Annotated in this window: 115 protein-coding genes, 11 tRNA genes and 4 pseudogenes (1 of these 130 only partly in view); 75 read left to right on the forward strand and 55 right to left on the reverse strand. The window is 63.5% G+C overall.

Features of this window, described 5'->3' with window-relative positions:
- Positions 1-553, forward strand: partial view of an AlbA family DNA-binding domain-containing protein gene (locus BKG60_RS19035; protein ID WP_075909837.1) — the 3' end only. The gene continues 674 nt to the left of window position 1, outside the view; the window shows 553 of its 1,227 coding nt (coding positions 675-1,227); its start codon lies beyond the left edge, outside the window; its stop codon occupies positions 551-553.
- Here the strand turns inward: BKG60_RS19035 and BKG60_RS19040 are convergent.
- Positions 547-858, reverse strand: coding sequence for a helix-turn-helix domain-containing protein (locus tag BKG60_RS19040; protein WP_075909838.1), 312 nt, complete (start codon positions 856-858; stop codon positions 547-549). The genes BKG60_RS19035 and BKG60_RS19040 overlap by 7 nt on opposite strands.
- Before the next feature lie 484 nt (positions 859-1,342).
- Between BKG60_RS19040 and BKG60_RS32535 the strand changes: the two genes are divergently transcribed.
- The 3 genes and pseudogenes from BKG60_RS32535 to BKG60_RS19060 form a co-directional block, all read left to right on the forward strand.
- On the forward strand, positions 1,343-1,966 hold the full coding sequence (locus tag BKG60_RS32535) for a hypothetical protein (RefSeq protein ID WP_235624419.1): 624 nt from the start codon (positions 1,343-1,345) through the stop codon (positions 1,964-1,966).
- Entirely contained in the window at positions 1,963-2,238 is a 276-nt protein-coding gene (locus BKG60_RS19050) for a hypothetical protein (RefSeq protein WP_052773175.1), read from the forward strand. The genes BKG60_RS32535 and BKG60_RS19050 overlap by 4 nt, the downstream gene beginning before the upstream one ends.
- Positions 2,239-2,597: 359 nt before the next feature.
- Positions 2,598-2,939, forward strand: a pseudogene (locus tag BKG60_RS19060) (8-oxoguanine DNA glycosylase OGG fold protein); the annotation flags it as partial.
- On the opposite strand, the gene BKG60_RS19065 reads toward BKG60_RS19060, so the two are convergent.
- From BKG60_RS19065 to BKG60_RS19080, 4 genes are all read right to left on the reverse strand, one after another.
- Complete coding sequence (locus tag BKG60_RS19065; protein ID WP_047036538.1) at positions 2,927-3,220, reverse strand: hypothetical protein; 294 nt, start codon at positions 3,218-3,220, stop codon at positions 2,927-2,929. The pseudogene BKG60_RS19060 and the gene BKG60_RS19065 sit on opposite strands and share 13 nt — an antisense overlap.
- Positions 3,221-3,301: 81 nt before the next feature.
- Positions 3,302-3,784 (reverse strand): hypothetical protein, encoded by a 483-nt coding sequence (locus BKG60_RS19070; RefSeq protein WP_052773176.1) that lies wholly within the window; start codon positions 3,782-3,784, stop codon positions 3,302-3,304.
- Positions 3,781-4,185, reverse strand: coding sequence for a hypothetical protein (locus BKG60_RS19075; protein WP_047036539.1), 405 nt, complete (start codon positions 4,183-4,185; stop codon positions 3,781-3,783). The genes BKG60_RS19070 and BKG60_RS19075 overlap by 4 nt, the downstream gene beginning before the upstream one ends.
- On the reverse strand, positions 4,182-6,644 hold the full coding sequence (locus tag BKG60_RS19080; RefSeq protein WP_235624420.1) for an ATP-binding protein: 2,463 nt from the start codon (positions 6,642-6,644) through the stop codon (positions 4,182-4,184). The genes BKG60_RS19075 and BKG60_RS19080 overlap by 4 nt, the downstream gene beginning before the upstream one ends.
- A gap of 122 nt (positions 6,645-6,766) precedes the next feature.
- Here BKG60_RS19080 and BKG60_RS19085 point away from each other — a divergent pair, with 122 nt between their 5' ends.
- A complete protein-coding gene (locus BKG60_RS19085) occupies positions 6,767-7,612 on the forward strand; it encodes a hypothetical protein (protein ID WP_052773177.1) in 846 nt (281 codons plus the stop codon).
- 26 nt (positions 7,613-7,638) lie between these two features.
- Here BKG60_RS19085 and BKG60_RS32540 read toward each other — a convergent pair whose 3' ends face one another.
- The gene (locus BKG60_RS32540) at positions 7,639-9,594 is read right to left on the reverse strand and encodes a hypothetical protein (protein ID WP_235624421.1); all 1,956 of its coding nucleotides are present in this window, start codon (positions 9,592-9,594) and stop codon (positions 7,639-7,641) included.
- A gap of 133 nt (positions 9,595-9,727) precedes the next feature.
- On the opposite strand from BKG60_RS32540, the gene BKG60_RS19095 reads away from it, so the two are divergent.
- The 4 genes from BKG60_RS19095 to BKG60_RS19110 all read left to right on the forward strand — a co-directional run bounded on the left by BKG60_RS19095 (position 9,728) and on the right by BKG60_RS19110 (position 15,668).
- A complete protein-coding gene (locus BKG60_RS19095; protein WP_047036544.1) occupies positions 9,728-11,110 on the forward strand; it encodes a hypothetical protein in 1,383 nt (460 codons plus the stop codon).
- Positions 11,111-11,222: 112 nt separating this feature from the next.
- Positions 11,223-12,398: a hypothetical protein gene (locus BKG60_RS19100; RefSeq protein WP_047036545.1), complete on the forward strand. Its 1,176-nt coding sequence runs from the start codon at positions 11,223-11,225 to the stop codon at positions 12,396-12,398.
- Between the two features lie 85 nt (positions 12,399-12,483).
- On the forward strand, positions 12,484-14,610 hold the full coding sequence (locus BKG60_RS19105; protein ID WP_052773178.1) for a DUF1156 domain-containing protein: 2,127 nt from the start codon (positions 12,484-12,486) through the stop codon (positions 14,608-14,610).
- Positions 14,611-14,666: 56 nt separating this feature from the next.
- Complete coding sequence (locus BKG60_RS19110; protein WP_207553887.1) at positions 14,667-15,668, forward strand: hypothetical protein; 1,002 nt, start codon at positions 14,667-14,669, stop codon at positions 15,666-15,668.
- A 4-nt stretch (positions 15,669-15,672) separates the two neighbouring features.
- Here BKG60_RS19110 and BKG60_RS32025 read toward each other — a convergent pair whose 3' ends face one another.
- Positions 15,673-15,831: a hypothetical protein gene (locus tag BKG60_RS32025; RefSeq protein WP_165588885.1), complete on the reverse strand. Its 159-nt coding sequence runs from the start codon at positions 15,829-15,831 to the stop codon at positions 15,673-15,675.
- Positions 15,832-15,966: 135 nt separating this feature from the next.
- Between BKG60_RS32025 and BKG60_RS19115 the strand changes: the two genes are divergently transcribed.
- The 7 genes from BKG60_RS19115 to BKG60_RS19145 are packed head-to-tail and all read left to right on the forward strand — an operon-like array spanning position 15,967 to position 20,849.
- On the forward strand, positions 15,967-16,245 hold the full coding sequence (locus BKG60_RS19115) for a type VII secretion target (RefSeq protein WP_047036548.1): 279 nt from the start codon (positions 15,967-15,969) through the stop codon (positions 16,243-16,245).
- Positions 16,242-17,930 (forward strand): GH-E family nuclease, encoded by a 1,689-nt coding sequence (locus BKG60_RS19120; RefSeq protein WP_082131831.1) that lies wholly within the window; start codon positions 16,242-16,244, stop codon positions 17,928-17,930. Before BKG60_RS19115 ends, BKG60_RS19120 begins: the two co-directional genes overlap by 4 nt.
- Complete coding sequence (locus BKG60_RS19125; RefSeq protein WP_047036549.1) at positions 17,930-18,589, forward strand: hypothetical protein; 660 nt, start codon at positions 17,930-17,932, stop codon at positions 18,587-18,589. Before BKG60_RS19120 ends, BKG60_RS19125 begins: the two co-directional genes overlap by 1 nt.
- Positions 18,579-19,010, forward strand: coding sequence for an ankyrin repeat domain-containing protein (locus BKG60_RS19130; RefSeq protein ID WP_075909840.1), 432 nt, complete (start codon positions 18,579-18,581; stop codon positions 19,008-19,010). The genes BKG60_RS19125 and BKG60_RS19130 overlap by 11 nt, the downstream gene beginning before the upstream one ends.
- A 47-nt stretch (positions 19,011-19,057) precedes the next feature.
- Positions 19,058-19,510, forward strand: coding sequence for a hypothetical protein (locus BKG60_RS19135; RefSeq protein WP_235624422.1), 453 nt, complete (start codon positions 19,058-19,060; stop codon positions 19,508-19,510).
- A gap of 55 nt (positions 19,511-19,565) precedes the next feature.
- Positions 19,566-20,345 carry a DUF2185 domain-containing protein gene (locus BKG60_RS19140; RefSeq protein ID WP_047036802.1) on the forward strand — a complete coding sequence of 260 codons (780 nt, stop codon included), beginning with the start codon at positions 19,566-19,568 and terminating at the stop codon, positions 20,343-20,345.
- Between the two features lie 24 nt (positions 20,346-20,369).
- Positions 20,370-20,849 carry a DUF6985 domain-containing protein gene (locus BKG60_RS19145; protein WP_047036552.1) on the forward strand — a complete coding sequence of 160 codons (480 nt, stop codon included), beginning with the start codon at positions 20,370-20,372 and terminating at the stop codon, positions 20,847-20,849.
- Between the two features lie 140 nt (positions 20,850-20,989).
- On the opposite strand, the gene BKG60_RS19150 is transcribed toward BKG60_RS19145, so the two are convergent.
- The 3 genes from BKG60_RS19150 to BKG60_RS19155 all read right to left on the reverse strand — a co-directional run bounded on the left by BKG60_RS19150 (position 20,990) and on the right by BKG60_RS19155 (position 23,408).
- Positions 20,990-21,298 (reverse strand): hypothetical protein, encoded by a 309-nt coding sequence (locus BKG60_RS19150; RefSeq protein ID WP_047036554.1) that lies wholly within the window; start codon positions 21,296-21,298, stop codon positions 20,990-20,992.
- A gap of 114 nt (positions 21,299-21,412) precedes the next feature.
- On the reverse strand, positions 21,413-21,871 hold the full coding sequence (locus BKG60_RS31750) for a DUF6262 family protein (protein ID WP_131721832.1): 459 nt from the start codon (positions 21,869-21,871) through the stop codon (positions 21,413-21,415).
- Entirely contained in the window at positions 21,864-23,408 is a 1,545-nt protein-coding gene (locus tag BKG60_RS19155; RefSeq protein ID WP_052773180.1) for a tyrosine-type recombinase/integrase, read from the reverse strand. The genes BKG60_RS31750 and BKG60_RS19155 overlap by 8 nt, the downstream gene beginning before the upstream one ends.
- Positions 23,409-23,465: 57 nt before the next feature.
- Here BKG60_RS19155 and BKG60_RS19165 point away from each other — a divergent pair.
- A protein-coding gene (locus tag BKG60_RS19165) for an IS3 family transposase (protein WP_110812385.1) occupies positions 23,466-24,628 on the forward strand; the annotation gives its coding sequence in 2 pieces (ribosomal slippage) (positions 23,466-23,750 and positions 23,753-24,628; 1,161 coding nt in all).
- Positions 24,629-25,206: 578 nt separating this feature from the next.
- On the opposite strand, the gene BKG60_RS19175 is transcribed toward BKG60_RS19165, so the two are convergent.
- Positions 25,207-26,301: a tyrosine-type recombinase/integrase gene (locus BKG60_RS19175; RefSeq protein ID WP_242671618.1), complete on the reverse strand. Its 1,095-nt coding sequence runs from the start codon at positions 26,299-26,301 to the stop codon at positions 25,207-25,209.
- Between the two features lie 181 nt (positions 26,302-26,482).
- Between BKG60_RS19175 and BKG60_RS19180 the strand changes: the two genes are divergently transcribed.
- From BKG60_RS19180 to BKG60_RS19265, 18 genes are all read left to right on the forward strand, one after another.
- Positions 26,483-26,555: transfer RNA gene (locus tag BKG60_RS19180), tRNA-Arg, on the forward strand.
- 4 nt (positions 26,556-26,559) lie between these two features.
- Positions 26,560-26,638, forward strand: a tRNA-Lys gene (locus BKG60_RS19185).
- 128 nt (positions 26,639-26,766) lie between these two features.
- Positions 26,767-26,839 (forward strand) — tRNA-Trp (locus BKG60_RS19190).
- Between the two features lie 66 nt (positions 26,840-26,905).
- Positions 26,906-26,979, forward strand: a tRNA-Glu gene (locus tag BKG60_RS19195).
- Positions 26,980-27,152: 173 nt separating this feature from the next.
- Positions 27,153-27,225, forward strand: a tRNA-Arg gene (locus BKG60_RS19200).
- A 31-nt stretch (positions 27,226-27,256) separates the two neighbouring features.
- A complete protein-coding gene (locus BKG60_RS19205) occupies positions 27,257-27,871 on the forward strand; it encodes a hypothetical protein (RefSeq protein WP_052773181.1) in 615 nt (204 codons plus the stop codon).
- A 165-nt stretch (positions 27,872-28,036) separates the two neighbouring features.
- A tRNA-Met gene (locus BKG60_RS19210) sits at positions 28,037-28,110 on the forward strand.
- 137 nt (positions 28,111-28,247) lie between these two features.
- Positions 28,248-28,320: transfer RNA gene (locus BKG60_RS19215), tRNA-Met, on the forward strand.
- A gap of 259 nt (positions 28,321-28,579) precedes the next feature.
- A tRNA-His gene (locus BKG60_RS19220) sits at positions 28,580-28,656 on the forward strand.
- 262 nt (positions 28,657-28,918) lie between these two features.
- Entirely contained in the window at positions 28,919-29,359 is a 441-nt protein-coding gene (locus BKG60_RS19225; protein WP_408632119.1) for a helix-turn-helix domain-containing protein, read from the forward strand.
- Between the two features lie 28 nt (positions 29,360-29,387).
- Positions 29,388-29,888 carry a hypothetical protein gene (locus BKG60_RS19230; protein WP_083650322.1) on the forward strand — a complete coding sequence of 167 codons (501 nt, stop codon included), beginning with the start codon at positions 29,388-29,390 and terminating at the stop codon, positions 29,886-29,888.
- Between the two features lie 41 nt (positions 29,889-29,929).
- Positions 29,930-31,102, forward strand: a complete 1,173-nt coding sequence (locus BKG60_RS19235; protein WP_131827523.1) for a DUF6545 domain-containing protein — start codon at positions 29,930-29,932, stop codon at positions 31,100-31,102.
- Positions 31,099-32,493 carry a cytochrome P450 gene (locus BKG60_RS19240; RefSeq protein WP_075909842.1) on the forward strand — a complete coding sequence of 465 codons (1,395 nt, stop codon included), beginning with the start codon at positions 31,099-31,101 and terminating at the stop codon, positions 32,491-32,493. Before BKG60_RS19235 ends, BKG60_RS19240 begins: the two co-directional genes overlap by 4 nt.
- Before the next feature lie 188 nt (positions 32,494-32,681).
- On the forward strand, positions 32,682-32,912 hold the full coding sequence (locus tag BKG60_RS19245; protein WP_075909843.1) for a hypothetical protein: 231 nt from the start codon (positions 32,682-32,684) through the stop codon (positions 32,910-32,912).
- A 25-nt stretch (positions 32,913-32,937) separates the two neighbouring features.
- Positions 32,938-33,014 (forward strand) — tRNA-Thr (locus BKG60_RS19250).
- A 110-nt stretch (positions 33,015-33,124) separates the two neighbouring features.
- A complete protein-coding gene (locus tag BKG60_RS19255) occupies positions 33,125-33,337 on the forward strand; it encodes a hypothetical protein (RefSeq protein ID WP_075909844.1) in 213 nt (70 codons plus the stop codon).
- A 33-nt stretch (positions 33,338-33,370) separates the two neighbouring features.
- Positions 33,371-33,444 (forward strand) — tRNA-Pro (locus tag BKG60_RS19260).
- A 32-nt stretch (positions 33,445-33,476) separates the two neighbouring features.
- Positions 33,477-33,562: transfer RNA gene (locus BKG60_RS19265), tRNA-Ser, on the forward strand.
- Positions 33,563-33,710: 148 nt separating this feature from the next.
- Here the strand turns inward: BKG60_RS19265 and BKG60_RS19270 are convergent.
- The 4 genes from BKG60_RS19270 to BKG60_RS32030 form a co-directional block, all read right to left on the reverse strand.
- A complete protein-coding gene (locus BKG60_RS19270; RefSeq protein WP_075909845.1) occupies positions 33,711-34,034 on the reverse strand; it encodes a DUF4031 domain-containing protein in 324 nt (107 codons plus the stop codon).
- A complete protein-coding gene (locus BKG60_RS32715) occupies positions 34,031-34,159 on the reverse strand; it encodes a hypothetical protein (protein ID WP_278247922.1) in 129 nt (42 codons plus the stop codon). Before BKG60_RS32715 ends, BKG60_RS19270 begins: the two co-directional genes overlap by 4 nt.
- Positions 34,160-34,268: 109 nt before the next feature.
- Positions 34,269-34,505 carry a hypothetical protein gene (locus BKG60_RS19275; protein WP_075909846.1) on the reverse strand — a complete coding sequence of 79 codons (237 nt, stop codon included), beginning with the start codon at positions 34,503-34,505 and terminating at the stop codon, positions 34,269-34,271.
- A 5-nt stretch (positions 34,506-34,510) separates the two neighbouring features.
- Positions 34,511-34,672 carry a hypothetical protein gene (locus BKG60_RS32030; protein WP_165688715.1) on the reverse strand — a complete coding sequence of 54 codons (162 nt, stop codon included), beginning with the start codon at positions 34,670-34,672 and terminating at the stop codon, positions 34,511-34,513.
- Between the two features lie 230 nt (positions 34,673-34,902).
- On the opposite strand from BKG60_RS32030, the gene BKG60_RS19285 reads away from it, so the two are divergent.
- Positions 34,903-35,118 carry a hypothetical protein gene (locus BKG60_RS19285; protein ID WP_131827524.1) on the forward strand — a complete coding sequence of 72 codons (216 nt, stop codon included), beginning with the start codon at positions 34,903-34,905 and terminating at the stop codon, positions 35,116-35,118.
- 482 nt (positions 35,119-35,600) lie between these two features.
- Here BKG60_RS19285 and BKG60_RS19295 read toward each other — a convergent pair whose 3' ends face one another.
- A complete protein-coding gene (locus BKG60_RS19295) occupies positions 35,601-36,566 on the reverse strand; it encodes a hypothetical protein (RefSeq protein WP_075909850.1) in 966 nt (321 codons plus the stop codon).
- Entirely contained in the window at positions 36,563-37,702 is a 1,140-nt protein-coding gene (locus tag BKG60_RS19300) for a tyrosine-type recombinase/integrase (protein WP_075909851.1), read from the reverse strand. The genes BKG60_RS19295 and BKG60_RS19300 overlap by 4 nt, the downstream gene beginning before the upstream one ends.
- Positions 37,703-38,054: 352 nt before the next feature.
- Here BKG60_RS19300 and BKG60_RS19305 point away from each other — a divergent pair, with 352 nt between their 5' ends.
- Both BKG60_RS19305 and BKG60_RS19310 read left to right on the forward strand, forming a co-directional pair.
- Positions 38,055-39,026 (forward strand): GNAT family N-acetyltransferase, encoded by a 972-nt coding sequence (locus tag BKG60_RS19305; protein WP_019344645.1) that lies wholly within the window; start codon positions 38,055-38,057, stop codon positions 39,024-39,026.
- A 229-nt stretch (positions 39,027-39,255) separates the two neighbouring features.
- Positions 39,256-42,057 (forward strand): annotated as a pseudogene (locus BKG60_RS19310) (restriction endonuclease); the annotation flags it as partial.
- A 225-nt stretch (positions 42,058-42,282) separates the two neighbouring features.
- On the opposite strand, the gene BKG60_RS19315 reads toward BKG60_RS19310, so the two are convergent.
- The 13 genes from BKG60_RS19315 to BKG60_RS19375 form a co-directional block, all read right to left on the reverse strand.
- Positions 42,283-42,579 (reverse strand): hypothetical protein, encoded by a 297-nt coding sequence (locus tag BKG60_RS19315; RefSeq protein ID WP_074338805.1) that lies wholly within the window; start codon positions 42,577-42,579, stop codon positions 42,283-42,285.
- The gene (locus BKG60_RS19320) at positions 42,579-43,565 is read right to left on the reverse strand and encodes a caspase family protein (protein WP_075909852.1); all 987 of its coding nucleotides are present in this window, start codon (positions 43,563-43,565) and stop codon (positions 42,579-42,581) included. The genes BKG60_RS19315 and BKG60_RS19320 overlap by 1 nt, the downstream gene beginning before the upstream one ends.
- A gap of 6 nt (positions 43,566-43,571) precedes the next feature.
- Entirely contained in the window at positions 43,572-43,943 is a 372-nt protein-coding gene (locus BKG60_RS19325) for a TIR domain-containing protein (protein WP_075909853.1), read from the reverse strand.
- 266 nt (positions 43,944-44,209) lie between these two features.
- Positions 44,210-47,290, reverse strand: coding sequence for a type III restriction-modification system endonuclease (locus BKG60_RS19330; protein ID WP_075909854.1), 3,081 nt, complete (start codon positions 47,288-47,290; stop codon positions 44,210-44,212).
- Between the two features lie 5 nt (positions 47,291-47,295).
- Positions 47,296-49,161: a site-specific DNA-methyltransferase gene (locus BKG60_RS19335; protein ID WP_165688716.1), complete on the reverse strand. Its 1,866-nt coding sequence runs from the start codon at positions 49,159-49,161 to the stop codon at positions 47,296-47,298.
- An 18-nt stretch (positions 49,162-49,179) separates the two neighbouring features.
- The gene (locus BKG60_RS19340) at positions 49,180-49,845 is read right to left on the reverse strand and encodes a DUF4391 domain-containing protein (protein ID WP_075909856.1); all 666 of its coding nucleotides are present in this window, start codon (positions 49,843-49,845) and stop codon (positions 49,180-49,182) included.
- On the reverse strand, positions 49,842-53,111 hold the full coding sequence (locus BKG60_RS19345) for a helicase-related protein (RefSeq protein WP_075909857.1): 3,270 nt from the start codon (positions 53,109-53,111) through the stop codon (positions 49,842-49,844). The genes BKG60_RS19340 and BKG60_RS19345 overlap by 4 nt, the downstream gene beginning before the upstream one ends.
- A 2-nt stretch (positions 53,112-53,113) precedes the next feature.
- Positions 53,114-53,299 carry a helix-turn-helix domain-containing protein gene (locus BKG60_RS19350; protein WP_074338812.1) on the reverse strand — a complete coding sequence of 62 codons (186 nt, stop codon included), beginning with the start codon at positions 53,297-53,299 and terminating at the stop codon, positions 53,114-53,116.
- Between the two features lie 125 nt (positions 53,300-53,424).
- Positions 53,425-53,841, reverse strand: coding sequence for a hypothetical protein (locus BKG60_RS19355; protein ID WP_074338813.1), 417 nt, complete (start codon positions 53,839-53,841; stop codon positions 53,425-53,427).
- Complete coding sequence (locus BKG60_RS19360; protein WP_075909858.1) at positions 53,838-55,904, reverse strand: hypothetical protein; 2,067 nt, start codon at positions 55,902-55,904, stop codon at positions 53,838-53,840. The genes BKG60_RS19355 and BKG60_RS19360 overlap by 4 nt, the downstream gene beginning before the upstream one ends.
- Positions 55,901-57,715, reverse strand: a complete 1,815-nt coding sequence (locus tag BKG60_RS19365) for a hypothetical protein (RefSeq protein ID WP_075909859.1) — start codon at positions 57,713-57,715, stop codon at positions 55,901-55,903. Before BKG60_RS19365 ends, BKG60_RS19360 begins: the two co-directional genes overlap by 4 nt.
- The gene (locus BKG60_RS19370; protein WP_207553888.1) at positions 57,712-58,485 is read right to left on the reverse strand and encodes a site-specific integrase; all 774 of its coding nucleotides are present in this window, start codon (positions 58,483-58,485) and stop codon (positions 57,712-57,714) included. The genes BKG60_RS19365 and BKG60_RS19370 overlap by 4 nt, the downstream gene beginning before the upstream one ends.
- Positions 58,486-58,618: 133 nt before the next feature.
- Positions 58,619-59,203: a hypothetical protein gene (locus tag BKG60_RS19375; protein ID WP_043370464.1), complete on the reverse strand. Its 585-nt coding sequence runs from the start codon at positions 59,201-59,203 to the stop codon at positions 58,619-58,621.
- A gap of 81 nt (positions 59,204-59,284) precedes the next feature.
- Between BKG60_RS19375 and BKG60_RS19380 the strand changes: the two genes are divergently transcribed.
- Positions 59,285-59,770 carry a DUF6933 domain-containing protein gene (locus BKG60_RS19380; RefSeq protein WP_043370462.1) on the forward strand — a complete coding sequence of 162 codons (486 nt, stop codon included), beginning with the start codon at positions 59,285-59,287 and terminating at the stop codon, positions 59,768-59,770.
- Between the two features lie 24 nt (positions 59,771-59,794).
- On the opposite strand, the gene BKG60_RS19385 is transcribed toward BKG60_RS19380, so the two are convergent.
- The 3 genes from BKG60_RS19385 to BKG60_RS19400 all read right to left on the reverse strand — a co-directional run bounded on the left by BKG60_RS19385 (position 59,795) and on the right by BKG60_RS19400 (position 62,677).
- Complete coding sequence (locus tag BKG60_RS19385) at positions 59,795-61,138, reverse strand: IS256 family transposase (RefSeq protein WP_074328301.1); 1,344 nt, start codon at positions 61,136-61,138, stop codon at positions 59,795-59,797.
- Between the two features lie 64 nt (positions 61,139-61,202).
- Positions 61,203-61,925 (reverse strand): tyrosine-type recombinase/integrase, encoded by a 723-nt coding sequence (locus tag BKG60_RS31165; protein ID WP_165688717.1) that lies wholly within the window; start codon positions 61,923-61,925, stop codon positions 61,203-61,205.
- Complete coding sequence (locus BKG60_RS19400; RefSeq protein ID WP_074338816.1) at positions 61,922-62,677, reverse strand: 8-oxoguanine DNA glycosylase OGG fold protein; 756 nt, start codon at positions 62,675-62,677, stop codon at positions 61,922-61,924. Before BKG60_RS19400 ends, BKG60_RS31165 begins: the two co-directional genes overlap by 4 nt.
- A 128-nt stretch (positions 62,678-62,805) precedes the next feature.
- On the opposite strand from BKG60_RS19400, the pseudogene BKG60_RS19405 reads away from it, so the two are divergent.
- From BKG60_RS19405 to BKG60_RS19445, 9 genes and pseudogenes are all read left to right on the forward strand, one after another.
- Positions 62,806-63,132, forward strand: a pseudogene (locus BKG60_RS19405) (hypothetical protein); the annotation flags it as partial.
- Between the two features lie 256 nt (positions 63,133-63,388).
- Positions 63,389-64,657, forward strand: coding sequence for a tyrosine-type recombinase/integrase (locus tag BKG60_RS19410; RefSeq protein WP_242671619.1), 1,269 nt, complete (start codon positions 63,389-63,391; stop codon positions 64,655-64,657).
- A gap of 3 nt (positions 64,658-64,660) precedes the next feature.
- On the forward strand, positions 64,661-66,481 hold the full coding sequence (locus BKG60_RS19415; RefSeq protein WP_075909862.1) for a hypothetical protein: 1,821 nt from the start codon (positions 64,661-64,663) through the stop codon (positions 66,479-66,481).
- Complete coding sequence (locus BKG60_RS19420; protein WP_075909863.1) at positions 66,478-68,625, forward strand: hypothetical protein; 2,148 nt, start codon at positions 66,478-66,480, stop codon at positions 68,623-68,625. Before BKG60_RS19415 ends, BKG60_RS19420 begins: the two co-directional genes overlap by 4 nt.
- Complete coding sequence (locus BKG60_RS19425) at positions 68,619-69,035, forward strand: hypothetical protein (protein ID WP_235659767.1); 417 nt, start codon at positions 68,619-68,621, stop codon at positions 69,033-69,035. The genes BKG60_RS19420 and BKG60_RS19425 overlap by 7 nt, the downstream gene beginning before the upstream one ends.
- Positions 69,036-69,173: 138 nt before the next feature.
- The gene (locus BKG60_RS19430; RefSeq protein ID WP_075909864.1) at positions 69,174-71,606 is read left to right on the forward strand and encodes a type I restriction-modification system subunit M; all 2,433 of its coding nucleotides are present in this window, start codon (positions 69,174-69,176) and stop codon (positions 71,604-71,606) included.
- Positions 71,603-72,769, forward strand: coding sequence for a restriction endonuclease subunit S (locus BKG60_RS19435; RefSeq protein ID WP_075909865.1), 1,167 nt, complete (start codon positions 71,603-71,605; stop codon positions 72,767-72,769). Before BKG60_RS19430 ends, BKG60_RS19435 begins: the two co-directional genes overlap by 4 nt.
- A complete protein-coding gene (locus tag BKG60_RS19440) occupies positions 72,766-75,852 on the forward strand; it encodes a type I restriction endonuclease subunit R (RefSeq protein ID WP_075909866.1) in 3,087 nt (1,028 codons plus the stop codon). The genes BKG60_RS19435 and BKG60_RS19440 overlap by 4 nt, the downstream gene beginning before the upstream one ends.
- A complete protein-coding gene (locus BKG60_RS19445; protein ID WP_075909867.1) occupies positions 75,839-76,561 on the forward strand; it encodes a M48 family metallopeptidase in 723 nt (240 codons plus the stop codon). The genes BKG60_RS19440 and BKG60_RS19445 overlap by 14 nt, the downstream gene beginning before the upstream one ends.
- Before the next feature lie 33 nt (positions 76,562-76,594).
- Here BKG60_RS19445 and BKG60_RS19450 read toward each other — a convergent pair whose 3' ends face one another.
- From BKG60_RS19450 to BKG60_RS19460, 3 genes are read right to left on the reverse strand one after another with little or no spacing between them, the layout of a single operon-like run.
- A complete protein-coding gene (locus BKG60_RS19450; protein WP_075909868.1) occupies positions 76,595-77,608 on the reverse strand; it encodes an ImmA/IrrE family metallo-endopeptidase in 1,014 nt (337 codons plus the stop codon).
- Complete coding sequence (locus tag BKG60_RS19455; protein ID WP_075909869.1) at positions 77,598-78,275, reverse strand: hypothetical protein; 678 nt, start codon at positions 78,273-78,275, stop codon at positions 77,598-77,600. The genes BKG60_RS19450 and BKG60_RS19455 overlap by 11 nt, the downstream gene beginning before the upstream one ends.
- Positions 78,272-78,802, reverse strand: a complete 531-nt coding sequence (locus tag BKG60_RS19460; protein WP_075909870.1) for a sigma-70 family RNA polymerase sigma factor — start codon at positions 78,800-78,802, stop codon at positions 78,272-78,274. Before BKG60_RS19460 ends, BKG60_RS19455 begins: the two co-directional genes overlap by 4 nt.
- Positions 78,803-79,156: 354 nt before the next feature.
- Here BKG60_RS19460 and BKG60_RS32035 point away from each other — a divergent pair, with 354 nt between their 5' ends.
- The 8 genes and pseudogenes from BKG60_RS32035 (at position 79,157) to BKG60_RS19495 (ending at position 86,467) form a co-directional block, all read left to right on the forward strand.
- Complete coding sequence (locus BKG60_RS32035; protein ID WP_165688718.1) at positions 79,157-79,312, forward strand: hypothetical protein; 156 nt, start codon at positions 79,157-79,159, stop codon at positions 79,310-79,312.
- Positions 79,313-79,416: 104 nt separating this feature from the next.
- The gene (locus tag BKG60_RS19465; protein WP_160109673.1) at positions 79,417-80,562 is read left to right on the forward strand and encodes an SAVED domain-containing protein; all 1,146 of its coding nucleotides are present in this window, start codon (positions 79,417-79,419) and stop codon (positions 80,560-80,562) included.
- Positions 80,563-80,565: 3 nt separating this feature from the next.
- A complete protein-coding gene (locus tag BKG60_RS19470; RefSeq protein ID WP_075909871.1) occupies positions 80,566-81,954 on the forward strand; it encodes an SMODS domain-containing nucleotidyltransferase in 1,389 nt (462 codons plus the stop codon).
- Between the two features lie 273 nt (positions 81,955-82,227).
- A pseudogene (locus BKG60_RS19475) lies at positions 82,228-84,078 on the forward strand (type ISP restriction/modification enzyme); the annotation flags it as partial.
- Between the two features lie 6 nt (positions 84,079-84,084).
- Entirely contained in the window at positions 84,085-84,537 is a 453-nt protein-coding gene (locus BKG60_RS19480) for a hypothetical protein (protein WP_019345320.1), read from the forward strand.
- Positions 84,534-85,535, forward strand: a complete 1,002-nt coding sequence (locus BKG60_RS19485) for a hypothetical protein (RefSeq protein ID WP_019345321.1) — start codon at positions 84,534-84,536, stop codon at positions 85,533-85,535. Before BKG60_RS19480 ends, BKG60_RS19485 begins: the two co-directional genes overlap by 4 nt.
- A gap of 55 nt (positions 85,536-85,590) precedes the next feature.
- Complete coding sequence (locus BKG60_RS19490; RefSeq protein WP_043368406.1) at positions 85,591-86,067, forward strand: hypothetical protein; 477 nt, start codon at positions 85,591-85,593, stop codon at positions 86,065-86,067.
- Between the two features lie 67 nt (positions 86,068-86,134).
- Complete coding sequence (locus BKG60_RS19495) at positions 86,135-86,467, forward strand: hypothetical protein (protein ID WP_131823400.1); 333 nt, start codon at positions 86,135-86,137, stop codon at positions 86,465-86,467.
- A 343-nt stretch (positions 86,468-86,810) separates the two neighbouring features.
- Here the strand turns inward: BKG60_RS19495 and BKG60_RS19500 are convergent, their stop codons facing one another.
- Positions 86,811-87,008, reverse strand: a complete 198-nt coding sequence (locus tag BKG60_RS19500) for a hypothetical protein (RefSeq protein WP_019348779.1) — start codon at positions 87,006-87,008, stop codon at positions 86,811-86,813.
- A gap of 435 nt (positions 87,009-87,443) precedes the next feature.
- Between BKG60_RS19500 and BKG60_RS32545 the strand changes: the two genes are divergently transcribed.
- The 3 genes from BKG60_RS32545 to BKG60_RS32040 are packed head-to-tail and all read left to right on the forward strand — an operon-like array spanning position 87,444 to position 88,659.
- Entirely contained in the window at positions 87,444-87,878 is a 435-nt protein-coding gene (locus tag BKG60_RS32545) for a helix-turn-helix domain-containing protein (RefSeq protein WP_019349036.1), read from the forward strand.
- Between the two features lie 52 nt (positions 87,879-87,930).
- Positions 87,931-88,485 (forward strand): PIN domain-containing protein, encoded by a 555-nt coding sequence (locus tag BKG60_RS19510; protein ID WP_131823401.1) that lies wholly within the window; start codon positions 87,931-87,933, stop codon positions 88,483-88,485.
- Positions 88,486-88,509: 24 nt separating this feature from the next.
- The gene (locus BKG60_RS32040) at positions 88,510-88,659 is read left to right on the forward strand and encodes a hypothetical protein (protein ID WP_019348820.1); all 150 of its coding nucleotides are present in this window, start codon (positions 88,510-88,512) and stop codon (positions 88,657-88,659) included.
- A 145-nt stretch (positions 88,660-88,804) separates the two neighbouring features.
- Here the strand turns inward: BKG60_RS32040 and BKG60_RS19515 are convergent, their stop codons facing one another.
- Positions 88,805-88,984 (reverse strand): hypothetical protein, encoded by a 180-nt coding sequence (locus BKG60_RS19515; RefSeq protein ID WP_131827525.1) that lies wholly within the window; start codon positions 88,982-88,984, stop codon positions 88,805-88,807.
- A 49-nt stretch (positions 88,985-89,033) separates the two neighbouring features.
- The gene (locus BKG60_RS19520) at positions 89,034-89,321 is read right to left on the reverse strand and encodes a hypothetical protein (RefSeq protein WP_043371028.1); all 288 of its coding nucleotides are present in this window, start codon (positions 89,319-89,321) and stop codon (positions 89,034-89,036) included.
- Between the two features lie 48 nt (positions 89,322-89,369).
- Here BKG60_RS19520 and BKG60_RS19525 point away from each other — a divergent pair, with 48 nt between their 5' ends.
- Positions 89,370-90,416, forward strand: coding sequence for a hypothetical protein (locus BKG60_RS19525; protein ID WP_131823402.1), 1,047 nt, complete (start codon positions 89,370-89,372; stop codon positions 90,414-90,416).
- Between the two features lie 156 nt (positions 90,417-90,572).
- Here the strand turns inward: BKG60_RS19525 and BKG60_RS32720 are convergent, their stop codons facing one another.
- The 5 genes from BKG60_RS32720 to BKG60_RS19545 are packed head-to-tail and all read right to left on the reverse strand — an operon-like array spanning position 90,573 to position 94,379.
- On the reverse strand, positions 90,573-90,704 hold the full coding sequence (locus BKG60_RS32720) for a hypothetical protein (RefSeq protein WP_268768169.1): 132 nt from the start codon (positions 90,702-90,704) through the stop codon (positions 90,573-90,575).
- A 21-nt stretch (positions 90,705-90,725) separates the two neighbouring features.
- Complete coding sequence (locus tag BKG60_RS19530) at positions 90,726-91,091, reverse strand: DUF2185 domain-containing protein (protein WP_019348532.1); 366 nt, start codon at positions 91,089-91,091, stop codon at positions 90,726-90,728.
- Positions 91,092-91,101: 10 nt separating this feature from the next.
- Positions 91,102-91,824: a hypothetical protein gene (locus tag BKG60_RS19535; RefSeq protein ID WP_019348531.1), complete on the reverse strand. Its 723-nt coding sequence runs from the start codon at positions 91,822-91,824 to the stop codon at positions 91,102-91,104.
- 12 nt (positions 91,825-91,836) lie between these two features.
- Positions 91,837-94,122, reverse strand: coding sequence for a Tox-REase-5 domain-containing protein (locus tag BKG60_RS31175; RefSeq protein ID WP_242663610.1), 2,286 nt, complete (start codon positions 94,120-94,122; stop codon positions 91,837-91,839).
- A complete protein-coding gene (locus BKG60_RS19545) occupies positions 94,119-94,379 on the reverse strand; it encodes a hypothetical protein (protein ID WP_019349084.1) in 261 nt (86 codons plus the stop codon). Before BKG60_RS19545 ends, BKG60_RS31175 begins: the two co-directional genes overlap by 4 nt.
- A gap of 640 nt (positions 94,380-95,019) precedes the next feature.
- On the opposite strand from BKG60_RS19545, the gene BKG60_RS19550 reads away from it, so the two are divergent.
- The 4 genes from BKG60_RS19550 (at position 95,020) to BKG60_RS19565 (ending at position 96,547) form a co-directional block, all read left to right on the forward strand.
- Positions 95,020-95,313 (forward strand): hypothetical protein, encoded by a 294-nt coding sequence (locus BKG60_RS19550; RefSeq protein ID WP_019349083.1) that lies wholly within the window; start codon positions 95,020-95,022, stop codon positions 95,311-95,313.
- Positions 95,314-95,621: 308 nt separating this feature from the next.
- On the forward strand, positions 95,622-95,978 hold the full coding sequence (locus BKG60_RS19555; RefSeq protein WP_019349082.1) for a hypothetical protein: 357 nt from the start codon (positions 95,622-95,624) through the stop codon (positions 95,976-95,978).
- A 46-nt stretch (positions 95,979-96,024) separates the two neighbouring features.
- Positions 96,025-96,240, forward strand: coding sequence for a hypothetical protein (locus BKG60_RS19560; protein ID WP_070945705.1), 216 nt, complete (start codon positions 96,025-96,027; stop codon positions 96,238-96,240).
- 16 nt (positions 96,241-96,256) lie between these two features.
- The gene (locus BKG60_RS19565; protein ID WP_019349006.1) at positions 96,257-96,547 is read left to right on the forward strand and encodes a hypothetical protein; all 291 of its coding nucleotides are present in this window, start codon (positions 96,257-96,259) and stop codon (positions 96,545-96,547) included.
- Positions 96,548-96,662: 115 nt separating this feature from the next.
- Here the strand turns inward: BKG60_RS19565 and BKG60_RS19570 are convergent, their stop codons facing one another.
- Positions 96,663-97,253: a nucleotidyl transferase AbiEii/AbiGii toxin family protein gene (locus tag BKG60_RS19570; RefSeq protein WP_165688720.1), complete on the reverse strand. Its 591-nt coding sequence runs from the start codon at positions 97,251-97,253 to the stop codon at positions 96,663-96,665.
- A gap of 93 nt (positions 97,254-97,346) precedes the next feature.
- Positions 97,347-97,673 (reverse strand): hypothetical protein, encoded by a 327-nt coding sequence (locus BKG60_RS19575; RefSeq protein WP_019349008.1) that lies wholly within the window; start codon positions 97,671-97,673, stop codon positions 97,347-97,349.
- Between the two features lie 191 nt (positions 97,674-97,864).
- Here BKG60_RS19575 and BKG60_RS31755 point away from each other — a divergent pair, with 191 nt between their 5' ends.
- From BKG60_RS31755 to BKG60_RS19590, 4 genes are all read left to right on the forward strand, one after another.
- Complete coding sequence (locus BKG60_RS31755) at positions 97,865-98,080, forward strand: hypothetical protein (protein ID WP_131823403.1); 216 nt, start codon at positions 97,865-97,867, stop codon at positions 98,078-98,080.
- A complete protein-coding gene (locus BKG60_RS19580; protein WP_019349010.1) occupies positions 98,077-98,646 on the forward strand; it encodes a hypothetical protein in 570 nt (189 codons plus the stop codon). The genes BKG60_RS31755 and BKG60_RS19580 overlap by 4 nt, the downstream gene beginning before the upstream one ends.
- A 178-nt stretch (positions 98,647-98,824) precedes the next feature.
- Positions 98,825-99,169 (forward strand): hypothetical protein, encoded by a 345-nt coding sequence (locus tag BKG60_RS19585; RefSeq protein ID WP_019349011.1) that lies wholly within the window; start codon positions 98,825-98,827, stop codon positions 99,167-99,169.
- Complete coding sequence (locus BKG60_RS19590; RefSeq protein WP_075909872.1) at positions 99,166-99,414, forward strand: hypothetical protein; 249 nt, start codon at positions 99,166-99,168, stop codon at positions 99,412-99,414. Before BKG60_RS19585 ends, BKG60_RS19590 begins: the two co-directional genes overlap by 4 nt.
- 90 nt (positions 99,415-99,504) lie before the next feature.
- On the opposite strand, the gene BKG60_RS19595 is transcribed toward BKG60_RS19590, so the two are convergent.
- Positions 99,505-100,806: a WGR domain-containing protein gene (locus tag BKG60_RS19595; protein ID WP_019349012.1), complete on the reverse strand. Its 1,302-nt coding sequence runs from the start codon at positions 100,804-100,806 to the stop codon at positions 99,505-99,507.
- Between the two features lie 1,223 nt (positions 100,807-102,029).
- Here BKG60_RS19595 and BKG60_RS19600 point away from each other — a divergent pair.
- The 4 genes from BKG60_RS19600 (at position 102,030) to BKG60_RS31760 (ending at position 108,577) form a co-directional block, all read left to right on the forward strand.
- Complete coding sequence (locus BKG60_RS19600; protein WP_234709440.1) at positions 102,030-103,049, forward strand: DUF2637 domain-containing protein; 1,020 nt, start codon at positions 102,030-102,032, stop codon at positions 103,047-103,049.
- A gap of 246 nt (positions 103,050-103,295) precedes the next feature.
- Entirely contained in the window at positions 103,296-105,317 is a 2,022-nt protein-coding gene (locus BKG60_RS19605) for a toprim domain-containing protein (protein WP_070945708.1), read from the forward strand.
- A gap of 12 nt (positions 105,318-105,329) precedes the next feature.
- Complete coding sequence (locus BKG60_RS19610; protein ID WP_019346823.1) at positions 105,330-107,459, forward strand: DNA gyrase subunit A; 2,130 nt, start codon at positions 105,330-105,332, stop codon at positions 107,457-107,459.
- Between the two features lie 461 nt (positions 107,460-107,920).
- Positions 107,921-108,577, forward strand: a complete 657-nt coding sequence (locus BKG60_RS31760; protein WP_131823433.1) for a hypothetical protein — start codon at positions 107,921-107,923, stop codon at positions 108,575-108,577.
- Here BKG60_RS31760 and BKG60_RS19620 read toward each other — a convergent pair whose 3' ends face one another.
- The gene (locus tag BKG60_RS19620; protein ID WP_070946520.1) at positions 108,578-108,847 is read right to left on the reverse strand and encodes a hypothetical protein; all 270 of its coding nucleotides are present in this window, start codon (positions 108,845-108,847) and stop codon (positions 108,578-108,580) included.
- Positions 108,848-109,020: 173 nt separating this feature from the next.
- Positions 109,021-109,815 carry a GntR family transcriptional regulator gene (locus BKG60_RS19625; protein ID WP_019346820.1) on the reverse strand — a complete coding sequence of 265 codons (795 nt, stop codon included), beginning with the start codon at positions 109,813-109,815 and terminating at the stop codon, positions 109,021-109,023.
- Between the two features lie 79 nt (positions 109,816-109,894).
- Between BKG60_RS19625 and BKG60_RS19630 the strand changes: the two genes are divergently transcribed.
- The 3 genes from BKG60_RS19630 (at position 109,895) to BKG60_RS32045 (ending at position 111,207) form a co-directional block, all read left to right on the forward strand.
- Entirely contained in the window at positions 109,895-110,323 is a 429-nt protein-coding gene (locus BKG60_RS19630) for an NUDIX hydrolase (RefSeq protein WP_019346819.1), read from the forward strand.
- Positions 110,324-110,441: 118 nt separating this feature from the next.
- Entirely contained in the window at positions 110,442-110,939 is a 498-nt protein-coding gene (locus BKG60_RS19635) for a hypothetical protein (RefSeq protein WP_019346817.1), read from the forward strand.
- A 115-nt stretch (positions 110,940-111,054) separates the two neighbouring features.
- Positions 111,055-111,207 (forward strand): hypothetical protein, encoded by a 153-nt coding sequence (locus tag BKG60_RS32045; protein WP_019346816.1) that lies wholly within the window; start codon positions 111,055-111,057, stop codon positions 111,205-111,207.
- Between the two features lie 432 nt (positions 111,208-111,639).
- On the opposite strand, the gene BKG60_RS32055 is transcribed toward BKG60_RS32045, so the two are convergent.
- The 6 genes from BKG60_RS32055 to BKG60_RS19665 form a co-directional block, all read right to left on the reverse strand.
- The gene (locus tag BKG60_RS32055) at positions 111,640-111,813 is read right to left on the reverse strand and encodes a hypothetical protein (protein WP_019346814.1); all 174 of its coding nucleotides are present in this window, start codon (positions 111,811-111,813) and stop codon (positions 111,640-111,642) included.
- Positions 111,810-111,998 (reverse strand): hypothetical protein, encoded by a 189-nt coding sequence (locus BKG60_RS19645; RefSeq protein ID WP_019346813.1) that lies wholly within the window; start codon positions 111,996-111,998, stop codon positions 111,810-111,812. The genes BKG60_RS32055 and BKG60_RS19645 overlap by 4 nt, the downstream gene beginning before the upstream one ends.
- Entirely contained in the window at positions 111,995-112,135 is a 141-nt protein-coding gene (locus BKG60_RS32060; RefSeq protein WP_019346812.1) for a hypothetical protein, read from the reverse strand. The genes BKG60_RS19645 and BKG60_RS32060 overlap by 4 nt, the downstream gene beginning before the upstream one ends.
- Before the next feature lie 135 nt (positions 112,136-112,270).
- The gene (locus tag BKG60_RS19650; RefSeq protein ID WP_019346811.1) at positions 112,271-112,777 is read right to left on the reverse strand and encodes a lipoprotein LpqH; all 507 of its coding nucleotides are present in this window, start codon (positions 112,775-112,777) and stop codon (positions 112,271-112,273) included.
- A gap of 231 nt (positions 112,778-113,008) precedes the next feature.
- The gene (locus BKG60_RS19660; protein ID WP_131721840.1) at positions 113,009-113,290 is read right to left on the reverse strand and encodes a hypothetical protein; all 282 of its coding nucleotides are present in this window, start codon (positions 113,288-113,290) and stop codon (positions 113,009-113,011) included.
- Positions 113,287-113,562, reverse strand: a complete 276-nt coding sequence (locus tag BKG60_RS19665) for a hypothetical protein (protein ID WP_019346808.1) — start codon at positions 113,560-113,562, stop codon at positions 113,287-113,289. The genes BKG60_RS19660 and BKG60_RS19665 overlap by 4 nt, the downstream gene beginning before the upstream one ends.
- Between the last annotated feature and the right edge of the window lie 169 nt (positions 113,563-113,731).

Consider the following 113,731-nt stretch of genomic DNA (forward strand, 5'->3'; position numbering starts at 1 on the left):
GGCGATCGGCGACGAGAACCGCCGGTACGCGCCCACGCTTGCCGACGCCAGCGGGTTTGCGCGACGCCCCGGTGGAGTCGCCGCCACCACCGGCATGTTTAACGGAGCGCGTTTCGAGGACAAAGACTACGCAGCCGAGGTCACCTTCACCGAGGCCGGCCGACTTGTGTTGGCCTCGGAGCGGGCTGTCACGACATGGTCATTTCCCCATGTGAGCCCGCAGCCCCCGGATGTATTGGTGGTATTCGAGTCGTTAATTCTCGGAAATCTGTCCTTCCTGGTTCGGTTGGCCGCCGAAGTGTCGCGGAGGTTTGGCTTCACCGGAAGCTGGCGCTTTGCATTGTCAATCAACGGATTAGACGGCAGCAGCTCGCTAGCCGTGCAAGACCGCAGGTTTGGTGATCGCGGAACGGTGTATACCGAGGACATCTACGAGCGTGCTACTGAAGCCTCGCTGATTGATATCGACGAGAACCCCGGTCAAGTAGTGGCCGCGCTTGTTGCACCACTTCTGCGCAGCCTCGACTCATCGAAGCACTTTTCCGGCTACTGAGCGCCGCGCTCGCGGCACGAGTTCCGGCGCTTCGGATTCAGCCCTGGGTCGTCAACTAGCAGGAGGTCGCCGGCCGGGACCCCGAGCACCTCCGCTAAGTCATATAGCCGCTCGAAGAGCAGGCCACGTTTTCCGTGCTCAACGTGGATCAGCACATTGCGGGTCACTCCGGACTCCAAGGCAAGCGCCTCCTGCGTGAGCCCGCGTTCGATTCTCAATTTGCGAATGCGCTGACCTACTGCTTGTCGGCGTTGCGCCCAGAGTTCGGCGCGCTCCGGATCTGTTTGGCTGGGTCTAGTTGGCACGCCACAAGTACCCTGTGTGCCAACGAAAAAGTCTGCCCTACTAGCATTACGTGCATCGGGTACACAGGCGCGTGCACCACTGATTGCGTCAGCATCTAGACACAAGGAGCTCCCTGCCCACGTGATAACGAATCCCCAACCGCGCAGCAGTGCAGCCACGAAAAGGACCCAACGCAGCGGGTCCGAGACGCGTCAGCGCAACCGCGACTGCAAGGTCCGGCTGTTGGATCCAGAGGCAGACTTTCTGGAACAATTGGCGTCCGATGAGGGGTTGTCTCGTCAGCAGCTGTTCCTGCGAGAGTGGTTGTGGCCGAGGATGATCAACGCTGGTATTGATGTCAGTGACGCTTCGTAGGGGCTCGACCCGGCGCCCTGACTGGTTGGGGAACACCCGAATTGCGATCACCGTTCCCCTGCCGGAGCACGACCCTGCAGTCACAATCGGCGAGCCGATGATGACGCTGGTACTGACGAGGCAGGAGCGATGAGGTACGACGCCAACGCCCGCCGCGTCGAACTCACGACCCGAAACCTGCAGGCGCTCAACGACAAGTTGGACGACCCCCGCAGCGCTCGTACCATCGGCTCCCCATGCGGCTTGGTGCGAGTACGTGCGGTAGAAGGCACCGACCGGACAGCGGCGCAAGCCGACGCCGGCGCGGTGGAAGGCATGGTGCTCGTCACCCGCGGCGAGCTCGCGGCGATGCTCTCTGGGCAGACGGTAATCGTCGGCGGGATCGAAGTCGTTCCGGTGCCCGACACCGCGCACTACACCGACCGCCCAGCGGGTGACGTGATCATGCCAAGCACCGGAGAACTCCGCCGCGGTGTGCTCGCGATGGCGCTCCGTCACATGTGCGAGGTATGCGATGTCGAGGAGGTGCTCACGCCAGACGAGGCATACGACGCAGGGTGGGACTACCCGCCGCGGCAAGGGCGCTTCGGCGTGATCAGTCCGCGCGTCTGTCCCGGTTGCCCGTCGACCGCCACGGTCTGGTGGGCGCTCACGTTGGACGGCTACACCCCGGAGATGCTGTCGGACCGGCAACGCGACGTGATAGCGCGCATCCTCGCGGAGCCGGCGTCGATCATGGTGAAGCAGCCGTGAACGATCCGGTCATCCCCGGAGATCGCCCCGGCTGGCTGGCAGGCACTGACCGACTGGTCGCCGATCTCGCCGAGGTGGAACCCACCGCCGAGGTACAGATGATCGACGCAACCATCCTAGGCCCGAAGACAATCTTCACCGCCAACACCGACGCAGGCCGCCTGCTGGTCTGGGCCACGCTTGCAGAGCTGGCGCACACCTGCGGCCGGTGCGGGACGGTGGAGCCCGAGCGGATCACCTGGTGCGTGAAATGCGGTGGGAACCAGCGATGAGCGGTCTCCGGTGGACCACCACCCGTGGTGTGAAATCGCGCCGCGGAACTGCGGTGCGGCTGACGTTGCGGATTGTGTAGCAGCGGATTTCGACGTCTCGTACCCGCTTGACCGACACGGCGCGGTCTTGCCTGCCGAGGACTGCGGCTATCGCACCATCACGAGGGTCGCCTGGCTGGACACCGCGAACAGGCACGGACTTCCTCAGTCGCTGCTCGCCGGCTACGTCTAGGGAACCGGAAGCTCAGCGTTCCTCGGCCGCCGGGCAAGGGCGGTTCCGGGACAACGATTCTCGGCGTGCGGACGAGGCACTCCACGCGGTCGCTGAGACGGTGTAGAGAGGCAACACTGTCGACGCCTACGCCGCGATGCTGCGCGGGCGGCCGCATTACCTCAAGCACCTCGGCCCGTCGTTCTTCACCAGGTTTCTCTACGCCGCAGACGCCCGTGACCGTCAACCTGGCCGAGCGCTGATCCCGGACCAGTTCGCGGCCGTGGCGCTGAAAGCGGTCGACGGTTGGGACATCTCACAGAACGGGCCGTGGGATCCATCCACCTACGCGAGGTGGATCGACCACGCACAGGGCATCACAACCGCCGAGGGCGTGCGTGCCGACGCGGTGGAGATGGCCTACTTCGCCGAGGGCCGAAAATCGCTGCGGGCCGATGATCGCCGCGGCGGCGCGCCTCAGATCAGGTGACCGTCCCAGACGCCCTGCCGACCAACGAGCCACAGCTGTGCGAGCAGGTACCGCCCCTCGGTGGTCGTCCGGTACGGGTTCACCCGCGGTCCGATTGCTCGCAGGCGGCCGGCCCCCTTTCCGTCCTCCCATGCCTGCCGTTGTTCTTCGGGAGTGGTCTCGACCCCGTTGACGGAGTTCCCCATCAGGGTGTCGACGAGAAGGTGCAGCCCGCCGATGACGGTCTTCAACACCTCGATGTAGTCGTTGGTGCCGTCGTCATCGAACTCGTTGTCCGGCATCGGGTTTCCTTCTGGTGTTGTCGACGGTCACGTAGGGCGGCAAGGGGCTGCACACCCAGATGGCACCGGACGTGGCTGGTTTCATACCTTCGGCAGGATCTCCAGCACGTCCCACTGGTCCTTCCACTGCGCGATGCGCGAGACGGGGATCGCGTGGTGGGTGCTTGCGTCGTTCTTGACGCGGTGGCCGCCGGAGTCCGCGAGGTACTTGCTGTGCGCGACGTGGATGTCGTTCTCCATCCACCACAGGGGCACAACGTAGAACTCCGGGTATGCCTTTCCGAGGTCGACGAGCACCCAATACTTCGTCTCGGCCTCGGGCGCCCTCCGCTTCTTGCCCCGCTTGGTGCTTGTCTGCCACGTGCCGGCCGTCTTCGTCTTGACCTGGATGCTGATCACGCGGTCGTGGTTGGCGTCGCTGGCCAGCAGGTCGATGTCGTGCATGTTCCCGGAGAACGTCACGGCGTAGCCGCCGCGGCGGTGGATCTCGGCGGCCACGAAGTGCTCCCCGGCTGCGCCGACCTGCTGGGTGGTCAGCTTTGGACGCTTGAACGCGGAGGTCATGCGCTGACCGTATCCCCGGCCACGGAACCTGCCGATGGTTCGGGCATCCCGCCGAGGCAGGCCCGCTCGACCGCAGCGCACTGCGCCCGCACCTCCGGCACCGTCGGCGACAGCTGGTAGGCGTGGTGGTGGCAGAAGCCGGTCAGCTGGTGCCAGGCGTCGATGAGCACGGGTCCGGCAGGGGTGGTGTCGAGCGACTTGAGCACCGCCAGCTTGGCTCTCGCGGTCCCGACGACCGCCCGGACACCGGTCAGCTCCGCGCAGCGGGCGTCGATCAGGTCCTCGACCGCCTGGCGCGCCAGGAACGCCGCGAGGCGGGCGGAGTTGCCGACAGCCGCACGATCGGGAGAGTTGAGGAGTTTGTCGGCCCGTGTGAGCAGTAGCTCGGCGTCGCTGGTCACTGACCCGCCACGATGTCACGGACGGTCTTGCGGAGGTCCTGGATGGTTCCGCGGTCGAGTTTGGCGCCGCGGTGGCTACCCGACGCGGAAATCGCCAACGTCGGGAACCTGTACGCCCGATACGACTTCCAGCCGGACACGTCTCCGTCTGCGGCCCCGGTCAGAGTGAGCGCCACCCGCCGCTGGGTGGTCTTCGCCTCTTCCCAAGCGGTGTCCGACTCGTGATAGACCGCACCGGTCTTGGCTTGTTCGCTGAAGTACCGCTGGTGGGCGGCCGCTTCGATCGCCATCCGGAACAGGCCTGGTGCCGCCTTCCGCTTGATCAGGTCGTCGATGTCGTCGTCGAGGATGAGGGCCTCGGCGTCGGCGACGTACCGGTCCGCGGGCAGGTCGTTCGGCTTCACCACGACCAGCGACCCCTGCTCCCGGGTGACGTCGAGCAGCTGGGCGGGCACCGAGCGTGCGCGGATCGCGGCCGGCAGCCTGTCGTCGTGTGAGAAGACGATCACCTGCCGGGTCTTGCCGAGCTCGACCAGGACGTCGAGGAACCCCGCGATCTTGGCCGGGTCCATGGCCTGGATCGGGTCGTCGAGCACCAGGAAGCGGAACGGGCTCGCCGGTGTGGTGGCGCGCGGGATGAACATGGCCAGCGCCAGCGCGTGCAGCTCCCCTTGGCTCATCACCGTCAGCGCACCGGTCGACACCCCGTCCACGGCACCGTCGACGACGACGTGGCGGCGCTTGGCCGCTCCTTCGAGGCTGATGCTGCCGATGTCGACGTTGCTCTCGTGCCGCATCCGGCCCCAGAACTCACCTGTCTGTTCCACCATCGGTGCCAGGCGCCGCTCCCGCAGCGTGTCGGCCGCCGCACGCAAGCACTTCAACGCCCGCTTGACCCGCTCAAGGCTGGCGTCGTCCTTGCGCGCCGCGGTCTCCAGCTCGACCCAGGAGACGATCGCCCCTGCGATGGGTGCCCACGCGTCCTCCAGACTGTCCGCGCGCTCCGCGGCTTCCTTGCGCAGCGCCGCGGCCGCCTCGTCGAGTTCCAAGGCGGCCAGCTCGACGTGGCCGGGCCGGTCGGCCAGGGTGTCCGGCGCCGTGCGCGCGCTCTTGAGCGCAGCAGCGAACGGCGCCAGCGCGACCAGGTCGACTCCCTCGACCGCGGCCACGTCGACGACCTCTCCGAAGAATGTGTCCGCCACCGACCGCGCCAGCCTTAGTCGCTGAGCCAGGGCCTGGTGCTTGGCGGTGCTCGCTTCGGCGGCCCGCAGGCGTTCCTCGGCCGCGGCGCGCCAATCGGCGTCGAGGGTCCCGGTCTCGCACACCGGGCAGGCCCCGTCGCCGGTGTCAGCGTGCAGGTGCAGAGCGTCGCGCAGCAGTGCCGCCCGTGAAGTCAGCGCCTTCACCGCGGAGTCGGCCCCGGCCGCGTGCGCGTCGATGGCCGCGCGCAGCTCCTCGGCGACCTCGGTGGCCTTGGCCGTCAGCGGAACTTCGAGCGCCGCGATCCTTCGAAGCTTCGCGATGGTGGCGGCCTGGTCGGTCGCTGTGCCCAACGTCGTCGTCTTGATCGCATCGAGGTCGTAGGGCACCCGCGCGGTGAGCTTCTTCACCTGTTCCGCGCGCGGGTCGGTGACATCGCTCAGGGAGTTGCGCAGACGGGTGCGGGCGTCGTTCGCCGTCTTGCGTGCCCCGCCCAGCTGCTTCTCGGCGTCCTTGAGCCGGACCTCGGCTGCGGCGGCGTCGTCGAGCCCGAGCAGCATGTCGAGCGCGTCGTACAGCGCGGCCTGTCCCTCTTCGAAGAGCCCGCCCAGTTCGTCGTAGGACATCAGCGGCCGGTGAGTCTTGAGCGGCTGCTCCCAGCCGAGCGCGGCGACCGTTTCCCGCTTCTGCCCCTTGATCTGTGACCAGCGTTCGGCCTCGTTCAGCTTGCAGCCCGGCGACCAGTCCACACCGACGGTGGCGACTGTCCCGGTGCGATCGTCGTCGGGTTCCATCGCGAAGTCGATCTTGATGGACGCCGGTTCGCCGGCGTGCAGGTTGCGCCACGACGTCTGCCAGTGCTGGCCCTTCTTGGCTTCCCACCGGTAGCTGGTGCCGGTGAGCGCGTACTCCAGCGCCTCGGCGAAGCTGGACTTGCCGGAGCCGTTGCGGCCGCTGATCACCGTGATGCCGCAGTAGGGGTTCACCTCCAAAGTGGCGAGCCCGCCGATGCCGCGGAACCCCGACACCGTGATGGAACGGAGGAAGGCGCGCAGCGGCGGCGGGGCGTCGATCGTCTCGACTTTCGGCCGCTCCGGTGCCGCCGCGTCCCCGCCGAGTTGATCGGCGAACTCGTCGTCGCCCCGCATCGCCGCTGCGACGAGGTACACGGTCTCGTCGTCCACCGACTCGTTGTCGGTCAGTAGTTCCCAGACCTCCGCCTCGACTGAACCGCCGAGCCCCACACCGTCCACTGTCACGTCCCCCTCACAACCGGATGTGCAACGCAGCTTCGCACACACCTCCGACGAAATTGTCGGGCGTGCAAATCAGTTCGGAAACACGCACTTCTTGTCGGACCAGCTATGTACCGTCACGTGCCGTGATCCAGGATGACTTCTTCGCCGGGAGCGCTGACTCGGGGCCGTGGGGCACCCCCACCGTCCACCTGCGCGTCGACCTCCTGGACCGGCTGCGGGCTGGCCCGGTACCCGGCTACGACGACCTGGACGTGGCGAGCGCCTTGACCGGCGTCGTCTGGGACGAGCTCAAGGCGTGCGGGACCGACGGTGCCACCCGCCTCGACGACAAACAGATCGCGCTCGCGCAGCGCGCCTTGAAAGCGACGCTGCACCGCATCGACATCGAGCTGGACTTCCCGTGGCGGAACTTCAAGGGCTTCAAGACCTACTGGATCAAGAACGACCGCACCGGCTCGTATCAGGCCCGCCGCGACCTGCTGGAGGATTTCTTCGGTCCGGTGCAGCGGAAGCTGGACAAACTCGAAGAGGCCCAGTTCCGGGAGGTGAACGCCGAGGCCGTCTCGCCGCACACGAAAACCGGGTGGCCGAAGGTAGATGCCGAGCTCACAGAGCTACGTCGCCGCTTCCGGACCGCGGCCACCACGCAGGACTACCGGGACACCGGCAACCGTGCTGTGGCGGTACTGGAGGCCATCAGCCGCAGCGTGTACGACCCCGCGGTCCACGTGCGCGAAGGGGAGACCCAGCTCTCGCCCGACAAGACGAAGCTGCGGATCAGCCGCTACGTCGAGGACTCCCTGGCAGGCAAGGACAACGAAGCGATCCGCGGCGTCGTGGTCAAGACGATCGAGCTGGCCCACAGCGTGAAGCACTCCGCGGAGCCCACTCGGCGGGACGCCGGGATCGCGGCAGACGCGGTGATCATGCTCGCGAACATCCTGCGCCGGGTGGACCAGTACTTCTGAGTCGGCACCGGCAGCGTCTGCGAGGACTAGGTGAGCTTGAAGAGGTTCGCCACGTCGCCGCCCTGCTTGAGTCGCCGGATCTGCTGGCGGTAGTCGTCCCGCCGCTGCGTCATGTGCGCACTAACTGGTTGCCCGGTGACGATGGCCCAGACCGCTGCGTTCAGCGCCATGCGCGCGAGGTAGACGGCGAAGTCGGCGATGGTGGCGCACGCTGCCTCGGATAGGACACCGCCGTGGATCGCGGCGTTCCTGGTCCGCCTGAGCCTCTCCACCCTGTTGCTGACGTGCTGCTTCTCCACGTCGAACGTCGTTCCGAGCACCGCGGAGTCGGTGAGGAACTGTTCCGTCTCCGCCAGCCGCCGGGCCAATGGGTGGTCGGCGTAGATCGTCTTGAGCGTGGACACGTGAGGCGGGGTCTTGAGCTTGTCGATGCGCTCGCCGTACCCCGTGTGCACCGTGATGTCCTCCCGGATGACTCCAAGTTCAGTCGGGGTCGCGGCGCCCGGAGACCGATCGGGCCGGAGTTGCACTGCCGTGTATACGTCGTTCACCACACGGTTGGCGAGCGCCTCGACGGTGTACCCGTCACCGAAGTACTCGACCGCGAAGTCATACCAGTTGCGACCAGGGGTCGGGGTCACCCAGGTGTTGGCGTGCTCGATCGCGCGGACCGCGGCCATGACGATCGCCTCGGGATCTGACCGCGGTGCATTATCGAGCCCCTTTTCGAGGCGCAGCACCTTCTGCAGCTCCTCGGCAGCCGCGGCCGTGATCACGTGGCCGTCTGCGGTCATCTCGCGCAGTCGGGTCGTGACGAAGTCGTTCTGGTAGAAGACGGGCTCGGGCTGCGGTTCCTTCGGTCCCCATTCGGCGGGTATCCAGGGCGGCGGTGCTCCGACTGCGAAGAGCAGGTGCCCGCCGAGCACTCGCCACATGCCGTCGGGTACGCCGACTACGGCGAGGACTGTGTCCAAGTAGGTCCGCGCGACGTCTGTGGCGCGATGGCGCTCGACGTTGCGGACCGCAACCCGTGCGTACACGAGCTGCGCTTCGAACTGGAACCCCCGGTAGTCGTTCACCTTGTCCGACAGTTGCAACTCGCTGATCTCGTCGGTAAGCAGCTCCTCCGGTACGACGGCGAGTGCGCGTGCCCGCTCGTAATCGGTGAGGGATCCGGCGAGGGTCTGCGCGTGGTAGAACGTGACGTCGCCATGGGTGACGCAGTCGACGGCGGGGATGAAGGCTGGGGAAATGCGGAACCAGACCACGTACTCCCCGGCGGGCGGCGGGCCTGTGACGATGCACCGCTCAGCGAGATCAGCGAGTTGGCTGTCGGTGAGCCCTGCACTGGCGTTCGGGTCGTACGGGCCGTTGTCGATCGGGTCGCCCACCATCTCCCGCGCGTATCGGACACCGCTCTCCGTGCCGAAGAGGACATCCACGGCGGACCCTACGGGGCTGCCGAAGCCCCGCCCCTGCTTGCGGTACTCGCTCAAGCCGATCACCGTGTCGCGTAGGTACCTGATCCGCTCGTATGGGTACACGGTGTGGTCGACGTTGCCGCACGCCACGACCAGATCCCGCCACGCTGCTACCAGTAGGTCGTCGTCTCCGAGGATTGCGGTGAGTGCCGCTGTCGCAGCGCCTACAACCGGCCGCTTGGTGTCGTCCAGGCCCAACTTTCCGTTTGGCTTCGTGAACAGGAGTCCGCCGGTGATCGTCTGGCGGATCGCCTGTCCCAGTCCGCCGATCAGCGCACCGAGTTCGGGTCCGATCCAGTCGAGCGAGTCGGCCAAGTCGGAGTCGATCGACCGCCAGTCGCGGATGTTGCCCCCGTCATGGGGCCGAGGGTCGGAACACGCTTCGGCGATCTCCGCCACGATCGCGGTCAGCGGCATGTGGCCGGAGGCGCAGGTGACCAACTCCTTCTGGTCGATGTGCTCGCGTAATTCCTCCATCCACCGATCGCGCTGCTCGAACATCGATCACACCATCCGAAGTGGTGTCGGCGACGTACACATGCCGGTGACTGTAAATCGCGCCGACGAAGCTGGTCGACGTTCACGCGGTGTCGCCGCGCCAGGAGCTGTCACCCCTGCCGCATACGCTCGACTGGTGGACCCGGAGCACCTCACGCTGAGCGGCATCGACACGTCGCGCCAACTTCGCACTGACGATGAACTTCTCCATTTGGTCATGGCGATTTACGGCTCCCGTCCCGAGGCGCAGGAGACCAACTGGCTGGAGTGGAAGAGCAGCCTCGACCTGACAAAGGCCCCTGGGAGGTTCGCCGTCGCGAAAGCCATCCTCGGGTTCGCGAACCGCTCCGTGGACGACGCCCTGCTCACCACCGGTGGCGTCGCGTACATGGTCGTGGGAGTGGAGCCCCGCGCGGCGCCGGGTGTCGTCGCGATCGACCACGCCGACCTCACCCCGGGGATCAAGATCTACGCGTCGACGCCCCGATTCACGCCGCGTTCCCTCCAATTCGCCGGTGTGGAAGTGCTCGTGGTCGTCGTCGAGCCTCCCCAGCCCGGGGACGCAATCCATACGCTGCAGAGGCAGTACGACAAGTTTGATGCGGGTGCGGTCTTCCACCGCGGTCCCGCACGCACGGCGCCGGCGGGTCCGAAGGAGATGGAGATGCTGCTCGAGCGTCACGCACAGGGTGCTCGGCAACCGGAGTTGGATCTGAAACTCCGATGCATCGCTGACCCGCTGTACCGGCTCAACATCGGTCGCGAGCAGGTAGAAGAGTGGTTGAGCCGACACGAGGTATACGTCCGCGCCACCAGCGGCGAACCGCCTCCACCGGCACCGATGCCTCCGGAGCCGTCGTCGGCCGGCGGCGGCTTGTCGTTGTCGAGCCTGTTTACCGGGAGTACGGGGCTGGGGTCACTCCACCGGCTCGTTGATTCCAACGCCGCCGCTGCGTTCGACCAGCGGGTGAAGACCTACCTTGCGAAGCTGGGTCGAGCACTTCCCAACCACGTGCTGCGGGCGATCGTGCGGGACGAGAACGCCAACGCCGTGTACTTCCAGGTGGGCAACGACACGGAGGATCCGGTTTCCGGAGTGCAGCTGACCGTTCGCGTCCCGAAGAACCGCGTGCTGGTCTACACGACTTCGCCGCGGGCCGGCCACTGGCCGGAGAAACCGAAGTGGCCGGACCATCTGGACCAATTCCGCCAGCAGCCCGCAGCGTGGGTCGGCGCCAGCGTGGAGGATCTCGTACCGATTCACAGCCGGTCAGGATCGGTGACCGAACTGGATGACTTGTTCGAGATCACGTGGGACGTCGGTGACCTTCGCCCCGGCGAGTGGTCGCGCGAACTCGACGCCACCATCGTTGCGGCCCTGACAGCGCCGGAGCGGCTCGACGTGGAGATAGTGGCGCGGTCGATGAATCGGCGGGGACAGGTGACTTCGACGGAGACGCTGGCGGTGTCGGCGGACGAGTGGACCATTGACGACTTCTACGCGGCGGAGCCGTACTAAGGCCTGACGGGCACCCGCCGTGTCACGTCCCGCAAGTTGGGCCGTGTCGCGACGGCGCCTCGCGTCGAGCAGGGGCGCCCGCGCTGTCGGTGGCCAGCCCTACGCTGCGCTGATGACGCGCAACCGCAATAGGTCCCGCAAGCCGAAGGCCGCAGCGCCAGCCGGCCCGCGACTGGCGCACGAACTGTTCTCCGAACTCAACGCCACCTTCTACGAGGACGACCCGAGCGAGTACCTGCTGACCAAGATCGAGGCCCTCACCTTGATGTTGGCGCCAGCCGAGGCCCTGGTGCCCGCGTACGAGTCCGAGCGGGTCGTGGGTGTCTCCCGCCGCGTCGGTGCGCCGGTTCCGTCGAAGGAGGCTCGCGACCGCTACGTGCGCACCGAGTGCGTCCTCGTCCTGCACCACGCCTGCGAGATGCTGCTGCGGCTGTTCTTCGCGCACGTCGACAAGCAGGACTGCCCGTGGCTCGGGATGGCAGCGTCGGTCAGCTTCGCCGAGTTCAAGGGGAAGGTCAGCGCCGCCCTGCAGGCCGGGTTCGACCGCGACGACGTGAAGCAGGTGTTCCTCGGGGGTACGGACCCCGCCAAGGCGGCCCTCAACGCGGAGGACGGCGAGTTCGAAGGCACGGTCACCGCGTGGCAGCTGCTCCTGGAGACCGCCGCCGACACGGTTTTGTCCGAGTCGTTCTTGTACAACGCGGCCAAGCATGGCCTCACCGTGGTGCACACCGACGAGAGCACTCAGATGGTGTTCACCCCGCCAGGTGGTGGTGACCCGATCCCGCTGGTGGCGGGTTCGCAGTTCGCCTACCTGCACAAGCCCCAGACACCGGGTGCGAAGGGCGGAACGGAGTGGTGGGTGTCGCTGACCCGCACGCTCCCGGATCAGGACATCGAAGTGTCCTTCCTGATCCAGCAGGCGGTGTCGTCGCTGTGGAATGTCGCCCGGCGTCGCTACACGGGGCAGGCCGGCGAGGTGTCGATCGTCGCTGCCCAGAAGGTGCGAGACGCCGTCCACGGCCCGGTTGCGGCTGAGGGAGCCCACGTGCGCACGCTCGTACACGAGTTGGTAAAGAAGGACGCCAACGACAATTTCGGGGGCATCGACATGCACATGTCGGGGCCTGGCCTCCCCTCCGAGGACGCGTGGAACCCCGAATCGCCCGATGAAGCGCCGGCACCGCGGCGTGTTGTTCTCCCGGTGCGGCAGCAGGACCAGCGAATAGTCAGCACGTCCAGTCGGAAACTGCTGCCGTTCGCGCCGAACTGGTCGTCGCGGGTGTGAGGGGGTCGGAGGGGTGCTGCACACTCATAGCGGCATGGGTCTTCGCCTCCCGGGGACTGTCACACCCGCCGCGTATGGTCATCGTGTGAGTCCCTCCACCGGTTCGAAACGACGACGCGGCGACGTCCGCCAGGGCGGACTCGAAACCCGCTTCGACGCCACGTTCGTCGCACAGCTTGCGTTGCGCGAGAAGCAAGTCCAGCAGTCGTACCGGCCGATCATCCAGATCCACAAGTGGTTCGCCCGGCGCCCGGGATCTGTTTTCCGGTCCTTGCTGCACGCCGAGTTCGATGACCGACCGCTGGCCGAGGCCTACACCTTGCCGCACGACCTCACCGGCATCGTTGCCGACCCGTTCATGGGTGGCGGTACCACTGTGTACGAGGCCGCGCGGATGGGGCTAAGTGTCGTCGGCTGTGACGTGAACCCGATGTCCTACTGGACGGTGCGCCAAGGTGTAGCTCCGTTGGACCTCGACGCGTTCCAGTGCGAGGCGGACCGAGTGATTGCGGAGGTTCGGGACGAACTCGGTGACCTGTACCAGACGAAGTGCCAGGAGTGCGCTGGGAACGCGCAGGTGAAGTACTTCCACCTCGTCAAGCAGTGTGGCTGCCCGGCCTGCGGCGAAACCGTCGATCTGCTGCCTGGGCTGCGGCTTGCGGAAGCTGTGCGGCACCCCCGCGAGGTGTACCACTGCCCGGACTGCGACGCGCTGCGCGAGATCCCGGAGACGAAGACGCCGCGGTGTCCCGAGTGCGATTACGACCTCTCTCGCCGGCCGACTACACGCGGCACGGCGACGTGCCACCACTGCGGCGAGCAGTTCAAGTTCGCGCCCCGGCTGGGAGCCCCGCCGCGGCACCGGCTGTACGGGATCGAGTACCACTGCGAGCACTGCTACAGGGACGTGCAGGGCCGGCAGTTCAAGACGCCGGACGCACAGGATCACGCGCGCATCAAACGTGCGGCGAAGCTGCTCCGAGCCACTAGAGATAGTCTGCTGATCCCCGACGATGCCATACCGGCGGGCGACGAGACCAGTCGCCTTCACCGCTGGGGATACCACCACTGGAACGAGATGTTCAGCGATCGGCAGCTGCTGGGGCTCGGCACTCTGATGAAGCGCATCGCCGAGGTGCACGACGCCGAGGTGCGGTACGCCCTTGCGACGGTGTTCAGCGACTTCCTGCGGTACCAGAACCTGTTGTGCCGCTACGACACCTACGCGCTCAAGTGCCAGGACGTGTTCGCGGTGCACGGCTTCCCAGTGGCGCTGCTCGCGTGCGAGAACAGCTTGCTCGGCATCCCGAAGGTGGGCTCCGGCTCGTTCGTCCACTTCGTCGCCAAGTACGTGAAGGCCAAGCAGTACGCCAAGGACCCGTACGAGGTGATCTACGAGGGCAAGAGGAAGGTGATCCACCCGGTCGCCGGGGAGTCGATCGAGACGCCGCTGATCGAGTCGGAGCCGGAGTCCCGACCACAAGCGGCATGGCTGTCGAGCGCACCTTCGCAGAAGTTGGTGCTGCGCGCGAACTCGTTGGACGGGGTGTTCACCGACCCCCCATACTTCGACAACGTCCAGTACGCCGAGCTGATGGACTTTTGCTACGTCTGGCTGCGCAAGTTCATGGGCGCACACGCCCAGTTCGCGCCGGAGACGACGCGGACCGACGACGAGCTGACTGGCAACGTCACGCTGCTGCGGGGGCTGCGGGAGTTCACCGCAGGCCTCAGCGAGGTGTTCTGCCAGATGGCTTCGGCACTCAAACCCGGTGCGCCGCTGGTGTTCACGTACCACCATAACGACCCGCAGGCGTACGTGCCGCTCATCGTTGCGATCCTCGACGCGGGGCTCACCTGCACCCGGGTCCTGGTGACTCCGGGCGAGATGTCGGCGTCGCTGCACATCGCCGGAACCAAGTCGTCGATCCTCGACTCGGTGTTCGTGTGCCGGCGCCCTCCTGCTAACTTCACCGTCTCCCGGCCTACCATCGCGCAGCTGGTTAGCACTGACGTCGAGGCGATGCGGGGAGTGCCGTACGAGCCGACTGCCGGCGACATCGCGTGCCTCACCGCCGGGCACCTGGCCGCCGCGACGATTCGGCGTCTGCGGGACACCTGGCCCGCGGACGAGCCCTTGGAGCAGCGGTTCGAAGCCGCCGCGGCCGCCGTAGCCGCCATCCGAGACGAACTGGAGCCGATCACCCTATGACAGTGCGCCCCTACCAGCTCAGCGCCGATGAACTGCAGGCCAATCTCGACAACCTGGTGCAGGCGACGTTCGACGACCTCACCTCACAGTTCATGCTCCTGCCGAGAGGAGCGACGTTCCTCGAATACGCCGACTTCCAGAAGGGGTACGAGGCGCTGCGCCTGTGCACCGGCGGGTTCAAGACACTCACCGTCGACCGGTGCTGGGATGCGGTTCGCAAGAATGCAGTAGCTGGGATCGTTCTGCGGGCGATCATCGGCGTGACGCCGCCCGAGTGGCAGGACCTCGCCAAGGAGGAAACCGGCGAGAGCTTCCCTAACAACTGGGCGCGTGGGCTCGACAAGCACATGCGGACCGATCACAACTACTTCCACACCCGCGGCGGGACATCGACCATCACGGTCACGAGGACCGCGGCGCTGTTCACCGCGGCATGTAAGGCCATCGGTGACGGGGCGGCGGAAGCACCCGAGGGAATGATCCACCGCCTTGACAAGATCGACACGAAGGAGGGGCTGGACTCGGTTCGCTACGTCGCCGAGCAGCATGTTCCGTACGCGGTGCTGCTCTATGAACGCTACTTGGGTCGGCCATTCTCCAGTCACCGCGACGGAGTGTCGGAACTGGTCGGCGACGTGATGGAGAACGCGATCGAGGATGTGCTCGCCGCCGCGCACATCCCGTTCCGCAAAACCAAGCGCGCCGAGCGGGTGCCCGGCTTCGATCAGGCGCCCGACTTCTTCACGCCCGACGAACTGGCGCCCACGGTGATCATCGAGGCGAAAATTACGGGCGATGACGGCACCGCTCGCGACAAGGTGACCCGCATCCTGCGGCTGGCGACAATGCGCGACGACCGTGAGCGGGCGGGTAAACCGGCGTTCGAGGTGGTCGCTTGCATCGACGGCCGCGGCTTTGGGGTCCGCCGGGAAGACATTGGTCAGCTTATCGTGGCGACGCGCGGAAAGGTGTTCACCGCGAACACGCTGCACGACTTGATCAAGTACACGGGGCTGTCGGAGTTCGCGCCCCCGACGCCTCACGTAGCGGTTAGCTGAGTCGCTACTGCTGTACCCACCGCGCCAACTCCGCCCGCGAGGCCGTCTCGTCCTGGAGCCCGGTCCCGCGCAACAGCCGGTGCCAGGCCCGCTCCTGGGCGAAGTAGGTCTCCACGACGGCCGGCAGCCGGTCCAGGTCCAGGTCCTCTGCGGACTCTTCCACGACCGTTTAGACGCACGCGCACTCGGATCGGTTCCACCCGTTTCCGAGGCCACCGCACACTAAACTGCCGTCAGCCCTGGTGCACATCGTGAGTTACGCTCACGACCAGGGTGTGGCTGGTTTGGGGGATTGGCGATGGCGAACGACCTTCATGTTGACGCGGCTGGTCTACGCAGCGCGGCCGCCAACAGCGACGGTGTCGCAGCGGCGCTGGCCACCGGAATTCTGGAAGGCGGACGGGGCACAACCCCGAGTCAGGCCGGTGTGGCCGCGATCCTCGCCGCTGTCCAGTCCGCCCGCACCCGCCAGTCCAACCGGATCAGCGGTCAGTCCGGCGACCTCACGGTGAGCGCCGCACGCTACGACACGACCGACGAGGACGGCGGCCACGCGATCACCACGGTGAGCGTGTGAGCCCTGCTGCTCCCGGCGTGGGCGGCGCCCTGCCCAGCCGGTCGGAGCTCGAGAACTGGCCGACGGAGCACCTCGACGCCGCCGCTACCCAGCTGCGGACGATCGGCAGCCAGTCCGTCGCCCTGTTCGACGAGCACCGCCAGGGCGTCGCCGCTCCCGGCGGAACCACGTGGGCGGGTGACGGCAAGGACTCCGCACTGGACCGGGTGACGGCTGACCTCGGCGTAGTGCGCCGGCAGCGCGACGTTCATAACGAGGCCGCCGACATCGCCGAGAGCGGCGGCCATGACGTACGTGCCGCCAAGGGCGAGTTCCTCGACGCGATCACCACCGCCGTGAACGACGGGTTCAGCGTCGGTGAAGACCTCACGGCGACCGACACCCGCCGGTGGGACATCAACACGATCGTCGAGCGGAACAGGGCTGCCAAGGAGCATGCCGACGACATCCGGTGGTACGCCCAGCGGCTCGTCCAGACCGACACCTTCGTCGGTGACCGGCTGGAGGCGAAAGCCGCTGAGCTAGACGGGATCAAGTTCGAGAATGAGGGCGAGGGGCGTGACGGCACCGTTCGATTCGTCGACAACGAGACAGACGGAACAGATCCGAATCAGCCGGCGGTGGGCGCACCGAACGACGGGTCGGGGCCGATGTCCGACGCCCAGGTCGCAGCCGCCCTCAACGACCTGCTCAACGGACAGGATCTTTCTGCGGCTGAAGCAGCGCAGCTCGAAAGCGAGCTCCGCCAGGGTCTGCTAGTAGCGTCCAGCCGTGGTCTGAACGCGGGTGATGCCTATGCGCAGGCCGAAGAGGCCGCCGCCAACTTCATGTCGAAGCTGCGTCGGCCCTACATTCGACTATCAACACGGCTGGGTGTTTTCGCCGATGCGCTCCGCACACCGGAAGGCGACTTCCTGTCGGACGTCAGCGGTGATGTGATCCCCGCCGCGCGAAATGCCGCGGGTGAGTTGATTTGGGTCGATGAGACTACGGGCAGGCCTGTCGCAGAGGGAACGCCAGGGGCGATGACCATCCCAGCGCAAGGAGGATTCCACCTCGGACACGATTTCGGCTCCGAGAACTGGCGGATCCTGAGGCAAGCCATGGAGGAGGGCTGGACGCAACAGGAGCTCAACGACTTCGTGAATCGCCATAGTCCCTTCCGGCTAGAAACACCTGCAGAGAACTCCGGCCACGCCAACGAGGACCACAGCCCATACGCCCCAAATCCAGCCTGGACACCGGAGCGCCTGCAGGCCGGCGCCAACGCTGCGGCGGGCAGCAACTCGGCGCCGAGCATCTCGCTGCCGCCCAACCTGCCGAATGTGTTGAACCATCCGCCGGTCGCTCTGCCCTCCTTCGACGGCAGTCACTCGCCCGTCCCGGGACTTCCACCCGTCGCTCCGACACCGCCGCTGCCGCCGTGGCTCACCGGCGCGGGCGGCGGGGAGTACACGCATAACCCATTGGGCGGTCCCATCGGCGTCAACGTCGACACCCTGCCCGCGCCCGCGCCGGCCGCTCCGTCACCCGGGTGGAGCCCGCCCGACATCTCCGTCCACATGCCTGACGTGAACGTCACTCCCGAGGAAGCCGGGAAGGCGACCGGGGTCGTGGCGGGAATCGGCGCGTTCCTCGCGATCCTCGGCAAAATCGGCAGCGAACTGGCCTACCCGTTCAAATGATGACCCACCCAGACTCGGACCACCGTAACGACCACCGTCGACTGATCACGGTGGAGTCGGTTGTCGACGCCGTCGCCCCCTACGTCACCGATCTCAGCCAGCTGCGGCCACAGGAGGGTCCGGAATGGTTGTGGCAGTTGGCTGTTCCGGACACGTGGCAGGTCGTCCAGCTCGATACGGGATCCGTCCAACCCACGAGGACGGCCGTGGCCCAAGTTCGCGCGGACGGTGGGTGGGACGGCTGCGAAACCATCAGTGTCTACCGTTTCACAGGTTCGCCGCCGCGAACTGTCATCGCCGAGCACAACGACTGCACCTTGCGCGGACTAGGCGCCGAGTCGCTCACGACGCACCAGTTGACGGTGCCCGAAGGGCAGCAGGCGTGCGCGGTGCGCAGCAGCGGCTACTTCACCGCCGCCGGGCGCCGCATGTGGGCGCAGTACAGCACCTACGTCATGGGAGGCAGCACACGGAGCGCTGGCTCGCTGACCCTGCACGGCCTGTTCATCAGCGCCGACGCCCGCGCCCGGCTACGCGATGACGTCACCGAGCTGTCGGACGCCGTGCATGACGCATTCCTCACTGCGGTCGCTACCGTGAACGCCGAGGCACCCACCATCCCGATTCCCATAACGGAGGCTCATCGCCATGGCTCGTAGCGGTCGCCCGCCCAAGATCGATCCCCTCAAGCCGATCCACCGTGCGGTCATGAACAACGACGTCGCGGCGTTCGGTGTCGAACTCGCCGACGGGACCGACATCAACACCCCCGGTCCCGAAGACATGACTCCGCTGCACATCGCCGCCGACCGGGGCAACGTCGAGTTCGCGAAGGCGCTGCTTGGTGCCGGCGCGAACGTCGATCCGATCAACGTGTGGGGCAACACTCCGCTGTGGATGGCGATCATGAAGCAGAGCCGCACCTGTCCCGACGGTTCGATGGTGCGGTTGCTGCTGGACCATGGCGCCGACCCCAACCGCACCGAGGGCAAGAACTCCCCGCTGGTGATGATCGGCCGGATCGCCGGCTTCCCCGACGACCTCATCGTGCTGATCGAGCAGAAGGCGAAAGGACAGTAGCCATCGCCAGAATCGAGGACGTAGCGGAACTGACCGGGGTGCCGGCGGTGACCGGGCCGGCATGGACGGGACGAGGAATCCGGCTACCCGCACCACCGGATCGGCAGCATGCCCCCGAACTCGCCCAGCGTGCGGTTGACGCCGCCCGCAACGTGTCCGGTGTCGAACTCGACTACACCCCGGCCTCGCTGAGTCTCGTGGACGGAATCCTGGAAGAGTTTCGCGAGCCGGGCTCCGATGCGGTGGCCGAGACCATCTTCGTGTTCGGCTGCTACGTCGGCGAGGTGCTCGTCCGCAACGCCGACTACGAATGGGTCGACACCCCACCCGAAGTCGCCCGCTACACGTTTCCGCTCACCATCTATCGCGCGTCCACCGCGGCACATGCGAACCCGATTGGGAAGGCGTTCAAGCGTGTCGACAACGGCGACACCGACAGCGTCGCCTACTTCTACAGCGTGTTCAGCACCGACACCGCACATGGGCGCCGGGAGGTCTGAACGGCCAAGGCCTGACGGGGAGAGCACGTGGCGCAGGGCCGGTACTGTGCCGTTCGTGGCGCCCAAGAAGTTCTACTTGTCAGCCGAGGACATCGTGCCGGGCCTCGCTCCAGGGGACGGCTGCCTCGTTACCGACCGAATCGTCGTGAACGGCAGCCCAGTCGGCTACATGTACCGCGACGGCTCGGGTTGGGTGTTCACCGCCGGGGACGAGACGCCGGAGTACCTGGCCGACCCCAGCCACCTGAACATGGTGTCGCTCAACATGGTCGCCAACTACGACCGCGCGATCCTGCCGTACCTGCAGGCTCCGCCAGGGGCTGCGTTCATCCGGCACGGGGACGCCTTCGTGGAGGATCCGGAGGGCGCGCCGCGGGATCCAGATGAGCCGACACCGCCGGCGCTCAACCCGCAGTTCCCCGTCGTGAACGGCTACCACGAGCTCACGGCAGACTGGATGCTCGCGGTGCCCGAACCGATGAATTTCCGCATCGACCAGGACGCGGGCTCGTCGCGTGCGGTGTTCTGGCGGCCGGGCCTGACGGCGATGCTCACCCCGTGGGGCAACCCCCGCAACGACGCCCCCACCGAGCGCTTGCGGCAGGTGAAGGGCCACGTCTCACCGCGGGGGTTCGACCACGCCGAGTGGGAGAAGGACGGTGTGCACTACCTGACGTACCGCCTCGCCGAAGGGGCCGGCGACGCGAGGCTGCCGGCGCTCTACGGCTTCGTGGTGAGCAGCGCCGGCCACATGCAGCTGGCCGTGTACTTCGACAGCGGCGACGATCTGGCATCGGCGCAGGCACTGGTGCGGTCGATCACGAACAGGCGCTGAACGGGCGGGACTGAGGCCAGCCACATGATCGATCCCGTATTCGGAGACATCACTTTCAGCGAAGTCGGAGGCTGGGAGGGCAGCTACACCATCCTGTTTCTTGGACGTGAAGTGACCGTGCGCATGGCCCTGGGGGGCTGGGATGAAGCCGATCCGGTAGAGCCTGTCCAGCGTGACGCTGTAGAGCAGTTCACTGCCCGCAAGGCCGAGCTTTGCGGGCAGGCCGACGATGCCCTTTACTTCGAGTACCTCCAGCGCCAGCCGGAGTTGCGCGAGCAGTTCGGCGACGATGCGGACCGACTCATGCCGATCATCGACGGCAAAGAAGGCCTGTCCACTCTGGTGACACCGGACTTCTTCCAGGTTCCGCTCCCGCGTCGCAGCTCCACCGACCGCGTGGTTGCGCTCATGTACAACTGCTCGTGGGACGTCGAACTGGGACTGGCGGTCAAGTTCGTCAATGAGTCCATCGCCGAGGTCGGACCGCAGAACATCGTGCTCTAGATGCAGGAACTGGTCTGGGCGCACGATGTCTTCGTGAGTTCTGTCTGGGTCGCGACCGGTGAATCTCCCGGGTGGTGCGCCACAGTCACCAGCGGCGGCGCGCTTGACGGCCCTGCAATGGCGTGACAGTGCCGCGCGGTTCAGCGCCCGCGAGCCGCGCGGAGTTGTGCGTGGAGTTCGGCGATGACGGTGACGGAGGCTTGGTTCTTTCGTTCGAGGTCGGTGTTGTGTTGGCGCAGCTTTGCGATGGTCTGCTTGAGCTTGGTGACCGTTTCCTGCAGCTCGACGTCACGTGGCGCAGATTGTGCGCCCACGGCGGAGTTCCAGTCGGCGATTACGGCGTCGGCCCGATTCATGGTGGCGCGACTGACAGCGGCCTCGACATGCGGGTTCGCTTTGGCGAGCCGCCCGTCGGTCCGTTTGGGCTTGTCTGACAGGAGTCGCTGCACGCGTCGCGCAGCTTCTTCTCCGTCGCAGGGCTGACGGCGGTCATCTGGGCTCCTGCTGGGTGATTCGTCGAACGTCGGCCAGTTGGATTTCGAGCCGGTGTCTGTTTGACGCCGTTATGCCTCGGCACCTGGTCCGAGAATGCCTTTGTCTGGAGGCTCGGTGGACTTGCTGCGTAGGCGGCTTGCTTGATGTGTTGCAAGAAGATCACCACGCAACGTTGCGTTTTCGCCCCGGAGCTGTTCGTTTTCAGCTCGTAGCTGTCGGATGACGTCGGTGGCCACCGCCAGCTTGACTTCGGCCGAAGCCGCTTTTGAACGAGCGCTACGTGGCCCTGGTTCGAGTAGGCGCGGAGGTTGTCGGCGGCGCTCGGTGATCTCGTGACGGAGGTCCGGATCACCGTATAGGTACCCCTTTGACACGCTGGCCTCATTGGCGACCGTATTGAAATTGATCGGCGCCCCACGATTTGCCAACGAAACCAGAGCGCGCCGAGCTCGTGCCTTCGCATCTGCGCTCTTTCGTGCCGCCGCAGCGCGAAGACGATCGACGCGGGCGGTGTTGGTCTCAGTCATCGCCGCAGTCCTCCTCGTCGTCGGGTACCTGATTGAGTCCATCGATGATGGTGTCGAGCCGCGTGACGACACTCGCGTGCGCTTCAGCCGCGCGTTGCCGGCCGTCGGCTTCGGCAATATCGAGTTCCCTGATTGCCTCGTCGCGTTGGCGGATGTGAACCGGTAGGAACGTTCGAGTCGTCCGAAAGAACGTGCAGCTCAAGCACGGGCTGGGAAGAAACTCGCATTTCTGCTTCTCAGGCAGCGTGCAGAACCCGTTGGGCAATGTTGACCGGATAAAGCGGTCGCGGAGGCGCTCCACATCGACGGTTGCGTTATCTGGGGGTTCAACATTTTGGCCGTCAATGTCCACGGATTTGTTGATGAATTCGAGGTACTTGTCGCGCAATTTGTCATCGTTGATCTCGGCATATGCCTGCATCATGGTCGGGCTCTTGTGACCCAGGAAGGTTTGGACCTCGTACTGGCTCCAGCCCTCATTGAGCAGCCCAGTGGCGATGCTGTGCCGAAATCGATGCAGGTGTGCGCCGTTCAGGGTCTCGCCGGTGATGGCAGAGCCGACGATGCCGTGCTCCCGATACAAACCCCATACAAAGTTCCGAAAGCGGGCGAAGGGCCACGGTGACGGCCCGTCGGGATTGACAACGCTATTGGTGCGCGGCCTGCGGCCCGCGTACGGAAACATCCATTTGCAAGATGGACCGTAAGTTCGTGCTACCCATAGCTTTTGTCTTACAAGATCGCCGCCGAGCTTTGGCGGTAGAGGGACTCGACGCCAGTCCTGGATCTTGGATTGGAAGTACTCCAAGGTGTAACCCCGGCCGTCGGTGTAGGTGACGGCGTCGTTCGGCAGCATCAGTGCCTCGCTGGCCCGCGGGCCGACCGCACGAAACAGTCGAAGGATCAACCGTTCCGCCGGAGGCATCGCGGTTTCGTCGGCAAGTAGACGATCGATAGCCTCAAGGATGTCGGCCGGAAATGGCTTCGGATGTCGCGTCTTCGGAATTGCGTTCTCGCCGCGCCGCAGAAACACCGTTTCAGGCAACTCCGGCACGATGCCTTCGATCTTCAGATCATTGAGCAATCGTGCGAGCGTATTGACGGCATGCAGGTCCGTTTCCGTGCTGTCTTCGTCGCGCACCCATGCTACGAAATCTAGGAATACCTCGCGAGACATGTCGGCGGGTTCGATCTGACCGATCTCCTCGTTGAGGTACCGACTGAAGATCGAACCAGCACGCACGTAGGTCCCGATAGTTCCCCATGCGCGCGAGCCAGACCGAAGCTGCTCGCGAGCGAGTGTCTTCAGCCCCTCCCGCAGCCAAAGGCATTCCATTTTTGTCCAGTAGATCAATCCGTCCGCGACGACATTGATACGCCCGGACAGGTCAAATTCTGATGGATGCCAGACGTTGGAGGCGGACAGGTCGGCGGTGGCTTCGTCGAGCAGTCGGCGCATGCCGACGATTGCCAAGGCGAAGTCTCCGGTGATCGCTGTGCGGACCTGCCCAGGAAACATCGCCTGGGTCTGCTGCACGAATAGGTGACATCTGAGTTGGCTTGCCCATGACGGGCGGGCTGAGAGGATGTCTTTGTGCCCAAGCCCTACCCCCGTGAGTTCCGCGACGATGTCGTGCGGGTCGCTCGCAACCGAGATGACGGTGTGACGATCGAGCAGGTCGCCGCCGATTTCGGGGTGCATCCGATGACGCTGCACAAGTGGATGCGCCAGGCCGATATCGACGAGGGCGCCAAGCCCGGCAAGAGCACCACCGAGTCCGGTGAACTGCGCGAAGCCCGGCAACGGATCAAGCTGCTCGAGCAGGAGAACGAGGTGCTGCGCCGGGCTGCGGCGTATCTGTCGCAGGCCAATCTGCCGGGAAAAGGCTCTACCCGCTCGTGAAAGAGCTCGCCGCCGACGGGATTCCCGTCGCGGTGACGTGCCGGGTCCTGCAGCTCGCCCGCCAGCCCTACTACCGGTGGCTGGCCAAACCCATTACCGACGCCGAACTCATCGAGGCCCACCGCGCCAACGCCCTGTTCGATGCCCACCACGAGGATCCGGAGTTCGGCTATCGCTACCTGGTCGAGGAGGCCTGTGATGCCGGTGAGCCGATGGCGGCGCGCACCGGCTGGCGGATCTGTACGGACAACAGGTGGTGGAGTGTGTTCGGTAAGAAGCGCGGCAAGAACGGCAAGGCCGGACCACCGGTGCATGACGATCTCGTCGAGCGTGACTTCACCGCTGATGCACCAAATCAGTTGTGGCTGACCGATATCACTGAGCATCGCACTGGCGAGGGCAAGCTCTACCTGTGTGCGATCAAGGATGTGTTCTCCAACCGCATCGTCGGGTATTCGATCGACTCCCGGATGAAGTCCCGACTGGCCACCCAGGCACTGCACAGTGCGGTCGCGCGGCGTGGCGAGGTGGCTGGTTGCATTCTGCATTCCGATCGCGGATCTCAGTTCAGGTCAAGGAAATTCGTCCATGCACTGGGTAACTACGACATGGTCGGATCCATGGGCCGGGTGGGGGCGGCCGGCGACAACGCGGCCATGGAGAGCTTCTTCAGCCTGTTGCAGAAGAATGTCCTGGACCGCCGTCGCTGGGACACTCGGGAAGAACTGCGGATCGCGATCGTCACCTGGATCGAACGGACCTACCACCGGCGCCGCCGCCAGACCGGCCTCGGGCGGTTGACCCCGATCGAATTCGAAGCCATCATGACCGCACCGGCCAGTCAGGCCGCGTGACCGAAACTGTCACCTGATCGTGCAGCAGACCCCCTCCAACCGCGAAGCGCTGTTTTTGATGTCGGCAGGGGGCAGTGGAAATTCCAGAAGACTGCCGATGTTGTACTTGACTGCTAGCTCGATTGCCCCGCGCAGTACGTTGCAGATGTATTCGGGCTCATGCCATCTCATCCGCGTGGTCTTGATTGCGGCTATGTATCTCAGCTCGGTGGCGAGTGTGTGCGAAACCAGCCGGAAGTCGACCGGAGGGAAGTGCGGCTTCGGCGTCACCATTCCACGTGGTTTGCAGATCGGGCCGCGACTGGCTTGGTCCTTAACGAACGTGGCTACATCGGATGCGTGTTTGTCGCGCATATACCGTCGCCGGTGTGCGATACACAAAACGTCGGTGGCGCGGACCGGATCGCCGTCAGATCGGCCAGCTGGCCGATCGCAGATCGTTACAGCGCATGAGACGTTGCCGGATGTGGCATAGCGTGGCGGTCGTTCGATGTGCCACACATCGACATTCCAGGGGCCATCGGGAACTTGGAGGTCAGCTGTCGATGGCCGGGCCTTCCTGTGCGCCTTGTCGGCAGTCACGATTCGGCCTTAGCCATGGTGCTCTGCCAGTACTTGTCTGCGATGTCGTCATCGGCCAAGTGGATGTACTTGTCTGCGCTCATTGCCGACGACTGTCCGAGCCGCTTTGCGATTTGAGGTGCTGACCAGCCCTCTTTAGCGAGGGCCGTCCCATGGGTGTGTCGCAGCACGTGTGGGGTGAGTGCAATACCTGCTCGTTTGCCGATACCAGTGATGACTTGTATGGCATTGGCGTATTGCATCGGCCGGCCGCGATTCTGTAGCTGGAGATTGACGAACACGTAGTCGCTGTCAATGCCGAGTGCAAGCTGTTCGTCTACCAAGCTGTTGGCGTAGTAGTCGAAAAATCGCTTCGGTACGTCAACGGTGAACTCAGTGCGCTGCTTCGACAGAGCGCCGTTGACGTTGTCGGTCCGGCGGATGACGCGGACTCGCTTGCGGGCGATGTCGAGGTCTTCGTGGTGGATCCCGAGGCTCTGGGAAATTCTGAGCCCACCATCGAACATTGCGCTGAGTAGGAGTCGGTCGCGTGCGGTGTTCGCTGCCCGGACCAGCCGGCTGAAGTCAGTCTCGAAGTCGACGATCTGCGGCGGTTTGGCCTTCGGCCCCCGGACCTTCAATCGTCGTTCGTGGTGCTTACGTTGACCGCTGACGTGCGCAAGGAAGTCGTAGGACGTTCTCTTGCCTCCCTGCACCTCTCGATACAGGCGGAGGTCCATGGGGCCACGCCCTTCGAATCGATGGAAGGTCAGGAACGAGTGAACGGCAGCCAACACTGCTTCGCATGTCGATCGACCTCGAGGCGCTTGTGGCCGATACTCGCCGACCTGTTTGAGGGCGCGAAGGGATCCATCGGCAAGGTCCTGCGCGAACATGCACAGGCCATCGAAATCGAGGTGGTGCCAGTCGACGCTGCGAGCGTCGAGCCATCTGAACAACAGGGCGAGATGGCGGGCATACGACCTGATCGTGTTGGGTGAGTTGTCCATCGCCCGGAGATACCGGAGGAAGGTTTCGACATCTTCGATCGGGCGGCCATCATGGTCGACGACGGTCGTCGCCTGTCGTCCGTCAGGCATCGTGACGGCCACAGCTCGTACGTTCGATACGCTCACCCGCTGCTCCTACGCCGTTGACGAATGGCTGCAGATAAATACGACCGTAGCGACAAGGGGAGCCGATTTATGTGAGGCGCACCGAGTCAATTACCCTGGTCGGGACGTGCGGGAGTCGCTAGAGATAACGAATCCGGGTACCCCGACAAGATTTTCAGCCCGCGTAGCTCAGCGGATAGAGCGCCTGTTTCCGAAGCAGGAGGTTCCGAGTTCGATTCTCGGCGTGGGTACTTCGCCTCCATAGCTCAGTCTGGTCCAGAGCCACCGACTTTTAATCGGAGGGTCGCAGGTTCGAATCCTGCTGGGGGCACCAGGTCGTATCTTCGGCCGAGATCTGGAAGATGAACGCGCCCGGGCGCGCACGGCTTCGAACACCGTTGGTCGCTTCGGCGATGGGGATCAGCGCCTCCGTCTTCCGCTTTACGGGGATCTCTCCCCTATGCGTCCGTGGTCTAGCGGCTATGACGCCGGTCTCCAAAACCGGACAACGCAGGTTCGAGTCCTGCCGGGCGTGCAGATCTCCGATCACCGAACGATGGTCGGATCCAGAGGTCGTGGCGACGATCGCGGTCTCGTCCATGGCGCCGTGCTGTGATGGCTAGGCACTCGGGCTTTCACCTCGGGGATGCGCGGGTTCGATTCCCGTCGGCGCTACTGCTTTCGGCGTGTCGTGGCACTTCAGTGGAACATTCCGCACGCCGCGTAGATGCTTAATCCGCGAGATCCTGTGTCAACGCCATCCCCCTGGTATCACTTGGCGAAGGCACCTCCACGACGCCGCACCTATCCTCGGACGAGAGGTGACCTGCACGGGATCTCGTAAATATGCCCCTGTAGCTCAGCGGATAGAGCGGCGCGGTCCTAACGCGACGGTCGGCGGTTCGAATCCGTCTAGGGGCACAGGTTTTCGAGCATGACGAGGGGAATAACCATGACGCGTAATCCTCACCTGCTGCCGGCCGGCGTCGGAGACCTGTTCATCGTGGACGTCGAAGCGACTGACAAGACTCCGATGTCAGGTCTGATGACCGAGTTCGCCGTGGTCCACGTCGTCACTGGGGCGTCGTTCTATGGGCACGTGTACCGCGCTCATCCGCACCCTGACACCCCGGCCCTGCCGGTCGTGGAACTCGACGCCGCGGGACGACCGATCGTTGACGCCTATTGGATCACCGACGGCCACGACACCGCAGATGCCACTCACGCCCGCGAGGCCAGCGGAGTGGCCCGGGCGCTGCACCGCTGGCTCGACGGCTTCGGTCTCGCACGGTGCACATTGGTCAGCGACAACAACGGCTTCGATGCGATGTGGCTGAACTGCTTCACCGATGAACAGCTCCGGCGAGTGCTGTTCGGTCACTCGTCGCGGCGCATCGGTGACTTCTACGCCGGCTCCCGCGGCAAGTGGAACGATCAATCATCGTGGAAGGGGATGCGGCGTACCCGGCACACCCACCATCCGCTCGATGACGCTCACGGAAACGCTGAAGCCCTGCGGACCCTGTTGGGCATTCCGGAGCCTCGCCTCGCCGAAGCTTCGCACTAGAGAGAAGCCGCGGGCCGTCGGCGCAGTTGGCAACGCGCTTCCACGGCATGGAAAGGTCGCTCGTTCGGACCCAGCCGGGACCACGCTTCATGGTCGAACGCGATTTACCGCGGCGGGTGTCGGTGCGAGCGCCCCGAGACCAGTGTCGCCGCCCGTATCAGCCAGCGCGGAGTAGGGCAGGTAGGTAGCCCGCCGGGCTCATAACCCGGAGGTCGCGGGTTCGAATCCCGCCTCCGCAACGACGTTCGCGCTGTCCGGGGTTCGATTCCCTCGTCCGATCTCCATGGGGAGGGAAGGAGGCAGGCGCGGCAAACCCGGTGAGACTCGAAAACCATCGAGTTCAAGGCCGAGCAGCACGGAGCATCGCCGTGCCTGACGCTCCGTAGCTCAGCTGGCAGAGCTCCGCACTCATAATGCGGTGGTCGCGGGTTCAAGTCCCGCCGGAGCAACGACGCGCCGACCAAAGCAGGCCGGCGCACCCTGGGAGGGCCAACCCGACGGATGGCGACGGGAACTGTCTTGAAAACAGCCGAAGCGCAAGCTCTTGGGAGTTCGATCCTCCCGCCCTCCGCGCACCGACACGGTTGAACACCGCGCTGGAACTGCCTACCCGGTTGAGATGCCAGGTGCGGGTGGCTCCGCCTCTGTGGCCGTGGACAGGCGGTTCGGCGACGTCGGCCGGACTGATCTGTATGTCGGCCTGTCATGGCGGTGGTAGCTCAATCGGCAGAGCACCTGGTTGTGGTCCAGGAGGTAGTCGGGTTCGAATCCCACGCATCGCCCCAGACGTCTCCCTCGGACGGGAACGGCCCCGCGGGCCGCGCGGACGGCCAAACATGCCGCCCATCTGAATTCCAGTGCCCGCGGACTGCCAAGGGCGCATCTTCGCATTTCAATCGTGTTTTCTTGCGATGCACAGGTGAGCGCTGGCTCGGGATAAAAACACCGATGCGGACCTGAAAGTACCAATCAAGCCACCGCTGCAGTAACGTGAGCACACAGACGCACCGTTAACCGAGAACTCATAAATACGCAATGGAGTGAATCGTGGCTGACCAAGCAGAAGACTCCGAACTGGCAGCGAAGATCAATCGGCTGTTCGAGATCATGCGGAAACCGACCGAATCGCCGCTCTCTAATGCTGCCGCAGCTGAGGCCATCACCGCGAAGACCGGCGTATCGATCAGCTCCGCCTACCTGTGGCAGCTTAGGTCAGGGATGAAAACCAATCCCACGATCGCTCACCTTCGTGCGATTGCTACATACTTCGGCGTTCCTGCGTCCTACCTGATTGACGATGGTACGGACCCCAACATTGACGCCCAGCTGCGTTTGCTACAGACTCTCCGAGATGCCGGAGTGCGTGACATCGCCGCACGTGCGTCTGGACTGACACCACAGTCGCTTGAGAGTATTCGAATAATGGTTGACCAGGCACGACGCGTCGAGCAACTGCCCCCTGTCGATCATGCCGATGACGAGTCCTGACCAGGCGGACCTGTAGCGGGGGTTCTCAATGACACTGTCCAACCAAGACATGCTTGACCTAGCGCGAACGCTCCCGATCCCCTCTCCATGGGACCGGGACGTTTTTGTGCAGGGGGTTGCCGACATGCGCGGTCGGCCGATCACGTTGATCCCAACCGACACTGCCTCGCTGATCGATAGTCCGTGCGGGCTGTGGCTTCGCCGGGATTCTGATGATCTGATCCTGCATGAGGCGGGGACGTCGGACTACCACGTCGACCAAATTGTCTGTCACGAGATCGGGCATATGCTCCTCGGTCACGGAGTCGCTGTCCGACCGACCACAGATGGTCAGCACAGGGCCGAAGTGTGTCGTGGTCTACTTCCCACGCTCGATCCCGAAAGTGTTCTCGCAGTGTTGGGACGCAAGGAGTTTGAGGTCGACCAGGAACGTGACGCTGAGATGTTCGCATACATCCTCATGCTGACGGCAATGGAGCGCAGCAACGAAGCATCGATGATGCGCAGCGTGTTCTTCCGGTCGCGATGACGACAGTTCCCGCCGCAATCACATGGCCGCTACTTGCCCTGATGGCTGTGATCGTCGTGGTGCGGTATGCGTTTTTCAGATCCAGTTCCTACGAGCGGTATCTGAACCGCACGCTGAGCCTGCTGCTGCTGGCGAACCTGTTGCGTGAGCCCGTGATCGATAGCTATCTGATTGAGTCTGGATTGCTCACAATTGCTGATGCTCAACAGATCTCGCTGGTGCTGCTGATCTTCGCCTGTACGGAGTTCATGGGGTTCGTAACGGTCTGGGCGAATAACCACAGCGGTGCGTCGTCTGAAGGTGTCCGGCGACGGCACTTCTACCATCGAGTCGCCGCCGCCGCGCTGGCCGCGGCCTTCATTGCTGCTGGCACCCCGGCGCGTAATGCGGGTCAAACACTCGAGCAGTTCGGCGGATGGACCAGCGTCACAGCATGGGTTTTCGACACCACAATCTATGTGGCCATGGCGACGATGCTCATCAGGATGGTGCACAAGGAACTCATCCGCCCTGATGCCCACCGCAACGAGCGCCTGGTGGCCGTCGCCGGCTACACGATCGCGATATCCATCATCATCACCTGCGTCGAGGCAGTCGCCCTCAACGTGTTCGAGAATTTGAACTGGCTGCACAGCGTGGACTTCCGCCTCAAACTGCATGGCAGCTGCATCTTTTGGGAATCGACGCTGGCCATGGTGCTCGGCACAGTGCCCGTTGTGCTCGCCCTCAACGCCCGCGCCGGGTGGGATGCCACCAGTCGCAACTGGCGAAGACTGCAGCCCTTGAAGGAAAGCATGATCGAGGCGGTGCCTTCGGTGGCATTCGAACTGCAATCCCGTGCGTCCGGACGGCAGAAAACTTCTCTGGATCTGCACCAGGCCACGGTGCAGATCCGTGACGCCATCCTGCGACTGCGCGGCTACGTCACAGGCATCGATGATGATCACATCGCCGACTATCTGCGCAGATGGGCCGTGCCTGAAGAACAACGGGACGCGGCAGCCCAGGCCCTGCGACTCGCCTGGGCAATCAACGCCAAAAATTCCGGTGTCGATCCAACGCCGCTGGACACATCAACCATCGTGCAGTCACGTTCGACCACCCTTGAAGAAGAAACCGCCGAGCTGCTGCGCTTGGCGACCTGGTGGCCGGAGGCTCAGGCGGCTGTTCGCCAGCGCCGGACCGCCCAGCCCCGATCCCAGGAGCGAGCATGAGTCAAGACACCGCCGCAATTCCTCACTCACGCTGGCGCATGCCGATCATCGGTGACCTTCTGACCGTCGACGTGAACAAGCCCTGCCAGAAGCTGGCAAAGGACATCACGGCCTACGACGGCATCCTCGAACAGCGCATCTTCGACCTCCCGGCGATCGTGGTCTCGCGCACCGATCTCGTCAACGAGATCAATGACGAAGCGTCGTGGGAAAAGCATGTCGGACACTCTCTGCGCGCACTGCGCCCGGTGGCAGGTGACGGTCTGTTCACCGCCTACAGCCATGAGCCGAACTGGCGGAAAGCGCACAACATCCTGACGCCGGCATTCAGCAAGAAAGCGATGACGGCTTACCACTCGACGATGGTGTCAACCGTGCGAGAACTGGTCGATTCATGGAATGCCAAGCAGGGCCAGTGGATTGACATCGCCGCAGCAGGCAACCGGTTCACCACCGAGGTCATCGGCCGCGCCGGCATCGGCCACTCGTTCAACCGTCTCGACGAAGTCAGCGATGATCCTTTCACCACCACCGTGCTGCGAGAGCTCCGCTATGCGAATCGACGCACCGACGCAATACCGCTCTACACCAAGTTGTTCGGCAAAGCGCAGAGAAACCAGCACCTGCAAGACAAAGCGTGGCTGCGCTCGCAGATCTCCACCCTCATCGACGAGCGGAGAAATGCCGGGGCACCGGCCGGCGACGCGGACATCCTGGACTCCATGCTCACCACCCCCGACCCCGACACTGGAGAAACCCTCGATGACGCCAACATCATCAACCAGATCCTGACCCTGCTCGTAGCGGGCAGCGAAACATCGGCCAACGCGATCGGCTTCGCCCTTCACTATCTGGCCAACAACCCCGACATCGCCACCGCATGCCGAGCCGAGATCGACACCTACTGGCCCGACTCTGACATTCCTGACTGCGAATTCGGCGACATCGCACCGATGCGCTACCTGCGTCGCGTTGTCGACGAAACACTACGGCTGTGGCCGGTAGCGCCAGGCTATTTCCGACAGGCAAAGCATGACACAACAATCGGCGGCGAATACCACTTCAAAGCCGGGGATTGGGTCTTCGTGCTGCTCCTGGCCGCGCATCGAGATACCGCCGCGTGGGGGCCAGACGCCGCGCAATTCAACCCCGATCGGTTTCTGGCCGAAAACCTCCGCGGTCTCCCGCCACGCATCTACAAACCATTCGGCACTGGCCCCCGAGCGTGCATCGGCCGCCAGTTCGCACTACACGAAATCATGCTGACGCTGGCCGCCATACTGCATCAGTTCGAGCTTGAACCGGAACCAGGCTACGAACTCACAGCCAGTGAGACAATCACCATCAAGCCAGAAGGCCTGCGACTAAAGGTGAACGCCCGCAGTCGATAGCAGGCAGGTTCGGTGTGGGCGTCCGCCAGCGGTGAAGTACTCCGGTGGGGTGAAGGGGCGCAGCAGCCGCGCGTACACCGGTTCGATTCCGGTCGCAGACTCCCCGCCGCGTCGCACCCCCGTGTCGTGTGGATTCTTGTAGATACTGGCCTTCCCTGCCCACCTTCCTGCGAGCGAGGAGCGACGCCATGGACCGCATCGGGTATCTGGACGGCCACCCTGATGTCCGGCACCTGGCGTTCGTCGACAAGCAGGGCAACACACTGGTCGCTGTCGATGCGCATGTTGATCGGGAGTCCGGTGAGCGGGTGGCGGTGTGCCAGAACTGCGCCTGGGTCGAACGCGGTAACGATCGCGATCAAGTTGATGCTGCCGCCACCGCACACTTTGACGAACACCGCGCCCAGCTTGGCCTGTAACCGTTCCGGCTTACTCGCCGGACCCGCCCCCATAGCTCAGTCGGCCAGAGCGGCTCACTCGTAATGAGCAGGTCACCGGTTCGATTCCGGTTGGGGGCTCCAGGACTGCGCACGTCCGCGCCGCGTAGCGCAGGGAAAGCCTCGCGCACCTACCTTCTCGCGTGATCGAGGTCGCCCCCCCGTCGACCTCGCCGGTGAAAAGGAAAACGGCGATGTTTGTATGCGAGTTCCAGAAGATCCGCAGCGGTGAGTATTTCGGACGCTCCGAGCATCCCGACCGCACTACAGCCGAGCAACACGCGACCGCTGAACTCGCACTGCTCGGCGAAGATCCAGCCGACGTCATGCTTGCGGTCGCGGCTGCCGGCTTCGGATGCGCAGACACCCGCGGCGACGGGTATGGGGTGCGGATCTTCGAGGAGTGACCCGGCTCGGTGTGGCATGTCCGGTGCCGCACCCGGAATATGGCGCAGTTTGGCAGCGCGCCTCGTTCGGGACGAAGCGCTCGTGGGTTCGAATACCACTATCCCGACGCAGATTGCATCTAGGCGCAATCTCGATTTTGGAGACGTGGCAGAGTGGCGAATGCAGCGCCTTGCTACGGCGTAGTCGGCAGATGCCGGCCGCGGGTTCGAGTCCCGCCGTCTCCGCTCCGCATCACACACTGTGCAGCTCCCTGCCGCTCTAGATCCCAGCGTGACGCGCGCCCAAGCTCATTGCCCCGCAGGGTCTCCCGGGTACATCGGCGAACCGCTTGGGCACAGGTTCCCCGGTCACATTGGATTCGACTCGGGGATTTCATCGTGGACCTCCCTGTCCCCGCGGTTCAGCTGTCGAGTGCCCTGCGAGTTCAGCCCGCTTGCGGCGGATCAGCGCGCGGGACTGCTCTCCCATGTAGTTGATCGGAACGGCACCGAGCCGAATCGCCAACTCCCGCTTGGTGTCCGTCACGTCGTAGTGCGAAATCGCCGTCCCCGGCTTCTGGTGCCAGGATCGGCGCAGTCCGAGCCGGTCGGCGAAGGCGTGCAGTTCCTCGTCGGTATCGGCCAAGAGGTGCGACCACCTGGCGTTAAGGCGGCCGACTCGGGCCGGCATCCTCATGTCGTCGACGTATACGGTCATCGCTGCGGCGCTTTCACCATGTCAGCGAAGTCGTCGGCTGCGGGTCCCGATACCTGCGCGTCTTTCGTAGTGCCGGCGGCAAGCACCTGTCCCAGCCGATCCTCGTATGGCGTGTGGATGGTCATGCCGGTGAGTCTCGCTCCATTGCGGACGGGCACCTAATGGCAGGCGCCGACACGCGGACCAGGGGAGTTCAGGTGTCGCTACGCCGGAAGGCGTGAGCTGCGATCAGGGTCAAGCCAGTACCTGTAGAACCACAACTTCGTCATCGGCATAGTCCCAATCGACCGGTGATCCTGTGACGAGGTCGCGCAGGTTCCAGCGGCCGGTGAATCGGCGAGCGGCGTTGTACTTCAGTGCCTGATCCAGCGAGTCCCAGTGGTCCCACTCGTCATCCTTGAGTGCGACGACGTAACAGAACGTATCGGGATCGGCGGTGGCCGGGTCGATGATCGAATGAGGAATGTCCATGTCCGCTACAGTCCCCCGAGCTCGTGCTTGGCTTCGGCGATGAACTCCTCGTCTGCGTGAGCGCAGCTATCGTAGTCGGACAATTCGCTGTCGTCGGGGCCGTAGACCGTCACGGTGTCCGAGGATTCGGAATCACCGTGATCGTCGATCTCCAGTCGGTACGTCACACTCTGATGGTCGAAATGGACCGTTCTCACGATGGCGCCTCCGGATCGTTTGGATGTCGCGAGGCAACGCTGCTTCAGTTTCCGCAGCGCCAGCGAGCGCGGCGCGACGAGAAAGTGCCGTGACTGCTCATCCGAACGCGTCACCGACGAGTACAGGAGTGCTGCGCCCCATGCTCCCGGATTCCGCGCCACGGGCACGCAGCCTGCGCGGCATCTGCCACCCTGCCGGCATGAACTACGAAATCCAGATCCAGGTCGCCGATGACATCAACGCGCTGGGCGCGTTCTGTAGCGTTCACCAGGCCGCCGATGCCGCGCATACAGAGGCATCGCACTTCGGCGGTCTGAATCGATCTCGCTCCGCCCTGCGGGAGGCCATTGAGGCCGGGGACAAGGTGGTTGAGCTTCGCCCGGCAGGGCCGTACATTGCCGTGCTCATCGCCTGAGCGCGGTCAGCGATCCCAACCGGGCGACCCATAGGACCTCGGCACCCCATCGAGTATCGTTCGAAAACATGTTCGATGACCTGGATCGCTGGGCGACAACCGACGACTACCCCACGCTGTACAGAGTGGACAGACCCGTATGGGTTCACTTCCAGACTCTGTTCCCCGATCTTGGTCGGCGCCTGACGGGGGTCCCGATGTGGGTGAGAAGCGGCGGTCTCCGGATCGAACCGTGGCAGCGAGGCCGCCAGGTGGCCTGGATGCGCCGATTTCGATGGCGGCTGGTTGGCCGCAGTCGCCGTTCCCGTCTCCAGCGGGAACGGCATATCGAAACTCAACATGCAGCTGTGGCTGGAGCCGGCACAGTTCAGCGCTACGCCGCCCCCGGGATGGGTTGAGCCGCAGGAACACAGGACGTGACAGCAGCTCTGCTGTCACGTCCACCGCGCATTGCCCCAGCCCACCAGGACCACGCACCAGCGTCAGTCACTGAGAAGATTCAGGAGGTCAGCCAGGATCCGATCAGCCTTCGCCTCGATGTCGTCGAGGGTGGCGCTCACGCCGCTGAGTTTCTGAGCCGCGCGGTAACGAGCGGCGACCCCGCGCGAGAACATCGAAGGGTCCAATTCTGGAACCTGCGGCGGTTCCGGTGCCTCGTCTTCTGGGTCCAGCGTCGGTGTGGGTCGGTTAACCGGACGGTGCGCGACAGGCGCGCCCGCCAGATGAGTGGCAACGATGTGAGCGATCGACGGCGCGCTCAGTGGAACATCCAGAATCGGAGTCGTGCCCCATCTGTCGATGGGGGTCACGAGCGGCAGCGACGGCGGTGCTTGCCCTGTAGCAGGTACCGATTCGCCTCGAAAGAAGGCCGCCAGAAACCGAGGATTGGACAGGCGGTGCTGAATGCTCCTGATCCGCACCCAGTTCCGATGGATGCCCACGGCTGAGACCCCGAGATGCACCAGATCATCCGGGGTGGAAAGCAGTTCGCCGTTCTGTTCACGGACAAAGATCCGGTGCCCAGACTGGTCGCTGCACACATCACCGATCCGCAGTGCTCCGATTCTCGTCGCGGGCAACCCCGCAGCTGCCAGAACAAGTAGAAGTGCGTCCCGGCTGGCGAACAGCGCTGTCGGCCAGCCTTCGTCCGGCAGTCTGGTGATAGCTCCGGCCGCAGCAATGGCACGTTCCCGCAACTGGTCGCGGCGGTGGTCATAGATCAACTGTCGCACCGCCTCGGCTCGCCCCGGCGTGGGCAGCCCGGCGCGCGCGTGGATTGCGTTGACCACCCCCACTCGGCGGCGCTGGGTGGCTTGACTCGCGGGGGTGGCGGCGACGAACTTCGCCAGTGTCAACGGATCTGTAGGCAGCGGCGTACGTCCCGAGGCGGTGCACCAGTCGCAGAACAGCTGCCATACGGCGCGTTCCCGCGGCCCGACCCCCGTCATAGCCCAAGGGACGTGACAGCATTGCCGATCAGCGGAGCTTCTTCGCGGGCGTAGCGCTCGACCATCGCGGGGCTCCGGTGCTGCGTCTGGCGCATGATCGCGTGAGCGTCAGCGCCGTTGCGGAAGGCCTGCGTCACGAATCCAGCACGGAGGCTGTGCGCCCCGAGTCTGGTCACCGCCGCCGCGGAGTATCCGGCCCGCTCAGCGCGCCGGCGGATCGCGGCATGCACTGCGGCGCCGGACATAGGCGCCGTCGACAGGTTGGCAGTGCGCCCCACCGTACGGAAAATCGCTCGACTCGAATCGATCCCGGGGACAGTGCGACCTCGGCACAGGTGCTCGCTAAGCACGCCGCCATCGTCAGAGACCAGCGCAATCACTGCGGGGCGTCCTCCCCTGTCGAAGGCTGCAACCACCTGTGCCCACCGCGCGTACGCACACGGAGGGCAACGGTCAGGCAGCTCGGCACGCGGCAGTGCGTGCACGGTTCCAAGTCCTTCTTGATCGGTTTTGGACCGCCGGATGTGGATGTGGATCCCATCGAGCGGATGTAACTCGACGTCTGATCCCCGCAGGTCAACCAGCTCGCTGCGCCGAAACGCACCGGCGAATCCCATCAGCAGGAGCGCCGAGTCGCGCCGCTCCGCTACTGCGTCGGCCCAGCTGCCGACTTGGTCGCGGGCGGCGGCGACAATCGCCAGCACATCATCGGTGAGCAGCGGCGCCCGCGGCTTGCGGGGACGGTCCCCGGCGGCGGCATATTCGCGCCGTATGCCCGCCAGGGTGGTCCGCACCATCTCATGGTGGGTGGGCGCGAACTCTATTCCGCTCCGGCGATGTCGGTCGGTGATCGCCGCCACCCACTTGATCAAGGTCGTTGGCGCATAGGCACGTTGGCCGTCCGAGGTCAACGTGTCGGCAGCATCCACCAGGTACGCGGCCACCACCGCGGGGTGTGCAGGCAGCGCCTGATGTCCTTGCGCAGCACACCAGCGTTCGAACCTGCTCCAGGAACTGTCGTAGGTTCGGCGGGTTCCTGGCGACTGGGCACCGGAGGCAGCGCGCAGGATCCGTTCGCGCACACCACGGTCCAGCCCGGCCACAGGGCCGGGATCGGGGACAGCCGGTGTGGACACGGCCGCAGCCTAACCTCGCCGATCGACAGGTTGCCAGACGTACCTGCGCAATTCAGCGCTGGTTGACGGTTCGTGAGCCAGGGTAACTGGTGGTTTCGCTGTCAAAACCCGCTGTGACCGAATGCCGCGTTGGCGGCGCTGACAGCCTCGATCGAAGCGCATCCGCTGCTCATCCAGTCCTCCCCGATGTCGTGTGAGGGGTGGGACTTTGCCGCTGCGATCCAGCTGCGCGGGCACAGGGCGCGGATGGGCAGACGCCACACGGCTGCGCGTTCAGAGTGTGCTTCGCCCCGTCCACCGACACTTTCGGCGTTGACGCGCGTTGTCATTGGCGCCTGCTAAGCATGGATCTGTGGGGACAACATTCCAGGTGCGCGAGGCATCTCCAGGTGACAACGAGCGGGCGATCGGGCTGATCGAGCGGTATGTCGGTATCGATTATCCGTGGCCAGAGCGGTTGGGCTCCGGGTCGAGCGCCCACGAGTGGCTTTCTCTGGTGGCGACCGACAGCCGCGGCGTCGTGTGTGGCGTCATCGGTGTTGGCCAGCCCACGGATAAAAACCTGCATGTCCTGCACCAGAAAGGGGGGCCGGCCTTCGATCCGGCGAAGGTCCCTTGGTGGAAGATCTATGTTCTAGCCGTGGATGAGGGCCATCGCGGCAGTGGAATCGGACGAGCCCTGCTAGATGCCACTGTTCGCCGGATGCCACGCAAATACGTTGGCCTGTACGGCAACGTCGAGCTGACTCGCACGGACTCCATTCAGTGGTATCGGCGTCAGGGGTTCTACATCAGCCCGATGTCCGGGCTAACAAGCACGCAACGCCCCCAGGACACCGACACGGTCGGCGTCGCCCCCTCGAAAGGTGAAGTAATCTTCCGCGGCTACCGCCAAACTCTCGAGGACCATCTCGCAGGTCGAGCACCTGCAGAGTGGGAACGCCGTATCGCCACAGCTGAGTTCATCCGCCAGAACAAGCAGCGTGAGAAGGCGGCGCTGGACCTCGGATATCGGCTTTATGCACGGCGGATCGCTGAAAACTCTGATGCCCAAAGCTGTGTGCATGCCAGCATGGGACCCCGCAACCTCTCGGTGTTCGGCTGGGACCCCAACCACATGCGTGTCTGTTGGGAGTGCGTAGGCCCGCACACCCAGAACATCAAGGGCTACGACGCTGACACCCTCTGCGACGGATGCGGTCGACACGACCGCGACACCCGGGTTTCCTGGGCGACCGATGACGACCAGCTACTTGTGGTGTTCGCCGGCCTGTGCCTGTCATGTCGACGTGGCGATGTCCCGGGAGTGTCCACCCGATCGTAAGTACCGTCGACGCCTGACACTCCGCCATTTGGCGCCACTATGGCGGATCTCTCCCCCGTCGAACGCAGCGTATCCACATGAAAGGACGCTGTCGGTCAGCCTCGCCGGAGCGGGTGCCGAAGGACAACCGGTAACACGGAACCGCACAACTCATCGATCAGCGACGCCGAGTCGCGGCCGCCGCATAGGCTCATCGGACGCACGCGTTCGACGGACAGGGGGCACACAGGTGGGGACGATCCATGAGGTGATGGAGGTGTTCCGCGAGGCGCCGTCGAACTCCGAGCGGGGCACCAAGTTCGAGAAACTGATGGTGCGATACTTCGAACTCGACCCGATGCTGTCGCAGCAGTACGACGCGGTGTGGCGGTGGGTCGACTGGCCCGACCGCCCCAAGGGCAAGATCGATCTCGGGATCGACCTCGTGGCACGGGAGCGGGACACCGGCGAGTACACCGCGATCCAGTGCAAGTTCTACGAGCCCACTACGACGCTCGCCAAGAGCGACATCGACTCCTTCTTCAACGAGTCGGGGAAGAAGCCGTTCACCAACCGGATCATCATCTCCACCACCGACCGGTGGGGTCCGAACGCCGAGGCCTCCCTGGAGAATCAGACGACCCCGGTGCAGCGGATCGGCCTGGCGGAGATCGCCGATTCGCCGATCGACTGGGACGTGAGCCTGGTCGACGGCGACATCCAGGTCGACGTGTCGGAGGCGACCCGCCACGAACCACGACCGCACCAAGCCACCGCGATCGACAAGGTGTTCGCCGGCTTCGCAGCCGGCAACGACCGTGGCAAGCTGATCATGGCTTGCGGAACCGGCAAGACCTTTACTGCGCTGAAGATCGCCGAGCGCACCGTAGCTGAGAACGGTGGCAGCGCGCGGATCCTATTCGCCGTCCCGTCGATCTCCCTGCTCAGCCAGACGCTGCGTGAGTGGACCGCACAGACTCAGCTGGATCTGCGGGCGTTCGCCGTCTGCTCCGACGTCAAAGTCTCCCGCGCAGCGGAGGACATCAACACCTACGACGTCGCGATCCCGGTGACCACGAACGCCGCGAAGCTCGCCTCCGAGATGGAGCACCGCAAGCGAGCCAAGGGGCTGACCGTCGTCTTCACCACTTACCAGTCGCTGCCGGTCGTCGCGGACGCGCAGAAGCTCGGAGTGGCCCCTTTCGACCTGGTGATTTGCGACGAGGCGCACCGCACCACGGGCGTCACCCTGGCTGGCGACGACGAGTCCAACTTCGTTCGAGTCCACGACGCGGACTACCTCCACGCCGACCGCCGCCTATACATGACCGCCACCCCGCGGATCTTCGACGAGAACGTCAAGGCGAAGGCGGAGGAACACTCCGCCGTGTTGACGGGGATGGACAACGAGGAGGACTACGGGCCGGAGTTCCACCGCCTCTCGTTCGGGGAGGCCGTCGAGCGTGGCCTGCTGACCGACTACAAGGTTCTGGTCCTCACCGTGGACGAGGAGATGGTCGCCGCTCCGCTGCAGGGGCAGCTGGCGGGCGGGGAAGGTGAACTGCGGCTCGACGATGCCACGAAGATCGTCGGGTGCTGGAACGGGCTCGCCAAGCGTGCCGGCAAGACCCCCGACGGTCAGGGCTTCGTACCGGGTGCGCCCCCGATGCGCCGGGCCGTAGCGTTCGCCAAGGACATCGCGACCTCCAAGCAGGTCGCCGAACTCTTTCCGAAAGTCGTTGACGCGTACCGGGAATTGCTCACCGACAGCCAGGACGACGGCGTCGACATCAACACCACGAACCTGGATCTCGCTGTGCAGGTCCGCCACGTCGACGGCACCTTCAACGCACTGGAACGCAACCGGGAGCTGCAGTGGCTCAAAGCGCCGCTGCCGGAGGACGAGTGCCGGATCTTGTCCAACGCGCGGTGCCTGTCCGAGGGGGTGGACGTTCCCGCCCTGGACGCCGTGATGTTCCTGCACCCGCGCAACAGCGTCGTCGACGTCGTGCAGTCCGTCGGCCGCGTGATGCGCAAGGCCGAAGGCAAGGACTACGGCTACATCATCCTGCCGGTGGCCGTCCCGGCCGGGATCTCGCCATCGCAGGCCCTCGGCGACAACCGGCGGTTCAAGGTGGTGTGGCAGGTTCTTAACGCCCTGCGCGCCCACGACGACCGGTTCAACGCGATGGTGAACTCGATCGCGCTGAACACCGCGAACCCCGGCACGGACACCGGTCACGGATCGGATCGCCTACTCGGCGGGCACATCGGCCCGACCGTCGACAACCCCGAAACATTCGGCGCCGAAGGACCGACTACCGCCGCGGAAGGCAGCACCGAAACTGCCGACCCCGCAGCTGGTGTAACCGACGGGGACGGATCCGGCGGCGGTGGTGGTCTGGCTTCGCAGATGGCGCTCTTCTCCCTGTCGGAGTGGCAGGAGGCCATCTACACCCGCATCGTCGACAAGGTCGGAACCCGAACGTACTGGGAGGACTGGGCGAAGGACGTCGCCGACATCGCGGCGGCCTTGATCACCCGCATCGGCGCCCTGCTCGACGGCGCCGACAAGAAGGTGACCGCGGCGTTCGACCGGTTCCTGCGGGGCCTGCGCGACAACCTCAACGACTCCATCACCCGAGACGATGCGATCTCGATACTCGCCCAGCACCTGATCACCGCACCTGTCTTCGACGCGTTGTTCGCCGGCCACGAGTTCGCTGCGCACAACCCCGTATCCAAGACGATGCAGACGATGGTGGACGAGCTCGGCGGTGCGGGTCTCGAAGCCGAGACGGCGCATCTAGAGGGCTTCTATGACTCGGTGCGGATCCGTGCGTCGGAGGTCGGTTCTGCGGACGGTAAGCAGCGGGTGATCGCCGAACTGTACGAGAAGTTCTTCAAGATTGGCTTCGCCAAGCAGGCCGAGGCCCTGGGCGTGGTCTACACCCCAGTCGAGATCGTGGACTTCATCCTGCGGGCCGCCGACCACGCGTCGCGGGAGGCGTTCGGCCGCGGTCTCACCGACGAGGGCGTGCACGTGCTGGATCCGGCGTTTATGCGAAATTTTGGCGTCTCACGAGACAACAAAGCCCGGGAATCAAGGTCATGCGAGCGAAATCCTGGAGTTAGTCATTTCAGCTCCTTGTTGAATCATGGTTTGCCCCAAGGCGTTGTAGTGAAGCCAGCCTCCTTCATGTCCCGCTTGGCTTCCTCCATGTAGTTGTCAACTTGCTGCTTCGACGTCTCCATGAAGCTCTAGGCATCCCGCCGCCTACCCCTCCGCAGCGGGCGCCGTGATAGCCGCACCGATGATCGGCAGGTAGCGCCTCACCTGTTCACGATCACTATCCTTCTCGGACTCGGTCAGGTCCTCGTAGGGGGTCTCGATTTGGGTTTGCCACCGCTGCGCTAGTTGTGCGGGGATGATCAAAGACCCGTCCTCGGCACGTTGGCACTGGTCATGCATGTACTGCTGCCAATGAGCCCAGCGTTCATGCTCGATAGCGGCGAGCTTCTCCATGAGTGCGGGCGTCTCCAGGAGTGCCTGGACATCTCTTTCGGTGGACATCAGATAAGGCCGTCGTCGACGAGTTTCCAATAGTGTTGGCCAAGTACAGTCAGCTCGCAGCCGTGTGACCACATCGCCGCGTGCCACATGTGTGGGGCACCAACGGGCCTCGCGAGGTTGACCTTGACATAGTTTTGCAGTATCGCGAAGACAGCCGTGTGGGCTGGATCGGGCGCTGGAACCGAAGGCTCTTCGATGCCGGAGCGGTGCGGCTCGTAGCTGGGATCGAGGCTGAATACGGTTGTAGGAGTTGGAAATATGTCAGTCAGCTGCTGCAGCTCAGCCAGTTCAATTGGCGCAGTAGCCTCCCGCAATGAGATGAAGGTCTTTACGTTGGTCTTGAAAACTGGGCGTTGCGCCCAAGGCCCAAGCGATTGGTCGATGTGTGCGTAGACGCTTCCAGGAGTAATTGCTCCTACGAGGTTCGCGGCAGCTCCACTGAGAGCGTCGACGAACAGGCTCGTGAAAACGCCTGATCCACCTCCGGGCGTCTCCATCGCGTACTGGTCAGCGGTCGACGCGGTGAGAATGGTGACACCATCGGAAATTTCGGCAACGTTCTGGGCGAGGGCGCTTGTTCCCGCAATGCCACCGTGACAACTGTCCAGGATGATGACCTTATTCTTTGCTTGCGACGAGTTGGCCAAGGACATTAGTTCTGCCAGCGACAGACCGTCGTCGCCTGACTGGCAGTCGCTGGCACAAAGAAAGCCTCCGGTGTCTTCGATGTATCCGTGACCGGCGAAGAAGAAGAGTGCTATATCGGCGTCATCGGCGAAAAGCTTCCGGACCGATTCCTTGAGTTCGAGCCTAGTGACCTCGGCGCCAGGGCCGGTCCCGACCAGCAGCTGCGGGGTGGGGAAATTCAGCGTGCCGTCGGCATTCCGCTCGAGAACGTTCTTCACAGCGTGGGCATCGTTGACCGCCCCGCTGAGGTCCCCAATATGTGGGTAGTGGTCGATTCCGACGATCAGCGCCTTCCGCACGTCGACCTACAGGGAGTCGATGAAGTTGCTGATGTTTTCATCGCTCCACGTGTACGTGGACACCCCCGAAATATTGGTGCGGTCGTCTCTATAAGCCCAGATCCCCCGGATCGGCTTGGCCTCATCTTTGGCGCACTGGATCTCCCATTTCTGTCCCGAGGACGTCAGTGAGTTCTCGCTTACCAGGACGATCACTCCGTCCGAGCGACGCATCCGGGTCCGCACTTTGTCTTTCCATCCGGAGTCATACGGTTGCTTAACCGACATGTCGATGAACTCGAAGGGCGCGCGGGGGTGCAGCGACTGGCCCTTCAGGAAGTCCCTTTGACGCTCGTCCTCGATCGCGAAGGCGATGAAAATGACCTTGGTGTCTGCCACGGTGCTCCTCGTTGAGCGTGTCGTCACCGCGTCCGGTTGACCGGTGACCCTCTCGGCAAAGTTTACCGGGAGGCACCGACAAGAAGGCCGTCGCGGAATCCGACGACAGGAGCGATTTGCATCCGTGGGCCCGAAGACCCGCGTGACCGTCCACTCGCCACCCCGATCGACAGAGCCATTCGACACGTTCTGATATCTCGCATTGCCAGCAATCGACGACGCCCCCAGATCCCAGCATCTTTCCGTCCTTTGGACACACCCGCTGCTCACACCGTCACGAGCTGCATCAGCTCGGTGTAGTCAGTGACGACGTCGTACTTGACGTTCTCGCTGTTCTTCTCGTTGAGCGATGCGAAGAACTTCCGCGCACATTCGATCTTCGCGTCCTCGACTCCCTTGAGCTGAAGAGACGAGAGGGAGCCTTTGGTCTCGGCGACGAAATAGATGTGCTTGACAGTTCCTTCGGTGAACGCGATTGCCCAGTCCGGGTTGTAGTCACCTACAGGGGTCGGGATGAAGAACCCGCGTGGAAGCTTCGCGTAGACGGCAACCTCCTGACTGGTGTCGAGCTCGGTGACAAAGTCGCGCTCCACTTTCGAGTCCGTGACGACGTAGTCGTAGATGTGCTTCGTCAGCTTGTTGCCGGCGTGGGTGAGGTCTTGCTTGGTCTGGTTCTCTGTGAAAATCGCTGTGTCGAACCGGTCTTCGAGCGCGTCGTAGGTCAGGTGCTCGACGATCGCTGTTGCCTTCTGCTCGTTGATGAGTCGGGCAGCCTCGGTGATGAACTGCTCCGGATTGAGCCGGAACTTGGCGAACGTCTCCGGTGTGACTCCGCTGAGGATTGCCGCCGCGGTACGACGGGTGAGCTGAGTTTTCTCGGTGATTTCACCGAGTAGGTCGTATTTGACCTGGGATGAGGCCGACACTGTCGCGGTGTGGGTTGTGGTGCTGGATACGTCGAACCCGGCACCGCTGGTGAGGTCGTCGGCGTCGAGGGCGTCGCGCTGCGTGCCAGCTTGGACGACGTATTGCATCGCGGCGACCTTTAGATGCTTGTCAAGTGCGTGAATGCACTTGGTGACGAGCTCGGATGAGTCGAACTCGACCTGGTAGACGGCCTTGTGGTTGATCCGGTGCCATAGGGCCTGGAACTCTTTCTTGGCGAAGTTGGCCTCATTGAGCGGGATCTTCTTGGGCTTGCGGTCGTCGGTCGGGGCCGGGACGGCGATATTGAGCGAGTCGACCAAGGGCAAGAGAAACTTGAGCATCGGTTTCAGGATCTCTGATGTCGGCTCTGCCAGGGTGCTAGCCTCTGTCGCTGCCTTGTACTCGTCGGAGAGCGTGTCGTCGTCGTTCAGGTAGTCGTTCTTGACCAGGTACTTGTAGAGGGCCTGCGCAAGGGCTTCCTCGACTAGCGACTCGCCGTCTTCAGTCTGAATTGTCTTGCCGGTGAAGAACTTCACGCTTGCCTTGCGTGGCCGCGCAGCCAGCGAGTCGGAGATTTCCCTTTGTAGCCCTGCGACGAAGTCGGTGTAGGACTCGTCGGTGACGACCGTCAACTCGTTGATGTCGTGCACCGTGACGGGGTTGTCCATGCGTTCGCCATGTTGGTCGACGGCCAAGCGCAGGCCGCGGCCGATCTCTTGTCGCCGCGACACGGTGTTATCGCTTTTCTTGAGCATGCCCATCACGAAGACGTTGGGGTTGTCCCAGCCTTCCCGAAGGGCGGAGTGGGAGAAGATGAAGCGAACGGGCTCGGCCAGCGATAACAACCGTTCCTTGTCCTTGAGGATCAGGTCGTAGGCGTCGACGTCCTTGGATTGGCCCTTTTCGTCACCTGCCGTGTGCACTGGCCCGTCGACCGCATGCCTGGTCTTCTTGTCGATCGAGAAGTAGCCCTCGTGCACCGCTCGGACGGCATCGCGTCGCAGGTAAGTCTGGTAAGCCACGGTTGCGGGATCAAGTTCCAGCTCCCCAAGAACCTCACCCACGATCACGGTGTACTCCTCCTCGAAGACCCGGGCATAGTCGCCGAGCGTGTCCTCGCGGTCGTAATCGCGGTACTTCGCCACCTCATCAATGAAGAACAGTGACAACACCTTAACGCCTTGGGCGAACAGCTCCCGTTCTTTATCGACGTGAGCCCGAATCACCTCCCGGATCTGAATGCGGCGCTTGGCTTCTTCGGTGACGTCGCGGTCAGAGAGCTGTCCAGCGATAACCACATCACCGTTGCTGAGTTCGATTACGTCGCGGTTGGCGTCGATGTCGGTGATGAAGAGGCCCTTGTATGCCTCGATACCGTTGGAGATGTCGTGGAGGTTGGCGCCCACGTCGAGGCGCTTGACGTGGCGACTGATCGGTCCACCTTTGGTCTGTACCTCGATCTCCAGGCGAGCCCGCGGTTTTGCGCCCTTGGCAATCTCGATGGCATCGAGGTACAGGTAAGCCGTCGTGCCAGCCAGTCCCTTCACGGTGATGCCTCGCACTGCGATCTTCTTGACCAACTTCTGGTTGTACGCATCGAGCGCATCGAGTCGGTGAACTTTCGTGTGCTCGACCTTGTGGGTTGCCGAGTAGCGCAACACCATGAGCGCATTGAACCGCGACAGTGCTTCCAATGACTTTGGTGCACTGATCTTTTGCGGTTCATCGATGATCACAATGGGACGGTTTGCGCTGATGACATCGATGGGACGCCGCGACTGGAAGTCGTCGAGTTCGTCGTAGATGCGGCGATTATCCTTGCTCGTCGAATTGAACGCCTGAATGTTGATGATCATCACCTGCACCCCGGCATCCGAGCTGAACCGCTCCAACTCATGCAGCTGGGATGAGTTGTAGATGAACGACCGAGGTTTACTGCCGTACGTCTGCTGGAAGTGCTCGGCCGTCAAATCGATTGACTTCTTCACCCCCTCGCGAATCGCGACCGACGGGACGACGATGATGAATTTCGACCAGCCGTACCGCTTGTGCAGTTCCATGATGGTCTTGATGTAGACGTAGGTCTTACCGGTACCGGTTTCCATCTCGACGTCGAGATTCGGAGCGCCCGGAGCAGCCTTACTATCCAACAGCTTGTCTGACAGCGGCAGGTTTCGCGACCGTTGAACTCGCTGAACGTTCTCCAGCCGCTGCGTTGGTGCCAACGCGATCTCGGCATTTCGTAGACCCGAGTCTGAGGTCGCTCTCGGGTCGAACAGCATCGCTGCCGTGACCGGCTTCGCCTTGCCCGGATCGATCCGGTAGGAGACGCCATCATGCTTCGGCTGCCCGGCGAAGGCCTCGACAACCGCGTCCACGGCATCGGTCTGGTACTGCTGAATCTTGAACTGAAGCTTCATCAGTGTCAGATGGCCTTCACATCAGTCGCCGGGGAGATTTCACGGAAGATCTGTTCCGCATTGATCCGAGCGTCGTCGGACGCGAAGCCTGAGTCACGAAATACCGCCCGGAGCGGCTCACGCTTCGCGATCACTCGCACAAGCTGCGGACTCAACTCCGAATCAAAGCAGGCGATGAGAGCGCCGTCCTCAACGACGAAGACGTCGTGGCCTTCAACCTTCTCGACCGTGATCGGCATAGACAATTCGAGGCCCCAGTCAAGCAGCACCTGGAACAGTAGATCCTCGCCGGATCTATCAGGTTTCACACTGTTCTCGAGTTCTGTTAGTGCATGCTGGCCGGTGTCATCTGGGGTTCGCAGCACGTCTGCCATGTTGGTGGCGTCTACCCTCAAGGTTCGGAATCCAACGTCAATGGCGTCGCCAACCAGACCCGCATCCTCGGCCACCTTCCTACCCGCCCGTCGGATCCGCTCGCGCGACAGTTCGGCGATGGTCGCGTAGCCGGCCAAAGCCGCTTCCGAATTCGAAGGGCACGGCTCTGGAAGTTGAACGGCGATGTAACTGCGATTGCCCCCATCTTCGGCGTTTAGCTTCAAAATTGCGTGCGCCGACGAACCCGCCCCCGCAAAAAAGTCTAGAACGATGAAATCCTTGTCCCTGTTGCCGTTCACCACGAAAGCTGCGAAATACTTGATCAGATCTACAGGCTTGGGAAAGTCAAAGACCTTCGTCTCGAAGAGGTCTTCAAGATCTCGTGTCCCCGACTGGTTGTAAGGTCCGATGAGCACAGAGACTGGTTTGCCCAGTCGCTCAACGCCATTCTCGTCGCGAAGATACTGCTTGGCACGAACGCTGACCTTTCCCCTCGTCTCCGAGAAGACAACTTCACCTCTACTGAGAGCCTCTTCAACGCGCTCCCGAGACCAAAGCCACTGCTTGTCAGGCCACACGTCGCGGCCGTTCCACTCAATGGGATAAACAAGGTTCGGACGCGGGTCTTTGCTCCTGGTTGCAAGAGGCTGCGTAACGTAACCACCCCTCGTCGCGAAGTTATCGTCTTGCAATCGGTACGCGCTGCGCTGCTCATCGTCCAGCGGTGCAGCAAGACTGGAGATGGGACTACGTGAGTAGACAAGGACGTACTCATGCACGTTGGAAATGCCCCGCGAAAGTGCACCAGCATTGTATTTGTTCTTCCAGGCGATCTGCTCCAGAAAGTTGTCCGTTCCAAATACCTCGTCGCACAAGAGCTTCAAGCCCGCGACTTCACCTTCGTCAATTGAGATGAAGATGAGGCCGTCGCTAGTAAGCAGATTCCTGGCGAGTTTCAACCGTGGCAGCATCATCGATAGCCAGTCGGAGTGGAATCGGCCGTTGGATTCCGTATTCGCCACCAGTCTTGTGCCGTGTCCGTCTGCTTGCCCAGACCTCACGAGGTATTCATGAGATGTCTCTGCGTAGTCATCGTTGTAGATGAAATCATTTCCTGTGTTGTAGGGCGGGTCGATGTAGATGAGTTTGATCTTCCCGAGGTATGACTCCTGCAGCAGCTTCAGGGCTTCGAGGTTGTCACCTTCGATGAACAGGTTCTTGGTGGTGTCGAAGTCGACAGATTCCTCGCGGATCGGACGAAGGGTCTTGGCGATTGGCGCGTTGGCGGCGAAGGCTGCTTCCCGCTTACCGGGCCAGTCGAGCCGGTAGCGCTCTTGCGGGCCCTCCACAACATGGGCTGACAGTTCCTGACGCAGCAGGTCGAAGTCGATGGCCTTCTTGGGATTTCCATCGGCGTCGAGCGTCTCGGTAATGACGTTGGGGAACAGTTCCGCGAGCCTGTCAATATTGGCCTCGGTCATGTCGGGCGATGTCATGCGAAGTTTCTCCACGTGCTACCTCTGCTGGTCCAGTTCTGCTTGCTTGGTTTTTAGGGCGCGCCGAAGCTCTACCTTGCGGTTGAGTTGCGACTCGGCGCGGAGTTTTCGCTCCAGGGAGGCGACCTCGCGTTCGAGCTTGCGTACGGCCTGGAGTCTGGCAGCAACGTCCGACAATTCCTCTCCTGGCCGTGCCGATACCGGGGTCAGCGGCGTGAGGAGTGCGGCGTACAGGGACGGCAGGCTGATCGCCGTCGGTAGTGGCTGCCGCTCGGTATCCTGGGGTTGCCAGTCGGTCGTGTAGTAGGCGCTGAGCTTCGGTGTAGCGGTGCCGACCTGCTTGTGCGATGCAGCCATCCGGATTCGCTGCTCGTCTCCTTCGCCCGTGACGATCTCGAAGATGATGGGAGTCTTCACCGCTTTGTCGATGGCCGCGAGCACGGAGTCGCCGACATCGTCGCCCTTTGTATCGATCTGGAAAACTTGGATCTCGGGGACGTCTGCGTTGCCGGGCAGGTTGATGGTGGATTGGGCGAGTTTGTAGGCCCAGGTGATGCGCTGGACCTCGGAAACGAATTTGTCACGTACCGCACCGGGGACGGTGCCCTGTTTGTAGAACTTGGTCTTCGGGACGGTACGACCGAATTTGGCGGCGACGGGCCAGCGGTAGAGCAGGGCCGTCATGTGGTTCCTTCGGTGGCGTCGACGATCGCTATGAATGCGGTGAGTTCGAAGTCGTCGAGGCCGGCGATTGCCTGGGTGAGCGCGGTCGTGTGTCCATCGCTGAAGAGGCTGTCGATATCGCGTTCTTCGGTGATGTCGATCATGGATCGGATTGCTGCGGTGAGCAATTCGGAGTACTTGCCCATCTCTGCGCCTTCGCGGGTGGCAGCGTTGAAGACGCGGGTGACCTCGGTGACGGGTTCCTCATGAGGCCGGCATCCTGTGCGAATCAGGTCGAGCAGGTGTTTGGCCTCCGTGTGGTCAGCGATGACGTTGCCGTTGTCGTCGAGGTACACAAGGTAGTGCGGGTGAAGCCGGTTGCCCCGATTGATGTTCTCGTTGGCGTCGACGTTGCGCAGCGCGAACAGCACACCGGGGTGGAGGCCTCTTGAAGGGTCTGCGGGGAGCACGGCGTGAAGCCCCTTCGGCGCGGTGGCCAGATCGCCGGACTCTTTGAGGTATCCCAGCAGGTCCATGCGGAAGTCATTGAGACCGAGATCGGTGATGGACACACCGGTGCGGACGTCTTCGAGTTCGATGACTTCGTCTTGGAGCTTGCGGAGCTGCTCCTTCCGGAACGCGGCATCGCTGCCTTCAAGGGTGAGGACATTGTCGTCGACGGTGCTGGCGAGGTCGGCGATGACCATGCGGTTCTCGACGCGTTCCTTGAGGTTGATGTATTCGTCGAGGGAGATGTCGGGCCAGAAGTTCACGAGCTGGATCTGAGCGTTGGTCGAGCCGATGCGGTCGATGCGGCCGAATCGTTGGATGATCCGTACCGGGTTCCAATGAATGTCGTAGTTGACGAGATAGTCACAGTCCTGGAGGTTTTGGCCTTCGCTGATGACGTCGGTGCCGATCAGCACATCGAGTTCGCCGGTGTCTTTGGGCATGGTGAGGTGGCGTTGTTTGGACTTCGGCGAGAACAACGTCAGGACCTGCTGGAAGTCGTAGCCGGTCCCCAGCGTTGTTTTCGCGGCGTGGGCACCGCCGGTGACGAGCGCGGTGTGTAACCCGGAGTCGCTCAATGCCGGCGCGAGCTGTTTGTAGATGTACTCGGCGGTGTCGGCGAACGCTGAGAAGATCAGTGCTTTGCGATTCAACGGGTTGAGGGGGTTAGCGGCCTTGTCCTCGATGAGTCGTTTGAGCTCCTGCAGCTTGAGGTCGTGATCCGGTGTGACCCTGCGCATCTCGTCGAGCAATTCGCGGAGGGTCTCGCGGTCGTTCCACAGATCGCGCTGCCAGGATTCTACGTCGATGTCGTCGAGGTCGATCTTGATCTTCTCGCCAAACGAGAGGGCCTCGACGTTGGCGTCGTCCTCGTCATCGACATTGAGGTCCAGGCCCGAGAAATCGACGCTGAGGTTGTTCGAGGATCCCGTTCTTGACTTGAGCCGGATCAGAGTGTTGTCGACCGCCCCTTCAATTTTGGCTAGCGTGAGCCGGAACGCCTCGACCGAACTCTCCAAACGCTTGAGCAGGTTGACCGTCATGAGCTTTTTCAAGCCTTGTTCACGGCCGAGTTGCCCAATATTGGAGCGCGCAGTGCCGCCCTTGACGTTGTAGAGGTCTTCGTATTTGCCTATCCGGCTGGGGAATACGTAGGCCAGCGGCGTGTAGACCGCCAAGGTGAGCACCTGAAGCTGTCCGAAGATTTCGTTAAATGCGGGTACGTCGGGGAGGTCGGAGAGCGGCTTACGAATCGACCGCGGCGGGAGCCGTTGCGGGAAAGTGCCGATCTCAGTGGTGTCGTAGAACGCCTGAATGTGCTTGCGAGATCTTGCGATGGTGACCGAGTCGAGCAGTTCGAAGAAGTCGAAGTCGAGCATCTGCAAGATACGGTCGGTGGTCCGCGCCTCTGGGTCGAGCTTGGACCACTCGTTGAAAACACGCTGTGCGTCGCTGAAAACCTTCTCGACAGTGGTCGAGATGTTCAGGTGTTGGGCGAGGTTCTCGGAGTCGCCTTCGTAGGCAAGCTGGAGTTGGTTCTTCAGGTCGTTGAAGCGGTTGTTGACCGGTGTGGCCGACAGCATGAGCACCTTGGTCTTCACTCCTTCGCGGATGACCTGGCGCATGAGCCGCTGGTAGCGTGACTCTTTTTCTTCTGCGTAGTCGGCGTTGCGGAAGTTGTGCGACTCGTCGATAACGACGAGATCATAGTTACCCCAATTGATTCGGTCGAGTCGTAGCCCCAACGATTCACCCCTGGTGCGGGAAAGATCGGTGTGAGCGAGGACGTCGTAGTTGAACCGGTCGCGAGCGAAGATGTTGGTGGTCAGGTTGGCGTTGTAGTTGGTCCAGTTTTCGGCGAGCTTCTTCGGTGCGAGTACCAGGACGGACTTGTTGCGCAGCTCGTAGTACTTGATCACTGCCAGCGCGGTGAAGGTCTTCCCGAGTCCCACGCTGTCAGCGAGGATGCAGCCGTTGTAGGTCTCCAGCTTGTTGATGATTCCCGTCGCCGCGTCCCGCTGGAAGTTGTACAGGCTCTTCCAGACCTGTGTTTCCTGGTAGCCGGTGCGATCATTCGGCAGAACGTCCTCGCTGACGTCTTCGAGGAACTCCGAGAACAGGTTGTACAGGATCAGGAAATAGATTCGCGCCGGTGAGTTTTCGGCGTACACACTCGCGATGTGGTCGTACACCGCTTGGGTGACATCTTCGAGCTGCGTGGGGTTGTTCCAGATCTGATCGAACAGCGCGGCGTACTGCCGTGCCATCGGAGCATCGTCGAGCTTGGTCACGACATTCGACACCGCGTTCCCACGCTCGTAACCAAGATCGGCAGACGTGAACCCCTGGATCGGCTGGTAGGCGACCTTGTCATCCACAACGGCGAACTGCTGCATCGGTGCACCGGTCCGGTTCGACCGGAAGTTAACCTTTCGGCGCACCCACTCCGCACATTCACGCGCGATGGCCCGCTGAGTCAGCTTGTTGCGCAGACGGATCTCGAATTGAGAACCGTAAAGGGACGACTCCCCGTTGGACCCCGGCGGAATAAAGAACTGTCGGCGTTCCTTGGGCAGCTGATCGGTAGCCGCCGAGGCGACAAACGACGGCGAGGTGAAGACGAACTCGAGCTCTTCGACACGCTCCAACTCCTTGCGTAGCGCCTCAAACGCGAAGATGGAAAATGTCGATGCAGCGATACGCAGCTTCGACCCAGCCTGCACCTCAGCCTTGAGATCGTCGCCCAGGAGATCGTTGACGTTGTCGATGATGTGCACGTTCAGTCCTCCGCGGCCGTAGCCCCGTTACGACGAACCCAATCGTCGACTTCGGCTGCCTGGAACTTCCACAGGCGCCCCAGCTTGTGAGCCGGCATGTCCTTCTCGGCGATCCAGGTGTAGATCGTGTCCTTGGTGACGCCGAGGTGGGCGGCGATGTCGTCAGCCGACAGCCACGGCTCAGCCACGGGCGACCTCCTGACTATCGACCCCCTGCGTGCCGACTGGTCGCGATCTTAGCGGGATGAACCGGTTTAGACTGGGTATTTGCGGGTTCAACCCACTCTGTCGAGGTCGGAAAGTCTGCTCGCGGTCACCATCGCCGTCGCGTCTGACGGCCCTGCAGCGGAGTGACGGTTCCGCGCGGCTCTGCACCGCGACTCGCCTGTAGCTGTGCGTGGAGCTCGGCGATCACGGTGACCGCGGCTTGGTTCTTGCGTTCGAGGGCGGTGTTGTTTTGCCGCAACGTCGCGATGGTCTGCTTGAGCTTGGTGACTGTTCCCTGCAGCTCGACGATCTGGGAGTCCCGCGGTGCGACCTGGGTACCGACTGCGGTGTTCCAGTCGGTGAGGACGGCGTCGGCCCGGTTCATGGTGGCGCGGCTGACGCCGGCTTCGATGTGCAGGTTGGCTTTGGTGAGCCGCCCGTCGGTCCGTTTGGACTGGCCAGCGAGGAGTCGCTGCATGGCGTCGCGCAGCTTCTTCTCCGTCGCGGGGCTGACGGCAGTCATTTGGGGTCCTGCTGGGTGATTCTCCGGACGTCGGCGAGTTGAGTTTCGAGGCGCTCTCGGTGGACGGCGGCCATCTTCTTGTCCTTGAGTTTCTCGATGAGGTCGGTTTCCTCGTGCTGCCAGATCGGGAGGTGTTTGTCGGTGATGACCGAGTTCCGGCAGGTGGCCGGTTGACACATGCTCGGGATGGGTCCGCCAGCTTTAACCGCGGCGGACGCGCCTTCCAGACAGAGTGCCTTGCTCGGGTCACCGAGGCAGTGGTTGAGCGTACCCAGGCGGATTGTGGCGAATTCGTCGCGCAGCAGGTTTCGAAGCATGCGCTCGTTGCCTACCCCGGCGGTGCTGCCCGCACGGTCGGTGACGCTGTCGAGGCTGTTGACGAATGTGGCGGCGCCAGGGCCGCGCACTTCTCGGTCACCGTTGGCGTGCCGTGCCCAGTCGGCGACGAGTTCTGCGGCGGCGGCTTCCTTGGCGTGGTGTTCAAACTCTTTGGCCCACTCCGGTGTCGGCGCCCCATATCCACTGGTAGTCGCGTTGGCTAGCGCTCGTGTGGCGTTGTGCTTGAGGGTGATTCCGAGGGCGATCTCGCCGTCAGGTTCGTTGGCGGTGATGACCGCCATGGTTCGGCGAAACATATGCGGCGCCAGCGCTTTTATCGGAATCGGCTGTAGCCCATTGTGAGGCGAGCGGTCGTTGACCCAGTTGATGAACGACCGGATCTGTTCGTGCTGGTCGAACCCGGCGAGGTCACGGTTGACGCCAGTGCGGACACTGCCGAACAGCCTGCCTGGGTCACGGGTAATGCGTTCTGCGACTTCGAGGGCGCGAACGACCGGCGGGCTGACCCACCAGCGCTGTGGTGTACCCGCACCCGTCTGGCCTTTATGGACAGTGCTGGTGATCGCGGGGACGCCATAGTGCGTGCCGATCGCTCCGGCGGCGATTCCCTGGACTTCGCTGTCCCGCATCATGGTCATGATTGCGACGAAAATATAAGCAGCGTTGCGGATTTGGGTGAGCTCTTTGCTTACGATGACGCGGTCGAATCCGCTGATCCATGGCCCGCGTGTCCCGTCGGGTCGATCAACGACGGTGGGTGGAACGGCGGAGTAGCCGAACTTGGTGGGCACGCCGGCGGCGATCGCGTCGCGGACTCGTTGCCGTCGGGCTGGTCCGCTGCCGTTGTAGAAGTTGACTGCCCGGATACGCGGCGTGGTACATAGTGCCAGGCCGTCCCAGTTGATCTCGCCGGCTTTTCCGCGTCCGAGCGTGTAGATGTGCAATGGAATGAAGGCATCGGGCGAGGTGAGCCAGGAGTTGATCGCTTTGTCGATGGTTTGTGCTGCTGGCCATTTTGCGGGATGCGGACTGGCATCCAGGGTTTCGATGTCTTCGCGGGCCGCAAGGACATCGGGGGCGAATACATCAATGTAGGTCCAGCAGGCGCGGATCAGCGGCCAGAATGCGTCCGGGGGGATAACCGGGGTCTTGATCTCGCCCGAGCTCCCGGTCTTGGACGCCCCGACCATCACCCGCAACCCACCGTTGTGCATCAGGGGCCCGAATTCCACCAGGTGACGCAACAGATCCTTGGCGGAATGCTCGGCCGTGACTGCGCGGGTGGCGCGGACCGATGCGAGATAGGCCTCGCTGTCATCGTCGATCCATTGCGACAGATCGGGCGAGTAACCACGGTCCTCGGCCCATTTCGCGAGGTACCGGAGCTCGGCGAGAGCGTGCTGGATCGACTTGATCTTGTAGGGCCGGTTGGACCGGTAGACGTGCGCTTCCCGAAGGATGCTGTGGGTCGGCTGCAGCATGGCCATTGCCAACGTCTTGGCGATCGGCACCCAGGCCTCGGGGAGACCATCGAACCGCAGATGCGCACGAGACGGACTCAAGTTGGGGGCGATTCCTCCGGCGGTCAGATCCCAGCGGGGCATGTCACCGAATCGCGGTTCAGGACCGGGTGCAATGCGGCGGGAAGCGGGTAGGACCGGTTCGTCGGCGGCGAAGGGTGGATCCCACGCCGCCGACATCAGTGATGTGAGTTGACCGGTCACTGTTCTGCCCTCTGTCCGAGCGGTCGATGAAGGTGAGCGGTTTGTTGGCGCGCTGCTTCGATGTGGTCACTGGTGAATTCATTGAGCACGGCGTCGATGTTGATTCGTTGCTGGCCGTAGATTTCACTGAACTGTATTGGTGGCATGGTCTTTTCGATGTCATCTACCAGGTCGCGGTATATGACGAGGCGTGGTAAGTGGTCGCGGAAAATGACCGCGTTGCGACACTGCAGACACAGCGACGGCGATGCGTGGCACAACGAACCTGTCTGTCCCACGGGCGGTTCATAGGGGTCTCGGCACGCTGAAAGTGTCAGCTGCTGCTCGGTCGGTGATTCTTCTGCGACCGACGCGGCGAGGGCAGCTACATCGGAGTCAATTGGGCTGGCGGCGACGTCGGCGGCCGTCGCATCGATAAACGTCGGTCCATTTGATGCACGTTCGAGGACTTTGCGTTGGGCGCGCAGGACCGTCTGCGCGGCGATGGTGTGAACCGTGGTGGTCTGGGCGTAATGTCCCCGGAAGACTTCGACGGAGTGGTCGTCGCCGGCTGCGCCGTTGAGAGTACCGAGCAACGCGGCTCGCGCGCTTTTCACCGTCTTGCGGATCCTACGCATGTCGTGTGGTTCGCTGAGTGACAGTCCATAGCGCCCGATCAGCTTGTTGAGCGAGTTGGGGCCGCCGAAATGCCTTGCACGGATGAAATATTGAGGATATTCGTCATCACGCCGGTCCCGGGCTGAGCGAATCCCTGTCACCCAGAACAGGGGCTCGTCGGGAGTGAGTGCGTGCGCATGCTGCATCGCGTGTGCGGCGCGTCGAATGAGGTCGCCGGCCTTCCATCCCCACGGCGGCTGTTGCGTCGAGGGCAGGGTGTGCCAACGGATTCGTTGCGCCCGCAGCTTGGTCGCTCGCACCCTGACAGACGAGTCTCCGAACTCGATGTCGCTGCGAAGGAGTCGGCGGCTCTCTTCGGGTGCCCACCCCGTTTGCAGGTGGAGTAGCACTCTGATGGCGAGAAGGTATTCGTCCTCTGGGGTGAGGTAGGCACCCACGGCCGTCACCAGCGGGCGGGCCTTCAAACGGGCATCCCGGTTGACCCCTGACTCTTTGTCGACGTCACATCCATTTAGCGCTCGATGCGGCCCGGCCAGATGGACATGGAACGAGTCGTCGTAAGGCAGGTTCCGCAGAGCCCACAGAACATTCTCGACCCGATTCCATCCGTCAGGGCGAGGATCCGTGCCGGCCGCCAGGAGGGCGTTGCCGCGGGCGAGCCGTTCTTCGGTATCGCGCACGATCGTTCGGCATGCTTGTTCAAGCTGGAGGCGTTCGTTGTTGTTGAACTCGTCGAGCGGCAACCCCTCCCACACGCTGCCGTCCAAGACCCATCCGCTGGCCCAGTCCGCAAGCACTCCATCAAATATCTCGTGCGATTGGAGATATCGAGCGACGTGATTGCGCAGCTCCATTCCGAGGTCTTTGGCGTGAACGCTGGGTGGGGGAAAGCGCACGATCATCGCCGATTCCCAGTCGTGTAGCCGACGTGCAACATCCGCGCCGTCGCCGGACAAGGTGAGAAATCGGTCGGCGGGGTCGGTTAAGAACTCGCCGACCCTCCTGATGACCCCGGCTTGCCGGGAGATCGTTCCGGGGGTGAGATCCAGGTTCTCAGCGCTCTCCTTCCACGCATCGGCGAGTTCGGCGACCAGTTGCGTGGCCACATAGTCACTCGGACTGATGCGGGCGGACTTCATCGGACCGCCAGTCGGGAAGAGTGCGATCCGTGGTTCGCGGTCATCGGGTGTCACGACGATTGCGCCTCCAGCTCGTCCAGAACGTACGTGGCGTAGTCGCGGGTGTCGTCGTTCCAGGATTCAAAAGCTCGCTGGATCAGCTCATCTGACTCGTCGACATAGCGGAGGTAGACCATCGTCGTGGACGGGCTGGCGTGCCCGAGGAGTCGTTGCAGTGTCAGCAGCGGATTGTGGACGACATGTTCGCTGATGGTGCCGAATCCTGTTCTCGGCCGGGACTGCTCGAACTGCGCCGCTCTCCGTTGCAGGCTTCGCAGCATGACGACAGCGAATGTGTGTCTCAGGTCATGGGGTGTGACGGCTGGGGGCATGGTGGGCGTGGCGTTGCCGAAGGTGGCGAGGCGGTTGTTGGCGTCCTCGAAGTACTGATGCCAGCGTCGCTGTGACGGCGGGCGACCGCCCTTGCCCACGAACAGCGACATGGGCTCGATGGAGCCAGCATCGTCGATTCTGACCAAGAGACGGCGCACGTCGGGAGGGATCGCAGCGAACTCATCGCGCTTGTCGATCCCTTTGTACCGGTAGGTGAGCTTGCCTGCCGCCGGGTCAACATGTGTGACGACTGCCAGTGTCGGCAGCTTCCGTCGCAGGGCATTCTGAGCCTTGCGGACAAGGGATTTGCGTTCTGTGCCGCGGTAGAGTTCAACGGCCTTCACGGTCGAGGCCGGGATATAGACCCGCCGGCGGCGCTCATTCTTCGCGCAGGTCGCGTCCGAAAGTGGGTGTAAAAGCACCGGTCGGTTCGCAGCTTCGTGGGTGAGCATACGGGCTGGGGAACTCAAGTGACAGGCTCTTGCAGCTTGAGCTGGTGGTGTTGGGGATAACGGCGAGCGGGTTCGGTAGCTTGCTGCGGATGCTTTGGCGCGCCCAGGGCTGATGCGTAGGGCCGAGAGATGCTCAGCTGGAGAGGGTTTGGGCGGCGTCGGTCAGTGCGTTGAACGCGGCGTCGAGGCGGTCTTGGCGGCGGCGGTTGGGTTCGTGGTTGGCTTCGGCGGCTACGAACCCGATAAGCTCTTCGAGGTCGTCGGCATTGGTCAGTAAGGCAGCGCCGTTTGGGTGGGCGCGCATGCCGTACACCAGTCGCTCACAGTCGGGGTCAAGCAGCATCAGGTCGCGTAACACGGCGGCGGTCGTGTCGCTGACGATGACCTCCTTGAGGTCGCCGGCAACGCTGGAGCGGCGGCGGCGCAGGTCGTATGGGGAGTCTGCCCAGTTGCTGATCACCCCCTCGTCGTCGCAGACGCTGCACGACCATCGGATCGGCGCCGCCGTCTCGGCCGAGGCGATAGCGATGGTCATCCGCCCGGGGCAGCGCCTGTGGGCGGGGCGGCGCCGACACGGCAATGCCGATACCCACCGATCACCGACCTGGCCGGCGGTGCCCGCCCGGACAATGTCGCCCAGGTGTTGTGCCAGGCGGCGCGCGGGACCGGAAGCGTCGTGCGGCATGTCGAGGAAGTGATGCAGATCGGCGACCAACACGTCGCCACACTGTACCGGCGCCACGTCGCGGTGTTCTTGGGTACCGATCCTCGGGGACGCTGCCTACGATCATGGGTCGTGATGCTGCGATGTACCGCCAAGGTGTTGGCGCTGCTGAGGGCGCCTGAGCCGGCCATCGGCCAAGCCTGCGCGACCGACTGGTATGCCCACCTGGTCTGGATCGACCGACGCAAATGCCTGCTGGTGACCCACGCCGGGACCTTGTTCTCGGTGTTCATGCCGAACGTCACCGCCGCCGGGTTGCGCCCGATCGGCCCGCCGGTCGTCTCGGCGATCCAGGCCGCGTTGCACGTCGAGGGTCTGCCCGCCGATACGCTCGGCGATCTTGATCCCCAGCAGGTGGCCGTGGCCAAGACCGCCGACCGCCGCATCCTGGGCACGATCAACGACCTGGCGTTCACCACCGAACACGTCATCGCCACCGCTGGCGGCCTGGCCCGCTGCGACATCGACGCGCTGCACCACGGCCTGCATCGCACCATCAACAGCATCACCGGCTACATCCCACCGATCGACCTGGTCACCGCCAGCCGTCACCGAAACTGAGCCTGCCAAAGCGACACGGAGTTGTTACGCGGTGGCCGAGATGGGATCTGCGGGGTTGGTGCCGTTACTCGTGGTGGACGGTGTCAGCCGCAGTTCACGGGGTGGGTCCAGCAGCGATCGACGTAGGTCGTGCAGCAATCGGGTACCGACCGGTGTCATGGACAGCCCGCGCCAACCGGCCGAGGCCCGGTCGAGCACCGCCCATACCAGGCTAACGGCGCTGGTCTCGCCGGGGAATCGGCCGATGACCTTGGTCCGACGCTTGGTCTCCCCAAAGGAGCGCTCAATAAAATTCGAATGTCGAACGCGCCCATGGTGTTCGACCGGGAACCGCAGATAGGCAGTCAACCCAGCTTTGTCGGTGAGCAGAATGCGCATCGCCGCCGGATAGAGGTCGAAGTATTTGGCGGCGAACGCCTCGATCCGCTTGTCGATGATCTCAACGAGCCCAGGCCCCGGTTCAACCGTCAGATCGGCGGTATCGAAGATGGCCCAGTAGCCGTCGCGGACCTCGGCTTGCATCCCGGCGGGAATCTTCGCGAGCACGTTGCGGAGTCGATGAATAAGACATCTCTGCCGCAACGCTTTTGGGAAAATTTGTTCGATGGCTGCGATCAGGCCCTTGGCGCCGTCAGAGACAACCAACAGTGGACAACCCAGGCCGCGATCGCCCAGATCAGTCAGGAAGTCGGCCCATGCGTCGGTCGACTCGCCGGTCCCGGGCGCCAACCCGACGAACACCGGCTTGCCCTCGGTGGTGATGCCCCAGGCGGCCAGCACCGGCTCGGCCGGCGACCCCGGATGCATCCGAAAGAAGCTGGCATCCAAGAACAGGTAATCCAGCGTGATCTCGTCAAGTCGACGACGCGCCCACGCCTGGTATTCGGCTCGGATCGCCTTGCACACTTCCGAGACCGTGGATTTGGAGATCGCGGCCTGGTCGCCAAGTGTTTCGGCGAGGGTGGCCTGCACGTCGCGCACCGATAACCCGCGTACGAACGAGGCAATCACCAGCGTCTCCAAGGCGTTGGTTCTCGTCACGTGCTTGCCGAACAACCGCGACGCAAACGCTGCGGTGGTGCCACGCAGCTTCGGCCGCTCCAACGTAACCGGCCCAGTGGTGGTTTTCACCGTCACCTGTCGATACCCGTTGCGCGAGCCGCCGTTAGCGTCGGGACAGGCAGCAGCGCGTTGGTAGCGTTCGCGACCGAGGAACTCGGTGACCTCAGCCTCCAGGGCCGCCTGCATCAACAGTTGAGCGCCCAGCCGGGCAACCTCTTCAAGGATCTCCGAAAGCTCCCGATCCTCGGCAAATAGGGCATCGATTCTGGTGCGGATGCGATCGACGGCTGATACTCGAACAGGCACGGGCGTGACTCCTTCTTCGCAGACTTGCAGGTCGTGAAGCGGAACCTACGCCCGTGCTCCGTATTTACACCGCGTCCCGGACACGACCCTTCGCGCATGCTTCCAGCACCAGAGACGCGCCGCTGCCGGAAGAAGGCACCTCGACGTCCAGCAGCGTGGACCACTCGGTGAGACGCATGCCGCTGGTCAGGGCCAGGTCCACCGCGCACACGTTGCGGACGGTTGATTGGCCACGATAGGACCGGTCCAGCTCTCCTGAAGGCAGCTCTCCACCAAACCCGGTGTTGCGCAGGGCAAGCCATTGTGCGTGTGAGAGTGCTCGGACATCCATCTCCGTGTGTGGTGTCCTGGGGGTGACAACTGATCTGCTCCCGACTTGAATCCACGGCATGCTGTCGCGCTGTCCAGTTTCGTACAGGTAGGTGAACAGGGCTCGAATGACGACCAGGTGCCGTGACCACGACCGCGCCGACACACCTTCGCTGCGACGATGCTTTCGGAAGGCTACGAGGTCATGCTCGCAGACATCCAGTACCCCAACACCTCTCGCGTCCAAGAACCGTCCGAACTCCAATGCGTCGCGGGCGTAGGCGTAAACCGAGTTTGGTCGCAGGTTCTGGCTGTATAGCCGCAGGAACGTGCACCATGGCTCCAGCGGCCGCATCTCGTCATCCACGATGATCGGCGTACCGTCCCGGACGATTGGAGGATCGCCTGAGGCGAGGCCTTCGCAGTCGCCTTCGGATACGTGGTTCCAATCCGCGTAGTAGAGCTGCACTGGCGTCACTTCCTCCAGCCCGCGAGATGGGCTCGCCGTTCGGCAATGTCGTCGAACCCGACCTGCTCGCATCCTTCTCGGTACAGCGAGGCCTCGGCGTGTAGCCACTTCCAGCGGCGCGAGTCGATGAGCTGGCCGAACTGGTACATGCGAAACTCGATGACGTCCGCGGGTGTATTAAACTGTCGGGACCACATGTGCATGTCGTTGCAGAAGCGCTCGTATGTCGCCGCTTTGTCTTCTGAATAGTCGCGGCCGGTGAGCGTGAAGGCCGCGGCGCTGACGCGCGAATCCAGGATCACTGAACTTGGATCCGGCGAATCTCGGTCAGCAGTGAAGTAGAGGAACTTCGAGAAGAAGGCCGGCCCCAGTCGGGGAACTTTGCCGCGGATCGCCGCGTAGGCGGAACGGATTTCGCCGCGATAGCTGGCTTCAGCAGCTCTGCGCAGAATGTCGTTGAGCCGGTCTCGCTGGTCGACACCGGCTGCACTCGCCACGATTGTGGGTGCGTTTCGATAGTCACCCATCACGCCCCACGCGAGAACGTGCCACAGGAAAGACACCCAATCCGCATCGGCGTTCTCCCGGCAATGTGCGGCGCGTGCGAACAACACATCGCGGTTGAGTTCGTCCGAGTCGATCGTGATTCCGCGATCGGCCCACCAGGCACTCACTTTGACGGGGTCATCGATCTGACCCACTCGGCCGAGCACATGCGAAGTCAGCAAGTCACCGACGGCACCGTCCGACTCCTGCCACATACAAGAATCCACCCTTCGGGGTTCATGTCCCAGCCTCTGGGTCCGCCGTCCGTTGGCCGCCTCAGCTCTGACGGTAACGGTGTGCAGACGCTTCGGTGGTGAGACACGCCCGACTAGAGCGCATAACGTTCACCGGCACCGCCACGTTCCTGACCCGGCTGCTGCAGTCAGGGTTGGTCAAGCGGCAGGATCTGGAGCGGAAGTACGCCGGTGAGCTTCACGCCAACGAGATCATGTTGCTCGCCTACTACATCGCGGCGGTCAACATCGAGACCACCTACCACGCACTCACCGAGACGGAGTACAGCCCGTTCGAGGGGATCGTGCTCGCCGATACTTTCCAGATCACCGAAGACGGTGATTCGATGGACACGGAGATGTTCCCGCAGAACAACTCCCGGATCGTCAAGCAGCTCGCCGCGCCCATCCACGTCGTCGTCGGGAACCCCCCGTTCCGTAGAATGTCGGTGTGTTGTGGCAGGTTCTGTTGCTGTGGAACAACACGACGAGGACTCCCGCTGGAGGATGTGTTGGGCGCGGCAGCCTAGCCGACCGTACACCGCGAGATCTGATGTCCTTGCAGACTTCCCCGATCTAGCTGAGCGTGAGGCCGCGCTCGGAATCCGCCCGGGGCAGCCGTTCCTCCTGATGCCCGATGGTCGACCGGACGTTGAGGTCCTGGAATTCTTCCGGTCGGCAGCGTTCCAATCGTTGGCGGCCGGGTCGCAGGAGTCCTACGCCCCGGACATTCAGCTCTTTCTGTCGTTTCTCTCCGTTCAAGGCATCGACTGGAGAACGGCGACGTTCGAGCATCTTGCCGACTATGAGTTCTGGCGGCGACGCGACCAGAAGAATCCGGATCGTGTTGGTGCGGCCACGTTTTCACGGGATCTGGCCGCGTTTAAGAAGTTCTACGACTGGCAGCAGTGGCGCGGCAACGTGGCTGTTTCTCCTGTCGCCCTGCACAAGTCCAGCTCGACCGGGGACCCGGATTCCGCGCGATTGAAACCGAGCGCTGTCCGCTCGGTCCAATTGAAGTGGCTCACGCCGCGGGCCTACAAGCGCTGGCGCGACGTCGGCCTCGGCGGCTACCGCGGCGACGGGCGACGGGATGCGACTTGGCGAGGACGCAATGACGGCCGCAACTTGGCGTTCGCCGAAGCGCTGTGGTCGAGCGGACTGCGGCTGCGTGAAGCCGGAACACTGGTCGTGGGCGAAATCCCCAGCGCTGACAACCAAGTGAGGTACGCCAAGGCGCGAGTCGGTCAAGCGGTAGCGAAGGGTCGCGGCCGTGATTTCTGGATCAGCACCGCAGCACTGAAAAGCATTGACAACTACGTCATCTCAACCCGAGCAGCGGCTGTCCACCGAGCCCGTTCTGAAGGTCGTTACGACGCACTGACCGACATCAAGGTCGTCGACACGGTGGACCATCACCGCCGTGTCCACTTCACCAAACGGGACGGCAGCACAGGAACGGTACCGTTGGACAGTCTCGACGCGAAGGATCGGCTCAACTTTTACATAACCACCGATCACGGGCTTGAACCCTGGATGGTGTGGCTGTCCGAAGCCGGTTTGCCGTTGCCTTACCGCACCTGGGAGGCGATCTTCTCCACGGCCAACGATCGGTGTCAGACCCTTGGGGTAGACATCCATTGTCACCCGCATATGCTGCGCCACTCGTTCGCCCTGAGGATGTTGGTCACGTTGATCTACGCACACGAACGCAAGATGGGCATCACCCCTGCCGAACGGCGCGAGTACCGCCACATCTTCGGTGACCCTTGGGTTTTGGTTCAAACATTGCTGGGCCACGCAAGCCTGGAAACCACACGCAACTGCTATCTCGAACCCGTGTCGGGACTGCAGGTGGACCTGTTCCTCAATGACGACATGGCCGAGGACGCATCGATCGCCGATTTCATCACGCACATCGCGGCGGCGACTCCCGGCATCGTCGACACCGAGGAGCAGTGAGCGGTGGCTTCGCGTAGGGCAGCGGCACTCCCGGCAGGCAAGTACGCCCGACCCAACCCGGTAGACGCCGAGCTTCGGCAGCTCTGTTTCACCGACGAGGCGGGACGCACACGGACATTCTCATTCGATGACGTCCACGGTCCCTCCGAACTGATCGACGACCTGGTCACCGCACTGGCGAACGGATCTCAATCCGGTGGTCGTTGGCGCACACTGGCTACCGTTGATGCGGCGGTAAGTGCCGTGCGGCAACTCATCACCTACCTGGGTGCGGAGTTTCCTGAGGTCCACTCGGTCGCCGATTTCGGGCCCGAGGTGTGGTGGGCGTGGCGGACTGTCAAGGAAAGCCAGGCCCGTTGGCCGGGGCAAGTGAATCTCATGCGGGCGGTGCTATCGGAGTCGCCGCGACTTCCCGAAACCACACGAAAGGCGATGCGCGCGAAGGCTGTGAAGCCCCGGAAACGCTTGCCGGAGAATGATTCGTATAGTCGCGACGAGTTCGGGCGGATCCGCAGTGCCGCCAAGGGCGAGGTCCGTCAAGCGCTCCGCAGGATCCGGACCAACACCGAGCGGCTGCACCAGTACCGCGAGTTTGGTGATGTCGGTGACGGGATCACCTTCAATATCGGCGGGGCGCGGTGGAGCACCGGATCCCTGCTGGAGTATCTATCGCGAAACGGGATGCTTCCCTCCCAGTACCTCGCCAACCGGGTGGTATTGAAGGGCTGCTTCGACCTGGCTGGCGTGTCGAACCCGGCGCAGGCACTGTTCCCTTCGATAAGAGAAATCTATTGCCTGATGGTCCTTCTCGTGTGCGAGCGAGGATTCAACCTCTCCGTCATGGACAACCTCACCGTGACGTCGTTCAGAGCATCCGACGGTGCCGGTGAAGACTCGGTATACACCGTCAACACCGACAAACCGAGACGAGGAACCAAGCGCTACAGCGCCGAAATCCTCGTCGGCGAGGCCGGAAAGCTCTGGGAGAACGCAGTCCGCTTGACCGAGCCATGCCGCACCGCACTCGCTGCAATCGGAACCCCGTCGGAAAAGTTGCTCATCGCCCACCGGCACAAGAACCTCACCAACGAGGGCCCGTTCCGGCAGGAATGGTTGACCGCGGGCATCGGCGATCACTACATGTCCGATGCCAGCCTGCTGGCAGACGACGGCACACCCTTGCGGGTGAGTCTGCGACGGCTACGGTTGTCCGAGCAGGTGTTGAACCAACATGCCCGGCAGAACAGCGAATCCGTCAGCGAAGACACCTACCGCAGCCAAGACCCGGCCACCGCAGAAGGGGCCGCCGACACGATCATCGATGGACAGGCCGATGCCGTGGCTCACGCCAAAGCCACGGTCGCGATCCGCTCGCTGAGTGCCGCCGAAGTGACTGCAGCCCGCAGAGATCCGGACACCGCCGCGACACAGCTGGGTATCCCGGTGCCGACACTGAAGCTGCTGCTTGCCGGAGACCTCGACACCGCCACCACCGCGTGCACCGACTTCTTGAACAGCCCGTTCGCCGCCACCGCGGGCGAACCGTGCCCGGCCTCATTCTTCGCCTGCTTTACCTGCACGAACGCCGTCATCACCCCCGCGCATCTACCGCGCCTGGTCACACTGCTGGATGCCCTCGACAATGTCGCCACCCTCGTTGCGCCGGCCCGGTGGGAGACGGACTACCGAGACCACTACGCCCGACTGCGGGCGATTCTCGACAAGAACGCAACCAACGCCGAGATCGGCGATGCCCGCCGCCACATCACCGACGCTGACCGCGATGTCGTCACCGCGCTCATCGGAAGGAACCTCGACGCGTGAGCACCGCAGCAGCCAACTCGTGGCCACAACAGACTGGTCAACTCGAACTTGACGACGCCGGACCGGTCATCGCCGACATCGAGCGCGTGCCTGAAGCACTGCGAGGAAATCTCTCCACCGTGGGCGACAACCGCTGGGATCTCACGCCGCTGGTGCAGAAGCAGACCGTGGCGGGCACGTTGAGCATTGTCTTCGACACCTTCCCGCCGCGCTATGTCGCTACCGCCAAGCGACTGATCTGGGCGAGCGTCAACAAGCCGACACCGGTCGAGGATCTGGAGCGCTCCTCTGCGGCGCGTAGCCAGCTCGCGCCGGCAACGGTGTGCATCTTCGCGCGATTCCTGCGGCAATGGATGACGTGGCTGGCAGAGAAGGACATTCACGAGTTCAGCGCCGTCACCGATGACATCTACGACGAATATGCCGAGCACCTCAAACGACACCGCGGCTCACGCGAGAACGTGGGCAACATACTCTTCGCCGTCACCCGTGCCTGGCTTTACGCCCCCTACCTCCCCGAAGCCGACCGCCTCGCACGCCCACCATGGGAGAACAGCCATATCGGACGCACCTCGGTGCTCGGCCCCGCCAACTGGTCTAGCGAAAACAAGACCACCCCCATCCACCCGCAAACGATGGCCGGCCTTCTCGTCTGGGCGCTGCGCTTCGTCACCGACTTCAGCGACGACATCCTCGCCGCCAAGACGCTGAAAGCAACACCGTGCGATGTCCCGCCGAGCTTCCAGGCCCTCACGCCCTATCAACGGTTCCGCGCGTACGTCGAACAGCGGCGCCAGGAGTCACAGACGGTGCCCGGGTGGGTGGCTTCCAATAGGCCGCACATGCGTTCTCTGGCAAAGGGATTCATCGGCTGGCAGCTCGGCCTGTCTCCCGAAGAAACAATGATGATGAATCCGCACTGGCCGATAGCCGGCCTGCGCGCCAGCGACGAAGCACAGCTACCCATGCCGATCACAGGGGCCGTCGACGGGAAGGGCTGGACCGCGGCGATCGGCTTCTACGAGGTCGAGGAGCTCGGCCGTCACCTGGCGACCGCTGCTTTCGTGGTCGTCGCTTACCTGACCGGGATGCGCGGGGAGGAGTGCCGCGCATTGCAGCGTGGCTGCTGCCGAACCCATACCGCCGACCCCGCGACCGGGCAACTCACCTACCGCATTCACGGCAGAACATTCAAAGGTGCACTTGATAAGTCGGGCAACGCTTTACCAGCTGGAGTCGAACGGGAACAACCCTGGTTGGCCATCGCGCCGGTGGCGAAAGCCGTCGCCGTGATGGAAGCACTGAATCCCACCTCGCAACTTCTGTTTCCGATCGACGCGTTCTCGCTGTGGCCCTGCGGCGTCAACGCGGGAAAGGCCGTGCACGCCCGGATGGTTCGGGACCGAATCCAGGACTTGATCGATTGGAGCAATCGCGCCGCCGTGAGGCTCGAACGTCCTCACGAGGTGATCCCCGCTGATCCCGAGGAAGCTGTGACCGTCAAGCGGTTCCGGCGAACACTGGCCTGGTTCATCTACCGCAAGCCTGGCGGCCGAGTGGCCCTTGGCGTTCAGTACGGACACCTGCGCGGCTACACCACCGACGGCTACGGCTCACGGGTCGCCAGCGGCCTCCGAGACGTCTTCCCCATGGAGGAAGCCCTCGCCCGAGCCGACTACCTCGAAGACGCCAATCAACGCCTCGAAAACGGTGAACAGGTCAGCGGCCCGGCCGCCGACCGATACGCCCAAGCCATCCACCTCTTCGACCGGCAGTTCCGCGGCCGCTACATGAGCAACAAGCAGGCAGCTGCCCTGCGCGCCAACCCCCAACTGCGCATCTACGACAACCCGCAACAGTTCGTCACCTGCTGCTACGACCAGTCCAAGGCCCTGTGCCACCCCGACCGGCAGGTCACGGCGAACGAACTGCGATCCCCTGACGTCTCTCACTGCCAAACCGGATGCGGCAACATCGCCCGAACCGACCAGAACGTCACCCAAATCCGGGACGCCATCGCTCAACACCAGGCCGAAATTGCCTCTCCCACAACGCCGATACCGCTACGCGGTCGGCTCGAACAACGCATCACTACCCTCCAAGCCATCGTGGACGAGCATCAAAACAACGAGAAGCCGTGCTGACCGATCAGGCTGACGACCGGGTGCGCCGCGCGATCCGCGACGCCATGGACCGACTCATCGCCGGCAAGACGCTGCACTCCGACGGCAAACTCACGGTGAAGTCCCTTGCCGAGGAGGCGCGCGTCAAACGATGGCTCCTCACCCACCGGCACACCGACCTCCAAGACGAGTTCCGCGCAAGGATCGCCAGCACCAACGCTGAGCCGCCGATCCAGGTGGCGCTGCGTCAAGAGAAGGCCGACGCGCAGGATCGCATCAAAGCGCTCACCGCCGACGTGACCGCACTCACCGCGACGGTTCATCAGCTGGAGCGGATCATCCAGGTCTTGGCGCTGGAGAACCGGCAGCTCCGATCAGGCGGTCTGGACCTGCGCAGCGTCGTACCGCTGCGAACCGGCAATAGCTCATGACGCCATGTCCACCGGTGTGCGGGGCGCGTGTGGCCCGACTTGCCCAGAAATGGTCTCGATGCTGACAGACTTGTCGGGCAAGGGCGGGTACGCATCAGAACCCGCCCGGCAGGAATCGTGGGACAAGGAGCGCACCAGGTGGCGTTGAAGAAGTCGGATCTGTACTCATCGCTGTGGGCAAGCTGCGACCAGCTCCGTGGCGGCATGGACGCCAGCCAGTACAAGGACTACATCCTGACGCTGCTGTTCGTGAAGTACGTCTCAGACAAGGCCAAGACGGACACGAACAGCCTCATCGAGGTACCCGCCGGCGGCTCGTTCGACGACATGCTCGCCGCCAAGGGCGACAAGGAGATCGGCGACCGCTTCAACAAGATCATCGCCCGGCTGGCCGAGGCCAACGATCTGCGCAATGTCATCGACCAGGCCGACTTCAATGCCGAGGAGAAGCTCGGCAAGGGCAAGGAGATGCAGGACCGCCTCTCCAAGCTGGTCACCATCTTCAACGACCTGGACTTCCGCGGTTCCCGAGCCGAGGGCGACGACCTGCTCGGCGACGCCTACGAGTACCTGATGCGCCACTTCGCCACCGAGTCCGGCAAGAGCAAGGGTCAGTTCTACACCCCCGCTGAGGTCTCCCGCATCCTCGCCAAAGTGGTCGGGATCGGGCCGAACACCCGCCAGGACCAGACCGTGTACGACCCCGCGTGTGGTTCCGGTTCGCTGCTTCTCAAGGCTGCCGCCGAGGCACCACGCGGTATGACGATCTACGGCCAGGAGAAGGACAATGCCACCTGGGCGCTGTCCAAGATGAACATGATCCTGCACGGCAACGAGATCGCCGAGATCGAAAAAGGCAACACCATCACCAACCCGAAGTTCACCAAGGGCGACCACCTGCGGACCTTCGACTACATCGTCATGAACCCGCCGTTCTCCGACAAGGCGTGGAACAACGGTCTCGAGAACGACTACGGCCGGTTCGAATACGGACGCCCGCCGGAGAAGAACGGCGACTACGCCTTCCTTCTCCACGCCCTCACTTCGCTCAAGAGCGCCGGCAAAGCCGCGATTATCCTGCCGCACGGTGTGCTGTTCCGCGGCCACGCCGAGGCCACCATTCGGCGCAATCTGCTCAAGCGTGGCTTCATCAAGGGCGTGATTGGCCTGCCGACAAACCTGTTCTACGGCACCGGCATTCCGGCCTGCGTGGTGATCCTCGACAAAGAGAACGCGGTAGGACGCACGGGCGTCTTCATGATCGACGCCTCCAGGGGCTTCATGAAGGACGGCAACAAGAACCGCCTCCGTAGCCAGGACATCCACAAGATCGTCGACACCTTCAACAAGCAGATCGAGATCGACCGCTACTCGCGCATCGTGCCGATGAGCGAGATCGCAGACCCGAAGAACGACTACAACCTCAACATCCCGCGCTACATCGACTCATCCGAGCCCGAGGACCTGCAGGACCTGTCCGCCCACCTGCACGGCGGAATCCCCGACCGCGACCTCGACGCACTCCAAAGCTATTGGGACGCCTTGCCTCAGCTCCGCAGCCAAATCTTCACGCCGAACCGCACCGGCTACAGCGAGCTCGCCATCGACGTCAGCGCCGTGCAGCAGGCCATCTTCGACGCACCCGGCTTCCAGAAGCTCCGGGACGAAGCCACCGGGATCGTCGGGGATTGGTTCACCACGTACCGCGACACCCTGGCCGGTATCACCCCCGACACGACTCCGAACGAGCTCATCGCCACCATCGGCGACGACCTGCTCGCACGTTTCAAGCCGGTACCGCTACTCGACGAGTACGACGTCTACGAACAGCTCATGACCTACTGGCACGACACAATGCACGACGACGTCTACCTAATCATGGCCGACGGCTGGCAGGGTGCAGCCAAGCCGCGCAAGGCCATTGAGGACAAGGAGCGCAAGCTCTCCGAGACACCCGACCTGGTGGTCGGCTCCGGTCGCAGCGCCACCAAGTACAAGATGGACCTCATCCCGCCGACGCTCATCGTGGCCCGCTATTTCGCCGACGAACAGGCGCAGCTTGACAACCTCATCGCAACAGCGGAAGAAGCCACCCATGCGGTCGAGGAGTACACCGAAGAACACGCCGTCGAAGACGGACTACTCGCAGACGCCATGGACGACGACAAGATCTCTAAGGCGCTTGTCGCCGCACGCCTGAAGGCAATCAAGGTGGGCGGCGATCCCGACGAAATCAAGGCACTGAAGCACGCTGGCGTGCTGTATGACGCCGAAGCTGCAGCCAAGAAGTCAGTCAAAGACGCCAAGGCTAAGCTCGACCTCGCCACACTCAAGAAGTACGGCGACCTCACCGAGGACGACGTCAAGACGCTCGTGCTCGACGCCAAGTGGCAAGCCGTCGTCATGCGCCGCGTCGCAAGTGAAGTTGAAGCCCTGACGCTCGGTCTGGTTGCACGTATACAACAGCTCGGCGAGCGTTACGCGGCGACGGTCCACGACATCGATGCTGAACTCAACAAACTTGAGGCCAAGGTCGCAGCTCATCTTGCTGCGATGGGGATCAGCCGATGACGATCTCTGAGAATGCTTTCCATTCAATCGGCTCGTGGGAGGCTCGGAAACTTGCCGATGACGTAAACCTGATCTCAGGGCAACATGTGATGGCGCGGGATGTGAATACCCGTGGCGAAGGTATGGCGTATCTGACCGGGCCCGCCGACTTTCCGCACGGGGTGATTAGCCAAACAAAGTTTACTACCCGGCCGACAAAAATGTGCCAAGCAGGTGACATCCTGTTGACGGTCAAAGGATCGGGAGCTGGATCCTTGGTGCGGGCCGATCAGGAATACTGCATCAGTCGGCAGTTGATGGCAATCCGTCCCCGAAATTGGGATGCCCGATTTCTGTACTATTCATTGCAACAGAACTCTGGGAGTATCAAAGAAGCGTCAGCGGGTCTAATCCCGGGCCTATCGCGCTCCGACGTTCTTGATCAGCTGTTGCCGATCCCATCCGTATCACATGAACAACACGGTATTGCTGTGGCGCTGCAGGATGCCGACGATCTCGTCGCCACCCTCGAATGCCTTATCGCCAAGAAGCAGGCAATCAAACAGGGCATGATGCAGCAGCTGCTGACCGGCCGGACACGCTTGCCCGGTTTCAGCGAACCGTGGCGCACTGAGACGCTCGGTGATCTAGAGAATATGGGCAAGCTCAAGCTATTTCGCGGGAAGGTTATCTCAAAGCTGGATATCGCCGCTTCACCGGGGGCGTATCCAATCTATTCGTCGTCGGTGCATAATCACGGACTGTTCGGTACTTATGGCCGGTACATGTTCGACGAGGAACTGATCACCTGGTCCGTAGATGGAGGCGGCCACTTCTTCTATCGACCGCGCCACAAGTTTTCGGTCACCAACGTGTGTGGCTATATGCGGGTGCTCTCAAACTCGATTAGCGTTCCATTCCTCGCCTACCAGCTGCAGGCACTTCATTCTCAGCTTCATTTTGACTACACTCTCAAGGCTCACCCCAGCGTAATCAGAGGGGCATACCACGTGAGACTGCCGGCGATCGGCGAACAGCAGGCCATCGCTACAGCGCTCGGCGACATCGATACTGAGATCGGAGCTCTCAAGACGCGATTGCTTAAGGCTTGTGCCATAAAGGCCGGCATGATGCAGCAGCTTCTCACCGGCCGCACGCGACTGCCTGTAGAGGCTGCGTCATGAGTGATGTAGGGCAGGCCGAACGCAGAGCCCAGAACCGCGTGGTGGCGCTGTTTCGCGACCAGCTCGGCTACGACTATCTCGGCAACTGGGCGCACCGTGACGGCAACTCGAACGTCGAGACTGAGCTGCTGACGCAGAACTTGCGGGCGCGCGGCTACGACGACAACCTGATCAACCGTGCCCTCGACCAGCTCGGTAAAGCTGCCGCGGTCGGCGCGGGCCATGACCTCTACGAGGCGAACCGCGACGTCTACGGCCTGCTGCGCTACGGCGTGAAGGTCAAGCCCGGCGTGGGCGAACAGACCGAGACCGTTTGGCTGATCGACTGGAAGAACCCCGACGCGAACCACTTCGTCGTGGCCGAAGAAGTCACCATTGCGGGACACCACACCAAGCGCCCCGATGTGGTGCTGTACGTGAACGGGCTTGCGCTCGCGACCCTGGAGCTCAAACGCTCCAAAGTTGCTCTGTCCGAAGGTATCCGGCAGACCATCGGCAACCAAAAGCCGGAGTTTATCCGCTCGTTCTTCTCGACCGTGCAGTTTGTCTTCGCCGGCAACGATGTTGAAGGGTTGCGCTACGGCGTCATCAACACACCGGAAAAGTACTGGCTGGAATGGAAAGAACCGTCCGACGTCGAGGATCCACTCGATCGGGCACTGCTGCAGATGTGCAACAAGCCGCGTCTACTCGAACTGATCCATAACTTCTTCGTCTTCGATGCGGGCGTGAAGAAGGGGCCGCGTCACAACCAGTTCTTCGGTGTCAAAGCCGCGCAGGCGCGCATCGCCAAGCGTGAGGGCGGCATCATCTGGCACACCCAAGGCTCAGGTAAGAGCTTGACGATGGTGTGGCTGGCCAAGTGGATTCGTGAGAACCAACCGGATGCGCGGGTGCTGTTGATCACTGACCGCACCGAACTCGACGATCAGATCGAGAAGGTGTTCAACGGTGTCAACGAGCAGATCTACCGCACGACGAGCGGTGCCGACCTGATCAGCACCCTCAACGCCAGCGAGGAATGGCTGATCTGTTCCCTCGTGCACAAGTTCCGGGCAGCCGACAAGGATACCGAAGACGACGAGGCGACCGCCGAGTTCATCAAAGAGCTTCGCGCAAGTGTGCCAACAGATTTTAAGGCCAAGGGCAATATTTTTGTTTTCGTCGACGAGGCCCACCGTACCCAGTCCGGCAAAATGCACACCGCCATGAAGGCATTGCTGCCCGAGGCGATGTTCATCGGCTTCACCGGCACCCCGCTGCTCAAGGCCGACAAGGCCACCAGCATCGAAACCTTCGGCTCGTTCATCCACACCTACAAGTTCGACGAAGCCGTCGCCGACGGCGTCGTGCTCGACCTGCAGTACGAGGCCCGCAACATCGACCAGGATCTGATGTCGCCTGAGCAGGTCGACAGGTGGTTCGAGGTCAAGACCAAGGGGATGACGGATCTGTCCAAGGCTGAGCTCAAAAAGCGTTGGGGCACCATGCAAAAGGTCGTCTCCAGTGAGCCACGCGCCAAGCAGATCGTTAACGACATCCTGCTCGACATGGAGACCAAGCCCCGCCTGATGGACAGGCGCGGCAACGCCATACTCGTCGGCTCTAGCATCTACCAGGCCTGCAAGTTCTACGAGCTGTTCTGCAACGCCGGCTTCAAGGGCAAGTGCGCCATCGTCACCAGCTACACCCCCAATGCCGGCGACATCGCCAAAGAAGACTCCGGCGAAGGCAAAACCGAGAAGATCCGCCAGTACGACATCTACCGCAAGATGCTGGCCGACTACTTCGACGAACCCGAAGACGCCGCCGTCGGCAAGGTCGAAGAGTTCGAGAAAGCAGTCAAGAAGCAGTTCATCGAGAACCCCGGCCAGATGCGCCTGCTGATCGTGGTCGACAAACTGCTCACCGGCTTCGACGCACCCAGTGCCACCTACCTCTACATCGACAAAAAGATGCGCGACCACGGCCTCTTCCAAGCCATCTGCCGCGTCAACCGCCTCGACGGCGACGACAAGGACTACGGCTACATCGTCGACTACCAGGATCTGTTCAATTCGCTGGAAGACGCGATCACCGACTACACCTCGGGTGCACTGGATGGCTACGAGAAGAAAGACATCGAAGGGCTGCTGTCCGATCGTATCGAGAAGGCGCGCGAGAACCTCGATGAAGCCCTCGAACGTGTCCGCGCCCTCGTCGAACCCGTTGCACCACCGAAGAATACGCTGCAGTACCAGCACTACTTCTGCGCTACGGAGCAGGGCAACGCCGAACAGCTCAAGGCTAATGAGCCCAAGCGAGTCGAGCTGTACAAGTCGGTGGCCGCCGTCACCCGTGCCTACGCCAACCTCGCCAACGACATGACCGCCGCTGGCTACACCGCGGTCGAGGCCGAGGCGATCAGGTCCGAGATCGCGCTCTACGTTGACGTACGCGCTGAGGTGAAGCTCGGGGCAGGCGAAGACGTCGACTTCAAGCAGTACGAAGCCGGCATGCGGTTCCTGCTTGACACCTACATCCAGGCCGGCGCCTCAGAAGTTGTGTCCAATTTCGAGGAGTCCGGCCTGATCGATCTGATCGTGAAACTCGGTGCGGGAGCAGTCGATAAGCTACCGGCCGGGATCAAGAACGACCCCGAGGCGGTCGCCGAGACGATCACCAACAACATGCGCAAGGTGATCATCGACGAGCACGCAATGAACCCGAAGTACTACGACAAGATGAGTGAGCTGCTCGACGCCATTATTGAACAGCGCCGCCAGCAGGCCATCGACTACCGGGAGTTCCTGGCCAAGCTGCTCGACGCCGCCAAGAAACTCGGCAGTAAGGAATCCGACACCAAATACCCCGACTGGGCCGACAACGGCGCACGCCGCGCCCTGATCGACTTCGGGTGGCCCGACCCGACGATGCCCATCCGGGTGGACACCGCGATCCTGACTAGCAAGCCGCACGACTGGGTGGGCAACACAATGAAGGAGAAGGTCGTCAAGCGGGCGATCAGCCGCACACTGCCCGAGGGTTTCGACCGTCTCGATGAACTATTTGACCTGGTGAAGGCGCGCGATGAGTACCGCTAACGCCTACCTCACCGTCCGCGGCATCGACATCGACGTGATCTACAAGGACATCAAGAACCTGCACATCGGTGTCTATCCACCGATGGGCCGTGTGCGTGTGGCGGCACCACGGCGGCTCGACGACGACCAAGTGCGTCTCGCTGTCATCCAACGGTTGCCATGGATCAAACGCCAACGTGCGCAACTCCGTTCGACCGAACGGCAGTCTGAGCGCGAGATGGTCACCGGAGAATCCCACTACGTTTGGGGTGTGCGCCGCCGACTCAAAGTCGTTGAGCGGCCGGGCCGTGCCCACGTGGAGATCGATGGTGATCGACTGATCCTGTACGTGTCGTCTGACCGTGACGCCGAGCAGCGCCGCACAGTTCTCGACACCTGGTACCGGACGCAGTTGCGCGAGGTGATCCCCGGTTTGATCTCGACCTGGGAGTCAAAGCTCGACACACGGGTGCCGGACTGGATCATCCGTCGCATGCGCACCAAATGGGGGACCTGCAACCGCGAAACTCGACGGCTGACGTTCAATGTCGAGCTCGCCAAGAAACATCCGGACTGCTTGGAGTACATCGTCGTTCACGAGATGATGCACTACTTCGAGCGCAACCACGGCGAACGATTCACCAAGCTGATGGATGACGCGATGCCCGACTGGCGGGCGCGCCGCGATCAACTCAATGATGCTCCGCTCGCCGATGAGAAGTGGGAGTAACGGCCGGGCGAGAATGGGGTGAGCCGGACTAGCCTAGCGGCAGTTTTCACACAATCCATCGACCAATAGATGCTGTTGGATGCGTATGAAGCAGCCCTTGCAGGTTCCTTCACGCGCAGCGCGCCGATCGCAATTGCATCGCTTGCAAGTAGGACAGAAGTGTTGCCCGCATTCATCGCACGGATAGCCCCGAACCGTCACGGTGCGGCCACAGCACGTGATCTGAGATGACGGCCTTCGGTCGAATTTATGGGGTTCGTCAATGTGGAGTTGTTCGGCGTTCCAGAGATCGATGTCAGCCAGAACCGCGATGACACGGTTACCCTCGCAGACTGCGTCCGCGTAGTACTCGCGCCGGGTGCCCCATGGCGCTTTCCAATAGGTGCGTCTTGTCCACCCACCTGTCGGGGGCATGCTGAGGAACGGGTGCCCGGCGGGGACAGCGCTGCCCGGCCACGGGAATGCGTTCGGCCAACCTTCCTCGACGTCAGGTCTTACACTGGCATACGTCACGGTGGCGCTCACCTTATCGGCCAGAAGCACGGAACCACAGCAGGTAAGGCGTTTGGCCAGTGCAATGGCACAGACCGGGCGGCTAGCATTACTACGGTTGTACATTTCGAGCACGTGAGTGGCACGGACGGGTCCTCGACCTACGACAGAATCGATCAGCGACTGTGGTAGCAAGAGGCGTTGGGCGATTCTGTCGCACAGTGTTTCGAGCATCCGTTGTGGTTCGTCTTGGTCGGCTAGCCAGTCATACAGCTCTTCCTGCTGTTCGATGAGCCAATGCGCGAGTTCGTGCGCGAGAGTGAAGTTCTCCCGTTTACTCGAACTTGTTGGCGCATAGAGGATAACGCCGTCCTGGAGATACGAAACTCCATCGCAGGCCCCACCGTCGTCTCGTCGTTGGGTGAGGTGGTCAACGGGTTGGACCTTCAGGTCCAAGTCCTCGCGAAGAACTCCGATGGGGTCGGTGGCGAATCTTATGGCGGTGGACGTCTCAAGTGCGCCCAGCGCCAATTCCGTCGCGCGGTCAAGCTCCATGGTTGGGATTCTGGCCCTCCTCCATCGCGGCGATCAGGGAATCAAGGGATTGCAACATCTGCTCTTCATCCGGCCGATCACCGCGATGAACAGTGGCTAGCATGCGTGATTGCAGTGCTGATGATGCCAACGCATGCGACACACCTTGGAGCCGCGCCCACCGTCGCACCAGGTTCTCGAAGCGAGCGGACTGGATGGTTGAAGCGAATACTTGAGAGCCTGCCGAAGAACCTCGGTCTACCGTGAGTTGCTCTGGGAGGACTCCGATGACCTCCGCGATTGCCCTGATCAGTGCTGGTGCCAGGTGGGAGAGTGTCTGGTTTTCCCATTGGAATACGTCGCGGACAGCGATGTCCCAACCGCGAGTTCGCAGTCGCTCAGCGACGTCGCTGGTCTTCAGTTTCGCATTCTTTCGGGCGCGCGACATGGCGCGAGAGTCCAAGCCAACATGTGGGTCTGGGATCAGTCCGAGCATGGCAGCGACCGGATCAGCCTCTAACGGAGGTGCGTCGTGCCCTGCCTCCCACAATAGGTCTGCCACCTCCATGAGGGACGCGATCTCGGCGCGATTCGACTCGGGCCACGCCGCAATGACGGACTCAATGTCGTGGCGCGACTCGGATTCCAGGAAGTCCTGCAGAATTCTGTCGCGTTCTTCGTTGGTCATCTGCTCCCTCCCGTCAAATCCATGGCTTCCCTCAGTATCTGGATCGCCGCGGTGGCAATCTGACTGACGCGTGCTGGCGTCACACCCAGATCGGTGGCTACCTCCTGTCGGGGGCGGCCCCGTGCGACGTACTCCCATGCCACGTGGCGCTGTTGGTCGTTCAGCAGCGAGAAATGGTGCGTCACTTGTACTGCCAGCCGTTGCCGGTCGAGAATCTCATCGATGTCCTCGACGTGAGACTCGGGGTCCGCGAAATCATGTTCTTCGGCAAGCGGTGGCCCGGCGTGGCGGACTACGGCGGAGCCGAGGATGTCGAGCGCACGCCGCTGCGTGGTCTTCACTAACATCGCTTCCCAACTGACGACTCCTGGCGGTGGTGTATTCATCAGTGAGACCATTGCCGCTTGTACTGCATCCTCAGCGTGGTCGGCAAGCCCGGCTTCGCGCAGAACCTTAGCGGCGACCCTGTACATCGCATCGCGATGCTTCTGGTACAGGGCCGCCCAGTCTGGATGACCGGGCGTCATCCGGTCTGCCCTGATGAGCCTTCAGCGTTGTGGAACGCCATGCCCACCTCCTAATCCATCGACGGCTGAGCTAACAGCTCGACCTGCATCCTGCTTTCAACATGTAGTCGACACAGCCAGTCGGCGCGTTAGAAATGCAGGTAATGGCCAGTATGGGCCGAAGCGAAGAGCCGGATGCGAAACCGGGTTTTGCGATGGCGCGCCGTCCTGCGCGGTGGCCCGTCAAGGGGCACCGCGACGGCGAGATTTCGACGTCCGCCGTGCGCTAACTCTGCTGCCTGCTGCATCGACTACCGAGTGAGGACATGTCGCAGCTCGATCGTCGCGGCCTCCTCGGGGAGGAGGTGAAGCATCATGGCGAAGAACACTGGGCGCGGCCACCGTGCAGGTGCGGTTAAGGGTCGCAGCGAATTCAAGGTCGGCCAGACGTGGTTCAAGCGCGACACCACCACTGGGCGAATCCTGAATGGCAGTCCGCATCAGCACAAGGGAGTGCGCAACGAGAAGTAGCCGTACTCGCCGGCGGCGGCATGGGCCTGCCGCCGGCGAGCCGAACGCGACTCGGCGCGGTCCAAACACGCCACCCGCTTCTAGCCCCGAGGAGGCATTTGCCTATGGCGCTCAGCGATCTTGACCGCCGCAATTTATGGGTCCGTGCTGGAGGCCGCTGCACACTCTGCAAGAAGTATCTCCTTGAGGGTGGCCTGAGCAGCAGCGAAGTCCCACTCGGGGAAGGCGCACACATCGTCGGCGCCGTCCACTCGATGAAGTCGCCCCGCGGCCTTGATCCGCTCCCCGTCGACCAACGGGACGACGTGGACAACATCATGCTGGCATGCTCGGGATGTCATACCGAGATCGATCAGCAAAAGGCAGCAGGGCTGCTTGATGTTGCCTTCCTCAGGCATCGTAAACGTGAGCACGAGGCTGACATCCGCACGCAAACCGATCTTCTGAAGGACAAGCGCACCGCGATCGTGCGCATGGCCGGCGATATTCGTGGCGACGTCATGCAACTCCCACGGGCCGCGGCGGCCGAGGCTGTCATCCGCCACGCACAGAGATTCCCGAATTTCCTGGAGTCCTACGACCGCCAAGGTGTCGAGATCGACCTGCAGAGACTGCCAGGTGAGCACCCGCTAACCGCTGATTACTACAACCTGGCCATCGCCGCGATCGACAGCGCAGTCGATCATCGGATACGACCGGGACTCGTTAACGGCGATATCTCGCACCTGAGCATCTTCGCGATCGCCCGCCTGCCGCTGCTGATCTACTTAGGGTCCAAGCTTGACGATGGGGTGCCGCTGGACATCTACCAACGGCATCGATCCACCGATTCGTGGATGTGGCCCCAAAACGATGATCCAGGAACCGATTTCCATGTGTCGGTCATCGACTGCGGGTCTTCTGCCTCAGAGGGTGTCCTGGTGACCAATCTCTCCGGGACAACGCCTTCGAGCGACCTCCCCGATCATCTTCGTGGGTTGCCGGTCTGGACCTTGACATCTACCGACCAACCCGCGGAGGACATCTTCGCTCACCCCGAGATCCTTGCCCGATACGTCGCCGCGGTACGGACATACTTCACCAATCTGGAAGCGACACACAAACACTTGCGCACTCTTCACCTGTTCGGGGCGTTGCCCCTGTCAGGTGCACTCGCCTTCGGGCGCATCCTCAAGTCCGCCAATTTGCGGCCTACCATCATCACTTACGACCGCACCGGTGAGGGCTACCGCCGGGCCTTGGAGGTATAACCCATGCCCACTGATTTCGACGCCCACTTCCATGCCTTTCTTCAGACCACTGTCAATCTGAAGCCCTACCGTCTCGACCAACTCGACGCGCGTGTCGCGGCGATTACCAACGCGTTCAAGAGGGACGGTGAGATGGGCGGCCGGTACAAGGAGCACCTGCCGCAAGGTTCGTGGGCCCATCGGACCATCATCAATCCGGTCACCGCGTACGACGAGTTTGACGCCGACATTCTGCTGCACTTGGAGAACGTTCCGGAGTGGAACGACAACCCTAAGATGTATCTGCAACAGGTCCGGGCTGCGTTCAAGCGCAGCAGCCAATACAAGGACAAGTTGGAGCGGAAGAACCGTTGTGTGCGTGTCTCTTACGCCAACGACTGCCACGTAGACGTCGTGCCGGCCGTCACCCTCGAGAACGGCAACCAAGCCATTATCTGCTACCGCGACAACGTATTCGAAGACACCAACCCCATTGGATTCGCAGACTGGATGAAAGAGCGCGATGACATCAGCGGTGGCCAGCTGCGCCGGGTCATCCGATTGCTGAAGTGGCTGCGCGACTTCAAGAACACGTTCAGTTGCCCCTCCGTCATCCTGACCGTGATGCTTGGCGGGCGCATCCAATTCTGGGACACCCAGAGCGCCTACTCCGATATTCCTACCGCCCTCGTGCATCTGCTGGAGGCACTAGACGCCTGGTTGGCCACCTACGCCGGAAGTCCGCCGCTGGACGACCCGAGCTGCCCCGGGGTCAGCTTCAGCCACCGCTGGGACGACCCGATCATCATCGCTAACTTCAAATCGAAGATCTCTGACTATGCCCGGTGGGCACGCGAAGCCTATGACCTGCAGGGCGTTGACGACGCGGCCGCTCTGACTGCGTGGCAGAAACTGTTCGGGCCCGAGTTCGCAGCCGACGAAGTCAAGGCCACCCGCAACGATATTGTGGCAGCCAAGGTGAGCCGGGACCTCGCCGCACGCGTCGCTGTGCTATCGCCGGCCGACATCGCACCTGACGAAGAATTTGTCCAAGACCGGTACCCGGTCGGTGCTCCACGCTACAGCGCAACCATCGAAGCCAGAGTTATGGACTTGCCGCGCAGCACCTTTCTGCGAAAGCGGCGGGTAGTCGCGAAGAGCAGACAGCTGCAGTTCCGCCTGCACACCGACGCACCCGAACCCTACAAAGTGCTATGGAAGGTTCGAAACCACGGAACCGAAGCCGCCCGCGTACCCGGCGGGCTACGCGGACAGATCCGCGTTGGAGGAAACAAGGACCGCAACACGCACACCGAATCAACCCTCTACCGCGGTTGCCACTACGTCGAAGCCTATGTCATCCGAGATGGTGTGGTAGTCGCCAGCGACCACCACACCGTGACGATTGAATAGTCAGGACATGCGTCGTCGTTAGAGGCCCCGCCCCGCGATTTCGGTCCGACCATCCACGATCCGCCCCGGACCCCAAGAAATTGCGACGACATCCAACAGGGGACTCTCGCACCGAGAGGTCAGCGAACTGAGCGCTTCAGCTCCAGCGCCGCGGTGCCTGCACACCATCTGGGACCCGCGGGGACCGACGCCCTAGCGACGTTCGCCACCGTGCGGTGCGTCGAATGGATGGATTTGGGAGCCGTCTGCAACACGCTGAAACCTTGTACGGAACCGCCCTACTCGGCGGGGCAGGACTCGGCGAACGATCTCAATGCCAACCTCAAGTACCCGACGCTGGACAAGCGGATCGCCGACACGTACGCGAAGCGCTCGACGGCGACATTGAAGAACAGCCTCTATGACTCCTACCTGCGGGCGTTCCGGTGGGCCACCGACCGCGTGGGCGACCACGGGGTCGTTGCGTACGTCTCCAACGGCGGGTGGATCGATAGCAACACTGCCGATGGCGTCCGGCTGTCCCTGGCCGACGAATACAGCCGGGTCTACGTCTACAACCTGCGCGGGAACCAGCGCACCTCCGGGGAGCTGTCTCGCAAGGAGGGCGGCAAGGTGTTCGGGTCCGGCAGCCGCAACACCGTAGCCATCTTCATCGGCGTGAAGGATCCCGACCACTCAGGGCCGTGTGAAGTGCAGTACCGGGACATCGGCGACTACCTGACCCGCGAGCGGAAACTGGAGATCGTCGCGGCCGGCGATCTGGAAACCGTTGAGTGGCAATCGATCATGCCGAACGAGCACGGCGACTGGATCAACCAGCGCAGCGGGGATTTCGTCGGATGGCCGGCGATCGGCGACAAGGACGGTGGTCTCCGCGTGTTTGGCGAGTACTCGGGCGGACTGCTAACGGCCCGTGACCCTTGGGTCTACAACTTCTCGATGGCGCGACTCGAGTCGAACGTGCGCAGCATGATCGCGTTCTACAACAGTCAACTTGCCGCCTTCGAAGCGTTTTGTGAGGAACGCAGGATCTCGGCGGTCGACCGGAAAGCAAGCATCGACAGTTTCATCGACCCTGACCCGACCAAGATCAGCTGGGGCGGTGGGCTCCAGTCCGGACTCGGCACAGGCTCTCGGATGGTTTACAACGACGACGTTCTTGTAGACGCGGTGTACCGCCCCTTCAGCCGACAACACGTTGCGTTCGACCGCCAGGTGAACTGCCGCGTGTACCGACTGCCGGCGATGTTCCCGACCCGGCATCACTCGAACTTCGGCTTCTACGTGGTTGGCGCGGGATCGAGCGTTCCGTTCTCCGCGATCATGTCCGACCACGTCCCCGACAGGCACCTAACCGGGGCTGGCAGCGGTGGTCAGTTCTTCTCCCGCTGGACGTACATGTCCGCAGCTGCCGATGGCGCACTGGACTTCGAAACCGGCGACGATGAGCCTGACAAGTACGGGTACCGGCGCGTGGACAACATCACCGACGAGATCCTGGCCATCTACCGGGAGGCGATCGGGGATCAGGTCACCAAGGACGACATCTTCTTCTACGTCTACGGCCTGCTCCACGACCCCGTCTACCGGGAGACCTTCGCGGCGGACCTGAAGAAGATGCTGCCGCACATCCCGACGCCGGAATCCCAGGAACGGTTCGAGCAGCTCACCGCCGCCGGCCGAGCATTGAGCCACCTCCACATCGGCTACGAAACCGTCGACCCGTATCCGCTCGACATCCAGGTGAAAGCGGGCGTCGATCCCGGCAACCGCGACACCTGGCGCGTGACGGACAAGAAGATGAAGTGGGCCAAGAAGAAGGACCCCGAGTCAGGCAAGCGGGTCGACGACGTGACGACGCTGATCTACAGCCCGAAGGTCACCATCGCCGGCATCCCGGAAATCGCGAACCGGTACATGATCGGCTCGCGGTCGGCGCTGGCCTGGATCATCGACCGTTACCTGGTGAAGGCCGACTCGGCGTCGGGCATCGTCAACGACCCGAACGACTGGTGCGATGAGCACGACGACCCGAAGTACGTCGTCGATCTCATCGCCAAGGTCACCACCGTCGCGGTCGAGACGATGAAGATCGTGGACAGCCTGGCCGAGAGCGCGGAGTAGAGCGCCATGACCCTGGAGTTCATTGATCGCCGCCGCGGTTCCGCGGACAGGTACTCGTGGATGCCGCCGTTCGACGTGGAGGTCGCCTACGACAACCCGCAATGGTGGGACGAGGTCCCCTATCACCTGGACGACCCGTGGTCCGTGCAGGTGCTCGAGGATGGCGTGGAGGTCGCTCGGGTCCAGTTCGCAGAGGGCGGCGATGTCAACCCGACTTACACGGGAGTGCCGGTGGTCGGAGCCGAGCGGCTGATGATTCACCGGATCGAGGTGGCGATCGCTGCGCGCGGGCGCAAGATCGGCACCCAGGTGATCCGCGGTGTGGAGGAACGAAACCCGGACCGACGTCTGATCGCGTACTCCGAGGGCGCCGACGGCTTCTGGGCGTCTCTCGGCTGGGAGCGATACATCCATCCCACCAAGCGGTCCCGCCCGCTGTTCATCCAGCCGCCCCGATGAGCGATTTCGTCAGCGACGGAATCGAGCAGCCGATCGACTTCTCCTACGACGCCTGCTGGTTCGAGTGCGCGCAGTGCGGCGATCGCGTGGTCATGACGTTCGAGGACCGCGACAGAGGACAATCCCGAACCTGCTCTTCCGGACACGACGTCTCCGCGAGGACGGAGTACCCGGCGCTCACTGACCTGGCCGACGCGGCGACGGACCCCGACGTGATCGAGCGGCTGGCCTGGTACCACAGCAGCACGCGCGCGGACTGGCCGCCGACCGACGAGTCACCCTCGGCGAGCGCAACGCACCTGGGCACCTTCGAGTCGGCGATCGAGAACATGTTCCGGCGCATGCAGAATCAGAGCGACGCGGACAGCCAGTTCTACTTGCACCGCGTCCGGATCTCCTGCCCACTCGCCGAGATGTCGCCTCTCGGCGAAGAGCCCACCGACTTCATGGGCAACGTGTGGCTCAGCGCGCTCTACGAGGCGGGTTACCGGGTCGTGCGCTACGTCAACGTGCACGAGCACCCCGGGTCTATCTCGCTCGCGGTGGTGCCGTCTGTGATCACGCACGTGCAGACGCTCGCGGTGCCGCTCAACCTGGACACGGAGGAGTCGGCGGCTTCCCGGGAGATCTTCGCCAGCTACACCGCCGAGCTCGACGAGGTGGAAGCCCGGCGGCCGTCCACCGAGGGGCTCCGTCGCATGGACCTGCTGATGCGGCGGACCCCGGAGATCGCCGCGATCGCCGATGCGGACCACGAGTGCGATCAGGCGATGTGGGCGACCGAGGACCGGTACAAGCGGGCGATGACGAACGAGCATGTGCCACTGGCTGGTTACCGAACACGCTCGAAGTTGCTGGACGCACGAAGGTACAGCCGCAGCGACCGAGTCGCCGCACACCACATGTTCCGCTTGCTCGCGGAGTTGGTGCAGAACCCTGCGCGCACCCTCGCGGCTCTCCAGGCGCAGCCGGTTCGAGAAGTCATTCCCGACCCGTGACCGAATCCGCCGCCCCGGCCGCCGACGCCGCTCAGTCATGAGTAACCCTGTCCCCGTGGACATCAGCATGGCCGACCAGGTCGCTCAACTCGAAGTGCCGAATTACCACGGCACCCGCGTCTCGCTGGCGGAACGGATCATGCGGGACGGGTTTGCGCCCTCACCGGTGTCAGAGCTGATCGAGGCCGTCGCCGCCGACCACAACGTCACGGTGGACGCGCTGAGGGCAGATCTCAAGGCGTACAACAGATTCGTGTTCGCCGACCCGCGGACGGACACCGTGTTCACGACCGGCAACCAGGTGAAGGCCGGCAGCTGGGCCGACCGGGCACCGGAGGCCACCTGGGAGACGCTGTGGGCCGTGTACCGAATCCGTCACCCGGAACTCGGGTGGGACTGGAACATGTCGGACGAGGGGCACCTGTGGGTACTCGCGCAGCGACTGGCCGACCCGCCGGCAGTGCTGGAGGCGATGGCGCCGCTCGGGGCGATTCGCAATCGACACGGCCGTAAGGCCGCAGAGCGGCCGTAAGGCCGCAGAGCGCTTCCTCGCCGCGATCGAGTCGGGTGACCCGGACGCAGTGGTGCAGGAGCACCGCTTGTTCCGCAAGACACCCGAGTGGCTGGTCGATCCCGGCGACATCACAGCGCGCGGCTTCACCCCGGTGCCCGCGAGGGTGGACGACGACCTGCTGCTGTTCATTTCCGGGGAGCCTGAGGAGACGTTCCGCGAGCAGCTGCGTACCGACCACTGGGGCGAGTGGGGCGCCAGCGCCCACCCAGGTGACAGGCCATGGCATCCGTTCGACCAGGTGTGGGCGCGGCTGTCCGGTGATCGTCAAGCCGAGTTGGAGGATCTAGTCGGAGTACCGATCACGGCGCTGCTCACAGCCAAGCCCGACGATGCCGCCGAACTGGTGCCCGAGGCCTAAGCCTCCAACCACCGCGACAGCGCCTCGGCCGACTCCTTCCCCGTCACCGCGCCCGTCCCCCGCAGCAGCCTGTGCCAGGCTCGCTCCCCAGCCAAGTACGTCTCCACCGCGGGCGGCAGTCGCGGCCCCGGCAGATCCTCCGCGTACTCATCCACACCGGTCTAGACGCACGCCGCGGGTGATCGGTTCCACCCCGATTCATGCGCCGGAACCACACCCGGGCACCGCTTGTCTGTCCGGGCGCGCGGTCAACAGGTCGGCAACTCTCCACATAGCCGGGTCGACCGCCTCGGATGGCGCTGGTGGCACCTCCTCGGCACGGCTCAGCTCAAGGTTCGTGCGTTTAGCGGGTTGAGACCTGCGCCGGCCGCTGAGGTGGCGGGTCGTCGGACATGGCGACGGGAAGGCCGACGAACGCGAGTGCGAAAAGCAGCAGGACGCCGATAGCGGTGGCCACCTCGTCGCTACGTCGCCAACCAACAATCAAAAAGCAGACGGCGATCCCGGCCACGAGGATGAGGAGGAGTGCGATCATGCTCATGGCCGGGATAGTCACACACTTTTAGGACACGGCGGCCAACGTCTAGCCCCCACCCCGGGCACCAACCTTGAGCCGCCACCAGCCCGCACCGCGGTTGACCGGCGGTTACTCCCCTGCATCGTGCACCCAAGACGCGCTCACCAGCGCTTTCTCTGGACTCGCTGCGGGAATGGAAATTCTCGTCGGTCACCGCCGATAAACCTCGAGTGACTGTGCTCCGGTCCAGGATCGACGCCGGAACCGCTTCCGTCGGCTCCGTCCCGGCGCGCACCGATCGGCGCTGCGTGCCCCATTGTGGCTGGTCAGAAGTATGTCACGTCCTGTTCCCGGGTAGGAACTGGAATGTTGAACGGATGGTCGGTGTTCTGCATCGCAACGGGGTTGCACTTACAAGTGACACCCCCTAGCCTGGTTAAAGGATGAAGGAGGTGCACCGTGACCGCTACGTTGCAGCGCTCGATTGTGGTCGAGCAGCAGGCGGTTGAACAGGCCAAAGAGGCTGAGCGACGGATCGAACACTCCGATGCCCTCGCAGTCCTGCCCGTCAGCGGCAAACCGATCAAGCTTCCCCGTGAACTGGCTGACCTACTGGGCCAGATCATCTCCACGGTTTCGGCCGGAGGCACGGTCACCGTGGGCATGCTCCCCGCAGAGCTGACCACGACTGAAGCTGCAGGACAGCTTGGGGTGTCGCGGACGACGCTGATGAAAATGATCCGGCGCGGCGACATCGAAGCACACAGAGTCGGAAGCCACGCACGTCTGCACGCCGAGGATGTCCAAAAGTTCCGTGAGCGTAGACGCGCGCAGCAGCTGGCAGCTCTGTCTGCGCTCCGGGATCTCGATGAGGAAATGGGCCTGGACACTTAGCAGTTCAGCAGTTCAGGCATCCGGTACGGTCCCACCTATGCCCGTGGTACGTGTGCTGATCGATGCCAACGTGATCTATTCGAGGACGCTGCTCGACTGGGTCAGCATGCTTAGCGTCTACGGGAACATGTACGAGGTCGTGTGGACCGAGGATGTGCTCGCGGAGGCGAGATATCACCTTCGCAAGAACAAACCCGAGATCTCTGACGGGTACCTGACGGCGCGGTTCGACCGCATCCGCGAGCTCTTCCCTGACGGCCGGATCGACGGCTTTGAGATCACCAACCGCGATCACCCGGATCGCCACGATTGGCATGTCGTGAATGCAGCCGCCTCTGGCTGTGTCGGCTACCTCGTGACTGACGATGCCAAGTTTGAGCGCCTGGCAGGAAACGATGACCTCGAGTTCGAGACGCACACCGCCGACACTTTCTTGACTCTGGTCGACGACTCTTCGCCGGGACTGGTCCGGCGGGTAACCGCCAAACAGCATGCGTATTGGAGCGCCAAACCCGGGCGCCGGCCGCTTCCTTACGCTCTCAGCCTGGCCGGAGCATCGGTGTTCGCAGACAGGGTCCAGCAGCGGCTTCAAGAGCTGTTCGGATAGCGGGCGACGACATACACCCGCACCGTGGACACCTCAGTCTGCTCTGCCGCAGCAGGCTTCCTGGTGAGCGCGTTCGGTGATGTGGTGGCTTCCGCTGCCGAAGACTCCCAGTACAAGGTGTCGCCCACCGAGCGGGGATTCGACATCGAACTCGACACCGTCAACGCGAAGTAGTGGGAGCTCCACGACCGCTCCGGTATGCAGTCCAGTTTTCGCTGGCGAGTGCGCGAGCATGCGTCGTACTGCATGATCACCGATCGCCAGGTACGGATGCCGGCCGACGCGCCGCTGCCCGAAGATGCGGCAGCCGCGGCGGGGTTCAGTACACAGGGTCTACCCGGGTTCGCAGACGTGGCCAGTTAGGGTCAGCCAATGCCTGACGCATCCACACACCTTCAGGCAGCGCTTCGATCGCACCGATTGCCTCGGTATCGCCGCGTTTGGCCCGCTTGACGATCGTTATCTGAGCGGGGATGTTGTTCGGAATCTCGAAAGCCATGTCGGAGAGCATGTGCCGGGCTCGTCGTTCGCGGCCCTGAGCGGCGCGGTCAGCATGTCTCTTGACCGTCGCCGTCGGACGTCAGTATCGACCCCGGCTCGGCCTGGATCCGTGCAATCACCGCCTGTTGCTGCGGATTGAGCATGTCGGCGGTGTAGCCCTCCATGGCCAGCGCCCACCACACGGTGCGGTTGATGGCGCAGTTCGGGCAGACGCGCGGGCCGATCACACCGAACTGGCCCATCCGCGGCGGGTAATCCCATCCGGCAGTGAACGCCGCCTCCGAGTCGAGGATCGCTTCGGTCCCGCACGCCTCGCAGATGTGATGCAGTCGCATGGGCCGGGACAGTAACGGCGTGCCGCGGCCCTGGAAGGTGGTGGCGCGGTGGTCGGCGGGCTGCACATACCTTTTGAAATCGCGGCGTCCATGCGCGCGATCGCACGCAGCTGCATAACTTCTTGCGCATCGTGCGATGTGCAATCCGCATCTTATGATATGCATTGCGTTACGCTGCGTCACATGGAGAATCTGCTTGAGTTGATCAATCGGATCCTGGACGCACGCGATGAGACAGTGACAGCGTTCGCCGACCGCATCGGCGTGAACCGACTCACCGTGACTCGATGGAAGGCGAGCCTCCCCGCCCCGGAGACGCTGCGCCGCATCGCGGCTGACCTCGCCATCCCGTACTCCCACGTCGTGATGTCCGCGCTGGCATCCGCCGGCTACGCGACGTGCCCGGCGGATCTGCTCGCCGGCCAGCAGGTGCGCGTCATCACCCGCTGCGGCGACCCGTTTGACGAACCCGCGGGCGCCGCCGTCGACGCGATGTTCACTGACCCGGCACGCGCGAGCGAGTACCTGCGCGTGGCTAGCGCCATCGCACCCGATGCGGATATCGAGGAATCCGTCGTCACCATCGACAGCACCGAAATACCCGACACCGTACGCGTTTTCACCACGGTTTGGTCGAGCCGAACCGACCAAATACACCAGCCAGTGACGCTGTGTGGCTCTCGTCCTGCGCGCCTGCAGGACCGTGAAGTGACCGATGTACAGGCCACCGCGCTGGCCGATTCCGATCTGGTTTTCTCATTGCAGGTCGACAGTCTCACCGCCGAAGCCGGCCGCACTGCGCTCATGGCTGTGATCGACACGCTGCGCAGGCAGGGCCGCCTGTTGCCGCCGGGGGTCGATCCCTATCCCGGGCTCTCCCGCTCGGTGGCATATGCGCTGAACGCCGCCAATCGATCCGCACCCCAGGCGATGCCGTCCCCGGGCCCAATATTTGGGGGCGCTGCACTGCAGACAGTGCCGTCGACGTTCGCCGGCGCGCGCAGCTACGACAGCGACGCGGCGGCTAGTGGCCAGCAAGATCCATCAGCAGTCTGGCCAGCAACCCGGCAGTTCTTCGTCGACCTACCTGGATAGCAGCTGCACGCAGTGACCGCGATGATCATTTCGTGCCGATCCCGGCGGAGTACCAAGCGCTCTACGCCGAGCCAACACCCCTGGCTCTGGCAGGGGTGGACTGTACGGCAGGAAGGGAATCCGAGCCCGCGGGCGGCCTATTGCGCAATCGACTCATCACTCGTCGTCTTCGTCGTCCGCTTCCTCAAGCGGCGGGCGCGGTTTGCGCAACACCACCGCCAAGATCACGCCGCCGATCAGCGCCGCGACGACCGCGAAGAAGAGCAGCTGTCCCGCCATGTAGGACATCGCCATGCCTCTCGGTCGCGCTCAGTCTCGGAACTGAGGTGGCACGTAGAAGTCCTCAACGGGGATCTGCCGTCCTGTCGGTGTGTCGTAGATGCTGATGCCGCGTTCGTCTCGCACGATCTGCAGGTCGGATCCGACCGGGAAGTCATAGATACCTATGAGTGCTGGTTCGATGTTGCACACATCGTTGAACGCGACGATCCGCCAGTTGCTCTTGTCGGTGAGGTACTCGGTGGTGTCGATGTGGCTCATGATCTGCCAGCCGTTGTCCGCACCGCCCGTGGACGGCACCCTCACCATCCACCGCACCTTGCCCCGGCGGTCCATGACGTTGGTCGTCGCCAAGCACGCGCCGGCGTGGGGGATGAACTCGATATACCTGGTCACCGCAGCTGGCCTAGTGCGGCACTTCGTCGAGACCGTTCGCGGCGAGCGTCTCCGTCATCGCGGCGACCACCCGCTCGGCCGCCCAGTCGTCCGGCGCCGAGATCAACATTCCCCCAGCCAGTTCCGACGCGGTGAGCCCGTGCGCGACCCGACTGACCATCCCGACCTCGGAGCTGATCCAGGTGCGGTAGCCGATGCCGATCTTCCAGTTGCCCCGCCGCGCGAGCTGACGAACCGGGTCGTCGGACAGAGTGAACGTGGCAGACTCCCACGTCTGCGCGACCGCGGCGCACGCAGCGTCGCCGTCGCCCGCGGTAATGGCGCCGACGTACATCTCACGGAGTTCAAGGAGCAGATGGTGGGTCGGTAGCCTCCGTCCGACGACGGGGTTCCCAGCTGCGATCCAGACCCGCGGGGAAACGCGCCCCCCAGCACCGGACAGCACGAACGAGTACCCCTCGCCCTGCAGGGCCTCCCCGATCTCCTCGGACCCGCCGACAAGTTCACGCACGGGGTTGCTACGCACGAGGTCCACTAGCGCATCTGGGGAGCCCTCCCACACCTGACCGCTAGTCAGCCGCCATTCCGGTACGTCGAACGCTGCTTTCAACTCGCGCAGCAGTGCGTCAGTGCGGGCCGCGATCGATTCCGGCGACTCACCAGCAGCTACGCGGATCGCGCGGACATTCGCGCGCTGATTGCCCCACACCGGGGCTGTGACGGCGGTACTCATCGTCTCTGAATCCTATGGTGCTTTCGGGGTGTAGAACACGTCGACGTCGTAGATCTGGCGGTCCTGGAACAGTTGCCGAAGTGCAGCCGCCCCGTAGGGGTCCGACACGTGCCATTCCAGCACGGCATCTGGAGGGATCGCCTCGAGCTGCCGTTGGACCTGGGCGAGTGCTTTCTCCGCTCGCCCTTCCCAGTAGGAGTTGTCCGGCGCGAACGCCAAGCCCCGGAACCCGTCCTTGGCTTCGAGGAACACCTCCTGGGGGCCGCGGTAGTCGTGTCCGTCGAAATCGACTTTCGCACCCGTTTCAGGGTTGATCTGACTCCACTCGGGCATCGCGCCCTCGGGTGTGCGCTCGACACCTCCGATCTGGCCCTGGTAGGGCAGCCAGTCCTTGTCGACGTTGTGCTGGATATGCGTCCAGCCCGACTGCCCCTCGGCCTTGTTGTAGGTGATGTCGGGCGTCTGCGGCGGCCACATGCCGGGGTGGTGGGAGTCGGCGGAAGGGTAGTGCAACCCTTGGCCCGGGTCGAAAGTGTCGGGCGCTGGTGGCCGGTGGGTCGGCACCTGGTCGGGGACGTGGTGTGCCGGGGTATCGGGCGCCGGCGCAGAGTGTTCCACTGGCGCGTCGGCGGAAGGCGTGTGGTGCCCGGCCGGCGGGTCTGCCGTGTGCGGGACGGGTGGCGGCTCCGCAGTGTGGGGAGCGACCGGCTCGGCGCTGTGCGGGATCGGAGGCGCTTCTGCGGTGCGGGGCGCCACGGGCGGCTCAGCTGTGTGCGGAACCACCGGCGGTTCGGCCGTGTGCGGGACGACCGGCACCACGCCACGTTCCAGCGCACCTACCTCGGGCAGCACGCCACGTTCCAGCGCACCCAGCTCGGGGAGCATCGACTTGCCCAGCAACCCCTCCGCGCCCAGCGGCGCCGTGGCGGCCATGGCGGTGGCGTCGAACAACACGTCGCCGGCGTGCTTGCCCGGGTTCTCGATCATCTCCGGTATGTCGTCCACGACCCCGTTGACGGCGCCCCACGGTCCCAGAGGCCCCATCGGGTCACGCAGATGCAGCGGATCCTTCATATGGTTTTCGACGGCCGCTTCCCCGAGCTGTTGCCACGACTCGGCGACGCCGGGGTGGCCCTCCCCGCCGGTGCCGGTGAGGTTCTGCAGCGTCTCCACCGTGGAGTCGAGCCGGTTGTAGAACTGGTCGTGCGCCTCGTTGACGAAGTTGTTGAACTTGTCCCCGAGCTTCTCACCGAGACTGCGAGTGTCGGCGGTCGGGGGACCCGGCGTGGTGTCCGGATTGGCCGGCGTGTGAGCAGCTGAGTCCGCGAGCGCGGCGTTCATCCGCTGCGCGTCGGCAACCATGGCGTTGACCTGCGACTCGATCCGGTCGGGCGGCACGCCCTGCTGCCGCAATAGATTCCGGGCCTGCGTCTTGAACTGTTCGACTGCCTGCGGGCTTATCGCCGGCGCCGCGGTGGGCTTCGGTTCTGTCCCGGCCGCCGGAGGATCGTTCGCACCCAACAGGTCTCCCAGGTCACCGCCGACGTCCCCGGCGGTGGCGGGCTTCTCGTCGGGTTTCAGCCCCGACTTCTTCGCCGCGTCCTCCACTGACTTCGGTACCGCGAACGGACCAATCTGACCGGTCGCCTGCTCCGCGGGTTTGTCACCCGCCTCGTCTTTGCGGTCCTCGTCCGGCTTGTCCTGGACTTTGTTGTCGACGAATCGCATGGTGGGCTCGCCGTCACGTCCCTCACCCTCACCTTCGAACCGGATATCTTCCAGCTCACCGGCCTTCTTTTGCAGGCGCCCTTCCGCGAACGCGACCGTTTGGCCGAGACGCTCGGCGTACCAGCGGATGTCCTCGGCGTGCTCGGCGGCGGCCTTGTTCCGCTCGGCGACCGTGTCGATGTCGTACTTGCGCGCGTCGGTCACCTTGAGGTCTTCGCTGACCGTGAAGCCGTCGTTCTCGGCCTCGGTGATCGCCGCGAGCACCTCGCGCTGGGCGGCGTTGATGTCGGTGACGGCGTCCTCGGCGATGTCAGCGGCTTCGCGCACGACTCCGTTCTGATCACCGGCCACCGCGCCGTCAGCGGTGGCCCGATCCAGCGCCGCATCCTTGGCGTCACCCTCCCAGGTGGTTCCGCCAGGAGCCGCGATGTTCTGCCGGTGCCGGTCGAACACCTCGTCCGACTGGTCTGCGGCGGTGCGCCACCTCGTCGCAGCGTCGGAGAAGTCGGACGTGGTGAGGTCCTCGATCTCCGAACGCGTGGTGAACCGGCCCGAGGGAGCAGCGCTCACACGCTCACCGTGGTGATGGCGTCGCCGCCGTCTCCGTCGGTGGTGTCATAGCGCGCGCTACCAGTCGACATGTCGCCGGCCTGACCGCTGATCCGGTCGGCCTGGCGTCGGCGTAGCGAGGACAGCGCCGCGTCCATCGCAGCGATGCCGACGTTCGAGGACACCCCGCCTTCGCCGGCCAGCGCAGCGGTAGCGGTTTCGCTGTCGGCAGCTGCGATGCGCAGGCCGTCAGAGTTCACGTTCAGTTTGTTTGCCATGCCAATCCCCCAACCGGCGAACACCTGGTCGTGAGGCTACCTCACGATTGCCGAGGGACGTGACAATGTTCGGCAACTACGATTTGCGCAGCTTGAGCGGCTGAAACGCCCAGTCTGTCGAGGCTCACCAGGAGCGCGCCAACGGACACAGCGAACCCGGCGACGAGCTTCCAGGGTTCGTGTCCCGGATCCCGGAGAGCATCGGCACCACCCGACCCGTACCGGGGTACGGGTTCGTTCGTTGGTCCGGATGCATTTCTGGCGTCGGCGTCGGCGTCGGCGCGGTTGATCCATCGACGGAACGCGACTGCAGCTATTGGGGGTCGAGCGACCCGGAGCAGATCCACTCGTGGTGACAGTCGCGCCGCGCGGGAGTACAGGCGAAACAGACAACGGCGCAGGTCATCCGCATGCCGCGTCCACCAACGCGGCGAGGACGAGAGTGCAGAGCGTGTCAGTCGCGCGTGCCGGCCGGATCAATCGCCGAATCGCGGCAGCGACCCTGCGCCGCCCGGGTCCCACATCGAAGGTGAGCACGTCAGGCAGGGCTCGCGCCCCGTGCGGTGAATCAGCGCACGGGGCGCGATGGTGGGCCCGCAGTGACAGAACAAGGCGCTTCGGACGATAGAAAGACGACACGATGCCCAATTACACCCGTGACGGCAACTACGACATCAACCTGATCAGCTCCGGCTCCGGCTGGCTGGGCACCTTCGCCGCCACGGTGTCCTCCACAGCCGCCGACATCCTCACCGACGGCGAACCTTACGCGCCCGTCACCATCACCACTGGACCGGACTCCCCGGCACCTGACATGACCATCACCGGCACCCTCACCGAGGCCGACGCGCAGGCCCTGACGGTGATCGCAGACGACGACGCCCGCACAGTGCACCGCATTCCCGTCAACACCGTCGTGCGGTTCAGCGCCTAACCACCGCAAGGGGCCTCATGAGTCACCTTGACCCCGGAAACCGCTGAAGGGAACAGCACGTGCTCATCGACATCCAACCCGAGCAGGCAACCGTCCGGACGCAGCCGACGTCGGACTCGAAGATCAGATCCTGGACCCGCTTGCTGCGGACCTCATTGCCGCCGTCCTGAACAACCGAGACCGTACCGTCGCCGCGGAGAGCATGCGGCGTGCTGTCCAACAGGCACGAGGTGAGCGCTGAAGCCCGAGGCGAAGCGGGGGTGCCGGCGGGCGAACTCCGTGCACTGGTGCGAAGAAAGGGAACTGACATGGACGTGACCGTCAACAGCATGGTCGACCGAGCGGTTTCAGATGGAATGAACCCCATGGCTGCGCGAACTGTCCTGACCGATGTGCTCGCCAACTACACAGGCGACGATCTCGAGTACCAGCTCGTAAGTCTCGGCTACGCCAGCGAGGCGGAGGCGTACCACTACGCGCATCAGGATCCGGGTATGCCCGAGGTGGTCGAGTGGATCAAGGGGAAGTACGGTCCGGTCGGTCTCGTGCGGCTCACCTATGACGACTGGAATCAGCACTGCTACAAGTGCTGCGCAGGGCTCGCTGAAGGTGATCTGGCGCAGGACTGCGGCGATCACTGGCTGTGCCGGAACTGCGCTCGCTGACCGGCACAAATCTCGAACCATCACCGCTCACGAAGGAATCCACTCCATGCGTAAGAATACCGTTTTCGACCTGTGCGAGAGCCACGCTGGCCTCGGCGGTGGCCGTCGCACCGCCGAGATTGTCTGCGAGGGCGGGCCCGCCTACGGATCGGCGTGCACGCCGCGGCCGTGCCGGATCCTGCCCGGCTCGGACTATTTCGCGGAGTCAGCTACCGATGAGGTGGCCGTCGAGTGGGTCCGCGACTGGGCCATCAACAGGTAGGGACGAGGAGCCGCGCATGCACGCAACCGTCACCGTCATCTCGGACACGGAGCTGGACCCCTACACCTGCTTCTGGGCCGAGCTCCGCGACGTTCATGCCGTGGACGCGGCGAACTACTTCACCGGCTCCGACGACTGCACGCAGGTCGAAGAAGAGCCGGTACCTGAGGCGCACCCGCACTCCGCGTCGGTCGAGCGCGACGGGCACCCTCCGCTGCACTTCATCGCCGCGGACCCCGCAGTCGCGGACGCGGCCTCCGATGCGCTCGTGAAGATCCTCGGGCGCGGCCCCGACAGCGTCCACTGAACTTCCCCCAACCCACGGAGACCACCGTGCCCGTCAACACCCAGACCCTGATCGCCCGTCCGCGGGTCTGCGCGTCGAGGAACTGCGTTGCGCATATGCCCTACCCGGGCGGCAGTCAGGCGCTGTTCAGCACGCCGCGGATGAAAGATGCGGCCACACCTGTTTGATCGAGCTCACGGTCGCTGATCACAACAACTGAGTGGAGCAGTTCCCGGAACTCTTCCAGCGCCAGGTTCGGAAGTGCTGCTTTCGCGGCATCGAAGAGCCTGGCAAGGTTCCATCCAGGATGCGCCAACAAACTCGCGGCGTCAGCGAAGTCATTCGCTTCTCGGCGGTCGTGCAAAGCCCGGCATTTGCCCGCCGCGATGTCGTCGAGATCCATGACCAGGCCACCGCCCGGAACTACGCGCACGTCGCGTGCCCGATACTCCTGCCCGATGTCGACTCCCACGCCGTCGCGCTCTTTGTCCGCGCCCGGCTGCCAGACAGTGATGCTGCGAAAGAAGTCGTCCGAAGCCACGATTTCGACGTTCCAGCCCGCGGACCGCGCAGCTTCGATCACCGCACGGCTGGCCTCTTCGTAGACACCGGTTTCCCAGGACGTGGTGTATGTGTCGAGGTCGGTGGAGTCACGGGAAGTCACCCCGTGCACGCGAAGCCCGTTGCCTCCCGCCAACGCGATATTGATGCGGGCCAGCGCGGGCAACACGACATCGGCCACCTGACCAATGAGCCCTGGAAGTCGCTCCATACGCGCAACAGTGAGTGCGCGTGGCAAAGACGCGGATACGCGGCGCGGTCAGACGGGGATCGGGTAAAGCAGCCGTTCCCACTCCTGGCGGACCAGCCGAGGGATCCGCACCTGGGGAAACACTGCCCGGACCAGGTCTGCGTTGACCCACCGTCGCACATCAGCTTCGGTCCCGTTGGCCAAGACCGCGCTGTATGCGGCGACGGCGTCGGCCTGGATATCGAGATCGAACGCGTTGCGGCCCCGCCAGGCGATACGGTTGGGCAGCTCGACGGAGCCCGTTGCCGGGCCCTGGAGCTCATCGAGGCGATCCGGCACGGCGAACGGCCGGTACAGCCGTTCAGGCAACACGTCGCGTTGTGTAACGGTGCGCATGATCTCCTCCTCTCCGCACGTCTAAAAGTTTATCGGGACTGCACTGGCAGTGTCATGTACTCGGCGGAGTATGGGCCATGACCCGATTCTCGTGTCGCCCGCGGTACTGCCGCCGGCGGCCAACCGATCAAGCTTCCCTGCGGCCTGGCCGACTTTCGTATCGCTGTCGCGGCGGCCAACGCTGATTTCGCGTGGGCGGGTCCAAAACTCGGTGGAACCGATCGCGGCCGGGGCGCGTCCAACTGGTTGTGGACGAGTACGCGGAGGATCTGACGGGGCCGCAGTTGCCACCCGAGGTGGAGGAGTACCTGGCTGGAGAACGCGAGTGGCACAGGCTGCTGCGCGGGACCGGGGCTGTGTCGGCGGAGGAGGCCGCCGAGGCGCTGATGCCGTGGGCGGGGCAGTGACCCGTTACCGGTACGTCGGCCGGCTACGGATCTGGGTGTTCTCTGGCAACCCGACGTCCTTCTGCGCCAAGGCCCGTAGCACCGACTGCCCGACACCCAGCGGTAGTGCCGCCGAGCTATGTGCCAGCGCAACCGGGATGACAGCGTTCGGGTACAGCCGTGTCCGAACACCGTCGAGCAACTCGCAGATTGTGCTCAGTGTCGTTGCCGTACATGGCCGTGACGCCACGCGGGCCGACGATCACGCCGGGCATCTCGCCGCTCACTTCGCACCGCGCCCCACAACCGATGCCGGACGCATCTCTACGACGATGCCGCCCATGGCCGATATCACCGCGCGCTCGCTGGAACTGTTTCTCGATTACGCCCGCGACGCCGACAACTGGGGCGGGACCCCGCTCGTAGGCGGCAATGTCGGCGGTTCACGCGAGGACAACGGCAACCTCACGCAACTCAAGCAGGCCGGGCTGATCACCACGTTCAACCATGATCCGGGCGACACGTGGATCAGGTTCACCGAGGCTGGCAGAGCGTTGGCCGCAGAACACGGCGTCGAGATGGTCTGAGGCCGGTTTCCCGCAACGTATTCGTCCCCGTTCCCCAGCCCTCGCCATGTGCGACACCAGGAGAACCGGTCACGTGGCCCCACTCGCACACCTGCGAGGACACACAGATCGATCGCGTCACCGCGCAAGATCGCGCCCCGGACTGTGACGGTCCTCATCTGCGGGAAACATCCCGGCCGTGAAGTGGATTGAAGCGACCCAAACCGTCGAATTGACGCAGCGCAACGTGACTGCCCTCGCCGACAAACTCGACGACCCGCTCTCCTGCCGGACCCTGGTCACGGACTGTCGCCGAATCGCCGTCTGCTCCATCGAGGACCCCGACTGCACCGTCAGGGACGAGGCAGCTGCGGCTTCCACCGGGATCGTGCGACTAACCAGGTCCGATCTGGCGGCGCTGGCTTCCCCGGGCGCAGCAGTGGCCGCGGCGGGTGTGACCGTGGTCGCCGTCCAGGACAAGGATCACTACGGCGACCGCGCTCCCGGGACTATCTACATGCCGAGCACTGAGGAGTACCGATGAGCCGGACGTACGACCGCAGCGAGGTTCCCGATCTGTCCGAAATCGGTGGGCACTGGGACCCGCGTCAACCCGAGTACCACCAGACCCCGGGAGGTTTCGTCTCCCCCGGCCGGCTCGTGGCTCGGATTCCGGGTCGAGATTGGCCCAGTTCCCCCGAAGAGTGCACGGCGGGGCTCCGTGATGCGGAGTGGATCCTGGGCGGCCGGGTTCTGATCTGCACCGGCTGTGGACTCGACGGCGCATGATCGCGTATTTTGTCCGCCACGCTCTCAGCCGGCCACTAAGGGCAACACGGGGCGCATTTCCTCCGGGCTGATACGCCTACCATGGCGTGCTCATTGGAACTCGCACAGATGGGTGAGCTTGATCTGATCGGTGCGCCAGACGATCATCTCGTTGTTGAGTACACCGCAATGGCCGCCACGGATGTAGAGCGAGTCGAACTTGCGGCCTTTATCGTCGGTGCCGGTGCGGGATCTGCGTACCAGATCAGACCCATATGCGCCCGCAGTAGAGCGGCATTCCCGGCCCATCACCACGTCGGCGAGGAACATCAGAGGATTGCCCTGTCCACCACGACCCCGTTGCCCAGGGGCACTGCCGATCGCGTAGTTGAGGCTTTTCGTTGACTGGTCGGAGAAGTAGACGCCGTCGCCAAACATGCGGCCGGTCGTGTTGTAGGCACCTGCCGTCGACGGTGGGCAGATCAAGCCGGTACGCAAGATCGACAGCACATTCCCCGTGGTGGTGCCGTGCCACAACTCACGCGTGTGCTTGAGGGAGTCCTTACGGGCGTCCCAGGCTGCGCTGTGGGCGTCGACGAGCGTCCACACACGGCGCAGTTTGAGCCGGTTCGCAGCGTGCATGGAGTTGCGAGAATGATCGAACTTCGCAGCAATGCGTGCGAAATCCTCATCCCCCGTTCCCAGCTCGGTCATCGTGTGACGGAACGGGATTGCCACATTCTCAGCCTCGTCGTCGGCAGCCGCGGCTGACATGACGACCGCCGATTCCAACGCGTCAAGTAGATCGTCCTGCTGTCGGCACCATGCGGGCGTCACCCAGTCCGTCTCGCGAACGTTAGCGATTTTCTGCGGGATCAACGTCAGGTACTTCTCCACTGCCCAGCGGTCGTATCCGGAACGCAGCTGGGCGAGTGCTGACCGCGCCGCGGTGACTTGGTCAAGCGACACGGGTCCCAGTGCGGTAGTCACCGATCCGCTGTCGCTGACCGTGATTCGGCCACCGGTGGCGCTGTCGATAGCGTGCCTGTTGTAGCGGACCAGCTGGTCCAGCAGCTCGGCTGACGTCGATGGCACGGCACCGGGGAACAGACCGGCAGCGACGTGGCGGCGCAACGCGCCGTTTGCTGCGTGAGGTTTGCACGCCCGGGTGGAGGCTCCGTCGAACACGGTGTAGCCCTTGCGCAGCTTCTCATTGAGTTTGACCTGGAAACTGCCGTGTCCGGGGTAGGTGCGGGTCTGGGCATTGCCAGCGCCGATGCGGCCCCACCGTGCCAGTGTCGATCCGTCAGGCATCCTCGACAGCTCGTAGAACTTGTTGTTGTTGCCGGCCGCGTTGACCTGGATCAGGGTCACGGTCTCGACTGCATTGGTGGGTGTCGTGGCGGTGGTCATGTTTTCTCCCCGTCTGGTTCTCTCTAAAATAGAGATTAATGGACGGGTCTGACAAGTAGTCGCACAAGACCGCCAACGCGGCTTGGTCGGGGCATTGGCAATCTGATGCGCCGACGAGTGAAGAGTCCGATTCGCGGCGATCGTGACGCAACAATTCGGCACGAGTGACGCACCAGCACGACACAACCGCCGCGTCACTTGACGCAGTGGCTTGACGCGGCTGAGCGCATTGCAGACGGACTCGTGACGCAGCTGCGTGATGCAGCGCGTGACGCAGTGCTGCATCACGCGAACACGGAAAACATTCCGCGAAGCTGTACCGCGTCACACGGTTCATGACGCACCGCTTCTGCATTGGTGACGCAATCACCGCGGGCACTGATGCGTCGGCGTGACGCAAATCAGTTCTTCTGGCGCCCCGGAGTTTCGTGGCTACCAACAGCAGCGGAGACATGCGCTGGCGCCCAGCTGCGCCACCGATCGATGCATGTGGAAGCCGGCCGGGGTGTCGCATGCTGTCGCGAAAACCGGCATGTCGGATGTGCGGACACTCCCCCGCTGGCCACCCACGGCGCGATGACAGCTGGCGACGTCAACGGAGACTGCGAGCATTTAGCAACGTGATCATTGAGGGACGTGACAGCCCGCCATCGGTCCGCGCTAACCGCTGCCACAGGTGCGGATGCAGCCCCGGCTAGTCAGCACGACTCGCGAGCCGGCTAGCTGCATGCGCCCATCAGTCGGCGCGGAATTCGAGCCGCAACGGGTGCACCTCCGCTCCGCTGATCCCACCGTGCATGAGCACGTCGGCGGTTGGTTCGCAGCGGAGGGTTCGGGGGCGGTTATCCATCGCCAAAGACTTTGAGGGAAGCCGTATCTGGCGTTGTATCGGTATTTGTATCTATCTGTGTAGGTATCGCTGTATCGATCGCTGTAGCGAAGTCCGTAGCGTGCGCTGTAGCGCGGCCTGTAGCGCGGAGTCGTCATCGAACAAATACCCCGTACGCATGCGCGTTACGACATCGTGCGGACTATAGGAGGCTCGCATCAGCCGGCCGACGATGCGAGAGGCCTGTAGCACAGTCGATTATGGGTGCCACAGCTCGCAGTACCCCAAAAAGCGCCCCTCGTCCGATGCGCGTCCTGCACCCGAATCACATTGCAACTTCTGGTTTCCTAATCGCGGCCAACGCACCCGGCGCGCGGGCCAGAAAGGGAATGCGGTGACCCCCTACGAAATACACACACGCGTACGTCGCCTGCTGTGGGCACTGCTGGCATTCGCCACCACCGCTAGCCTGTCTGGAAACGTTGCTCGGACCGTGATCACGCACTCCGGTGCCGCCGCTGTCGGACCGATTGTCGCAGCCGCGCTGGCACCGTTCGCACTGTTGAGTCTCACTCACCTGCTTGGCTTGTGGTCACATATCGCCGCGCGCGGTCCGACCTACTGGTGCTTCCTTGTCGCGATCATTGCCCTGTCCGCCACGGCATTCAGGCTCTCGTTCGACGCACTGCGGTCGCTGGCCATCGAGTACGGATACACGGCGAACGAGGCGGCTCTCTTCCCCGTGATGATCGATGGAATCATCGCGGTCTGCACTCTCGGACTAGTCGTTCTGACGCGTATCGAGATCGCCGCGATGGCACACCAAAGCGCCGCAGCTGACGCAACCAATGACGCACCTGACGCAGCACGCCACCGCATCTCTCGCCTGCGCGGCTGCATCACCACCGCGGTGCATCGCTTCAACCGGAGCGGGCCGGTGACGCAAGCCCGGCCCGCGGTGATGCAGCGAAACGACGCTCGTGAAGCACCTGTTGACGCGACGCATCGCGAAGCAACGCCCGCCATCACACGTGACGGGGCGCATCAGAACCAGACACGCGCAACGCTGCCACCACCTGGTCTTGAAGCACCCATATCCGCTTCGTCACTGTCCACGTCTGAACCTGCCGCCACTTCGGGCAGCGACCAAACGAACCGCCCACAGCCAGGAAGCTCGACGTACCCCGCGCCCCGACGGTCGCAGCTGTCGCGGTCCAAACACGCCGCTTTGGCTCACCAGCTCTTCGACTCGAAGCGTGTCGCCGCTGCCCCCGACATGATCTGCGCCGTCCTGGATCACAACGCGGAAAAGAAGCCGAGTCGGGAGATTGCAGCTGAACTCGGTACGTCACCGAGCAAGGTTCAGAGGATCCTGCGCGCAGCACGAGAAGTACAACAATCGGGCTTGGATTGAACTTTGCTCGCCGCTTCCTGACCCGCGTTGGAATTGATGACAGCGAGCGATTCTGCGGCGCGGTCCGGCCGTTCTCGCTCCCCCGGCGTGTCGTGCTCGCTCCCTGGGCCAACGCACCGCGCGCAGGCAAGGTGTCCCTGAAACGCATCAGGTCCGACCGATCCGCGACTGCAATCCCAGATGCGCCTCCCCGGACCAAGAAGGTGCGCGGCACCAGCCCCCGCCACCGACGGAAGGATCTAGTCAGTGAGCTACACCGCCGCGGATGTCATCGAGCTAGACGACATCCAGCACACCCGGATGCGGCCACAGGTCAACCTCGGTGCGAGGGTCTACCAGACCGCCGCTCGCGAGATCGTCGACAACGCCGTGGAAGAGGCAGGTGCTCACGGGTCCACGGTGTCGATCATCTTGAGATCCGACGGATCGTTCACCGTCACTGATGACGGTCGGGGCTTACCTGTTGACTCCGACCCGGCCGGAAAGAACGGCGTCGTCAAAACACTGGGCACGGCGCGGTCAGGTGGGAAGTTCACCGCGCATGCCGACGCCGAGTCCACCGGTGCCGGCCTCAACGGGATCGGTGCTGCAGCTGCGGTATTCATCTCCCGACGCACTGACGTCACCGTGTACCGCGCCGGGAAAACGTACAAGCAGAGCTTTGGTGGTGGGTATCCTGGCCGCTTCGCGGGTGACGGCTTCAATCCCGACGCCGACTTCACCCGCGATGACACTCAGAAGCTGCGTGGAGTGTCCAACGGCGAGCCCGCCGTGCACGGCACCTCTGTACGCATGCTGCTCGACCCGTCGGTGGCCCCCGACACCGCACTCGACATCACCGAGGTTCTGCTGCGTGCCCACGCGGCGGTGCGCATGACCCAAAACGTGCACCTGACCGTGATCGACGAAGGCTGGCCAAGCGGTCCCCTACCCGCAGCTTTGTTGGGGTCATTCTCCGGGCCTTGGGGTACGAGCGCAGTGCTGGACTTCATGTGTGCCTGCGCGCAGACCCCCATACCCGCGCTTCGGGCCTCCGTCGAGGGCCGCGGCGAGTACGTGACTGGTCGTGGACCTACGCCGTTTCGCTGGTCGCTGACGGCCGGACCGGCCGAGCCCGCAACGGTGTCCTCTTTCTGCAACACCGTCTACACCGCTGATGGCGGATCACATCTGAACGCGGCTGTAAAAGGACTGACCGAGGCCCTGGCGTCCCGCGCCGCGCGGCTGCGCGACCTCGGCCTGGCCAAAGGAGAGGATGGCCCCGAGCCGCAGGACTTCGCCGCGGTCACCGCGCTGGCCGTCGATACCCGTGCGCCTGATGTCTCCTGGAACGGCCAAGACAAGACCGGAGTGTCGTCACGGTCTCTGAACACGGCAATGTCGACCGACGTGGCACGCAGCACCGCGGTGTGGTCGGCCAACCCGGCGAACACCGACACCGTGACCATGTGGACGAAACTCGCTCTCGAAGCCGCACGAGCTCGCCGCAGCGCTGAGGGGGCCAAATCCCGGTCCCGTGCGGCATCTAAAGCCAAGGGGCTGGGGACGAATCTCTCACTGCCGCCAAAGCTGCTGCCCTGCCGTGAAACTGGCCGCGGTTCTGGAGCAGAGCTGTTCATAGCAGAGGGTGACTCGGCTCTGGGCACCATCAAGGCCGCGCGGGACGCAACGTTCCAGGCAGCGTTCCCGCTCAAGGGCAAACCACCGAACGTCTACGGGTGGACGGTCGCAAAAGCTCGCGGCAAGGAGGAATTTCAGGCTATCGAGCGGATTCTCGACTGCGGGGTACGTGACCATTGCGACCCGGAGAAGTGCCGATACGACAAGATTCTCTTCGCCTCCGACGCCGATCCCGATGGTGGCAACATCAACTCGTCGCTGATCTCGATGTTCCTCGACTTCTACCGGCCTCTAGTCGAAGCCGGCATGGTCTACGTCACCCTTCCGCCGCTGTTCGTGGTCTCCGACGGCTCGCAGCGCATCTACTGCCAGGACGACACCGAACGTGACGTCGCCGTAGCTCGATTGAGGTCAGGAGGCCGGTCGAGGGTCGAGGTACAACGCAACAAAGGCCTCGGCGAAATGAACGCCGACGACTTCTGGAACACCGTGCTGGATCCAGGTCAGCGGACCGTCATTCAGGTACGCCCCGACGCCCTCGGCGGCGCACTGCACCACACCTTGTTTGGCGGGGCTCCTGAAGGCCGGCGCACGTGGATGGCCGACGCCGCTTCGCGCATCGATACCTCGTCCTTGGACCTGGATTAGGAGCGCAACACCGTGACTGCCACAGAACAGAACCGTGACCTTGTGCTCGAGCAGAGCGCCGAGGACTACTGGAACCGATACCAACTCACCTTCGCGCTCTACAGCGTCAGCGATCGTGCGATACCGTCAGCATTCGATGGTCTCAAACCTGGACAGCGCCGTCTGCTGTACCAGATGCACGCCTCAAAGCTGCTGCCGGGCAACAAGCCGCAGAAGTCGTCGAAGGTCTGCTCGGCGGTTACCGGCAACCTGCACCCGCACGGTGGTGCAGCGATGTATGGCGCAGCGGCGCTTCTGGCCGCCGACTTCCAGCGCGTCAAAATCATTGACGGACAGGGAGCTTTCCCGCGCATTCAAGGTGACACACCGGCCGCCGACCGATACACAGAAATGCGCCTGTCCCCAACGGGTGCCGCACTGACCTCTGAACTCGGAGACCACGCGGTACCGATGACCGACACGTTCGACGGGGAATGGATTGAGCCGGCCGTGCTGCCGGCGCAATTCCCGTTCCTGCTCTGCAACGGTGCCGTCGGCATCGCCGAAGGTTGGGCCACCAAGGTTCCCGCACACAACCCTCGCGAGGTGATGGCGGCGTGCCGGGCGCTACTGGCTGATCCACAGTTGTCCGATGACGCGCTCATGGAACTGCTGCCTGGCCCTGACTGGGGTTGCGGGGCATCCGTGGTCGGTTCCGACGGGCTTCGCGACTACATCACCACCGGAAAAGGTGCGTTCACCGTACGCGGCACGGCGGTGGTCGACGGTAAGACGATCACGATCACTGAGCTTCCGCCCGGTGTTGCCAGTTCCACTGTGCAGGAACGAATCCGTGCTCTAGTCGAGTCGGGGGAAGCTCCGGGCATCGCCGACATGTCCGACCTAACCGACCGCCGCAACGGACTACGCATTGCAGTCACAGTAAAGCGCGGGCACGATCCTGAGACGGTGCGTGACCAGCTGCTGGCCCAGACTCCGCTGGAGGGCACGTTCGCGGCCAGCGTGGTTGCGCTTGATGGCGACCGGGTTCCGCGCTGGTGGACTGTGCGCGAACTGATCTCGGCATTTTTGTCCCTGCGTGATTCAGTGGTGTTGCGCCGCAGCGAGTACCGGCTGGAGAAGGTCGAGGCGCGGCGGCACCTGGTGGCCGGCCTGATGGCGGTGCACTTGGACATCGACGCCGCCGTGGCGATCATCCGCGGCTCCGATACCGTCGACGACGCACGCACTGGGCTGCAAGCGCGGTTCACGCTCGACGCAGAGCAGGCCGACTACGTACTGGCGATGCAGCTGCGCCGGCTGACCCGGCTCGACGTGCTGGAACTGCAGGCTGAATCGAAGAAGCTGGATGCTGAACACGCCACGCTCACTCGACTGGTCTCGTCACCGACCGAGCGCCGCGCGGTGATCGACGCGGAGCTGGTCGAGACGACAAGATTGTTCAACGCGCCCGAGTTCGATCGCCGTACGCACCTGGACTTCGATGCGGTGCCGGTGACTGGTGGGGGCTCCGACGACGGCCCCCGTGAGCGCACGATCAACAAGAACTGGCGACTCGATGATCGGGGCGTGTTCTCCGACAGTCACGGTGAGTTGCTCTCGAATGGTCTCGGCTGGGCGGTATGGACTGACGGCAGAGTGAAACTGACTGACGGCAAAGGCCTGCCGACAAAGACGCGCGACGTTCCAGTCGCCCCAGACATCACCGGGCTGCTGTGCTCCGGGGTGTTGGCCCCTGGTGCGCACCTCGGACTGATCACCCGGCGCGGCAAGGTCTTGCGACTGGATCCCGCGACCGTTAATCCACAGGGCGCCGCCGGCAACGGGGTGCTCGGCATCAAGCTGGCCTCCGATGGAGGTGACGCGGTGATCGCCGCGTTCCAGCTCACTGGAGCTGAGTCTGAAGCGATCTTGTCGATCTCAGAGAAGGGCTGGAAAGTCACTGCTGTCTGGGATATTCCGACGAAAGGACGTGGCGGCAGCGGTGTTGGGTTCCATCCGTTCATCAGCGATGAGAGCATGCTCGTTTCTACGGTCGCCTCCACCGCTGGCTTCGTGCGCGACGGAAAACCTATACGCGCCGAGAAGCGTGCGAAGGCCTCGGTGAAGGGCGCAGCTGCCGGAGTGGCTCCGGCGAACTGATCGGGTACGCACTGCCCCCGTGGGTTGTCGGCACCAGGACTGTCGCCTCGGGGCATCGTGATCGGCACTAAGGCGGCCGGACCGTGCATCAGTTCCAGATCTCGGCACTCCTCGCGCAGTCGAGCGCGTTCGTTAATCCTGCAGCTGGAGTCAGTCGGCGCTGCGCACGTTGTCGCGCAAGAATGCGAGGGCAGCCGAGGCCCAAGAAGCCGATCCTGCGGCGTTGGCCGACCAGCACCTTCGCGGCGTACCCGAGATCCGGGAGGAAGCAGGCCTTGACCAACTATGACCGGGCGAAGGCCGCGGCGACGTAGCGCGGCGTTTTGAGGACGAAAACGGACCAGGCTGACCGGCACCCGATCCACACCACGTAAATTCGTGTAACCCAACAGGGTGAGACATCACCCTGTGTTCGTGGGTGATTCGAACGGACGCAGGGCGCAGGGGGCTGGATGCGGAAGATGCCGACGAAGGCAATCACCCTTCTTCTTGTGGTACTGGTTGCGACATTCGTGGCCGGGTGCCAAGAATCGCCCCCGAAACCGACGTGCAGAGACGATAACTCTTCCCTCCACGGAGCACTGAGGGATGCCACGAATGCCGCCTGCGAGGCGGAATATGCCTGGTACCAGGCTCAAGAGGATCGATCGCTGCCGAGAAAGCTGGCTGACGGAGACAAGGATTCCTGGTCGATAGTTGCTGGAGCCTTGCTTCTCATCGCCGGCATCGCCGGAATCGCCGTAGGCCGATCAAAAGGCAGCAATCCCCCATCGACAGAAGCAGAGCAACCTCCCAGCCAGGAGTCGGCTTTCGTGCCGCCGACTCCTGAGTCAGCGGCGGGTGCACTGCTGGATTCCGACGGAGGCTGCACCCGTGCTCGATGGGCGACCGTCGGCGCGTGCGCCGCAGTCGGCATGTCGGACGCGCTGGTTCTCGTCAGAGTCGACCCGCGCCCAGACGGGGACGCTGAAGTAATTCTCGAGCTTCAGGGAATCACTGAAGGAACGGCCATTTCCCTGGTCAAAAGCCACCTGCTTGCGGCGTGGGGTGTTCGGTCGGTGCGCGGCATCGGCCTGTCCCGAGACGGTCTGTTCCAAGTGACAGTCAGCAACGACTGACTATGCGCTGACGTCCTGAGACTGGGTCTTCACCCAGATTTCCCGCTCGCCTTCGGCGTCGACGATCCCGACAAGTGCCGGGTACCCGGCTTCAAGCCGTTCGACGGCGGCACCCAACACGAAGGGCCCGGGAAGAAGTTCCGCAATCAGTTCGTCGACAGTCAGCGATCGCCCATGAGTGGACCCGCCACGTACCTCGAACTGTTTCCCATCACCTGCCACGCGCAATCGCTGCATCAGGTCGGTTTCCGTGGCGGTGATGGTGGTCATATTCCGAATGCCCTTCCTGTTGCGGTTATCTCACGTCACTGCGTCCTTGGTGGTGGCGCAAATGAGAGTCCGGTCGGCTGATCCGATGGACCCGTCTCCAGATAGGTTGAGCATACATAGACGTCTAGACAAGTTCTAGGCATGGCGGCCCCATCGAAAGGGTTTCCGGGGATTTAGCGCGCCGAGAATTCGTATTCGAGCAGGTAGGAAGGTGCAACTTTCACGGTGTCGCAAACTTCGACCGCCACATCGTTCACGTCGTAGGCGGTACGCAGCACGGTCAAAACAGGCACGCCCAAACCGATGTTGAGCACACGGCGTTCGTCAGGGGTGGGCATCCGTGCTCCAACCTCCTCAGTGAACCGTGCTAGGACATGCCCGGATTCTTCGAGACGCGCATAGATACCGCCGGGACCCGTGTCGGTTTGTTCGATCGCGGTGCCGGCAGCAAAAGCCACCGGGATGTAGGAAACGGCGGTCTCGATTGGCTGCCCGTCCGCCAGGTAACGCCGCGACCGTACAACGACGTCATCGCTGACGGGGACGCGAAGTCGCTCGGCAACGAGGGAACCTGGCTTCTGTCGCCGAACCGTGATGCTGTCGACGCGGGGAGAATAACCGGACTTCTCAGCTTCAACACTGAACGCGGCTTTGCCCTCGTCACGGTGCCTGCGTGCGAACCGATCAGAGGCCAGTCGCCGAATCGGCGGACGTGCCTGCACAAAAACACCACGACCGTGTTCGGAGACAACAAGCCCCTCGCCGCGCAGCTCCTGGACTGCCTGCCGGACAGTCATGCGCGCTACACCGAAATGCTCGATCAGGTCCGCTTCGGACGGAAGCCGCTCGCCTGCCGCAAACTGGCGCGACTCGATGGCTGCACGCAAAATCGCCGCGATCTGCCGATAGGGCGGACGGTCGTCCGCCTTGTCGATCCCGTCAAGTTGCAGCACGTGTCGGCCTTTCATGGCATATCTAGACGACTAGCCTAGAGGTATCGCTCACGCGTGTCACGAAGCAGCACCCGAGTCCAATGGAGGTCGGACGGTGGCAGACACACCGAAACACTCGGTCAGTGTGGCAGGGATCGTCGTCGACAGCGACAATCGAGTTCTCGTCATTCGACGTGACGACAACGGCCGCTGGGAAGCTCCTGGTGGTGTTCTGGAGCTGGATGAATCGTTCGAGGACGGTGTACGGCGTGAGGTTCGCGAAGAGACCGGTTTACAGGTCGACGTCGAGCAGCTGACCGGCGTCTACAAGAATCTCAGCCGCGGCATTGTTGCGCTGGTTTTTCGGTGCCGCCCTGTCGCCGGTGAGGTTCACCCGACCGACGAGGCTCAAGACGTCCGCTGGATGACCAGGGACCAGGTCGAGGCCGCGATGACGCCAGCGTTCGCCATCCGGGTGCTCGATGCGTTCGACGGCACGGTCCACACACGAGCTCACGACGGCACCAACTTGGTCACCGCCTAAACACGCGGCCGTCCGGGCGATTCTGTGTGGCGATCGCGGCCCCGCCGCGCCGCGCGTCGATCAGCTCCCTCATGAGGCGGATTCTCACGGTGGACCCCGACTTCACCAAAGGATCACCGTGACCAGCACTCAGGACCAGCTGTTCGACACTTTCCTGGACGACGCCTGCGCCAACCTCACCAGTGCCGGCATCCTCGCGCCGCCGCACACATGTGACAGTGTCGCCGAACCCGCATCGCTGGCCGGCGAGTTTCACCGGTTCATCTCCGGCATCGGCTCCCCTTTCAGCGACCGTGCAGAGGCCGCCGAAGTGGCGCTGGATGCGGTGGCGTCGGTCATCGCCGGATTGCCGTGGCCGCAGTGGCTGCACGAGCCTGCAGACGTGATCGGCAAGCAGGGTTACCGCGCCGAGGCCCTACTCTTGATCTGCGCGCTTGCCGAAGATGCTGCACCCGCGCAGGTTCGCGACTGGTACACCTCCCGCAGCGGGTTGTTCGACGACCCGGGATATGACCGCAGCTGTGACGCCGCCGCAGCGCTTCGGCGAATCGGTGAACTCGCCGGCGAGGCGGCTGATCGCGCTGACGGTTACTTGGCATGCCTCGCCGAGTCCTGACAAGCAGCCATGGTGGCTGTATCTGAGCTACGCGCCTGGCGGCCCGCTCTTCCGGCCCCCATGCCACGATCAGCGGGCGTATCACTCACCGCGGCAACGGAAGGGGAGCCACGACATGGACCAGGAGTTCGTCGCTGACGACGTTCACGTGTACGGATTCAGCGGTCCTACTCAGGATCGAGTACTGATCGCCACGGCCGAGTCGCCAACCTGGGCGAAGACGATCGCCGAGCTTCTCACCCGCGACCCTGACGCTTATGTCGTCTGAGCCCGCGGCACACCTATTCAGAGTCGGGGACCGCGTCACGCGTCGAGGTGGCTCCGGTGTCGAGGGCGAGGTGCTCGCCGACAGTGGATCCATGGGCGGACTGAACCCGGTCCTCGGCTGGGAACCGGGAACTCCACGCCCGCCGGCCGCCACCACCGGTCTCATCCCCGTGTTCTGGATGGACCGCGACCGCGGGGTTCACGAATGGTGGGAGGACCCTGCTGGGCTGGAAGTCGCGCCAGCGAACTAAGCCACCCAGCGCCACACACCGCGACACCCCATAGAAGTCCAGTTCCGGTTTCCTCGGCTGATTGCCCATCCTTGGATGCGTCTATCAGCAGCACGGACCGGCTGAACCTTGATGCGGTCACTCATTCGGATGCCTCCGGTGTCCAGACGACGCGGCGTGGGAACGGCAACCGGGCTCAGTCATCAGTCCGCCTGGACAGCCTGGACTACGCGGCGATGAATATCGGAGCCCTCGCTGATGGCCCGGCCCACGTGGTTCATCACGAAGTACGACCCGTCCGGTCGGCGGCTTGCTGTGTACCACTTGCGGCCGTCGACCACTTCGTAGAGCTGATCTTCGATCAGCCGCGCCTTCACGGTGCACCGTCCCGCAGGATCTTGTCGGCTTCGGCGGGGTCTTCAGGTTCGAATCCGGTGCAATAGCAGACGCGTTCGCGACCGAACTCGACGACGAACGCAACGCACGACGCGGATGCACCGGTGTGCTCGTCATGTTCATGTGGACAATCGGCGCACGTGCCGGTGGTGACTGGCGCCGTCACAGCGATCCCCCGCCTGCGCCGCCGTCTGCCACGGTGCCAGCGAAAGCCGCTTGCGCGTCTGCGAAGATCGCGTCGATGCGATATTCGCGGGTTTCCAAGCTCGTCTTCAGTTCCAAGATGTCCGATGGGACCGACATACGCTTACCCTCCCCGAGGTCAGTATCTCTATTTTAGATACTACCACCAACACGGTGCAGATTTTGCGCCAGAAACCGGCTCGTACCAGCAGCTACTCGGTTGTCACGTCCTACAGCCGCTGCGGGAAGAAAGCGCTAAGGACACAGGACAGTAATGGCAAAAGACCGCAAGACCGCACCAGTCGACCCATCCGATTCGATTGCCGCAGCGCTGCCCCGCACGGTAAATGCATCGTTGCTGCGGCTCGCCACAGCGCCAGATCCGGCCACGTCGGAGGCATACCGCAACGTGAGACCGTCCACGGCGCCCAGGTCAACTTGCTCGACGATCGGCTCGTGTGCGTCGGTGACGATGGCGGTGATCTTGGATTCACCAGTGCCGATGACGATGCGCACTTTTCCGCCAACGGTGCTGCAGGCCACTGCGGATTCGATGTCGAGCGGCACCCCGCCGACCGAGACAGTGGCCGCACTGGGGCCTGGCGCGGCGGTGCGACTGGTCGTCGATGCAACGTCGCCGGCGACGGGCGCCGGTTCCGCGCCACACCCGGCGACCGCGAGCGAGATGACAGCAGCGGCAGTGATCAACGAACCGACCTTCTTGGTGCCGTAACGGCAGCTGCCAGGGGACGAATCGATCATCAGGTCCTCAATCTTGACGAGTCGGATCGTTGTTGGCGGACGTTAAACCGACCGATACCAGCACCAGACACTTGATGCGGCTCCTCAGTCGGCGATCAGACGGGTACTTGATCACGGCCTCGTCCTGGTCGACATCGACCACCGTTCCCGGGATTCCGCTCCAGACCTCACGCACGATGTCGCCTCGACCGATCTCAATGTGGTCGCGAATCTGGCATTCCGACATTCTGGTCAGTCTCCCGCCAGCTCGGGGAACAGACGAGCCGCCGCTTCGTCCGCGGCCAGTTGTGCGGTTTCGAGGCCGTCGTCGCCGTCCGAGCTCCCCTGTTCGATGACGCGCCCGCAGGATCCGTCCTCTACTGACCAGTTGTACGTGTAGGGCTGCGTGCGGCCGCCGTCAAGATCTGGGTCCGGCAGATCGAAAGCGACGTAGGCCATGATCCGATCGCCGCCGACTTCGCGTCGGTAGCAGGCCCGGCCGCCCCAGGTATCACCGCGAACCCAGCCGCTCATCGCCGTGCCGTCCACTGCAGCTGCGCGGTCGGGCTGGCGTTGCCGGTCGCGAGAACCGTGACGCCGCTTCGAACTTCCCACTCCCCGGCGCTAAGCGACTGCACCAGCCGCGCGCCCTGCGCTGCGGGGTAATCGGCGAGTTCGGCGTTGACGCGCCGCACGTCGTCGTCGGTTAGCTCAGCTGTGCAGGTGATGATGAACGTGACCTGACCTGCGCCGATCGGATCATCGACGGTCAAGGCGACGTTTCCCCGATGGTAGGTGTTGATCACGGTCCCCCGTTTCCTTGTGGTCGCTGCATGCGCTGTCTACCTCCGCTGACGCGTGGACTGTGTTTGCGGCGCGATGGTGTCGGTGCTGGTGGCATTTTGGTGACAGCCGGGTGGTGCGGGATCCCGCGTCGGTCGCATCGCACCACCCGGCTGGAGTCCGAGCAGGAGG

The sequence above is a fragment of the Mycobacterium syngnathidarum genome, from assembly GCF_001942625.1.
GTDB classification, from domain to species: Bacteria; Actinomycetota; Actinomycetes; order Mycobacteriales; family Mycobacteriaceae; genus Mycobacterium; species Mycobacterium syngnathidarum.

What these genes read in the sequence shown, in the direction of transcription:
- BKG60_RS19555 (WP_019349082.1), top strand. Translation starts at nt 95,622, where the DNA reads ATGGACGTGACCGTCAACAGCATGGTCGACCGAGCGGTTTCAGATGGA.
- BKG60_RS19450 (WP_075909868.1), bottom strand. Translation starts at nt 77,608, where the DNA reads ATGGAGCTTGACCGCGCGACGGAATTGGCGCTGGGCGCACTTGAGACG.
- BKG60_RS19500 (WP_019348779.1), bottom strand. Translation starts at nt 87,008, where the DNA reads ATGAGCATGATCGCACTCCTCCTCATCCTCGTGGCCGGGATCGCCGTC.
- BKG60_RS19535 (WP_019348531.1), bottom strand. Translation starts at nt 91,824, where the DNA reads ATGAGTACCGCCGTCACAGCCCCGGTGTGGGGCAATCAGCGCGCGAAT.
- BKG60_RS19125 (WP_047036549.1), top strand. Translation starts at nt 17,930, where the DNA reads ATGACCCACCCAGACTCGGACCACCGTAACGACCACCGTCGACTGATC.
- BKG60_RS19100 (WP_047036545.1), top strand. Translation starts at nt 11,223, where the DNA reads ATGACGCGCAACCGCAATAGGTCCCGCAAGCCGAAGGCCGCAGCGCCA.
- BKG60_RS32720 (WP_268768169.1), bottom strand. Translation starts at nt 90,704, where the DNA reads ATGTCCTACATGGCGGGACAGCTGCTCTTCTTCGCGGTCGTCGCGGCG.
- BKG60_RS32035 (WP_165688718.1), top strand. Translation starts at nt 79,157, where the DNA reads ATGGCGAAGAACACTGGGCGCGGCCACCGTGCAGGTGCGGTTAAGGGT.
- BKG60_RS19565 (WP_019349006.1), top strand. Translation starts at nt 96,257, where the DNA reads ATGCACGCAACCGTCACCGTCATCTCGGACACGGAGCTGGACCCCTAC.
- BKG60_RS19650 (WP_019346811.1), bottom strand. Translation starts at nt 112,777, where the DNA reads ATGATCGATTCGTCCCCTGGCAGCTGCCGTTACGGCACCAAGAAGGTC.
- BKG60_RS19460 (WP_075909870.1), bottom strand. Translation starts at nt 78,802, where the DNA reads ATGACGCCCGGTCATCCAGACTGGGCGGCCCTGTACCAGAAGCATCGC.
- BKG60_RS19065 (WP_047036538.1), bottom strand. Translation starts at nt 3,220, where the DNA reads ATGCCGGACAACGAGTTCGATGACGACGGCACCAACGACTACATCGAG.
- BKG60_RS19485 (WP_019345321.1), top strand. Translation starts at nt 84,534, where the DNA reads ATGAGCGATTTCGTCAGCGACGGAATCGAGCAGCCGATCGACTTCTCC.
- BKG60_RS32045 (WP_019346816.1), top strand. Translation starts at nt 111,055, where the DNA reads ATGGACCAGGAGTTCGTCGCTGACGACGTTCACGTGTACGGATTCAGC.
- BKG60_RS19455 (WP_075909869.1), bottom strand. Translation starts at nt 78,275, where the DNA reads ATGACCAACGAAGAACGCGACAGAATTCTGCAGGACTTCCTGGAATCC.
- BKG60_RS19620 (WP_070946520.1), bottom strand. Translation starts at nt 108,847, where the DNA reads ATGACCACCATCACCGCCACGGAAACCGACCTGATGCAGCGATTGCGC.
- BKG60_RS19235 (WP_131827523.1), top strand. Translation starts at nt 29,930, where the DNA reads ATGGCTGTGATCGTCGTGGTGCGGTATGCGTTTTTCAGATCCAGTTCC.
- BKG60_RS19070 (WP_052773176.1), bottom strand. Translation starts at nt 3,784, where the DNA reads ATGACCTCCGCGTTCAAGCGTCCAAAGCTGACCACCCAGCAGGTCGGC.
- BKG60_RS19445 (WP_075909867.1), top strand. Translation starts at nt 75,839, where the DNA reads ATGAGTACCGCTAACGCCTACCTCACCGTCCGCGGCATCGACATCGAC.
- BKG60_RS19255 (WP_075909844.1), top strand. Translation starts at nt 33,125, where the DNA reads ATGTTTGTATGCGAGTTCCAGAAGATCCGCAGCGGTGAGTATTTCGGA.
- BKG60_RS19245 (WP_075909843.1), top strand. Translation starts at nt 32,682, where the DNA reads ATGGACCGCATCGGGTATCTGGACGGCCACCCTGATGTCCGGCACCTG.
- BKG60_RS19470 (WP_075909871.1), top strand. Translation starts at nt 80,566, where the DNA reads ATGCCCACTGATTTCGACGCCCACTTCCATGCCTTTCTTCAGACCACT.
- BKG60_RS19515 (WP_131827525.1), bottom strand. Translation starts at nt 88,984, where the DNA reads ATGGCTTTCGAGATTCCGAACAACATCCCCGCTCAGATAACGATCGTC.
- BKG60_RS19115 (WP_047036548.1), top strand. Translation starts at nt 15,967, where the DNA reads ATGGCGAACGACCTTCATGTTGACGCGGCTGGTCTACGCAGCGCGGCC.
- BKG60_RS19130 (WP_075909840.1), top strand. Translation starts at nt 18,579, where the DNA reads ATGGCTCGTAGCGGTCGCCCGCCCAAGATCGATCCCCTCAAGCCGATC.
- BKG60_RS19315 (WP_074338805.1), bottom strand. Translation starts at nt 42,579, where the DNA reads ATGTCCACCGAAAGAGATGTCCAGGCACTCCTGGAGACGCCCGCACTC.
- BKG60_RS19355 (WP_074338813.1), bottom strand. Translation starts at nt 53,841, where the DNA reads ATGACTGCCGTCAGCCCCGCGACGGAGAAGAAGCTGCGCGACGCCATG.
- BKG60_RS32060 (WP_019346812.1), bottom strand. Translation starts at nt 112,135, where the DNA reads ATGTCGGTCCCATCGGACATCTTGGAACTGAAGACGAGCTTGGAAACC.
- BKG60_RS19145 (WP_047036552.1), top strand. Translation starts at nt 20,370, where the DNA reads ATGATCGATCCCGTATTCGGAGACATCACTTTCAGCGAAGTCGGAGGC.
- BKG60_RS19590 (WP_075909872.1), top strand. Translation starts at nt 99,166, where the DNA reads ATGAGCCGGACGTACGACCGCAGCGAGGTTCCCGATCTGTCCGAAATC.
- BKG60_RS32535 (WP_235624419.1), top strand. Translation starts at nt 1,343, where the DNA reads ATGAGGTACGACGCCAACGCCCGCCGCGTCGAACTCACGACCCGAAAC.
- BKG60_RS32715 (WP_278247922.1), bottom strand. Translation starts at nt 34,159, where the DNA reads ATGACCATCCACACGCCATACGAGGATCGGCTGGGACAGGTGCTTGCC.
- BKG60_RS31750 (WP_131721832.1), bottom strand. Translation starts at nt 21,871, where the DNA reads ATGACTGAGACCAACACCGCCCGCGTCGATCGTCTTCGCGCTGCGGCG.
- BKG60_RS19205 (WP_052773181.1), top strand. Translation starts at nt 27,257, where the DNA reads ATGACGCGTAATCCTCACCTGCTGCCGGCCGGCGTCGGAGACCTGTTC.
- BKG60_RS19560 (WP_070945705.1), top strand. Translation starts at nt 96,025, where the DNA reads ATGCGTAAGAATACCGTTTTCGACCTGTGCGAGAGCCACGCTGGCCTC.
- BKG60_RS19330 (WP_075909854.1), bottom strand. Translation starts at nt 47,290, where the DNA reads ATGAAGCTTCAGTTCAAGATTCAGCAGTACCAGACCGATGCCGTGGAC.
- BKG60_RS19625 (WP_019346820.1), bottom strand. Translation starts at nt 109,815, where the DNA reads ATGAAAGGCCGACACGTGCTGCAACTTGACGGGATCGACAAGGCGGAC.
- BKG60_RS19440 (WP_075909866.1), top strand. Translation starts at nt 72,766, where the DNA reads ATGAGTGATGTAGGGCAGGCCGAACGCAGAGCCCAGAACCGCGTGGTG.
- BKG60_RS19370 (WP_207553888.1), bottom strand. Translation starts at nt 58,485, where the DNA reads ATGCTCACCCACGAAGCTGCGAACCGACCGGTGCTTTTACACCCACTT.
- BKG60_RS19480 (WP_019345320.1), top strand. Translation starts at nt 84,085, where the DNA reads ATGACCCTGGAGTTCATTGATCGCCGCCGCGGTTCCGCGGACAGGTAC.
- BKG60_RS19660 (WP_131721840.1), bottom strand. Translation starts at nt 113,290, where the DNA reads ATGAGCGGCTGGGTTCGCGGTGATACCTGGGGCGGCCGGGCCTGCTAC.
- BKG60_RS19465 (WP_160109673.1), top strand. Translation starts at nt 79,417, where the DNA reads ATGGCGCTCAGCGATCTTGACCGCCGCAATTTATGGGTCCGTGCTGGA.
- BKG60_RS19240 (WP_075909842.1), top strand. Translation starts at nt 31,099, where the DNA reads ATGAGTCAAGACACCGCCGCAATTCCTCACTCACGCTGGCGCATGCCG.
- BKG60_RS32540 (WP_235624421.1), bottom strand. Translation starts at nt 9,594, where the DNA reads ATGTTCGAGCAGCGCGATCGGTGGATGGAGGAATTACGCGAGCACATC.
- BKG60_RS19435 (WP_075909865.1), top strand. Translation starts at nt 71,603, where the DNA reads ATGACGATCTCTGAGAATGCTTTCCATTCAATCGGCTCGTGGGAGGCT.
- BKG60_RS19340 (WP_075909856.1), bottom strand. Translation starts at nt 49,845, where the DNA reads ATGACGGCCCTGCTCTACCGCTGGCCCGTCGCCGCCAAATTCGGTCGT.
- BKG60_RS19400 (WP_074338816.1), bottom strand. Translation starts at nt 62,677, where the DNA reads ATGTGGCAGGAGTCGGACGGTGCCGTCGGTGACTTGCTGACTTCGCAT.
- BKG60_RS19595 (WP_019349012.1), bottom strand. Translation starts at nt 100,806, where the DNA reads ATGACCACCGCCACGACACCCACCAATGCAGTCGAGACCGTGACCCTG.
- BKG60_RS19335 (WP_165688716.1), bottom strand. Translation starts at nt 49,161, where the DNA reads ATGACATCGCCCGACATGACCGAGGCCAATATTGACAGGCTCGCGGAA.
- BKG60_RS19380 (WP_043370462.1), top strand. Translation starts at nt 59,285, where the DNA reads ATGCTGCGATGTACCGCCAAGGTGTTGGCGCTGCTGAGGGCGCCTGAG.
- BKG60_RS19230 (WP_083650322.1), top strand. Translation starts at nt 29,388, where the DNA reads ATGACACTGTCCAACCAAGACATGCTTGACCTAGCGCGAACGCTCCCG.
- BKG60_RS19520 (WP_043371028.1), bottom strand. Translation starts at nt 89,321, where the DNA reads ATGCGACTGCATCACATCTGCGAGGCGTGCGGGACCGAAGCGATCCTC.
- BKG60_RS31760 (WP_131823433.1), top strand. Translation starts at nt 107,921, where the DNA reads ATGCCGACGAAGGCAATCACCCTTCTTCTTGTGGTACTGGTTGCGACA.
- BKG60_RS19575 (WP_019349008.1), bottom strand. Translation starts at nt 97,673, where the DNA reads ATGCGCACCGTTACACAACGCGACGTGTTGCCTGAACGGCTGTACCGG.
- BKG60_RS19275 (WP_075909846.1), bottom strand. Translation starts at nt 34,505, where the DNA reads ATGGACATTCCTCATTCGATCATCGACCCGGCCACCGCCGATCCCGAT.
- BKG60_RS19270 (WP_075909845.1), bottom strand. Translation starts at nt 34,034, where the DNA reads ATGACCGTATACGTCGACGACATGAGGATGCCGGCCCGAGTCGGCCGC.
- BKG60_RS19285 (WP_131827524.1), top strand. Translation starts at nt 34,903, where the DNA reads ATGAACTACGAAATCCAGATCCAGGTCGCCGATGACATCAACGCGCTG.
- BKG60_RS19550 (WP_019349083.1), top strand. Translation starts at nt 95,020, where the DNA reads ATGCCCAATTACACCCGTGACGGCAACTACGACATCAACCTGATCAGC.
- BKG60_RS19545 (WP_019349084.1), bottom strand. Translation starts at nt 94,379, where the DNA reads ATGGCAAACAAACTGAACGTGAACTCTGACGGCCTGCGCATCGCAGCT.
- BKG60_RS19295 (WP_075909850.1), bottom strand. Translation starts at nt 36,566, where the DNA reads ATGACGGGGGTCGGGCCGCGGGAACGCGCCGTATGGCAGCTGTTCTGC.